This is a genomic window from Streptomyces candidus (genome assembly GCF_014207445.1).
GTDB classification, from domain to species: Bacteria; Actinomycetota; Actinomycetes; order Streptomycetales; family Streptomycetaceae; genus Streptomyces; species Streptomyces candidus.
Genome location: NZ_JACHEM010000007.1, coordinates 1 through 112,868, shown reverse-complemented (window position 1 = coordinate 112,868; position 112,868 = coordinate 1). Strand labels below are relative to the sequence as shown.

Genomic DNA, 112,868 nt, shown 5'->3' with positions numbered 1-112,868 from the left:
TCACGTGGATGCCGCGCAGCCTTCCCCGGCCCTCGTCCTGCTCGCCCAGGATGGCGGTGATGAACGATCCCCAGTCGACACCGTGCGCGAAGTAACTGTCGTACCCGAGTCGGCTCATCAGAACGTCCCAGGCCCGTGCGGTGCGCTCCGCCGTCCAGCCCGCGGCGGCCGGCCTGTCGCTGAAGCCGAAGCCGGGCAGCGAGGGGCAGACCACGTGGAAGGCGTCGGCGGGGTCGGCGGGGTCGGTGAGCGGGCGCAGCAGGTCGAGGAACTCCACCACCGACCCGGGCCAGCCGTGCGTGACCAGCAGCGGCACCGCCTGCGGGTGCGGCGAGCGCAGGTGTACGAAGTGGATGCCGAGCCCGTCGATCTCCGTACGGAACTGGGGGACTCCGTTGATCCGGGCCTCGGCGGCCCGCCAGTCGTAGCCCTCCCGCCAGTACGCGCACAGCTCCTTGGCGTATCCCAGCGGCAGCCCCTGCGACCAGTCGTCGACGGTCTCCCGCTCCGGCCAGCGGGTCCGCGCGAGACGCTCGTGGAGGTCGGCGAGATCCGCACCGGGGATCTCCACGCGGAAGGGGGTGATCGCGGGGGGCACGTGCCTCTCCTCGGGGGTGCGCGGGGTCACTTGGTCACCGTCACCCGGTCGGCCGGCCGCTGCTGCTCCGCCGTCGGCTTCGGGGGTACGGACGCGGGCCGGGCCCAGCGGCGCATCGCCGGTTCTTCCACGTACCGGTGCAGCAGCCAGGCCAGGACGAGACTGATCGCCATCGTCAGTCCTATGTCCCGCAGCGCTTCGAGGAAGGTCCAGGTCTGCATTCCGTGGTCGGGGCTGACCGCGCGCACGGGTCCGTAGTACAGGACGAGGTAGTGCACCATGTACAGCGCGAAGGAGATCTCGCCGAGCCACACCATGGTGCGTCCGCCGAAACCGGTGCGGCTGCCCCGTACGTCGGCGGTGGCCGCGGCGGCGATCAGCAGGGCGAGCGGCAGCGCGGTCAGCGACATCCAGGCGAATACGTCCGGCAGTTGGGTCGTCACGGCGTAACCGGCCACGGCCAGCAGTGCCGCCCAGCCGGTGCGCATGCCGATCCAGCGGCCCTTGAGGACGATCTGCGCGACGAGGATGCCCAGCACGAACTCCAGCATCCGCGACAGCGGGAAGTGGTAGACGAACCAGTACTCCCACCAGGACATCCCGCCGCCCCACCACATGACGGGCTGGTCGGGCAGCACCTGCGCGACGAACGGCAGCGTCAGAACGGCGAGCGTCACGCCACCGGTCCACAGCCACAGCCGGTTGTCGCGGATCCTGCGCACCAGCGGCAGCACGAAGGGGAAGGACAGGTAGAACAGCAGCTCACACGTGAGCGACCAGCTGGGCGAGTTGGTGCCGTGCCCCTGGATGACCTCCTGGGAAGGTATCCAGCTCTGCAGGAGGAACACCGAGGGGAGGGTGTTGGAGACGGTGACTGCGACGCCGCCGGTGATCATCAGGACGACGGTGGCGGCCAGCGTGACGAGGTGGTTGGGGAAGATCTTCACCAGGCGCCTGCGCCAGAACCGGCGGCGGGTGTCGCTGTCCCTGGCGACCCAGGTGAGGATGAACCCGCTGAGGACGAAGAAGAACGTCAGACCCACCGAGCCCGCCACGAACAGGTAGTCCGAGTGGTTGTCCTCGGGCGCGGCGCCCATGTAGAACAGATAGCCGGTGTGCGAGATCAGCACGATGAAGGCGGCGACGAAGCGCAGCCCGGTGAGCGAGGGCAGCGTGGACCGGCGGTCCGTGGGACCGGGCGGGGTCGCTGCGGGTTCGGCGGGCGGCGCGGGGACTGGGGCTCCTGGCACGATGCACTCCTGGTGGGTTCTGTCCAATTGCGGGTGGGGGGGTCAGTTCGCGGTGCGTCGGGGCCCTTCGGCGGGGCCCGCGTCGGCCGGGCCGAGGAGCGCCGCCGCGTAACTGCGGCCCGCCGAGGTCTCGTACCGCAGTGCCGTGTGGCTGGTCGCCGTCACCACGTCCCGCCAGTAGCGCTGGAGGGGGTGGGAGAGGGACAGCCCGCCGGTGCCGGAGAGACGGACCAGCGTCCAGACCGCGTCCGCGGCGAGCTCGGCGGCCGATGCGGAGTTCCGTTCGGAACGGGCGAGGGACGGCGCGGCGAAGTCGCGGGCGTCGACCGCGGCGGCATTCTGTTCCGTCAACTGCCGTGCGGATTCGATGAGTCCGGCGGCGCGGGCGAGGGCGACCTCTTTGCCCGGGGTGCGCCGCTTGCCGGTCAGCAGGGTGCCGGCCGCGCGCAGCGCTCCGAGGGCCGCCCCGACGGCGGGCGTGACGAAGGTGAGTCCGGCGACGGCCGGGAAGGGCACGTTGTGCGCGTCGGCCGAGGAGGCGGCGTTGCGTCCGGTCAGCACCTCCGCCCGGTCGAAACTCAGATGCCCGGGTACGAATGAGTCCTCGACGACCACCGTGTGACTGCCGGTCGCGGCCATGCCCACGGCGTCCCAGGTGGGCAGCGTCCGGCAGGATGCGCGGGGCAGCGCGAAGAAGCGCAGGTGCGGCGGCCGGTCGGGATCCGGCACCGCCGCGCACAGCAGGACCCAGTCGGCGAAGTCCACTCCGCTCACGTAGTCCCAGCGCCCGGCGAGCTGCCAGCCGCCGTCGGCGGGCGTGGCCCGGCCGGACGGGATCAGCCCGGCGGAGACCATCGTGTCCGGGCCGTCCGCCCACACCGTCCGCTGCCCCTCCCGGGGCAGGTGGGCGGCCAGCCGGGCCGAGTTGGCGGTGAGCGAAGCGCACCAGGCGGTGGATCCGCACTCCTCCCCCACGGCGACGACGGCGCGGCCCAGATCGGTGAACGAACCCTGTGCTCCGCCGAGTTCGGCTGCCACGAAGTGACGTGCGAAGCCCGCCTCACGCAGTGCGTCGACGACTTCGGGATGCGGTGCGCGGTCGCGGTCCGCGTCCTGCGCGTGCCGGGCGGCGAGCATGCGCACCTTCTCCACGCACTGGGCCAGACCGGTTTCCTGCGGTGTGCCGACAGGCATCCTCGTATCTCCTCTTCCGAAGTGGCGGCCGTCCGCCCGGTGGGCGGCGAGCCTGGGGGTGCGGCCTCGATCCCCGCTACAGCACCGATCGGACCGCACGCCGACCGGACCACTGCGCGCCGGACTGCTGCGTCGCCGGACTACTGCGCCGATCGGACGGCGCGCTCGAAGAGTTCGAGCGTCTCGCCCGGCGACGGCCCGTCGAGCGCCCGGAAGATGCGGTCGGCGCCCTCGCCGTGCCGGTGCAGCTGTACGTGTGCGAGCGTGACCCTCGTACCGCCGTCACCGTCCGGCTCGAAGTCGACCTCGATCAGGCTCGCACCGTCGTCGGTCGGGATGGACTGCCAACTGGCGTTGATGCGCCAGGTCATGACGATGCGACGGCCCGGCAGCCAGTCGAGGATCCGGCCCCAGTCGATCTGCCTGCCGTCCGCGTCCCACTCGTAGTAGCGTCCGCCCACGCCCGGTTCGAAGGCCAGCCCCACCCGCTCCTTGTCCAGCAGGACGTGACTGGCCGGCCACCACTGCTCGGGCTGCTCGGTGAAGACCGCGAACGCCTGCTGCGGTGTGGCGGGGACGGTCACCCACTTCCGTACGTCCGGAATCGTCTGCGTCATCTGCTCGGACACGGGCCCTCCTCGGTTCGCCGTTCGCCGCGCACCAGGGGCGGCGCGCTTCGGCCGTGACGGCCACGACGTTCGGCCGCCCCGCTGGACCGCGCGTCGCGGGGGGCTGGAGCACGGGCTCCTCCCGCGGTCCAGCGGCCCGCTAGGGGACGCCGCCACGGTCCTGGCTACTCGCCACGTCGTCATGCAGAGGAGAGCACCATGACCGATACGGGAACGGCGGCCCGGCAGGCCCGCCGGGTCGCCTTCGTCACCGGCGCGACCAGCGGAATAGGCCTTGCCGTCACCGAACTCCTCGCCCGGAGCGGCGTCGCGGTGTTCGGGGTGGCGCGCAGCGCGGAATGCGTGCGGACCGAGGTGAAACGGCTGCGCGAGGAGGGTCTCGAAGTCGACGGCGCGGTCTGCGACGTGACCTCGCCCGAGCAGATCCGGACGGCGGTGGCGGCGGCGGTCGCCGCGTACGGCCGTATCGACATCCTCGTGAACAACGCGGGCCGCGGCGGCGGCGGGGTGACCGCCGAGATTGAGGACGCGCTGTGGGACGACGTGATCGAGACCAATCTGAACGGTACGTTCCGCGTGACCCGCGAGGTCCTCACCACCGGCCTGATGCGGGACGGCGACTGGGGCCGGATCGTCAACATCGCCTCCACCGGCGGCAAGCAGGGCGTGGAACTCGCCGCCCCGTACTCGGCGTCCAAGCACGGTGTCATCGGCTTCACCAAGGCTGTCGGCAAGGAGCTCGCGCAGAGCGGCATCACGGTCAACGCGGTGTGCCCCGGCTACGTGGAGACCCCGATGGCTCAGCGGGTGCGCCAGGGGTACGCCGCCCACTACGGGGTGAGCGAGCAGGACATCCAGCAGAAGTTCAACTCCAAGATCCCGCTGGGCCGGTACTCGACGCCGGAGGAGGTCGCCGGCCTGGTCGGCTACCTCGTCTCCGACCCGGCCTCGTCCATCACCGCCCAGGCGCTCAACGTCTGTGGCGGGCTCGGCAACTACTGATGCGGCCGCAACAGGTAGCGGCCGCGGCACGGCCCGCAGCGGCGGGCGGAGACGGAGCCCGGCACATGGTCCGACAGACGACGACCCCCACGATGTCCGCGGCGGCCTGTGACGCGCACGCCTTCCGCAGCGCGATGGGCCGTTTCCCCACGGGCGTCTCCCTGCTCACCCAGGGCAGCGGCGAAACAACTGTGGTGATCACCCTCAACAGCCTGATCTCGGTCTCGCTGGACCCGCTGCTGCTCCTGGTGTCGGTGAAGGCCGCGGGCCGGATCCGTCCCCGGGTCGCCGCGGCCGGCAGCTTCGCGGTCAACGTACTGGGCAGTCAGCACCGGCCCCTGGCGGTGGAGTTCAGCCGCGCCGACCGCTGCCACGGGCACGAGGCGATGCTGCGCATGGGCGCGGTCGAGGGAGTCACCGGCAACGCGGTGATCCCCTCGTCCGAGATGTACGTCGAATGCGAGCTGGCCGACCTCCACGAGGCGGGCGACCACACCCTGCTCGTGGGACGCGCGGTCGCGGTCTGCACCGGTGACATCGAACCCGATCCTCTTGTCTTCCACCAGGGCCGGTTCGCCACGTTTCCCGCTGCCGCGCGACGGAGGGCCGCCGCATGACCACCACCGCGCTCGCCGCCGCCCCCGCCCTGGAGCAAGTCGCTGACGACGTCTACGCGTTCGTCCAGCCGGACGGGGGCTGGTGCCTCAACAATGCCGGGCTGGTCGTCGGCACCGGCCGCACCGTCCTTGTCGACACCGCCGCCACCGAGGCCCGCGCCCGGCATCTGCGCGCGGAGGTGGAACGGGTCGCCCCGGCCGGGCCCGACTACGTGGTCAACACCCACTTTCACGGCGATCACACCTTCGGCAACGGACAGTTCACCCCCCGCGCCGCGATCGTCGCTCATCGGGGCACCCGTGCGGAGTCGGCCGAAGCAGGCCTGGGACTGCGGCAGTTGTGGCCGGATGTGCAGTGGGGCGAGACGCCACTGGTGCTGCCCGACGTGGCCTTCGGCGACTCGCTGACTCTCCACACGGGCTCCGCGGGCGACCCGGGAGGTCTGCGGGTCGAGCTGATGGACGTCGGTCCCGCGCACACTGCACACGACGTGGTGGCCTGGGTCCCCGAGCGGTCCGTGCTCTTCACCGGCGACGTGGTGTGGTCCCGGGTCACACCCTTCGTACTGTTCGGCTCGATCAGCGGTTCGCTGCTCGCCCTCGACCGGATGCGTGCGCTGGGAGCACGGACAATCGTGCCCGGTCACGGGCCGGTCGGCGGGCCGGAGCTGTTCGACTTCACCGAGTCCTACCTCCGCTTCGTGCAGCGGCTGGCCGAGGACGCAGTACGCGACGGTCTGAGCCCGCTGGAGGCCGCCCACCGAGCCGAGCTCGGCGAATTCGCCCCGCTGGTGGACGCGGAACGGCTGGTGGGCAATCTGCACCGGGCGTACGCGGAGGCGGCGGGTCTGCCCCCGGCGGCCCGGATCGACGTAGCGACGGCGTTCGGGGAACTGGTCGCCTTCCACGGCGGACCGCCCCCGTGCCACGCCTGACCGTTCACCGAACCGCTGGGAAGGGAAACCGCCATGGCAGCGATCCTGGAATGCGAGCCGTCCGAGCCCGGCTGGCGCGAGATCGGCGCACTCGTACCACTGCCACCGCTCCTGCTGCTCGCCGGAGATCCGGACGACGACAACGAACCGCACATCTGCCGGGGCATCGACTGACGCAACAGACGCACGGGAAGGGGGCCCTCCGTCCGGAGGGCCCCCTTCCCGTGCGTCTCGCGCCCCGCGTCAGCCGGCGAACGCCACCGGCGAGTCCCGGTGGATGACCCGCGACGCGGTGAGCAGCCGCCCATCCCGGCGCACCAGCACGTCCTCGACCGTGAAGGTCGGCTGGAAGTCGACCTTGCCCTCCCTGTCGGTCTGGGTGACGAGCGTGTAGTAGGAGACCCGCAGCGTGTCCGGGTCCGCCGGATCGGCGTCGATCAGCAGGTGCCCGAACCAGTGCCGTACCGCGATGTCCCGGTAGCGCGGCAGGTTCGCCCGCATCCCTGCGATCATCTCCGCCCGGCCGCACTGCCGCTGCCCGCCCGCGTGCACGACCTCGCCGTCCTCGGTGAAGGTGTCGGCGAACCCTTCGATGTCCAGCGCGTCCACCCGTCGCATCTGCCACGCGTAGAACGTCTGGACCTCCGCGAACAGGTCCCCGCCGACCTGCGGGCACGCCGACCGGTCCACCGCCGACCCGGCCTCGTCCACCCGCCCGGCCTCGACTGCCTGGGACATGGGGAGCCTCCCTCCGTGAAGCTGCCGTCCCGGCGACGGCAGAACCCGGCCCCACGCTGCCGCCGCCCGCTCCAGCCTCACTGGAGAGCGGGTGCAACCTCCGCGCCGCGCAGCCCGCCCGGCTCCGCGGCCGGCCGCCACGGCACCGCGATCGGCCTCGACACACTCCGCCACCACGGAATGTCCGGAAGGGCGGCGGTCGGCTCGAAGGGCTCCCCCGGGCACGGGAACGCCGCGTCCTGCCCCGCCTGCCCCGCCACGTCCCGCGTCCACTCGGCCGGTTCCGCCCACGCGTGCGGGGCCAGATTGAAGGTGCCCCAGTGGATCGGCAGCAGCACGCCGTGCGGGCTGCCGCCCTGCAGGTCGAGGTGGGCGCGCATGCCCTCCTCGGGGGTCATGTGGATGTCCGGCCAGTGCGGGCTGTACGCGCCGATCTGGATCATCGTCGCGTCGAACGGGCCGTGTACGGCGCCGATGTCGCGGAAGCCTTCGAAGTAGCCGGTGTCCCCGCTGTGGAAGATCCGGTGCTCGGGTCCCGCGACCGCCCAGGACGCCCAGAGGGTGTGCTGCTGGTTGCGCAGTCCCCGGCCGCAGAAGTGGCGCGCGGGGGTGGCGGTGAGGGTGAGCCCGGCGACCTCGGTGGACTCGTTCCAGTCGAGTTCGCGGATGCGGTCCTGCGGCACGCCCCAGTGCTCCAGGTGCGCGCCGACGCCCAGCGGGACCGCGAAGAGCGCACGGGTGGCGGCCAGCGCGCGGACGGTCGGCATGTCGAGGTGGTCGTAGTGGTCGTGCGAGATGACGACGACGTCGACGTCACCGAGGGAGGCGAGCGGGACGGGCACGGGGTGCAGCCGTTTGGGTCCCGCGAAGCCGAACGGGGAGCAGCGCTCGCCCCAGACCGGGTCGAAGAGCACCCGGCTGCCGTCGATCTCGGCGAGGACGGTGGAATGGCCCATCCAGGTGAGGCGCAGACCGGACGCGGGCGGCTCCGCGGTGTCGGCGAGGGTGGTCGGGTACACGGGAACGGTCCCCGCCGGGGCGCGCAGCACGCGCTCCTCCTTGCGGAAGTACGTCTTCATGAGGCCGGCCATCGAGCCGGACGAGGGCCGGGCCGAGCGGGTGCCCTCGGGGTTCTGGAAAACGCCGTCGGCGAAGTTCGGGGAACGGCGGATGCGTTCCATGCGCTCCCCTGCGGGGTCGGCTCCGAACGCCGCCGTCCGCAGCCCGCGCAGCTTGTCGCGCAACGGCCTCTGCGGGGAATCCGCACCGGTCACGGCACCTCCAAGGGTCGACTTCACTCCATTATGTGCACCCTCGCGCGACGGCCGGGGAACGGGTCCGTGACGGACAGCCGCACAGCAGGGGGCATTCTCCGGGGGAGAACGGTCACGGGGGCCGTCGTATGCCCGGACCGCCCTCCCGCCGAGGCGCGTCGACGCGGGAGGGATCAGTCGAGTTCGTACACCGCGGTCACGCTGACCTCGTCCTTGACCTGGCCGGGGGCGACGGACGCGGGCGGCGGCGCGCAGCGGGGCGGCGTCGGCGACGTCGAAGCTCACGCCGCCGAAGCGGCCCGCGTCGCCCGCCGCGTCCGAGGCGGCCTGGATGACGGCGCCGGTGTGCGGGAGGTCGCGGACCCGGACGGAGAGGTTCTGTCCGGCCTGCCCCGGCGCACGCCCGGTGCGCGCCACTCCGGCGAGGGGTCGGAATTCACCTGTCGGGCCCCCTTGCGACGGGGCTGCGGGTCCGGGCACGGCGCCGTCGCCGACCCGCCATACTGGGGCGTCGGTCGGTTCCGTTTGGCACGGGAAGGGGAGCGCGGTGTCGCAGCAGGGGCAGCAGAACGGTCCGGGCGGGGACAGCGGGTACGACGTCCTGGTGATCGGCGGGAGCGGAGTCGACACGGTCGTACGCGTGGACGCGTTGCCGGTCCCGCTCGCCGACTCCGTGGGGGTCTCCCCCATCAGTGAATGGCCGGGGCACACGGGCGGCAACGTGGCGCTCGGCTGTCAGGCGCTGGGGCTGGACGTGAAGTTCCTCGACGTGATCGGCGACGACTGGATCGGCGGCCAGGTCCGGGAGCGGATGGCCAAGGGCGGTGTCGATTTCGAGCCGATGATCTCGCCCGCGGGCACCCGCCGGGCCGTGAACCTGGTGGATCCGGCGGGCCGCCGGATGTCGTTCTACGACGCCAGGGACCCCGAAGGGCTGCGGATGCCGCGCGACTTCTACGCACCGCACGTGCTCCGGGCCCGGCACGTCCACGTGACGATCATGGGTTTCGCCCGTCATCTGCTGGAGGACCTGGTCGGGTCCGGCGTGCCGCTCTCCACCGACCTGCACGACTGGGACGGGATCGCGGATCACCACCGCGCCTTCGCGCTCAGCGCGGACCTGGTCTTTCTGAGCGCCGCGGGCGCGGGTGAGCGGATCGGTGCGGTGATGCGGGAGATCCTGCGTGAGGGCAGGGCCCGGGCGGTGGTCGCGACGGCGGGCGCGGGGGGTTCGTACCTGCTGACCCGTGACGGCGGCAGCACTCCGCGGCACGTCCCGGCCACGCTCCCGCCCGCCCCGGTCGTGGACTCCAACGGTGCGGGCGACGCGTACGTCTCCGGGTTCCTGTACGGACGTCTCGCCGGCCGGGACCTGGAGGCGTGTGCCGGAATGGGCGCGCTGGCCGGGGCGTACGCCTGCACCGTCGCGGGCAATTCGTCCCTCATCGGCCCGGATGCCCTGACGGCCGAACCTTCCGGTGCCGCCTGAGCCTCCGCAGGCCCGGTCCGCGGGGCGCCGCTCCCCTTGAGGCTGCTTCTGCGGCGGCCGGACCTCAGAGCGGCAGCAGGTCCGGTCGCTTGGCCTCCACGTGGTCGCCGGAGCTCTCGCCGCGCAGTCGCCGACCGATCCACGGCACGAGGTGCTCGCGCGCCCACTGGATGTTGTCGCGGCGCGCTTCGAGCGTGCCGCGAAGGGGCTGCGGCGGCCACGGCTGGTCGGGGTCCGCGGGGATCTCCAGGCCGAGGACCTGGCCGGCCCGCAGGGCGACCCGGGTGTGTCCCTCGGGCGAGAGGTGCAGCCGGTCGGGGTCCCAGGCACGCCGGTCCTGCACGGACTTCAGCGACCACAGGTCCAGGACCGGACAGCCGTAGCGGTCCGCGATGGCCCGTACGTGTGCCGAGTAGGTGGCGACCTTGCCGCGCATGTGGCGCAGTACGGGTACACCGCGGGTGTCGAAGCCGGTGGTCACCAGCACGGTGCCGACCGCCGACGTCAGCTCGGCGACGGCCTTCTCGAACCGCTCGGCCACGTCGTCGGGGTCGCTGCCCGGGCGGATGATGTCGTTGCCGCCCGCACAGAAGCTGACCAGGTCGGGCGCGAGCTCCTTGGCCCGTGGGACCTGGTCCGCGACGATCTGGTCGAGGAGCTTGCCTCTGACCGCCAGATTCGCGTAGCGGAAGGTGTGTTCGGGTACCCGGTCGTCCAGGAGGACGGCGAGCCGGTCGGCCCAGCCGATGAACGCGCCGCCGGGGCCGGGATCACCCACGCCTTCGGTGAAGCTGTCCCCGATCGCCGCGTACGACCCGATGGTGCCTGCTTTGAATGATCTCGAATCGTCTGCCACGTTGACACATCCTTCACCGTCGCAAGTGACCTACGCCACCGTAGGGAAGGGTGACGGTGGGTGAGATATGCCATCGGTCAAGTTTCGTTCAACCCGGAATACAGGGGGCGGCGGCGGACGTGCCTCGCCCCCGTACCGGGGGCGGTACGGGGGCGGGGCCGAGCGGGGACGGGGCCGTCCGGGTGGTACTAGATGGAGACGCCGTTGCTGCGCAGGTAGGCCAGGGGATCGATGTCGGAGCCGTAACCCGGGCCGGTGCGGATCTCGAAGTGCAGGTGCGGGCCGGTGGAGTTGCCGGTGGAGCCGGAGTAGCCGATCTGCTGGCCGCCGGAGACGCTCTGGCCCGAGCGGACGTTCAGCGCGGAGAGGTGCGCGTACTGCGAGAAGCGGCCGTCGTTGTGCCGGATGACGACCTCGTTGCCGTACGAGCCGCCCCAGCCGGCGGAGACGACGGTGCCCGCGCTGACGGCCTTGACCGAGGTGCCGGAGGACGCCCGGAAGTCGACGCCGGTGTGGTAACCGCTGGACCAGCTGCCGCCGGAGGCGCGGTACGGGGTGGAGACGCCGGAGGGGACCGGCGCGCTGAAGCCGGAGCGGGAGCCGGTGTTCTGCGACTGGCGCTCGGTGCGCCGCTCGCTCTTCGCCGCACGCTGCTCGGTGCGCTCACGGCTCTGCTCGGTGCGCTTCTCGGCCTTCGCGGCCTTGCGCTCAGCGGAGCGCTCGGCCTTGCGCTCCGTGGTGCGCTCGGCCTTGCGCTCGGTGGGCGCGGCCTTCTTCTCGGCCGGGGCCGCGGCGGGTGCGGGCGAGCCGCCCGGCGCCTTCGCGCCGATCGACAGCTTCATGCCCGGGAGGATCAGCGAGGGGTCCTCGCCGACGACCGACCGGTTGTCGGAGTAGAGCTTCTGCCAGCCACCGCGCACCTTCTTCTCGGCGGCGATCTTCGACAGGTGGTCGCCCTGCACGACGGAGTACGTGCGGACGGTGTCGGTCTTCGGGGTCGCCGCCTGCTCCGCCGTCCGCTGCTGCGGCACTATCGCCGCCGGAGCCTTCGACGACTTGAGCACGGGGGCCTCGGCCACCGGCGCCGCGGCCTTGTCGGCGGCGTGCGCGCCCGTGGCGCCGATCAGCGGGAGTGCCAGTGCCGCACCACCCGTGCCGGCGGCGACGAAGCCGCGGGTGAGGGACGAACTGGACTTCGGGCGGCGGTGCTTACCCTTTGCAGGCATGACGATTTTCCTCTCCGGCGCCTACGGGGTGAGCTGTCGGGTTCGGGCTGGAGATGCCCGGCCGCGCTCTTGTCGAGCGCGGCTTAACCCCTAGCCGGTCCGGCGGACTCTCGTCCTCCGGCGCCGGCGTACTACCTGGGTCCCCCGCTCCTGCCACACGAAGAAAGATGGGTGCGGTTACCCGGGTGGTGGCAGGACTCGGCGGTCCACCCGGATTGACGGTGACCGTAGGCGAGTGAAGACCGCCGGAACAAGCCGTCCCCGTCTTCTCCCCGCCGTCAGCACCCCTTCTTCATGATTTTCACGCTGCTCCCGCTCCGCCCCGTCGGCCACTTCCCTTCTCTGGCCTGCCTTTTGACGCCCCGCCACCTCCCGGCACAGCGCTTCTATGATCCTGCTCACTCGACTCCTGCACAGAATCACCCATAAACGTCAAACACCCCCATATTCCCCAATAGGCTGCAGATCGGTTGCCTGAGGCATCGGTGCCGTACGCATGTCGTATCTTCGGAACGCGCCCCTCGTCGGCCACGTCGCGCCGGCGAACGACCTTTGAGGAGTCGCTCGTGACGCAGCAAGTGCCACAGGTCCCGTCGTCGGCCGAGCCCGACCTGACCGGTGTACGGAACTTCCGCGACGTGGGCGGGCTGCCGACCGCCGACGGACGCACGGTGCGGTACGGACGGCTCTTCCGTAGCGGGCACCTCGCGCACGCCACCGCGGCGGACACGGCCTTCCTCAATTCCCTCGGCCTGCACACCGTCTTCGACTTCCGCAACAAGGCGGACCAGAAGATGGAGGGGCCGGACGTCGAGCTCACGGGCGTGCGCAACATCAACATCCCGCTGAGCGACCCGGCGGACGGGGCGGAGTTCTGGCGGATGGTGCGCGACGGGGGCATGGAGCAGCTGCGGGAGATCCTCGACGACGGCAAGGCCGCCGCCCGCATGACGGAGGCGTACCGCCGCATCATCAAGGACCGCACGGCAGAGCACAGCCGGGTGCTGCACGCACTGGCCGAGGACAGCGTGCCCGCACTGATGCACTGCGCGGCGGGCAAGGACCGGGCGGGGCTGTCGGTCGCGGTGACGCTGCTCGCGGTGGGCGTCGAGCGCGAGGCCGTCGAGGCGGACTACGTCAAGTCGAACGACCCGCACCGCCGGTACCGGGTGCAGCGCAGCAGCGACTCCCCCGACGCGATGAACGCCGAGGTGCTGAGCCTGCTCGCGCCGCTCTTCGACGCCCGCGTGGAGTACCTCGGCGCGGCGTTCTCCACGATCGAGGAGACCTGGGGCGACACGGAGACGTACCTGACGCAGGGCCTGAAGCTCTCCCCCCGGACGCGTGAGGCGCTGCGCGAGCGCCTCACCGTCTAGGACCGCGCCGTACGGGAGCGGTGGGGCGCGCCGACGCCCGCACGGTGGTCAGCCCTCGCCGCCGAGGGTGAACAGCAGGTAGATGAAGGCCGCGAAGACGTGCCCCACGGCGACGTACAGGAAGACCCGGAGGACGAGGCCGCGCGGAGCCTTGTCCTCCACAAAACCGAGCACGCCGGAGGAGCTGCCCGCACCGTCGTTCCAGTCCGCCTTCCGGCTGTCCGGCCCGCCCTCCCGGGCCATCTCGTCGGCGGCCCTGGCGATCGCGGCCATCGCGGCGTTCTGGGATTCGGTGAGTTCCGCCATCTCATGACTCCTGGGGCAGGCAGAGACCGGCGACGGTGCTCTGCATCAGCGTGTGGACGAAAAGCAGCTCCGCCCCGCCGGGTGTCACGGACGTGATCCGGTGCGGGGTGAGCGAGTCGAAGTGGGCGCTGTCGCCCGCGTCCAGCAGGTGCACGGTGTCGCCGAGCGCCAGCCGCAGGCGCCCCTCCAGTACGTACAGCCACTCCTCGCCGGGGTGCACCCGGACGAGATCCCGCTGCGCCGCGTGGGGGACGTGCACACGGAGTGCCTGCATGGCGCGTCCGGAACCGCCCGCCTGCCGGTACGTCCAGCCGTCGGCCTCGCGGGCGGCCATGTCACCGGCGCGCAGTACGGCGTCCCGGCCGCCGGTGGTCTCGCCCAGAAGTTCGGAGACGGTCGTACCGTAGATGCGTGCCAGCGCGAGCAGCATCGGCAGCGAGGGCTGGCGCAGTCCCGTCTCCAGGCGGGACAGGTGCGCGGGCGAGAGCCCGGCGCGGCGGGCCGCGGCCTCCAGGGTCAGTCCGCTGCGGCGTCGGAGTTCGCGCAGATGGGGGGCGACTGCGGGCAACTCGGCGGAGTCCCCGGTGCTCTCCTCGGGCCGTGGCGTCATGCTCCCAGTGAGCCAGACCGATTGCCTCCGTGGCAAATAGTTTGCCCTAGAGGCAAACCCGCGCCCGCGTGGTCCGGTCCGGTCAGCGGTTGGCGACGGCCTGTTTCACCAGTGTCCTGCCGAAGTCCCACATCAGCCCGCCGCCGCTGTGCGCCTCGTCCATCACGGCGGTGAACGCCGCGACGAACCGGTCGACCTCCTTCTCCCCCACGGTCAGCGGCGGGATCAGCTTGATCACTTCGAGGTGGTCGCCGGACACCTGGGTGAGGATCCGGTGCTTCTGGAGCAGCGGTACGACGACCATCTGCGCGAAGAGCCCCTTGCGGGCGGCCTGGAGCACGGTCCACCGGCTGCGCAGCTTCAACGACTGCGGGCGGCCGAACTCGATGCCGATCATCAGCCCGCGCCCGCGCACGTCGTGCAGCAGCTCGTACCGGCCGATGAGCTCCGTCAGCCGCGCCTTGAGCAGGTCCCCGACGCGGCGGGCGCGAGCGACGATCTCCTCGTCCTCCATCACCGACAGCACCGCGAGTCCCGCCGCCATGGCCTGGGCGTTGGAGCCGAAGCTGGCCGAGTGGACGAGCACCCGGTCCATCGACGAGTACACCTTCTTGAAGATCCAGTCCTTGCCCAGCGTCGCCCCGACCGGCACGTACCCGCCGGAGAGCGCCTTCGCGACGCACACCAGGTCCGGCTCCACGCCGTCCTCGTGCTGGTACGCGTAGAAGTCGCCGGTGCGCCCGAGGCCGGTCTGCACCTCGTCGGCGATCAGGAGCGCCTTGTGCCGGTGCAGCAGTTCCTGGGCGGCTCGCAGGAAGCCGGGCGGCGACTCGTGCACACCCTTGCCCTGGATCGGCTCGACGACGAAGCCGGCGACGTCGCCGCGTTTCAGCTCCCGTTCCAGTGCGGCGAGGTCGCCCATCGGGATCGCGGTGTCCGGCAGCAGCGGTGCGAAGCCGTCCCGGAAACCGCTTTCGCCGTTGACCGAGAGGGAGCCGGTGGTCAGGCCGTGAAAGGCGTGCGTGCAGTAGAGGATCCGGGGCCTGCCGGTCGCGTACCGGGCGAACTTGAGCGCGGTCTCCACCGCTTCCGTACCGCTGTTGCCGAAGAACACCCGGTCCAGGTGCGGACTGTGGGCGAGCAGCTTCTCGGCGAGGAGGCCGGGCAACGGCTGGCAGTCGAAGCGGGTCAGGTCGGCGAGCGACGCGTCGAGCACGTCGTGCAGGGCCTTGCGGACGACGGGGTGGTGGCGTCCGATGCCCATGACCCCGAAGCCGGCGAGCATGTCGAGGTAGTCGTTGCCGTCGGCGTCCCAGAAGTACGCGCCCTCGGCCCGCTCGTAGACCCGGTCGAAGCCGATGGTGTGCAGCATGCGCGGCAGCTGGTGGTTGAGATGCCGCGCATGCAGCTCGTAGCGCTCTCCGCCCCGGGCGGCGAGCAGTCCCGCCAGGTCGAAGCCCTTCGCTGCCTCCCGGGCCTCTTCCCCGTTCTCGGGCGCGTCTTCGGTCATTCCTCAACTCTCCTCTTCGACTGGCTCACTTCGGTCCGGCCTGCGTGAGCGCCGCACTGATCCGTCCGGCGATCTCGACGGGGGTGAGACCGATGTCGGCCAGCGCCTCGCTCCGCCTGGCGTGCGCGAGGAACCGGGCGGGGATCCCGAACGTCCGCAGGGGTACGTCGCAGGAAGCGTCCCGCAGTGCCCGGCCCACCGCCGAACCGACGCCGCCCGCCCGCGAGTTGTCCTCGACGACCGCGACCAGCGAGTGCAGGGCGGCGAGCGGCGGCAGGGCCGGGTCCACGGGCTTCACCCAGCGCGGGTCGACGACCGTGCACCGCACGCCCCGCTCCCGGAGCAGCTCCACGGTCGCCAGGCACACTCCGGCGAGCGCCCCCACGGACACGATCAGCACCTCGGAGCCGTCGTCCCGGTGCAGCACGTCCAGGCCGCCCACGCGCTCCAGCGCCGGGTACTCGGGGCCCACCGATTCCTTCGGGAACCGCACCACGGTCGGCGCGTCGTCCACCGCGACGGCCTCCCGCAGCTGCGCCCGCAGTTGTACGGCGTCGCGCGGTGCGGCGATCCGCAGCCCCGGCACGACCTGAAGGATCGACATGTCCCACATGCCGTTGTGCGAAGGTCCGTCGGAGCCGGTCACGCCAGCCCTGTCCAGTACGAAGGTCACGCCGCACCGGTGCAGGGCGACATCCATCAGCACCTGGTCGAAGGCACGGTTGAGGAACGTCGCGTACACGGCGAACACCGGGTGCAGTCCGCCGGTCGCCAGCCCCGCCGCCGACACCGCACCGTGCTGCTCGGCGATCCCGACGTCCCACACCCGGTCGGGGTACGCCTCGGCGAACGCGGTCAGTCCCACCGGGTGCAGCATCGCCGCGGTCAGTGCCACCACGTCCGGCCGGTCCGCCCCGATCCTCACCATCTCGTCCCCGAACACCGACGTCCACGACGGACGGCCGGCCGCGGCAAGGGGCTTGCAGGTCAGCGGGTCCATCGCCGCCACCGCGTGGAACCGGTCCGCCTCGTCCTGCTCGGCGAACGGGTACCCGCGCCCCTTCTCGGTGAGGCAGTGCACCAGTACGGGGCCGTGGAAGCGTTTGGCCCGGCGCAGGGCCGACTCCACTGCCGCCACGTCGTGTCCGTCGATCGGACCGACGTACTTCAGCCCCAGGTCCTCGAACATGCCCTGCGGCGCGACGGCGTCCTTGAGCCCCTTCTTGGCCCCGTGCAGCGACTCGTACAGCGGCTGTCCGACGACCGGGGTGCGCTGCAGCACCTCCTTGCCCCAGGCGAGGAAGCGCTCGTAGCCGTCCGTGGTGCGCAGCGTCGCGAGGTGGTCGGCGAGTCCGCCGATGGTGGGGGCGTACGAGCGTTCGTTGTCGTTGACGACAATGATCAGGGGCCGGTCCTCGGCCGCGATGTTGTTAAGCGCCTCCCACGCCATGCCGCCGGTCAGCGCCCCGTCCCCGATGACCGCCACCACGTGGTCGGGCCGCCCGAGCACCTGGTTGGCCTTGGCCAGCCCGTCGGCCCAGCCCAGGACGGTCGAGGCGTGGCTGTTCTCGATGACGTCGTGCACGGACTCCTCGCGCGAGGGGTAGCCGGACAGTCCGCCCTTGCTCCGCAGCTTGGAGAAGTCCTGTCGCCCCGTCAGGAGCTTGTGCACGTACGCCTGATGGCCGGTGTCCCACAGGATCCGGTCGGCCGGTGACTCGAAGACGCGGTGCAGTGCCACGGTCAGCTCCACCACGCCCAGGTTGGGGCCGAGGTGGCCCCCGGTCCTGGCCACCGCGTGAATCAGGAACTGCCGGATCTCCTCCGCGAGTTCGACGAGCTGTGCTTCGTTGAGCGCCTTCAGGTCCCGCGGACCCCGTATGCCTTCCAAGATCGTCACGTTCGGCCCCTCTCGGACTGCTGTTCAGGTCGGCGTGACGCCGGATCGGCCCGGGGGCGCACCGGCGTCCTCCCTGCGCGCGCTGCCGGCCCTGCCCGCCCCTCGCCGCGAGTGCGGATCGGGCGGTCGGGCCGGCAGCGCGGGGGCCCGGCCGGGCCCCCGCGGTCCTCACCTCATTCGCGGTTGCCGGAGACGGTCTCGCGCGCGGCCCGGATGGACTCCTTGAGCGAGCCCATCGTGGCGAGGACGGCCGTCGGCTCGTACCCGCAGTGCGCCATGCAGTTCGCGCACCTGGGGTCCTTGCCGCGCCCGTACTTGTCCCAGTCGGTCTCCTCGATGAGTTCGCGGTACGTCGGCACGTACCCGTCGCTCATCAGGTAGCAGGGCCGCTGCCACCCGAAGAGGGAGTAGTTCGGGATCGCCCAGGCGGTGCACGCGAAGTCGGCCTTGCCCTCCAGGAAGTCCAGGAAGAGCGGTGAGTGGTTCAGGCGCCACTTTTTCCGGTTGCCTCCGGCGAACGCCTTCCTGAACAGCTCCCGGGTCTGCTCGACGCCCAGGAAGTGCTCCTGGTCGGGGGCCTTCTCGTAGGCGTAGGCGGGCGAGATCATCATCTCGTCCACCTTCAGGTCGTCGTTGAGGAAGTCGAGCACCTCGATGATCGTCTGCGGGGTGTCGGTATTGAAGAAGGTCGAGTTGGTGGTGACCCGGAAGCCGCGCTTCTTGGCCTCCTTGATCGCGGCCACCGCCTCGTCGAAGACCCCCTCCTTCGCGACCGACTCGTCGTGCCGCTCGCGCAGTCCGTCGATGTGCACGGCGAAGGCGAAGTAGGGCGACGGCGTGAACTTCTCGATCTTCTTGCGCAGCAGCATGGCGTTCGTGCAGAGGAAGACGTACTTCCTCCTCGCCACCAACTGACGCACGATCTCGTCGATATGGGGGTGCATCAGCGGTTCGCCGCCGGCGATGGAGACCATGGGGGCGCCCGATTCGAGCACCGCCCCCACGGCCTGCGCCACCGGCATGCGCTGCTTGAGCACGCCCGCCGGGTGCTGGATCTTCCCGCAGCCCTCGCACTTGAGGTTGCACGCGAAGAGCGGTTCCAGCTCGACGATCAGCGGGAACTTCTCGCGCTTGCGGATCTTCTGTTCGAAGAGATACGTCCCGACCCTGATGGACTGACGGAGCGGCATGGCCATCTGGCTCACCTCCTGGGGAGCAGCGAAGAACGGTGCCATTCATGGAACGCGGGCAGAATGCGGCGCAGCACGCGGAAGGCCGATATTCCTCCGCCGAGCGTGCCCAGACGGAGGAGTTCGTGCTCGGGTGTGTCCACGACCACTCGAACAGCGGCAACGGGCCTTGGTCCGGCACGCAGGGCTCCGGCGAGGGTGGCGGCCGACTCCATGTCGACGCCGATCGCCCCGGAGGCCCGCAGCGCGGCCCGCTCGGCAGTGCCGCGGACGACGTGGTCGCTGCCGGCCAGCGGTCCGGTGTGGACCACCCGTTCCGGCAGGGCTCTGGCCACCGCTTCGGCCAACAGCTGCGCGTCCGTGCAGGGCGTGCTGCCGCGCCGGTCGCGGGTCTCGGTGGCGACGACGACGTCACCGGGGTGCATGCCGGTCGCGAGCCCGGCGCAGAACCCGGACGCGATGACCGCCGCCTCCTTGGCCGGGCCTTCGGCGAGCGTGCGGGCGATGGCGTAGTCGGCGGCCTCCGGGCCGATGCCGGTACGGAGCACGAGGACGGGTCCCGCCGCGCCCCTGCGGTCGCCGCCGCGCAGGGCCAGGCGTTCGACGCCGAGTGCGCAGGCGATCAGCAGCGGCGTGGTGGTACTGCCGGGTCCAGCCGAACCCGGGGATCGGGTCAATTCAGCCCCCTTGGACGGGCGTTGCGGGCGGTCCCTGGGTGTCAGGGCCTGGCGGCGGGGAACACCGGTTCCCCGTTGATGTACCGGCCGAGTGCGGTGAGTGGGAACACCTGCCGGTACAGGTGGTAGTTGATGGAGAAGTCCCAGGGGAACCCGGTGCCGGTGAAGTACGGCTCGTCCCAGGATCCGTCCGGCAGCTGGGTCTCGACGAGCCAGGCGACACCGCGTTCGGTGGCCTTGCTGTCGCACTCCCCCGCCGCGATCAGCGCGAGGAGGGCCCAGGCCGTCTGCGAGGGGGTGGACGCCCCGCGCCCGGCCCAGCTCTTGTCCTTGTACGAGCGCAGGTCCTCGCCCCATCCGCCGTCGTCGTTCTGGACGGATTCGAGCCAGGCCACCGCGCGACGGATCGCGGGGTGGGAGCCGGGCAGCCCGGCAGCGGTGAGGGCGGGCACCGCGGACCCGGTGCCGTAGACGTAGTTGACGCCCCAGCGGCCGAACCAGGCCCCGCACTCCTCCTGTTCGGCGAGCAGCCAGGTGATGCCGCGCCGGGTGCGCGGGTGGTGCGCCTTGCCCTCGACGGCCAGCATCTCCACCACGTGGGCGGTGACGTCGGCGGACGGCGGGTCGATGACCTCGCCGAAGTCGCAGAACGGCAGCCGGTTGGGGAAGGGACTGGTGTTGTCGGCGTCGAAGGCACCCCAGGCGCCGTTCTTGGACTGCATCCCGAGGTTCCAGCGCACTCCGCGGGCGATGGCCCCCTCGGTCCGCTCCCGGTCGGGGTGCGCGACGCGGCGCAGCGCGAGGATGACCTCGGCGGTGTCGTCGATGTCGGGGTAGTTGTCGTTGTGGAACTCGAACGCCCAGCCGCCCGGCGGGAGATCGGGTCTGCGGACCGCCCAGTCGCCCGGCCGCACGACCTCCTCCGCGAGCATCCAGTCGGCGGCCTTCACGAGAGCGGGGTGGTCTGCGGGCAGGCCCGCGTCGGCGAGCGCGATGGTGGCGAGGCAGGTGTCCCAGACCGGTGACTGGCAGGCCTCGATCATCCGGGCCCCGTCCTCGCGCCAGACCGCGAACCGGTCCAGGGACTCCAGCCCGGCCCGCATCACCGGGTGCTGAAGGTCGTAACCGAGGAGGTGGAGGGCGATCAGCGAGTACACGGCGGGCGGCTGGATGCCGCCCCAGCAGCCGTCGTTCTCCTGCCGCTCGACGATCCAGCGGGCGGCGGACCTCATGGCGGCGCGGCGCAGGGCGGGCGGCGCGAAACGGCGGTAGACGTGCAGCGCTTTGTCGAGCCGCTGGAAGATGCCGTCCCAGCCGGTGGGCGGGGCCAGGCGCGTGGGCGGGCTGGGGCGACGGGGGTCGATGTGCAGTTCGTCGAGGGCGAAGGGCGCGGGCCGTACGGGCCGCTTCGCGGAGACCACCGTCAACGGCACGATGGTCTGGCGCGCCCAGCATCCGAAGTCGTAGATGTTGAGGGGCACCCAGGTGGGGAGGAAGAGCAACTCCGGTGGCAGTTCCGGCAGGTCGTCCCACTTCCACCATCCGAAGAGGGCCAGCCAGATGCGGGTGAAGACCCGGGTGGCGGCGATCCCGCCACGGGCCCGCACCCAGGTCGCGGCCCGCCTCATGTGCGGGTCCTCGGGGAGGTCTCCGGCCAGCCGCAGGGCGACGTACGCCTCGACGGTGGCGGAGAGGTCGCCGGGCCCGCCGTGGAAGGTGGCCCAGGTGCCGTCCGCTCGCTGCTCGCCGCGGACGAAGAGCGCGGCCGCCCGGACCGTCTTCTCGTCCTGGACGCCGAGGAACTGACGGAGCAGCAGGTCTTCGGCGTCCATGGTGACGTTGGTTTCCAGGTCACCCTTCCACCAGCCCTGGACGTCCTGCAGGGCCAGGAGGTGTTCCACCGCGCGCCCCATGGCGCCGCGCGCCGCTTCGCGCGCGTCGGGCACGGGGTCGGTGACCGCCGTGATGGTCATGCTGGCCGCAGCAGCCCCGGGGTCCACGGCCCCGGTGCTTCCGTCGGTCGTCGCTGTCATGGTTTCCCCTTCGTGCAGTCGGTCTGCTGCTGTGCTGGGGTTTCCGTCGTCCGGGCGGCCTTGGGGGCCGCCCGGACGGCGACTGCCTGAGAGCCGGGGGCTATCCCCCGGCGAGGCGCTGTGCCTGCCGGGTGGCCGTCACCTCTTGCGTACGACCACGAAGTCGGCGAGCGCGGTCAACTCTGCCCGCACCTTCTCCGGCATGTCGACACCGTGCAGCGCCTCGATGGCGACCGCGTGCTGACGCCGGGCCTCCTGGCTGGTCCATTCGCGTCCGCCCGCTTCCTCGATGAGGGCTGCCCGGGTGGCGAACTCCTCCTCGGAGAAGGTGTCGACGTCGTTGCTTCCGGCGTCCGCGGCCAGGAGTTCGCCGAGCTTCTCGGAGGCCGGTCCGCCCGCGGCGAGCGCCGCGACGACGGGCAGCGACTTCTTCCGCTGGCGCAGGTCGCTCCACGTCTGCTTGCCGGTGGCGTCCGGGTCGCCCCAGATGCCGAGCAGGTCGTCGACGGCCTGGAAGGCGAGGCCGAGGTGGTAGCCGTACGCCTCCAGGGTGTCGGCGGTCCTCTCGTCGGCGCCGCCGAGTACGGCGCCGATGGAGACGGCGCAGGCGAGGAGGGCACCCGTCTTGTTGCCCTCCATCTCCAGGCACTCCTCGACGGTGACGCGGTCGCGGTGCTCGAAGGAGATGTCCTGTGCCTGGCCGTCGATCAGCTTCCGGGTGGCGGTGGTCAGCCGGCGCGTCGCCCGGCCCGCCTCCACGGTCCCGATCTCCAGGAGCAGCTCGTTGGCGAGCGCGAAGAGCGCGTCGCCGACGAGGATCGCCTGCGCCGGGCCGTGCACCTTCCATACGGTGTCGCGGTGGCGGCGCTGCTCGTCGCCGTCCATCAGGTCGTCGTGCAGCAGCGAGAAGTTGTGCACGAGTTCGACGGCCACGGCGCCGGGGATGCCGACCTCCGGGGCGGCTCCGGCCGCCTCCGCGGACAGCAGAGCCAGCGCCGGCCGTACGGCCTTGCCGCCGTCGCCGTCGGCGGGCCGGCCCTGGGCGTCGATCCAGCCGAAGTGATAGGCCGCGACCGTGTCCATGGGCGGCGCGAGCCGGTCCACGGCGGCACGCAGCACCGGGGCGGACATGTCCCTGCCGCGCTCCAACAGCGCAGCGATGTCCACGGTGTCGACAGCCGGGTTCGCCGGGGTCACAGGCTCTCCTCTAGTTCCAGTTCTGGTGCTCATGCCGCCTCCAGTGGCGGAAGTTCATAAGGGCGGCCGAGTACGGAGAGTGCCGCGGCCGCGGCACCGAGGCCACTGCGCACGGCGCTCTCCATGGTCGCGGGCCAACCGGTGTCGGTCCACGCCCCGGCCAGGTACAGCCCCGGCGCACGGGTGCGCGGCCCGGGGCGCAGGCGCCCGGTCCCGGGGGTGGGGGCGAACGTCGCGGTCCGCTCCCGGGTGACGAAGAAGTCCCGCACCGCGGCTCCCCGTGCGGCGGGCAGCAGCCGTTCGAGCTCCGGGAGGTACCGTCGGCGCAGCGTGGCGACGGGCTCGTCGATCTCGCCCCACGCGTCGGACTGCGACAGGGCGAGGTACTGTCCGCCACCCGTCAGCCCGGACGCCTCGGTCCGGTCGAAGACCCACTGCACGGGCGTGCCGAGGGCGGCGAAGAACGGCTGCCGCAGCACCTTGCGGTCGTAGACGACGTGCACGTTGAGGATCGGCGCGTACCCGATCTCCAGGAGCAGGTCGGGTTCGTCGAGCGCCTTGTCCGGCAGCAGTCCGTGCGTCTCCTTCTGCGGTACGGCGAGGACCACGGCGTCGGCGGTGATCGTCTCTCCCCCGGTCCCCACCGTCCACGTCCCGTCGTCCGCCCGGGAGAGGGAGTCGGCCTTGGACCGCAGCTCGGTCCGGACGCCCGCCGAGTCGAGTGCCTTGCGGGCGAGGGTGTCGTGCAGTTCGCCGAGCGGCACGTGCGCCCAGCCGATGTCGGCCGCGCCGGGCTCGGAGAGCAGCCCGGTCTTGAAGACCTTGGCTGCCAGAGCCAGCGAGGCGTGCGGCGCGGTCGCGTTGAGCGTGGCGACGCCGACGAGGTCCCAGAGCGCCTGGATCGTACGCTCCGACTGCCCGTGCCGTGCCAGCCAGCTCGCGAAGTCGATGTCGTCCAGTGCGGAATCGCCGAGGTCGAGGCCCCGCAGCGCGAGTGCGGCCCGCCCCACGCCCGCCCGTTCGGCGAGGGAGAGGTGGGGGTAGGCGGCGAGTCCGGCGGCCAGGTGCAGCGGTACGGGCAGGGCGTTGCGCCGCAGCCTGCCGAGCCGGGGGCCGCGCGGGTTGCCGACGTCGAGGACGGGCACGTCCAACCGGCGTTGCAGCGGGGCGAGTTCCGCGCCCTGGACCCGGTCGAGGAACCACCGGTAGGCGGTGCAGCAGCGCAGGTACACGTGCTGCCCGTTGTCGACGGTCAGTTCCCCGCGCGGAAAGGAGAAGGCAAGGCCGCCGAGCCGGGGGCGTCCTTCCAGCAGGGTCACGCGGACGCCCGCGTCCGCGAGTTCCAGGGCGGCGGTCGTGCCCGCCAGGCCACCGCCGATCACGACGGCGGTCTGGGCGGCACCGCTTCGGGTGTGGGCGGGCGGCACGGTGTCGTAGCTCATGCAGTTTCCCCCGAACCGGCCGAGCAGCGGCCACTGCGGCCTGCTGCGGCCCGAGCCGTGGCAGGCCGGGCCGTTGCAGTCAGGGACGCGTCACGTCGGCGGAGGGTTGCGCGCCGGTTCTGCGGGTTCCACGGTTTCACGTGAAACGCTCTTCCTGCCCCTTTCAAGGACGCCTCCTGGCGGTTTGCCGGGAAATATGCCGCGCGTCGAGCCCGGAGAGGCCACGCACGGCGACGTATGCCTTCTCGTGCCCCGGCAGCGAGACCCGCCCGCGCAGCACCGCGCAGGGATCGCGCTCGATGCGGTCCAGGAGCCGCCGGTAGATGCCGGCCATGGCGGCGACGCAGGCACCACTGCGCCGGTCGAGGTGCGGCAGCAGCCGGTAGCCCTCGGCGAACAGGGCGCGGGCACGCCGCACTTCGAAGTGGACGAGACCGGAGAAGTCGGATCCCGGCGGCGGGGCGGCGCTGTGGAAGCCGTCCCCACAGCCGAACTTGGCGAGGTCCTCGGCGGGCAGGTAGGTGCGCCCGTTGCCGGCGTCCTCGCGCACGTCCCGGAGAATGTTGGTGAGCTGAAGGGCCAGCCCGAGGGTATCGGCGTACTCAGGGGCGCGGGCCGCGTCGTGCGCGCCCGACGGAGTGCCGAACACGCCGAGCGAGAGCCGCCCGATGGCCCCCGCGACGCAGCGGCAGTACACCTTCAGGTCGTCCCAGGTCTCGTACGTCGCCTCGTGCACGTCCATCAGGACGCCGTCGATCAGCTCGTCGAGCCCGCCGAGCGGAATAGGGAAACGGCGGGCGGCGTCGGTGAGCGCGACGGCCACCGGGTCGGTGTCGTCCTCGTCGATGTCGCCCGCACTGATCCGGGCCAGCAGCGCGCGGGTCTCGCCCAGCCGCTTCTCCTTCACCTCGGGCGGCAGGGAGCCGTCGCCGATGTCGTCCACGCGCCGGGAGAAGGCGTAGAGCGCGGACATCGCGTTGCGCTTGTCGGTCGGCAGCAGCCGGATGCCGTAGGCGAAGTTGCGCGCCTGCTGTCCGGTCACCGCCTCGCAGTAGCTGTACGCGGCGAGTACCGGTGCGGACACCTGGTCGAGTTCTTCCACGGTCCGGCTCACCCCTCTCTTCGCAGAGTCGCTCCCACTTCGCGCAGCAGACTGAGCTTGGTGGGCTTGGGCGGTCCAGGGAGTACGTCGAATCCGGCGGTGTGTACCGCCTTGAGGGCGGCGCGGCCACCGGCGACGAAACCGGCCAGCAGAAGCTTCAGTCTGCCGTGCACGCTGCCCACCAGCGGGGGTCCTTCATTCAGGAGGCGGGAGGCCCTTTCTGCTTCGAATGCGATCAGTGAGCGCACTGAGGAGTTCGCACTCGGCGCCGCCAGGTCCTTCTCGCTCACCCGGAAGCGGGCCATGTCCTCGGCGGGGAGGTAGATCCGGTCCCGGGCCAGGTCCTCGGCCACGTCCTGGAGGTGCTCGACGATCTGGAGCGCCGTGCAGACCGCGTCCGACCTGCGCACCCGCTCGGGACTGGTGGTGCCGGTGAGGGCGAGGACGAGGCGGCCGACGGGGTTGGCCGACTTCTCGCAGTACGCGAGGAGGTCCTCGTACGTCGCGTAGCGGCTGACGCTCTGGTCCTGCCGGTTGGCCTCGATCAGCCCGAGGAACGGCTCGGGGGTGAGGGCGCGCCGGCGGACGACCGGCTGGAGCGCGGCGAGCAGCGGGTGGCGGGGCGTGCCGTCGAAGACCCGGTGCAGGTCGGCCTCGAAGGCGTCCAGCATGGCGAGCCGGTCGTCGGACCGTTCCGCGCCGAGGCCGAGCAGTACGGCGTCCCGGCCGCCGGGGGCGAGGTCGCCGTCGCCGATGTCGTCGACCAGCCGGGCGTATCCGTACACCGCCATGAGGTCGTCGCGCCAGGCGCGCGGAAGGAAGAAGGGGGCCACGGGGAAGTTCTCGTCCGCGGCCTTGTCCAGGGTGGTGCGCGCGGGGGCGCCGGGGTGCGCGTCCCGGACTCCGGTCATCGCCGACTGCCCTCCGCGGGGACGGCGAGAGCATTTCGGAGCGGGAGAGGTTCCCCAGTCATTGCCGTCACACCTCCCGTTCTACACTGCCGACTCAAAACATCCCATTTCGGACACGCCGTCCGTGGTCCCGGACGGGAGCTTCTCTGAGGCACGACCCGAGGACGTATCGCCCGACTTGCCGCGAATCAGCACCGGTACAGCTTACGTTGTACAACGCGAAGCAACGCCGCAGGGTGCTGCGCGCAGAGGAACAACACTTCCATCCCGCTCAACCTTCCCCCAGTCCGCGCGAGTTGACGGTGCGTCCGGCCCCGGCGGCCGCGGCCGTTGCGTCCGGACTCCGCTGACACGCGAGAGGGTCCCCGCCGGTTCCTGGCACCGGCGGGGACCCTGTCGTCGCGATTGCCGGCTACTTGCCGGTTTCCTTCTCGTACGCCTTGACGACTTCCTCGGTGGGGCCGTCCATCAGGAGTTCGCCCTTCTCCAGCCACAGGACGCGGTCGCAGGTGTCCCGGATCGACTTGTTGCTGTGGCTCACCAGGAAGACCGTGCCGGCCTCCTTGCGGAGTTCGCGGATCCGCTCCTCGGAGCGGATCTGGAACTTCCGGTCACCGGTGGCGAGGGCCTCGTCGATCATCAGGACGTCGTGGTCCTTGGCGGCCGCGATGGAGAAGCGCAGACGGGCCGCCATGCCGGAGGAGTAGGTCCGCATCGGCAGGGTGATGAAGTCGCCCTTCTCATTGATCCCGGAGAAGTCGACGATGCCCTGGTAGCGCTCGCGGATCTGCTCCCGCGACATGCCCATGGCCAGGCCGCCGAGGATGACGTTGCGCTCGCCTGTCAGGTCGTTCATCAGCGCCGCGTTGACGCCGAGGAGGGAGGGCTGGCCGTCGGTGTAGACCTTGCCGCTCTCGGCGGGCAGCAGGCCCGCGATGGCGCGCAGCAGGGTCGACTTGCCGGAGCCGTTGGAGCCGATGAGACCGATGGCCTCGCCGCGGTACGCCGTGAAGGACACTCCGCGCACGGCGTGCACCTTGCGTACGCCGCGGCCCTCCTCGGCCTTCTTGCCCCGCAGGATGCGGTTGAGTGCGGCGGTCGCGCCGCCCTTGCCGCCGCCGCCGGTGTGCACCCGGTAGACGATGTGCACGTCGTCGGCGATGACCGTGGGGACGCGCCCCTGGTTCTTGTCCTCAGCCACGGCCGTAACGCTCCTCAGCCTTCCAGAAGTACACGAAGCCGAGCACCCCGACGACGACCGCCCAGAGCAGCGCGGCCAGCCAGACGTGTGGCGGAAGCTTGTCCGCGCCGTAGCCGTCGATCAGCGCGAAGCGGATCAGGTCCATGTAGACGGCCGCCGGGTTCCACTGGAGGATGTCCGCGACCAGCGGCGAGTGCTTGTCGAGCATCTCCGGGATGCTGAACATGACGCCCGAGGCGTACATCCAGGTCCGCATGACGAACGGCATCAGCTGCGCCAGGTCCGGGGTCTTGGCGCCCATCCGGGCCATGATCATCGCCAGGCCGGTGTTGAACATGAACTGCAGCACCAGCGCGGGGAGCACCAGCAGCCACGACCAGGTCGGGAAGTTGCCGAAGGCCATGATGATCACCAGCAGCACGATCATCGAGTACAGCAGCTGCTGGAGCTGCTGCAGCGAGAAGGAGATCGGCAGCGAGGCGCGCGGGAAGTGCAGCGCCCGCACCAGGCCGAGGTTTCCGGAGATCGCCCGTACGCCCGCCATCACCGAGCTCTGGGTGAAGGTGAACACGAAGATGCCCGTGACCAGGAAGGGAATGTAGACGTCCGTGGACATCCCCCGGCCGGCCTTCAGGATGAGCCCGAAGATCAGGAAGTAGACCAGCGCGTTGAGCAGCGGGGTCGCCACCTGCCACAGCTGGCCCAGCTTGGCCTGGCTGTACTGGGCCGCCAGCTTCGCCGAGGAGAACGCCATGATGAAGTGGCGCCGCCCCCACAACTGCCGTACGTACTCGCCGAAACCGGGCCGGGCGCCGCTCACCGAGAGGTTGTACTTGGCGGCGAGCTGCGCCGGGGTCAGTCCCTCGTCTGGAGAGGGAGGGACGCTCATAGCGACCGCTCCGTCTTGGGAAGTGTCACTCACAAGTGGAAACTTTCGTCTTCAAAGATGCGCGAACCGGTCGGGCGCTGGCGCGCGGGTGTCCGGGTCCCGGGAGACAAAACCCGATGCCTGTCGGCCCGAGGTCTGTTCCGAGCCTGTCAGATGACGGGTGGTCGGCCCAGTCGGGTCAGCCGCCATACCGTACGCCACTTCATCGGGCGGCGCGGACCCGCGGGGGTGCTCCAGCCTTCCCGGAAGCCGCCGAACCACGCCTTCAGCGAGTCCTTGGACGGGCGCCGGGCGAGCGTGAGCAGCAGCCACACTCCCAGATAGAGGGGCACGAGGGGGGCGGGGAGGTTGCGGCGGGCGAGCCAGACCCGGTTGCGGGCCACCATGCGGTGGTAGACCGCGTGCCGGGAGGGGGTGGTGGTGGGGTGGTTGAGGACCATGTCCGCGCGGTACTCGATGCCCCAGCCCGCGTCGAGGGCCCGCCAGGCCAGATCGGTCTCCTCGTGGGCGTAGAAGAACTCGTCCGGAAGTCCGCCGACCTCCGCGAAGACCGTCGTACGGACGGCGTTGGCTCCGCCGAGGAAGGTCGTCACGCGGGAGGAGCGCAGGGGGTCCGAGGCGCGCAGGCGGGGTACGTGCCTGCGCTGGGTGACTCCGGTGTCCGGGTCGGCGATGCGGAAGCTGACGATGCCGAGCCTGCGGTCCGCCTCGAAGGCCTGCCGGCACAGCTGCGCGGTGTCGGTGTGCGGCAGCAGGCCGTCGTCGTCCAGGAAGAGCAGGACGTCGACGTCCGCGCCGGACGGGCCGAAGGCCTCGATGCCGGCGTTGCGGCCGCCGGGAATGCCGAGGTTCTCCGGCAGGTCGACGGTGCGCACGCCGTCCGGGACGCCGGTGACGGGGGCGCCGTTGCCGACGACCACGATGTCGACGGGGTCGCCCTCCTGCTTGTGCACGGAGTCGATGAGGGCACGCAGGTCGTCGGGGCGGTTGCCCATGGTGATGATGACGGCGCCGAGCTTCAGGGGCCCGGTCCCCCGGCCGCCGCTCACTTGAGCCTGCTGGAGGCGAGGATGGACACCAGGTGCAGGAGCGTCTGCAGGAGTGCGATGCCCGCGAAGACGGCCACGCCGAGCCGGGTGAAGAACAGGTCGTCCCGTACCGCGTCGAACACGGCCAGGACCAGGATCAGCAGCGACGCCTCGATGCCGAGGATCAGCCGGTGGAACTGGAGCATGGACGCGAGCTTGCGGGCGAGCGCCATCCTGGCCGAGCGCGGCACACTCGCCGACTCCTGCACCGGGGGCTTGCCGCCCTGGTGGCGGGCGACGGCGACGAGGTCGGTCTCCGCCTTGATCAGGATGGCGCCGAGCGCGGCGAGCGTGCCGAGGAAGGCCCACAGCCAGTCGATGCGGCCGGTGCCCCACAGGTCGGCGGCGCGCAGGCCCACGCCGACGAGCACCGCGGCGTCCGTCAGATAGGCGCCGACGCGGTCCAGGTAGACGCCGTTCAGAGAGAACTGCTTCTTCCAGCGGGCGACCTCGCCGTCGACGCAGTCGAGCAGGAGGTAGAGCTGTACCGCGACGACGCCGAGGACCGCGCCCCAGATGCCCGGCACCAGCAGGGCCGGTGCGGCGAGGACACCGCACACGGTCATGACGTACGTGAGCTGGTTGGGCGTGATGCGGGTGTTGACCAGGTACCGGTCGACCCGCAGGGAGACCTCGCGCATGTACAGGCGGCCGCCCCAGTGCTCGCCGCTGCGCCGGTCCTTGACGCCCGCGGGGTGAACGACGGGACGGAGTTCAGCTACTGATGGTCGTCTTGACATAGTCGGCGTAAGCGTCCCTGATCTGGTCTGCGGACAGGTCGAGGTGTTCCAGGATCGTGAAGCGTCCCGGGCGGGTCTGGGGGGCGTACTCGACGGCCTGGACGAACTCGTCGACGGTGAAGCCGATGTCGCCGGGCAGTACGGGCAGGTAGTGCCTGCGCAGTACGTCGGCGAAGAGCGCGGCCTCCTCGCGGGCGCCGCGCAGGTGCATCGCGAAGGCGGCGCCCACGGCGACCTGTTCGCCGTGCAGCGCGGCGCGCCGCGGGAAGAGCAGGTCGAAGGCGTGGCTGATCTCGTGGCAGGCCCCGGACGCGGGCCGGCTGTCGCCTGCCACGGTCATCGAGATGCCGGTGAGGACCAGGCCCTCGGCGAGCACCTTGAGGAAGGCGTCGTCAGCGATGGTGCCGGGGTGGCGCAGCACCGCTTCGCCGGCCTGGCGGGCCATGGCGGCGGCGAGTCCGTCGATGGAGTCGCCGTGCACCTCGTGGGCGAGTTCCCAGTCGGCGACGCAGGAGATGTTCGAGATGGCGTCGCCGATGCCGGACCGTACGAAACGGTCGGGGGCCTGGCGGATCACGTCGAGGTCGATGACGACGGCGATGGGGGTGGGGACGCCGTAGGAGCCCCGCCCGTTGTCGTTGTCGAGCGTGGCCACCGGGGAGCAGAGGCCGTCGTGGGCGAGGTTGGTCGCGACGGCGACCATCGGCAGGCCGACGCGGGCGGCGGCGTATTTGGCGACGTCGATGATCTTGCCGCCGCCGAGGCCGACCACGGCGTCGTAACGCTGCTTGCCCTTGATGTCGTCGGCGAGCTTGACCGCGGAGTCGATGGTTCCGTCGGCGACGGGGTACCAGTCGGCGTCCGGCAGGACCGGGGCGAGGCGCTCGCGCAGGGCCTGTCCTGAGCCGCCGCTGATGGCGATGGCGAGGCAGCCGGAACCGGAGATCCGCTGGTCGGCGAGGAGGCCCGCGAGGTCGTCGAGGGCACCGCGCGAGATGTCGACGGTGAGCGGGGAGGGGATCAGGCGGGTCAGTACTGGCACGCGATCTCCCGGCCCTTGGTGAGGTCGTCGTGGTTGTCGATCTCGACCCACTTGACGTCGCCGATAGGGGCCACGTCGATCGTGAAGCCCCGGTGGACGAGCTCCTGGTAGCCGTCCTCGTAGTAGAGGTCGGGGTCGCGCTCGAAGGTGGCCTTCAGGGCGTCGGCGAGTGCGTCGGCGGCTTCGCCCTCGATGAGGGTGACGCCGATGTACTCACCGGTGGCGGTCGCCGGATCCATCAGTTTGGTGATGCGCCGGACACCCTGGGCGGGGTCCGCGATCACCTTCATCTCCTCGTCGGCCAGGTGCTTGACCGTGTCGAGCGCGAGGATGATCTTCTTGCCGTCGCCGCGGGCGGCGAGCAGGGTCTTCTCGACGGAGACCGGGTGCACGGTGTCCCCGTTGGCGAGGATCACCGTGTGCCGGATCGCGTCGCGGGCGCACCACAGGGAGTAGGCGTTGTTCCACTCCTCGGCCTTGTCGTTGTCGATCAGCGTGAGCGTCAGACCGTACTTCGCCTCCAGCGCGGCCTTGCGCGCGTAGACGGCCTCCTTGCGGTAGCCGACGACGATCGCGACCTCGGTGAGCCCGATCTCGGCGAAGTTGCCGAGGGTGAGGTCGAGGATGGTGGTGTCGCCGTCCACGGGCACGAGGGCCTTGGGAAGCGTGTCGGTGTAGGGGCGAAGACGCCGTCCGGCGCCCGCCGCCAGTACCAGGCCGATCATGCGGGTTCTCCTTCGTCGTGTACGGCGGGTGCTCCCGAGGAGACCCAGAAACGAATGCTTTCGACGCCTGCCACCAGGGCGATGGCCACGGCAACGGCCGTGAGCGCGAGGGGGAAGCCGTCGGCGGGAACCAGCACGGCGAGCACCGCCACCAGCAGCGTGCGGCCCTCGTGCCCGCCGATCACCCGCACCAGCCAGTTCGGCGGGGCCCCGGAGCCGCCCTTGATGCGGTAAACCGTGTCGTAGTGGTGGTAGGCGACCGCGGCGACCAGCGCGAACGCGGCGGGCAGTGCTCCTGCGACGTCCGCCTCGACCGCGAGGATCAGGATCGCGCAGTACTCGGCGATCCTGAACAGCGGCGGAACCAGCCAGTCGAGCGCGCCCTTGAGGGACGCCCGCACGGCGAGGCCGCCGAAGAAGGCGTACAGCACGGCGGCGCCCACGAAGGTCCAGGTGCCGCCGTTGAGCAGCGCGCACACGACCAGGATCGCGGCGCCCGCGAGGGCGAGGACGGGAGCGAGGAAGCCTCCGCCGGGCCTGCCGTTGCGCGCGGTGGCCGCGACCGATTCGGCGAGCGCTCCCGAGTCCGCCAGGTCCGCCAGGGCCTGCGCGGCCCGGTCGGTGCGGGTCGCGCGCCTGGTCAGGGAGCGGAGCACCCGCCCCGCCGTCGTGTAGCAGGCCGCGAAGGCACAGCCGATGAGCAGGGCGTAGAAGACGGTGCGGGGGGTGGTGACGGCCGTGAGGACGGCGATCATGGCCCAGCGTTCGCCGATCGGCAGGACGATCATGCGCCGGACCCAGACCGTCCAGCCGACGCTGTCGAGCTTTCCGGAGAGGGCGGCGGTGGGGCTCGTGTTGCCCGTGGCGTCGTGGTTGGCCTCGTTGAAGGAGAAGTCCACGACGTGCCGGCAGGTCTGGAGGACCATCGCGCCCAGTGCCAGCGCCCACACGTCGTCGCCGCCGCGGATCGCGCCGAGGGCGAGGCCCGCGTAGTAGGCGTACTCCTTGGCGCGGTCGAAGGTGGCGTCCAGCCAGGCGCCCATCGTCGAGTACTGGAGCGAGTAGCGGGCGAGCTGCCCGTCGGTGCAGTCCAGGACGAAGGAGACGAGCAGCAGGAGTCCGGCCGCGACGTAGCCGCCGCGGGTACCGGTGGCCGCGCAGCCCGCCGCTACGAGCGCGGTGAGCAGCGACGCCGTGGTGACCTGGTTCGGGGTGAGGCCGCGGCGCGCGCACCAGCGGGCGAGATAGCGGGAGTACGGGCTGATGCAGTACGTCGTGAAGAAGCCGTCGCGGGACTTCACGGCGGTACGCAGGCGGACCGCCTCGTCGTCGACGGCGGCCACGGCCGCTTCGGTCTCCGTACGGGCGGCCTGGTCGTGCGGCACGGCGGCGACGAGCGAGCCGAGTTCCGGGCGCTGTACGGCGGTGCCCCCGGCATCGAGGGCGGCGGCCACCTCGTCGGGTGCGGTCAGCGGTGCGGTGCGCAGGGCCCGGCCGAGGGCGGCGCGCGCCTGGGGCTGGGCGGTGAGCGCACCGGGGACGGCCGCGGCGGGGAAGCGGGGGTCCGTCAGCCCCAGTCGCAGCGCGTGCACGTGGCCGACGAAGCGGGGGTCGACGAGGGCGACGCGCTCACCGGGTGGGACCGCGTCCAGGAGCTGCACGGTCGCGGCGGCGTCGGCGGCGGACCGCACGTCGAAGCCCAGCGACCGCAGATCGCCTTCGAGCGACGATCCGGGTACCGGCGGGCCGGTGAGGATGGCGGTCGACAGACGAACTCACTCCTTGAGCAGGGCTTCGTGAAGCCGCACGGTGCGCCCGCTCGGGGGTGGGCGGGGCGGCATCGGCAGAGGCTATCGGATGAACGGAAGGCGGATTTCACTGCCTGTTCATACGACGACAGGGTCGGCCGGACGTGGGACGACCGCCGCGATCATCATCGTTGATCACGTGCCCGCGCCACAAACCGCGGGTCCGGGAGCGGGCGGCAGTGTCGTCGCCCCCGTCACTCCGGGCTCCGCCGTTACGCCCCCCGGCCTTCTGACCTGCGTTCATTTCCGCAGGTCAGAGCACATGACAACGGTGTTCAGCTCCGGCTTGCCCATACCCCCTGCCCGTAGTTCACTGGGGTCGCGGGCCGATCGAGCCGGGCCCTCGTACACGAGTCTCAGGAGGGGTCTCTTCATGGGGGCTGGGCACAATCACGGGCATGCGCACGGTGGGCCGGCGCCCACCGGAACGGCTGCCGCCGCCTACAAGGGGCGCCTGCGGACAGCCCTCGGCATCACCCTCGGCGTGATGGTCGTGGAGATCGTCGGCGGTCTGCTCTCCGATTCCCTGGCCCTCATCGCGGACGCCGCGCACATGGCGACGGACGCCCTCGGGCTCGCGATGGCACTGCTCGCCATCCACTTCGCGAACCGCCCGCCCACCCGGAACGCCACCTTCGGGTATGCCAGGGCGGAGATCCTGGCCGCGCTCGCGAACTGTCTGCTCCTGCTCGGTGTCGGCGGTTATGTCCTCATCGAGGCGGTGCAGCGGTTCATCACACCGGCCGAAACCAAGGGCGGCCTGGCGATGGTCTTCGCCCTGGTCGGTCTGGTGGCCAACATGATTTCGCTGTCGCTGCTGGTCAAGGGGCAGAAGGACAGTCTCAACGTGCGCGGCGCCTACCTGGAGGTGCTCGCGGACGCACTGGGCTCGGTGACGGTGCTGGTCGCGGCGGGCATCATCGTGTTCACCGGGTGGAGCTACGCCGACCCGGTCGCCTCCCTGGTCATCGGACTCATGATCGTGCCGCGCACCTGGAAGTTGCTGCGCGAGACGCTCTCCGTACTGCTGGAGGCGGCCCCCAAGGGCGTGGACATGGCGGAGGTGCGCGAGCACATCCTGCGGACGCCCGGCGTGGAGGACGTGCACGATCTGCACGCGTGGACGATCACGTCGGGGATGCCGGTGCTGTCGGCGCACGTGGTGGTCAGCCAGGAACTCCTGGACTCCGTCGGGCACGAGAAGGTGCTGCACGAGCTGCAGGACTGCCTGGGGGACCACTTCGATGTGGAGCACTGCACTTTCCAGCTGGAGCCGAGCGGGCACGCGGTGCACGAGATGAAGGTCTGCCACTGAAGCGGCCTGCCCCGGACGGCACCGCCTGTCCCGTCGTGCGCGGATCGCCCGGTGCCGTGCCGGCGGCTCGTGTGCCGCCCTGCGCGTGACGGAAGTACGGACAAGCGGCTTTTGTACGGCAGACTTGGCAGCCGGGCACCGAAGCGAAGGATGGTTATGCCGACCACACCAGCCACTGCGGCGAACAGCGCACCGAACGGATCGGCGGACGCACCCCCCGAGATCCTCCTCGAACTGGTCGACGAGAGCGGCAACACCATCGGCACCGCGGAGAAGCTGTCCGCCCACCAGCCCCCCGGGCAGTTGCACAGGGCGTTCTCCGTCTTCCTCTTCGACGAGAAGGGGCGGCTGCTGCTCCAGCAGCGCGCGCTCGGCAAGTACCACTCCCCCGGTGTCTGGTCCAACACCTGCTGCGGTCACCCGTACCCGGCCGAGGGACCCTTCGCGGCGGCCGCCCGGCGTACGCACGAGGAGCTGGGTGTCTCCCCCACACTGCTCGCCGAGGCGGGCACGGTGCGCTACAACCACCCGGACCCCGCGTCGGGTCTGGTGGAGCAGGAGTTCAACCATCTCTTCGTGGGCCTGGTGCAGTCGCCGCTGCGGCCGGACCCGGAAGAGGTCGCGGACACGCAGTTCGTCACGCCGCAGGAGCTGGCCGAGCAGCACGCGAAGGACCCGTTCTCCGCGTGGTTCATGACGGTGCTGGACGCGGCACGCCCGGCGATCCGCGAGCTGACGGGCGACACCGTGGGCTGGTAGGGGCCGCCGGCTCCGTCGGTTCTCAGCCCGCGTGCAGCGGCAGTGCGGCCCAGATGACCTTGCCGCCGCTCGCGGTGTGCTCCACGTCGCAGGAGCCCCCGGCTTCGGCGGTGATCTCCCGTACCAGCAGCAGACCGCGGCCTCCGGTCTGTGCGTAGTCCGTCTCCAGCGGTCTGGGCCGGTACGGGTGGCTGTCCTCGACCGACACCCGGATCCAGTCCGCGCCGATGGCCACTTCGACGGCCAGCTCCGGGGAGAGCAGCGCCGCGTGTTTGACGGCGTTGGTGACCAGCTCGGAGACGATCAGCAGCAGGCTCTGCAGGACGTCGTCGTCGGCGGGCGCCCCCTGTCGGCGGATCAGGTCGCGTACGGCATGGCGGGCCTGCGGTACGGAGACGTCGACCGCCGGGGCGGTGAACCGCCAGACGCCCTCGTACGTGCGTGGACCCCCCGCGAACTCCGCCGCGCCACCGTCCGGAGGGGGATCGACAGCCCCGTCCGGGGGTGGGGCGCTCCCACGGCTCTCCTTCATCGGGCACCCGCCCTCACGCTCGGTCGTGACCACGTTCCGAGTGTTCGGGGCGGGGAGGTCCGGGCCGTCCCGCTGAACAGAAGTCAGCCCCAAGAGACACTTTGCGACCGATTCTGCGCAATGCGATGCCCGAAAAAGAACGAATGGCGATCAGTTCGGTGACCGGTCCTGACCTTCCGGCTTGCCGACGTCGGGCCGGCCCGAGGGACGCGGCGGTGTGGCCTCGTGCTCCGGCGCCCTGGGCGTTCCGGTGTGGGGCGCGGGCTCCGCGGCGTCGGGCCGCATCGCCTCCGAGACCATGGTGACGACCCTGCGTCCGCCGAATCCGATCGCCAGCAGGCCCAGTCCGTCGAACAGCAGGGCCAGCGAGAAGAAGGTGCCGAGGACGTACAGGCTGGACTGGGGCCAGTCGAAGAGCACCAGAATGCCGAGCAGCAGACCGAAGGCGCCTTGGACGAGGGTCCAGCCGAACTGCGGGCCGCGCACCACCACACTGCCGACGACGCGGAAGAGACCGCCGGTCAGGAAGAGCAGCGCGGCGAACATGGTCAGCGCTTCGGCGCTCCCGACCGGGTTCCGGATGACGACGACGCCCGCAGCGATGTTGAGCGCGGCGACGACGACGCCCAGCCAGAAGAAGTTGGTGCCGCGCGACTGGACCGACTGGAGCAGCCCGATGAGGCCGCCTGCCAGCAGCAGCCAACCGAAGAGCACCATCGAGGTGAGGGTGGCGAAGCCGGTGTACACCAGGCCGACCACGCCCCCGATGACCAGCAGGATGCCGAGGAATGCCAGCCGGCCGAAATCCCGGCTCAGTTTCTTGCTCTCGCGGGTCTGTTCCACCATGTGAGCGCTCCTCGGTCGGTGCCCGTGCTGCGTCGGTCCCCCGCCCCGATCTCCCGATCATAGTTTCGGTGCGGCCGGATAGCATCCGGCGGATGGAGACGAAATCCTGCGTGGAGTACGGCGTCGACGCTGCGGTGGCCACTGTCGTCATCAACAACCCCGCCAAGCGCAACGCGATGACGGCCGGGATGTGGCAGGCACTGCCCGCACTGCTGGCCGCGCTCGCGAGCGACCCCGGGGTGCGCGCGCTGGTGCTCACGGGCGAGGGGAACACCTTCTGCGCCGGGGCGGACATCTCCACGCTGCGTGAGCCGGGGGCGGCCGGTGGTACGCCGCAGGAGCTGGCGGTACGTGCCGAGGAGGCGCTCGCGGCGTTCCCCAAGCCGACGCTGGCCGCCGTGCGCGGGTACTGCGTGGGCGGCGGGAGCCAGCTCGCGGCGGCGTGCGATCTGCGCTTCGCGGAGGAAGGGGCGCGCTTCGGGGTGACGCCGGCCAAACTCGGCATCGTCTACCCGTCGTCCTCCACGCGTCGGCTGACCGCACTGGTGGGCCCTTCGGCCGCCAAGTACCTCCTCTTCTCGGGCCAGTTGATCGACGCGGAGCGGGCGCTGCGCACCGGGTTGGTCGACGAGGTCCTTCCGGCCGGTCAACTCGACAAGCGGGTGGCAGAGTTCACCGGCGTCCTGGTGTCGCGCTCGCAGCTCACCCAGGCGGCGGCGAAGGAGTTCACGGACGGACGCACCGGCCGGGACGCGTACTGGGCGGAGCAGGCGCAGGGCAGCGGCGACACCGCGGAGGGTGTCGCCGCCTTCCTGGAACGGCGCGCACCGCGCTTCGCATGGCACCCGGGCGGATGACCCCACCGAACGGCGCCCTGCCGCCTGCCTGTCGTCAACTGTCCACGTTTTCCTGCTCCTTGGCGTTGGCGCGCCAGTAGGCGACGAGGTCCGCAGGGGCCTTCGCCGGGGAGCCCGCGTCGAACGGCGGCTGCGGGTCGTACTCGACCATCAGCTGGATACTCTGGGCGGCGAACTCGCCCGCGATCCGTTCCGCCAGGGTGAGGCCCATGTCGATGCCGGAGGAGACTCCGGCGGCGGTGACGTACTTGCCGTCGAGGACGACCCGCTCCCCCGTCGCCTCCACGCCGAGTCCGGCCAGGGTCTCCAGGGCGAGCCAGTGGGAGGTGGCACGTCGGCCGGCCAGCAGACCCGCGGCGGCGAGTGCGAGGGAACCGGTGCAGACGGAGGTCGTCCAGGTGGTGGTGGGGTCGACGGCGCGGAGCCAGTCGTGGAGGGCCTCGTTCTCCAGCTGACTCGACCGGACGGGGCCGCCCGGGACGACCACGACGTCCGGGCGGGTCACCTCGTCGAAGGACTTGGTGGCGAGGAGGGAGAGCTCCCGCCGGTCGTTGAGGACCGGTCCGGGCTGTGCGGCGACGAAGACGGTCTCCGCACCGGGCAGGTGGCCGAGGGTGTCGTACGGGCCGATGGCGTCGAGGGCGGTGAAGTTCTCGTACAGGGCGATGGCGATCTGCATGGTGCGCTCCCCACGTCTTGCTGGAAAGTCGGTAGCTGTGCCGGGTCGGCGGTGCGCGGTGGCCCGAGTCAGCCCGCGGGCACGGATCTGAAGCGGCGGCGGTACTCGGCGGGGCCCGTGCCGAGGGTCCTGACGAAGGCGCGGCGCATGGCCTCGGGGGTGCCGTAGCCGCAGGCGCGTGAGACGGCCTCCACGCCGTCGGAACCGTCCTCCAGCAGGCGGCGGGCGTGCTCGATGCGCACCCGTTCCACGTAGCGGCCGGGGGTGGTTCCGGTTTCGGCCCGGAACGCGCGGGCGAAGTGCCGTGGGGAGAGGCGGGCGCGGGCGGCCAGGGACTCGACGGACAGGTCGGCGTCCGGATGCTCCGAGATGTGCCGCTGCACCTCGCGCAATGGGTCGCGCACGGCGGTCTGGGCAGCCAGCTGGGCGCTGAACTGGGCCTGGTTTCCGGGCCTGCGCAGAAAGACGACCAGGTGCCGGGCGACGGTCAGGGCGGCCTCCCGGCCGTGGTCCTCCTCGACGAGCGCGAGCGCGAGGTCGATGCCGGAGGTGACCCCGGCGGAGGTGGACAGGTGCCCGTCGCGTACGTAGATGGCGTCGGGATCCACGTCCACGCGGGGGTGCTGCCGGGCCAGGCGCTCGCTGTAGAACCAGTGCGTGGCGGCCCGGCGCCCGTCCAGCAGCCCGGCCTCGGCCAGCGGGAAGGCGCCCGTGCAGACGGAGACGAGGCGTCCGGCGTGCGGGGCGTGGGTGCGCAGCCAGGCGATCAGTTCCGGGTCGGTGTCCCGGGTCCCTTCGCCCCCGGGAACCAGGAGCGTGACAGCGGGTCCCCGGCCGTCGGCGAGGAGGTCCGCGGCCTCCGCCAGAGCGAGGTCCGGAGTGACGTGCAGGCCGCTGCTGGTACGGACCGCTGCGCCGTGCCGGGAGGCGGTGCGGATGTCGTACGGGATGCCGGTGACCTGGCCGGCGCCCGCGAAGACCTCGATCGGACCGGTCACGTCGAGGCTCTGCACGCCGTCGAAGAGCACGGCCAGGACGAGTGGAGGGCGCTGCTGCGTCATGGCTCCATGCTGGTGGCCCCGGCGGATGGCTGCAATGACGAGTCCCCCTCCTTTCCTGCCATCCCTCTCAGATCTGTACCTCCGTACCAACCAGTCGGTAACGTGCGGGTATGACTGAGACCTCCTCGCTCCCCCCGCGCGCCGGACGGCGCTGCCACAACCCCCTCAACGCACTCCACTCCACGGTCTACTTCTCCCCCGAGTACGCCGCCGAGCTGGCTTCGATCGGAATCGACGACCCGGAGGCCCCGTTCTTCGTGGGCCGGGTCGCCGCCCTGGGCCAGGTCGGCCCCGGCGTGGTCGCCGCCGCGTTCTACAACTACAACCACGACCTGATCGCCAAGGTCCTGCCGGCGCTCTGGGAGACCGTGTCCCCCGAGGCCGTGCTCGGGGCGCGGATGCGTGCCGCGGACGTCGCGCTGCGCCGGCTGCTCGGCGCGGAGATCATCGCGTCCGACGAGATGGCGGAGGCCGCGGAGCTGGCGGTGCGTGCCACCGAGGCATGCACCCGCCAGGCCAGGCCGCTCTACGCGGCCCACGCCGACCTGCCGATGCCCGAGGTTCCGCACCTCGCGCTCTGGCACGCGGCGACGCTGCTGCGCGAGCACCGCGGTGACGGCCATCTCGCCGCCCTGCTCACCGCCGGGCTCGACCCCGTCGAAGCGCTGGTCAGCCACACCGCCACCGGAAAGGGCATGAACCCGCGCTGGGTCATGCGCACCCGGGGCTGGTCGCAGGCCGACTGGGACGCGGCCGGTGAGCGGCTGCGCAAGCGCGGACTCCTGGACGCCGAGGGCGAGTTGACGGAAGCCGGTGTCGCGCTGCGTGCGGACGTCGAGGACACCACGGACCGGCTCGACCTGGCGCCGTACGAGCACCTGGGTGCGGCCGGGGTCGAGCGGCTGACAGAGCTGGGCCGGGGCTTCCTGATGACGGCGGCGACGGCGGGGGCGTTCCCGGAGACGCTGGTCGGGAAGGGCTGACGGCGGGCCGGTACCTCGCGTGAGGCGGGCACGGGGACGGCGTCCGGTGGGGGGCCGCCCCCGTGCCCACCTCACCCGAGTACTCGGTCCGCTCGCACCGGGGGAACCCCCGGTGCCCCTCCCCGGGCGGCGGTCCCGCTGTCCAAGAGGGCTACGGGGGGAGGCGGCCTCGCCATCCCAGGGGGTGGCGGGGGTGGCGCCAAGCGCCCGGGAGGGCTCGCGTGAGGGTGGGCGGATGCGGGCCCGGGGGTGCGGGCACGGCAGAATGCAGGGGCATCCCTGTTGAGGTGCGCCATGCACTGCCCGTAGGAGAAGGCGAGTCGGTTACACCGTGACGACGTCCATCGAAAGCATCGAAACAAGGATCGCCGGGGAACTCGGCGTCAAGGACCGTCAGGTCAGGGCCGCCGTTGAGTTGCTCGACGGCGGCTCGACCGTTCCGTTCATCGCTCGCTACCGCAAGGAAGCGACCGAAATGCTCGACGACGCGCAGCTGCGCACGCTGGAGGAGCGGCTGCGGTACCTGCGGGAGCTGGAGGACCGCCGGGCGGCGATTCTGGATTCCGTACGGGAGCAGGGCAAGCTGGACGCGGGGCTGGAGGCGCAGATCCGCAGCGCCGAGACGAAGGCGCGGCTGGAGGACATCTACCTCCCCTTCAAGCCGAAGCGGCGGACCAAGGCGCAGATCGCTCGCGAGGCGGGCCTGGCACCGCTGGCGGACGGGCTGCTGGCGGACCCGTCCGTGGATCCGCTCGCCGCTGCCGCGGCCTTCGTCGACGCCGACAAGGGCGTCGCGGACGCGGCGGCAGCGCTGGACGGTGCACGGTCGATCCTCACCGAGCGTTTCTCGGAGGACGCCGACCTGATCGGCGAGGTGCGCGAACGGATGTGGACACGCGGCCGGCTGGTGGCGAAGGTCCGGGAGGGCAAGGAGGAGGCGGGCGCGAAGTTCGCGGACTACTTCGACTTCGCGGAGCCGTTCACGGCGTTGCCCTCGCACCGGGTGCTGGCGATGCTGCGCGGCGAGAAGGAGGACGTGCTCGATCTCGTCCTGGAGCCCGAGGAGCCGTCGGACGAGCCCGGTCCGAGTACGTACGAACGCATGGTCGCGCGCCGGTTCGGGATCGCGGACCGGGGCCGCCCCGGCGACAAGTGGCTCGCGGACACGGTGCGGTGGGCGTGGCGGACGCGGATCCTGGTGCACCTGGGGATCGACCTGCGGCTGAGGTTGCGTACCGGGGCGGAGGACGAGGCGGTACGGGTCTTCGCGGCGAACCTGCGTGACCTGCTGCTCGCCGCGCCCGCCGGGACGCGGGCGACGCTGGGCCTGGACCCCGGTTTCCGTACCGGTGTGAAGGTCGCGGTCGTGGACTCCACCGGCAAGGTGGTGGCCACCGACGTCATCCATCCGCACGTGCCCGCGAACCGCTGGGACGAAGCGCTGGCCAAGCTGGCCCGGATGGCGGCGGAGCACTCCGTCGAGCTGATCGCCATCGGGAACGGGACCGCGTCCCGTGAGACCGACAAGCTCGCGGGCGAACTGATCGCGAAGCACCCGGAGTTGCAGCTGACGAAGGTCATGGTGTCGGAGGCGGGGGCCTCCGTCTACTCGGCGTCGGCCTTCGCCTCACAGGAACTGCCGGACATGGACGTGTCGTTGCGGGGTGCCGTTTCCATCGCGCGCAGGCTTCAGGATCCGCTGGCCGAACTGGTGAAGATCGACCCCAAGTCGATCGGTGTCGGCCAGTACCAGCACGACCTCTCGGAGGTGAAGCTCTCACGGTCGCTGGACGCGGTGGTCGAGGACTGTGTGAACGGGGTGGGGGTGGACGTCAACACGGCGTCCGCGCCGCTGCTTTCGCGGGTTTCGGGCATCGGGTCGGGTCTGGCGGAGAACATCGTCGCGCACCGGGACGCGAACGGGCCCTTCAGGTCGCGCAAGGCGCTGAAGGACGTGGCCCGTCTCGGCCCGAAGGCGTACGAGCAGTGCGCGGGCTTCCTGCGCATCCGGGACGGCGAGGACCCGCTGGACGCGTCGAGCGTGCACCCGGAGGCGTATCCGGTCGTACGGGCGATGGTGAAGTCGGCGGGGGCGGAGGTCGGTTCGCTCGTCGGGAACGTGGGAGTTCTGCGGTCGCTGCGCGCCGAGGAGTTCGTCAACGAGAAGTTCGGGCTGCCGACCGTCTCCGACATTCTCCGGGAACTGGAGAAGCCGGGGCGGGACCCGCGTCCGGCCTTCAGGACGGCTACGTTCAAGGAGGGCGTGGAGAAGCTCGGGGACCTGGCGCCCGGCATGATCCTGGAGGGTGTCGTCACGAATGTGGCCGCGTTCGGGGCGTTCGTCGACATCGGGGTGCACCAGGACGGACTGGTGCACGTCTCGGCTCTGTCGAAGACGTTCGTGAAGGACCCGCGGGACGTGGTGAAGCCGGGGGACGTGGTGCGGGTGAAGGTGCGGGACGTCGATGTTCCGCGGAAGCGCATTTCGCTGACGCTGCGGTTGGAGGACGAGGCGGGGGGTTCGCCGGGCGGGCCCGGGGAGCGGTCCGGGACCGGGGCCGATTCGGGTTCCGCTTCCGGTTCCGCGCGTGCGCCGCAGCAGCGGCGGGGTGGCGGCGGCGGTCAGGACAAGGGTGGCCGGGGACGGGGCTCGGGTTCGGGGCGTCAGCAGCAGGGCGGGAGTGGGGGCGCCGGGCGCTCGGGGGCGGGGTCCGGGTCGGGATCCGGGTCGAGGTCAGCGGCGGCTCCGGCCAACAGCGCGATGGCGGATGCGTTGCGCAAGGCGGGGTTGGTGGATCGGGGGAAGCGGGGCTGAGGTGCGCGGGGGCTGAGAGGGACCGGGCGGTCCCGGGGCCGGCGCGCAGGGGCAAGGGGAGGCGTTGCCGGGGGCGGCCCCCTTGCCCGCCCTCCCCCGAGCACTCGGCTTCGCTCGCGCAGCGGGGCCCCCACGCACCCGGGGGCGGCCCCGCTGCCCAAGGCGGCCGGCGGGGGGTGACGAGGCTAACGGGGGGCGGGGGTGTCCTTGAGGAAGACGAGTGCGTTGATGCGGGGCAGATGGGTCGGGTCGAGCGGGGCGTAGCCGAACCAGGGGGACTCGCGGGGCCGGAGTGGTAGGTCGCCGAGGAAGGTGGACAGGCGCCCGGCGTCGAGGAGGAAGCGGCCCTCGGAAAGTGCGTGGAGGAGGCCTTCGAGGGTGTCCTGCGGCGGCGTGTCCACTCCTTGGTGCCGGATGGTGCCGAGTGCCGTGGCGACGAAGGCGTACTGCTCCCCCAGGTGGGTGCTCACCAGCGCACCGGCGCTCCACCATTCCAGCAGCGGGTGGTCCCACATCCGTATCGTGCTCTTCTCCCGCTGGAGGTGGCTGTTGTGGGCGTGGGCCAGGAGGGGGCTCCGCTCGGCGAGGGCGAGGAGGTTGTCGGCCATCATCTGGTCCCGCACGCCCAGCAGCCGGGTCATGCGGCTCGGTGACGTATCGGCCATCCAGTAGTGGTAGCGCAGCAGGCCGACGGCGGTCCGTCCGTACAGGCGGGCCCTTTCCCAGACGTCCCGAGAGGTCGCGGCGACCAGGTGGGGTGCCTGTGCGTCCAGCAGCGCCACCAGGTCGTCGGCGAGCACCCGTAGCCGGTCCGCCTCGGTCGACCGGCCGACGGAACGAGCCGGGTCCCTCATCGCGGCGGGATCGGTCCACCGGTCGTCGTCGCCCAGCAGCCGGTCGAGCGTCTCCGGGGTGCAGGGGAACAGGCCGGCGTCCACCGCGGCCGACGTGAGACAGGCGTGGAGTGCGGTGAGGGCCTTCCGGGGGCTCTCGGCGTGGGAGATCTCCAGCGGACCGTCGAAGCCCGCGAGGCGAACCTGGTCGTCTGCGGGTCGTTCCTCGTTGAACTCGCGGGCCCAGCGCACGAGTTCGCGGTTGGCGGTGGAGGCGCCGAGCCCGTGGCTGAACCCTCGCCGCATGACGTCGTCGAGGGTGCCGGTGCCGGAGGTGACGTAGTCGTCCACCCGCAGGCCCCTCAGGCAGTCGCTCTCGATCGCAACGGTTCGGTAGCCCTCCTGCTCGACGAGCTGCCGGAACAGCTCGTTGCGCACGTCGAGCAGGACGTCCTCCCCATGGGTGGGCTCCCCAAGGGCGAGCACTCGGGGACGGCCGGGCAGCAGTTCCATGACTGAGGCGGCGGTGACGGAACGGGTCATGCTCTTGAGGTCCGTGGTCATGCCTTCAACGGTATCTTTGAACCTTCGGTGGAAGCTTTTCGGCGCTCAGGGCCGCGAAGCGAGGTGAAGCGAGGTAAAAGTCTCAAGGGGCAGAAACATGCGGCCGATCGATTTGGCGCGCGGGCACGGGCTGTCCACGCAGGCCGTACGGAATTACGAGGACGCCGGCATCCTTCCGCCCGCCGACCGCACCCGCTACGGGTACCGCGTGTACACCGCGCTGCACGCGGGGGCCCTGCGCGCCTTCCTCGCCCTGCTTCCCGGCCACGGGCACCCGACGGCCACGGCGGTCATGCGGGCGGTGAACCGGGCGGCGGCCGACGAGGCGTTCCGGCTCATCGACGAGAGCCACGCGCAACTCCTGGAGGACCGGCGAACGCTGCAGGCCGTGGAGAGCGCCCTGCACGACCTGGACCCCGAACAGACGCCGCAGCCCGGGGACATGTTCATCGGACCGCTGGCAGGACACCTCGGCATCCGGCCCGCGACGCTGCGCAAGTGGGAGCGCGCGGGGCTGGTGTGCCCGCGCCGCGACCCGCGGACCGGCTACCGCGTCTACAGCGGGGCGGATGTGCGGGACGCCCGGCTGGCCCGTCAACTCCGCAGGGGCGGACACCCGTTGGAGCGGATCGCCCCACTGATCGCCCAGGTGCGCACGGCCGGCGGTCTGGAGCCGCTGGAGGCGGCGCTGGGCGACTGGCGCGGTCGGCTGTCCGCCCGGGGGCGGGCGATGCTGGCCGGGGCCGCCGAACTGGACGCCTATCTCCGCGAGCGCGAGCGCGAGTGAGGCGCGGGCCTCCGACCGGGGCGGGCCGGGGCCGTGTCGGGCGAACCGGGGCCCCGGGGCAGCGGCTCGCGTGAACAGAGCCGCATCACCCCGGAGCCCGCGACCGCGGGATCAGAGTTCGGTGACCCTGCCCTCCGCGACTTCCACGCGCCGTGTGGTGCGTACCGCGTCCAGCATGCGGCGGTCGTGCGTGACCAGGAGAAGTGTTCCCTCGTACGAGTCGAGGGCCGACTCCAGTTGCTCGATGGCCGGCAGGTCGAGGTGATTGGTCGGCTCGTCCAGGACGAGGAGGTTGACGCCCCTGCCCTGGAGGAGGGCGAGCGCCGCGCGGGTGCGTTCGCCCGGGGAGAGGGTGGTGGCCGGGCGCACTACGTGCTCGGCGCGCAGCCCGAACTTGGCGAGCAGCGTGCGCACTTCGGCCGGTTCCGTGTCGGGGACGGCGGCCGAGAAGGCGTCCAGCAGGGTTTCCGCACCGTGGAAGAGGCCGCGCGCCTGGTCGACCTCGCCGACGACCACGCCGGGCCCCAGGGCCGAGTCCCCCTCGTCGAGCGGGAGCCGGCCCAGCATCGCGGCCAACAGGGTCGACTTGCCCGACCCGTTGGCGCCGGTGATGGCCACCCGGTCGGCCCAGTCGATCTGGAGGGAGACCGGCCCGAAGGTGAAGTCGCCGCGGCGCACCAGAGCCTGACGCATCGTCGACACCACGGCGCCGGAGCGCGGGGCGGCCGCGATCTCCATCCGGAGTTCCCATTCCTTGCGGGGTTCCTCCACCACGTCGAGTCGTTCGATCATGCGCTGGGTCTGGCGGGCCTTGGCGGCCTGCTTCTCGCTCGCTTCGCTGCGCATGTTGCGGCCGAGCTTGTCGCCGTCGGTGGACTTGCGGCGGGCGTTGCGCACGCCCTTGTCCATCCAGCCGCGCTGCATCTGCGCCCGCCCCTCCAGGGAGGCCTTCTTGTCCGCGAACTCCTCGAACTCCTCGCGCGCGTGCCTGCGTGCCGTCTCGCGCTCCTCCAGGTAGGCCGCGTATCCGCCGCCGAACAGCTTGATCTGCTGCTGGGCGAGATCGAGTTCGAGGACCTTGGTGACGGTGCGGGTGAGAAACTCCCGGTCGTGACTGATGACGACCGTGCCCGCGCGCAGGCCCTTGACGAAGTTCTCCAGACGGTCGAGGCCGTCCAGGTCGAGGTCGTTGGTGGGCTCGTCGAGCAGGAAGACGTCGTACCGGGACAGCAGCAGCGAGGCGAGCCCCGCGCGGGCGGCCTGGCCGCCGGACAGGCCCGTCATCGGCTGGTCGAGGCCGACGGTCAGGCCGAGGGACGCGGCGACCTCCTCGGCCCGCTCGTCGAGGTCCGCGCCGCCGAGGTCCAGCCAGCGGTCGAGGCCCGCGGAGTACGCGTCGTCGGCGCCCGGCGCTCCGTCGACGAGGGCCTGGGTGGCTGTGTCCAGGGCGAGCTGGGCGTCGGCCACCCCGGTGCGGCGGGCCAGGAAGTCCCGTACCGTCTCGCCCTCGCGGCGCTCCGGTTCCTGCGGGAGGTGGCCGACGGTGGCGGCGGGCGGGGAGAGCCGCAGCTCGCCGCCCTCGGGGGTGTCCAGGCCCGCGAGGAGGCGCAGCAGGGTGGATTTGCCCGCCCCGTTGACGCCCACGAGGCCGATCACGTCGCCGGGTGCGACGACGAGGTCGAGCCCCGAGAAGAGGGTGCGGTCGCCGTGGCCGGCGGCGAGGTCTTTGGCGACGAGGGTTGCAGTCATGAGGGGTCGATCCTAATCGAGGCGTCGCGGGTCCCGCCCGGCCAGGCCGGACCGGCGATCCCGCGGCTCACCTCAGCATCGGGGCCGCCAGTACGCCGCCCATGGTGCGGGCCACCACGTAGCAGCGGCCGCGGGCCGCCTCGCCTTCGACGGGGATGCGGTGCCTGCCCGGTTCGAGCAGGCCGTCGAAGACTTCGTGGCTGTGGGTGCGGTGCAGCCGGTCCTGGCGGTGGGCCACCAGTTGGACCCGGCACGTGGAGGTGACCTCGACGCCCGCCTCGCCGTCCGCCGCGACGAGCATGGTCAGCCGTCGCTGGTGCGGCGGGGTGCTGTCGAGCGCGTGTTCTATCTGCGCGACGAGTACGGGGATGATCGGGGCGAGCCCCTCCACGTACGCGGGTTCGACGCCCGCGCGGGCGAAGGCGGCCCGGACCGCCGCCTTCTCGTGTGCGGCGACCCGGCTGCCGAAGGCCACCGCCCCGTACGTCCTGATCTCGTCCGGCGGGACCCGGTCGGCGTTCTCGGTGATCTCGGCGCCGATGTTGGTCGTACGCAGGGCCGCCGCGAGTCGGGCGAGGACGGCGACGCGGCTGCCGATGAGCAGGACGCGGCGGCGCAGCGTCGAGGCGGCCGTGCTGCCGTCGTCCTGGTCGTCGTCCGGGAGGAGGCGGGCCAGTTCGGTGCGGTACTGGACGGAGTCGAAGCGGAACGGGCCGATCCCGTGGTAGCCGTCGCGTTCCAGGTTGGTGGTGGCCGTGGTCTGCCAGGCGAAGTCGCGCCAGACGACGTCCGGTCCCTCCCTCTCGATGACGGCGGTGACCGCACCGCATTCGAGGCTTTCGCACTCGGGGCAGCCGTAGAGGACGTACCGTCCGCCGGGAAGCGGGGGCGCGGCTTCCAGGAGGAGCCTGCGGACCTGGGTGGTGAAGATGGCGGGCGGGATGTCGGAGGCCAGCGGGGACACGGCGTCGAGGTCGCAGAGCTGGTGCAGGAGGGGGCGGCCGTCGACGGTGAAGTCCATGAAGTCGCGGTGCAGTTGGTGGGCGCCGTTGGGCAGTACTCCCCCGGTCCGTATCGCCGGGGCCAGTCCGAAAGTCGCGTGCGCGGCAGACATGGGGTGAGTATTCCCGGTGAAGTCCCGTTGTGCGCACGACCTCGTGATTTCGGCCGGGCACGCCGGCGGACGTCGTGGTGGGGTCGCTGAGGACGGCGTCCGGGCCGTCGTCGGGGTGCCGTACAAACGGCGGCGGGAGCGGGCCGGGGACATGCCCCGGCCGCCCCCGCCGCCGTTTGTGTCAGAGCACCTTGGTCGTTCCGCCGCCGCGCGAAGGCGTCGTGCCGGCGCCGGTGTCGTCCGTGTCGGCACTGCCGTTGCCCGGGCCGATGCGGATCTCGAAGTCCCCCTCGTACTTCTTGTGGCCCTCGATGACCGCGGCCTCGACCGCTTCGACACCCATCTCGCCGCGCACGATCAGCGGATCGCGGCGCAGGTCGCGCATCAGGGCCCAGCACATGCCGACCATGACCACGGCGAAGGGCGCCGCGACGAGGATCGTCAGGTTCTGCAGGCCCTTGAGCGCGTCGCCCTGCCCGTCGCCGATCAGGAGCATGATCGCGGCGACGGCACCGGTGACGCAGCCCCAGAAGATGACGACCGTCCTGGTGGGTTCGAAGGAGCCCTTCTGGGAGAGTGTGCCCATCACGATGGATGCGGCGTCCGCGCCCGAGACGAAGAAGATGCCCACCAGCACCATCACGAGGATGCACGTGACGGTCGCGATGGGGAACTCCTGGAGGAGTCCGAAGAGCTGCCCCTCCGGGGTCGACTCCTCCGCGAGGCGGCCGGTGGCCTTCAGCTTCATCGCCGAGCCGCCGAAGATCGCGAACCAGATCAGGCTGACCGTGCTCGGGACCAGGATGACCCCGCCGACGAACTGACGGATGGTGCGGCCCCGGCTGATCCGGGCGATGAACATGCCCACGAAGGGTGTCCAGGAGATCCACCAGGCCCAGTAGAAGACCGTCCAGCCGCTCAGCCAGGCCGCGACGTCCTCGCCGCCGGTGGCCTCGGTGCGGCCGATGAGCTGCGGGAGTTCACCCAGGTACGCGCCGAGCGAGGTGGGCACGAGGTCCAGGACGAAGATGGTCGGGCCCGCGACGAAGACGAACAGCACCAGGAGCAGTGCCAGCACCATGTTGATGTTGGACAGCCACTGGATGCCCTTCTCGACGCCGGAGACCGCGGAGGCGATGAAGGCGACGGTGAGGACGGCGATGATGGAGATGAGCAGGCCGGTGCCCGCCTTCTCCATCCAGCCGAGCTCGGTCATGCCGCTGCCGATCTGGAGCGCGCCGAGTCCGAGGGAGGCCGCCGATCCGAAGAGGGTGGCGAAGATGGCGAGGATGTCGATGACCCGGCCGACCCCGCCGTTGGCGTGCTTCTCACCGATGAGCGGCGTGAAGACGGCGCTGATGGTCTGCCTGCGGCGGCGCCGGAACGTGCTGTACGCGATGGCCAGGCCGACCACCGCGTATATCGCCCACGGGTGCAGGGTCCAGTGGAAGAGAGTGGTGGCCATGGCGGTCTGCATGGCGTCCGCCGGGGCGGTCGGGTGGGTGCCGGGCGGCGGCGACGAGAAGTGGCCCAGCGGCTCGCTGACGCCGTAGAACATCAGGCCGATGCCCATGCCCGCGCTGAACATCATCGCGACCCAGGAAACGGTGCGGAACTCGGGCTTCTCCCCCTCGTCGCCGAGTGTGATCTTCCCGTACCGGCTCATCGCGAGCCAGAGGGCGAAGACGACGAACCCGGAGGCGGCCAGCATGAACGCCCAGCCGCCGTTGTGCATGAGGGCGTCCAGGAGCGAACTGGACACGTCCTCCAGGGACTGGGTGGCGAGGGCACCCCAGAGCACGAATGCCAAGGTGAGGACGGCGGTGACACCGAACACGACGCGGTCGGTCCGGGGCCGTGGGGTGAGGTGCGGGCTGCCGGGCAGGTCCGCCATGACTGGCGAAGCTGCCCGGTCGTCCGTCGGCTGATCGTCTTGCGGCACGGTGTGGTCACCTTTCGGGGCGGGAGGATTCCCTGCCGCTACCCCGATCCACACATGTCGCACGTCACGATCTGCTAACAGAGCGTGGTCCGTTGGCCAATCGTCAGGCGGTAGGAGGCCCTTTCGTCGAGGAGGAGCGGGACGAGGTCCCGCTGGGGCTGCCGCAGAGTGACGAGCGCACCGCCGCGCACCTTCTTGAACCCGACTCCGTGCAGGGTGAGTTCGTCGCCCACGGCGGCCAGTTGCGCGTCCGTCAGCCGGTAGCCGCACGGTGGGTCGGCGAGGATCTCCGAGGGCTCGGCCGGATCGTTGTCGGCGCCGCCCAGATAGACCGGGCCCCGGTCGGCGTACCCGGCCAGCCGGGCCCAGCCCGTGGCCGCTTCGATCCGGCCGCGCCGTTGGTCGACGTAGGCGAGCGCGCCGTCGAGGGAGGCGGCGTGGGAGGCGGCCCGGCGACGCTGGTTGAGCGACCGGTCCCTCTTCTCGGCGTCGCTCAGCGCGTCGACGCGGCTCTCGATGAGCAGGCCGACGGAGTGTTTGATCCCGGAGGCGTTGCGCAGGATGCGCTCCTGGCCGTCGCCGGCGACCTGTTTGACCGGCTCACCGGTGACCGGGTCCGTCCAGATGCCGTACGTGCCGGTGCTGAAGCCGGAGGCGTGGGCGGCGGGCCTTACGTGGTCGGCGGAGAGTTTCTTCGACTCGGCGTGCACGTGCGGGTCGGTGTTGAGGTTGCGCGGCCACAGGTCGAAGAGGTCCTTGTCGTAGTACGGCGGGGTGCCCCCGTACTCGTGCAGGTCGTAGACCAGGTCCGGCTTGTGGTCACGGAGGACGGCGGCCAGGGCACGGCCCTCGGCGGTGGCAAGGGCGATGTGGTCGCGGTTGATGTCGGTGCCGTCGGAGTTGCCGCGGGTGTCGGCCGCGCGGCCGTCCGGGTTGGCGGTGGGGACCACGAGGACCGTGGTCCTGCGCAGGAAGTCCCGGGTTCGGTGGTCGCGGGCGTGGGCGAGGTCGCGGACCTTGCTGAGGCAGGCTTCGCGGCCCGCGGGCTCATTGCCGTGCTGACTGCAGATCAGGAGCACGGTGGAGGCGGTGCGCGGGCGTTCGCCGATGCGGACGAGCTGGAGCGCACGCCCCTGCTTCGTGGTGCCGATCGTGGACACCGACGTGCGGTCGCTCGCGCGGTCGACGGCGGCGAGGAAGTCCTGCTCCTCGGCCTGGCTGGTCCAACGGGCGCCCTGGGACGATTCGAAGCCGGTACGGGGCAGGGGCGTGCGTCCCGTGTCGCCCGCCCGGGCGGGGCCCGCGCCCAGGAGCGGTACCGCGAGGGCCGCGGTGCCCAGGAGCGCCGCGAGGGCGCGGGCCCTCATCGCCCGGCTCCCGGCAGGAGGAACCGGGTCCGGTCGGCGGCGTTGTCGGCCGGTGCCGTCCCCGGCATCCGGGAGAGGTCCTGCGGCACCCGCACCCCGTTACGTGCGCCCGGTGACAGCGGGGCCGCGGCGGCGTGGCCCGAGGTGGCGCGGGCGAAGGTGCGCTCACCGCCGACGACGGGCAGCTTCGCCGAGGTACCGGCGAGGTCGAGACCGAGGGTCGGGCGGGTGTCCGGCGCCTCGACCAGTCCGGCGTCCGTGCCGGCGACGATCAGGGCGAGCCGGTGCCCGGCGGGGACGACGTGGTCGGTGGCCGCGAGGTCGACGGTGATCTCGTACTCCTTTCCTGGCGTGAGCGGGCGGGCCTTTCCGTCGCCCCGGTGGTGGGCGAGGCTCGCCCAGCCGCGGCTGAAGACGGTGAAGTCGACGGCGGTGATGTCGGCCCGGGTCTCCTTGAAGCAGGAGCTGTCACCAGGAGCACCGGGACCCCAGCAGGTGCGCTCGGTGAGGGTCGTGATGCCCTCGCCCCGCGCGCCGTAATTGCGGATGGTGTCCGGTCCGAGGTCGACGAGGACGGCGCTGAGGTGCGCGCTGGTGGTGGAGGGCGTGACGCTGAGGGTGACCTTGGAGGAGCCGGAGAGCCGCAGGTCACGGCTGAGCGGCCGGGTGGCGAAACCGGCCTTCTCCGGGGTGCCGGTGTCGATCTTCGCCGCCCAGGCGGTCTCGTCCAGCCGCGGGTCGTCGGTGAAGGTCTCCGTGCTGCCGGGCCCGGCGCGCCTCAGGCCGAGAACTCCGACACCGGGTGAACTGCCTTTTTGCGGGCGGAGCCTGGTGGTGTCGGTGCCGCGCGGCGGCCAGACCCTGTCGGTGGTCCACTGGTCCGGGGCGCGCTCGATGTCGGCCATCGGTTCGCGGTCGATGCCGTTGGCGTAACCCATGAGTTCGTGGTCGAACCAGCGGTGCAGGGTCTTCACCCACTCGGCGCGCCGGAAGTCGAAGGGGTCGACGTGCCCGGTCTGCGAGAGCCACACCTTGCGGTCCACGCCCTGCTTCGCGAGCGCGTCCCACCACTTGCCGAAGTGGTTCATGCGGACGTTGAGGTCCTGCATGCCGTGCACGGCGAAGACGCTGGCCCGCACCTTGCGCGCGTCGGGGACGAAGTCGCGTTCCTCCCACAGCGCGGTCCGGTTCCCGTTGAGCGGGGCACCGTCGGCGAGTTGCTTCTTCACCGGCTTGCAGCGGGGCGCCGCGTCCTTGGACTCGACGTACCCGGCGAGGTCGTCGGGTCCCCCGTCGTAGAGGTCGGCGCCCTGCTGGAAGTAGTAGTCGTACCAGGAGGAGATGGCACCGATGGGCACGATGGTCTTGAGGCCCTTGACGCCGGTGGCGGCCGTGCCGTTGGCGACGGTGCCGTCCCAGCTCTTGCCGATCATGCCGGTGCTGCCGTTGGACCAGTGGGCGCGGGTGCGGGTATCACCGGTGCGGGTGGTGTAGCCCTGGCCGCGGCCGTTCAGCCAGTCGATGACGGCTTTGGCGGAGGCGATCTCCGAGCGGCCGCCGATGTCGACGCAGCCGTCGGAGCGGTTGGTGCCGGTGAAGTCGACGGCGACGTAGCCGTAGCCGCGCGGCACGAAGTAGTTGTCGTAGAAGAGGGGGAACTGGACGGGGTGCCCCGCGGCGTCGTACGTCTTCTTCTGGCTCTCGTTGCCGCGCCCGCAGCAGGCGTAGTAGGGGCTGGCGTCCATGATCACCGGAATGCGGCGGCCGGTGCCGTCGAGTTCACGGGGGCGGACGATGTCCACGGCGACCCGGTCGGTCCTCCCGTCCTTGTCGCCGTCGATGCGGGTGTCGACCCAGACGGACTCGCGGACGGCCCTGTCGTACGCGTAGACGGGCCTGCTCCCGGTCGGCCGGGCCGCGGGCTGCGCGAGCGCGACGCCCGGCGAAGCGGCCGGGCCGGCCACCTGCGGGGTGCCTTGCGCCGCAGCCACCGGGGCCAGGAGGACGGCCGTCATGGCGGCCACGGTCATGGGTACGAGCGTTCTCCGCTTCGGGCGCGGGGCTCGCGCTGGTATCGACATGGCCGGACGGTAACGCGGTCGACTCCCGCGCAAAAGAGGGCAGTAGCGGGCCTCAAGCGCAGGGCGCCGCCAAATGGGACACCGGGCCTCATGTCGGCCGGATGTCGATCCTGTGACAGGAGCAACCATGGACATGACTGGTGGACGAGGGGCTCAATAGAGTGCCGACAGATGGCATACCCCGACCCCTTGGAGCACTCGTGCACCGCAGAATCTTCGCCCCTGGCGTGCTCGCCGCGGCCACCCTGCTGCTGGCGGTCCCCGCGTCGGCGGCATCTTTCGCCCCCGGGGCTCCGGGCATGGGCGACCCCTACTACCCGGCCGCCGGCAACGGCGGTTACGACGTGTCGCACTACGACCTGCGGCTGAAGTACCAGCCGGCGACGGACCTGTTGGAGGGCACGGCGACGCTCCTCGCCACCACGAAGCAGAACCTGTCCAGCTTCCACCTCGATCTCGGCCTCGACGTCAGCGAGGTACGGGTGAACGGCAGGCTCGCGAGGTTCGCCAAGGAGGGCGAGCAGGAGCTCGTCATCACGCCGGCGGCACCTCTGGAGAAGGGCAAGTCGCTGTCGGTGGTGGTCCGTTACGCGGGCAAGCCGTCCGAGGTGAGGATCGGCGGATTCACCGCCTGGCACCGCACCCCCGACGGCGGGGTCGCCGCCCAGGAACCGGACTCGGCCGCCTGGTGGTTCCCGAGCAACGACCACCCGCTCGACAAGGCCACGTACGACGTGTCGGTTTCGGTGCCGGACGGCAGCCAGGCCATCTCCAACGGCGTTCTGCAGTCCCAGAGTTCGAAGCTGGGCTGGACACGGTTCGCCTGGCGCTCCAACAAGCCGCAGGCCTCCTACCTGGCCACGCTCGCCGTCGGCAGGTTCGACGTCACGACGGACAGGACGGCCTCCGGTCTGCCGGTCCTCAACGCGTACAGCAAGGACCTGGGCGACCACGGCGGGGCGGCCAGGGCGAGCATCGAGCGCACCGCCGAGGTCACCGAGTGGCTGGAGGGCATCTTCGGCCCGTACCCCTTCAACGCGATCGGCGGCTACATCCCGAACGTGACCAGCGGTTACGCGCTGGAGACGCAGACCCGGCCGTTCTACAGCCCGCGCCAGTTCGCCAACGGGGCGAACGTCTCGGTCGTCGTGCACGAGATGGCCCACCAGTGGTACGGGGACAGCGTGTCCGTGCACCACTGGAAGGATATCTGGATCAACGAGGGCTTCGCCCGGTACAGCCAGTGGCTGTGGTCGGAGAAGGAGGGCGAGGGCACGGCGCAGGAGCTGGCCGACCACGCCTACTCCTCCCGCCCGGCCGACGACCCGTTCTGGCAGGTCAAGCCGGGCGATCCGGGCCCGGACAAGCAGTTCGACATCGCCGTGTACGACCGGGGCGCGATGGCGATCCAGGCGCTGCGCAACAAGGTCGGCGACGAGGCGTTCTTCCGGATCCTCAAGGGCTGGCCCCAGCAGTACGCGTACGGCAACGCGAAGGTGTCCGACTTCGTCAGGTACGCGGAGAAGGTCTCGAAGAAGCCGCTCGCGGAGCTCTTCGACACCTGGCTGTTCCAGCCGTCGAAGCCCTCGGCCCCGGCCGCCGCACAGGCGCGGATCGCCCCGAGGTCTGCTGCCAAGCCGGTCGCGCCCAAGTCGTGGAAGAAGATCGCCGAGACGAACACCATCCACGAGCACTGACTCCGACGGCAGGCCGGTTTGCCTGAACGCGCCGTCTCCCAGCGACTGTTGACCGACGCCAGTGGGTGGCGGCGCGCTCTTGTACCCAGGATGCCGGTGAGCCGCGCCTCGGAGGCTCGCGGGCGGGACGGCAGGCGCGGCCGGGCGGCGTCCACGTCTCGCGCCCGCCCGGCGGCCGGACCTCGGCGGTGGCGGTCTGGTGTTCGAGCCCGGCCCGGGTGCACGCTGTGGGTGCCCGGTGCCTGTGCCGGGCGTCAGGCGCCCGCCGGAACCGCTGCCACTGGAGTGATGCGAACATGCCCGCCGTTTCCCCCTCGGACAAGACCTTCGAGTCCCGCTCCCCCGCCGACGGCTCCGTCCTCGGCACATACCCGGTGCACGGCCCCGAGGAGGTGCGGGCTGCGGTCGTACGGTCCAGGGCCGCGGCCCGCCGGTGGGCCGCGGCCGGGTGGGACGGGCGGCGTTCCGCGCTGCTGGCGTGGAAGCGGTCGCTGGCCCGGCGGATGGACGAGGTGGCCGAGACGGTGTCCGCCGAGACCGGCAAGCCGCTGCACGACGCCCGTACCGAAGTGCTGCTCGTCCTCGTCCATCTGGACTGGGCGGCTCGTCACGCGCGCAGGGTACTGGGGCGGCGGCGGGTTCCGTCGGGGGCCACCGCACTCGGGCAGCGGGCGCTGCTGGCGTACAAACCGGTGGGCGTGGTCGGGGTGATCGGCCCGTGGAACTACCCGGCGCACACACCGATGGGCTCGATCGGCTACGCCCTCGCCGCGGGCAACGGCGTGGTCTTCAAGCCGTCCGAACTCACGCCCGGCGTGGGCAAATTGCTTGCTTCGTCGTTCGCGGACGCGGTGCCGCCGGAGTTCGCCGAGCTGTTCACGGTAGTGACCGGCTTCGGGGCGACCGGGGCGGCGCTGGCGGAGGCGGGCGTCGACAAGGTGGCGTTCACCGGTTCGCCCGGCACTGCGCGGAAGGTGGCCGAGGTCTGCGCACGGTCGCTGACGCCGCTGCTCGCCGAGTGCGGCGGCAAGGACGCACTGCTCGTGGGCGCGGACGCCGACCTGGAGGCGGCGGCGGACGCTGCCGTGTGGGGCGCTATGTCGAACGCGGGACAGACCTGCGCGGGCGTGGAACGCGTGTACGCGGTGGAGTCGGTGCACGCGGACCTCGTGCAGCGGATCGTACGCAAGGCCCGGGAGCTGAAGCCCGGCGAGGCGTACGGTCCGCTGACGCTCCCGGCCCAGCTTGCCGTCGTGGAACGGCACATGAAGGATGCCCTCGCGGCGGGAGCGCACGCGCCGCTGGGCGGTCCGGAATCGCTGCGGTCACCCTTCGTGCACCCGGTGGTGCTGGTCGGGGTGCCGGAGGACAGCGCGGCGATGCGTGAGGAGACCTTTGGCCCGGTGGTCGCGGTGAACGCCGTACGCGACCTGGACGAAGCCGTCGAGCGGGCGAACGCGTCGGCGTACTCGCTGGGGGCGACGGTTTTCACCGGCTCGCGGAAGGAGGGCCTCGCGGTGGCCGAACAGCTGGACACCGGCTCGGTGTCGGTGGGATCGGTGCTGGGGTACGCGGCAGTGCCGGGGCTGCCGTTCGGGGGCGCCGGGGAGTCGGGATACGGGCGCATCCACGGCGCGGAGGGGCTGCGGGCCTTCGCGTCGGCGCGCGCGATCACCGTGAAGCGGTTCTCCGGCGGAACGGACCTGACCTCGTTCAGCACCTCGCGCGAGGCAGCGGCGCGGATGGTGGAACTGGGGCGGCGGTTGCACGCGTGGCGCTGAGACGTGTGGCGCCGAGAAGGATCCGAGTGGGGGGAGAGTGGGCGTGATCGGTGGAGTTGGCGCGGTGGTGGCCGCGGCGACAGTTGTGCGATGCGCGGTGTCTACCGGGAAGTAACTGGTGCTGCTTTGATGTGCGGCACCGGCTTGTTTCGCACTGGTCGCTGCGTTCCGGTCGTCTCGTACCGGCCGTTCGTACGGTCGTCACGAGCCGTCGTCCCCGCACTGCTTGTTCCGCACCTCACGCACCTCTCGCATCTCACCACTCACGGGAGAACTCTGTGCCGATTCCCTCGCGTCGACGGGCCCTCGCCGCCGCCGCCGCCACTCTGTCCGCGATCGCGGCGCTCGCCACATCCGCCCCGTCCGCCGTCGCGGCACCGGCGGCCCCGGCGTCCAGCGACGTGCCGAAGCTCCAGGTCCTCGCGTACAACGCCTTCCTCTTCAGCAAGAACCTCTACCCCAACTGGGGTCAGGACTTCCGTGCGAAGGCGATTCCGGCCGCGCCCTTCTTCCAGGGCAACGACGTCGTGGTCCTGCAGGAGCTGTTCGACAACGCTTCGTCGGACGCGCTGGGGCGCAACGCCGCAGCCCAGTACCCGTACCAGACGCCGGTGGTGGGACGCGGCAGGACCGGCTGGGACGCGACCGGCGGCTCGTACGCGGCGACGACGCCGGAGGACGGCGGGGTGACGGTCTACAGCAAGTGGCCGATCGTGCGCAAGGAGCAGTTCGTCTTCAAGGAGGCGTGCGGCAGCGACTGGTACTCCAACAAGGGCTTCGCGTACGTGGTGCTGAACGTGAACGGCGCGAGGGTGCACGTGGTGGGCACCCACCTCCAGTCGACCGACCCGGGCTGCAAGACCGGCGAGGCGGCGGCCAGGCGGAGCGCGCAGTTGCGGCAGATCGATGCGTTCCTCGACGCGAAGAGGATTCCGCAGGGCGAACAGGTGATGGTCGCCGGCGACTTCAACGTGGACTCGCACAGCCCCGAGTACGCGTCGATGCTCCGGGACGGCGGACTCGACGGCACCCAGTCCCGTACGGGCCACCCGTACTCCTTCGACACCGCCGACAACTCGATAGCCGCCGAGCGCTACCCGACCGACCCGCGCGAGGACCTGGACTACGTCCTGCACCGGACCGGTCACGCCCGCCCCGCGTCCGGCTGGACCAACCACGTCGTCAAGGAGCAGAGCGCGCCGTGGACGGTCTCCAGCTGGGGCACCTCGTACACGTACACGAACCTGAGCGACCACTACCCGGTGGTGGCTTCGGCGAAGTGAGCTGACCCGAGCGCGGGGAAGCGCGGGCGGGGACGGATCGGCGGAGGGCCCGTGCGTCCCCGCTGTCGCGTTCGCACGATCCGTCCGCACCGGTACGGGTGCCTTGCCCCGTTCGGCCGGACCGTCCCCGTCCGCGGAGCTGCCCGCCCGGGGCGCAGCATCTGGGAGGTCGCCGGGGCGGCACCCGGACGCGGCAGGCAGACTTTCACAACAGTGGTGAGACAGCAATACTGTTGCGCTGGACCACCGCGCGCAGGAAGAACGGGACACCGCCATGACGACGACCACCGGCACCGACGAGCCGACCCTCACGGTCGACGAACTGGCGGCGCGGGCCGGCGTCACCGTGCGCACGGTCCGTTTCTACAGCACCAAGGGTCTCCTGCCGCCCCCGGTGATCGGCCCCCGTCGGGTCGGTCACTACGGGCCGGAGCACCTGTCCCGTCTCGCCCTCATCGAGGAGTTGCAGCACCACGGGATGACGCTGGCCGCCATCGAGCGCTACCTGAGCCAGCTGCCGCCGGGGCTGAGCGCACACGATCTGGCCATCCACCGTGCGGTGGTGGCGTCCTGGGCGCCGGACTCGGCGGAGGACGCGACCCGTGCGGAGCTGGAGCGCCGGGCCGGCCGGGCGCTCTCGGACGGTGACATCGACCGGCTGGCGGCCATGAACGTACTGGAGCGCGCCGATGCTCCGGACGCCTTCCGGGTGGATCCGGGGCTGCTCGCGCTCGGTGTGCAGTTGCTCGGGGTGCCGATCGCCCACGAGACGATCCTCGCCGCACGCACCATTCTCCTGGAGCACACCCGGTCGGCGGCTCAGGCGCTGACGCGTCTGTTCCGCGACGAGGTGTGGAGTCCCTACCGGGAGCGGGAGTCGGATCCCGAGCACGTGGAGGCGATGAAGTCGCTGTCGGCGCACATGCAGCCGATGGTGCTCCAGGCGCTGGTCACGGCGTTCCAGCGGTCGTTGAAGGAGGAGCTGCGGGCCGCGTTCGTCGACGAGCGGTAACCGTCGCCGCGCCGTCGAACGCGACCCGTGGCCCGAGGACTCAGTCGCTGAACCTCTCGCCCTTCTCCGCCTTCCCGACGAGCAGGGCCGGGGGCTGGAAGCGGTCGCCGTACGTGGCAGCCAGCTCCCGTGCGCGGTCGACGAATCCGGGCAGCCCGCCCTCGTAACCGTTGATGTACTGGATCGCGCCGCCGGTCCAGGCGGGGAAGCCGATGCCCATGATGGAGCCGATGTTGGCATCGGCGACGGAGGTCAGGACGCCCTCCTCGAAGCAGCGGACCGTGTCGAGGGCTTCGGCGAAGAGCATCCGCTCCTGCATGTCGCGGAAGGGGATCTCCCTGTTCGCGCCGAAGTGCTCGCGCAGTCCCGGCCACAGCCTGGTGCGCTTGCCGCTCCGGTCGTACTCGTAGAAGCCGCCGCCAGCGCTGCGCCCCGGGCGGCCGAACTCGTCGACCATGCGGTCGATGACCGCGTCCGAGGGGTGGCCCGGCCAGGTGCCGCCCGCTTCCTCGACGGCCTTCTTCGTCTCGTTGCGGATCTTGCGCGGCAGGGTCAGGGTCAGCTCGTCCATCAGGGAGAGGACCTTCGCCGGGTAGCCGGCCTGGGCGGCGGCCTGCTCGATGGACGCGGGCTCGATGCCCTCGCCGACCATCGCGACGCCCTCGTTGATGAACTGGCCGATCACGCGCGAGGTGAAGAAGCCGCGACTGTCGTTGACGACGATCGGGGTCTTCTTGATCTGGCGGACCAGGTCGAAGGCGCGGGCCAGGGCGTCGTCGCCGGTCCGCTCGCCCTTGATGATCTCGACGAGCGGCATCTTGTCGACGGGCGAGAAGAAGTGCAGGCCGATGAAGTCGACGGGGCGCGAGACACCCTCCGCCAGGCCCGTGATGGGCAGGGTGGAGGTGTTGGAGCACAGGAGCGCGTCCGGCTCGACGATGTCCTGGATCTCCTGGAACACCTTGTGCTTGAGGCCGGTGTCCTCGAAGACCGCCTCGATCACCGCGTCGCAGCCCGCGAGGTCGGCGGGGTCGGCGGTGGGGGTGATGCGGGCGAGGAGTGCGTCGCGCTCGGCCTCGGTGGTGCGGCCCCGGTCCAGCGCCTTCGCGAGGAGCTTCTCGCTGTACGCCCTGCCCTTGGCGGCGGCTTCCGCGGAGACGTCCTTGAGGACGACCTCGATGCCGGCCCGGGCGCAGGAGTAGGCGATTCCGGCGCCCATCATGCCCGCGCCGAGCACGGCGACCCTGCGGACCCTGCGGTGCTCGGTGCCGGCCGGACGGCTCGCACCGGAGTTGACGGCCTGGAGGTCGAAGAAGAACGCCTGGATCATGTTCTTGGCGACCTGGCCCGTCACCAGCTCGGTGAAGTAGCGGGCCTCGATGGTCAGCGCGGTCTCGAAGTCGACCTGCGCCCCCTCGACGGCGGCGGCCAGGATGTTGCGCGGGGCGGGGTAGTGCGCGCCGCCCGTCTGCTTCTTGAGGTTCGCGGGGAAGGCGGGGAGGTTTGCCGCGAAGCGCGGGTTGGACGGCGTACCGCCGGGGATCCTGTAGCCCTTGACGTCCCACGGCTGCTGCGACTCGGGGTGGGCGTCGATGAAGGCGCGGGCCTTGGCGAGCATCTCCCCGGGGGTGGCCGCGACCTCGTGGACGAGGCCGTTCTCCAGCGCCCGCTGCGGGCTGTACTGGGTGCCCTGGAGCAGGACCTTGAGCAGCGCGTCGGCGATGCCCATGAGCCGTACGGTACGGGTGACGCCGCCGCCCGCGGGGAGCAGGCCGAGCGTGACCTCGGGCAGGCCGATCTTGGAGCCCGGCGCGTCGAGGGCGACGCGGTGGTGCGAGGCGAGGGCGATCTCGTAACCGCCGCCCAGGGCAGCGCCGTTGATCGCGGCGACGACGGGCTTGCCGAGGGTCTCGATGCGGCGCAGCGAGTTCTTGATGGCGGTGCCGGTGTCGAAGGCCTGCTGGGCGTTCTCCGGGCCGACCTTGATCATGTCCTTGAGGTCGCCGCCCGCGAAGAAGGTCCTCTTCGCCGAGGTGTAGATGATGCCGCGGATGGAGTCCTTCTCGGCCTCGGCGCGGTCGGCGATCGCCGCGATGGAGGCCCTGAAGGCGGCGTTCATGGTGTTCGCGGACTGGTGGGGGTCGTCGAGTACGAGGGTGACGACGCCGGTCTCGTCCTGTTCCCAGCGGATGGTGGTGGACTCGCTCATGTTCTGGCTTCTCCGTAAATGGGGTGGCGGGACGAGATTCAGACGCGCTCGACGACGGTGGCGACGCCCATGCCGCCGCCGACGCACAGGGTGGCGAGGCCGTAACGCTTGTCCTGGCGCTCCAGTTCGTCGACGAGGGTGCCCAGGATCATCGCGCCGGTGGCGCCGAGCGGGTGGCCCATGGCGATCGCACCGCCGTTGACGTTGATCCTGTCGAGGGAGAGGCCCATGTCCTTGGCGAAGCGCAGGACGACGCCCGCGAACGCCTCGTTGATCTCGACGAGGTCGATGTCGTCGATGGTCAGTCCGGCCTTGGCGAGCGCCTTGCGGGTGGCCGGGGCCGGCCCGGTGAGCATGATGGTGGGCTCGGAGCCGGAGACGGCGGCGGAGACGATACGGGCCCGGGGGGTCAGCCCGTAGCGCTCGCCGACCTCCCTGGTGCCGATGGCGACGAGGGCCGCACCGTCGACGATGCCGGAGGAGTTGCCCGCGTGGTGGACGTGGTCGATCGCCTCGACCCAGTGGTACTTCTGGAGCGCGACCGCGTCGAAGCCGCCCATCTCGCCGATGGCGGCGAAGGAGGGCTTGAGGGCGGCCAGCGAGTCGGCGGTGGTGCCGGGGCGCATGTGCTCGTCGTGGTCGAGGATCAGCAGGCCGTTGCGGTCGCGTACGGGGACGACCGAGCGCGCGAAGCGGTTGTCCTTCCAGGCGGTGGCGGCCCGCTCCTGGGAGAGGGCGGCGTACTCGTCGACGTCGCGGCGGGTGTAGCCCTCGATGGTGGCGATGAGGTCGGCGCCGATGCCCTGGGGGACGAAGCCGTTCTCGTAGTTGGTCATCGGGTCGTTGAACCAGGCGCCGCCGTCGGAACCCATCGGGACCCGGGACATGGACTCCACGCCGCCCGCGAGAACGAGGTCCTCCCAGCCCGAGCGGACCTTCATCGCCGCCAGGTTGACGGCTTCCAGGCCGGAGGCACAGAAGCGGTTCTCCTGGACGCCGGCGACCGTGTCGGGGAGCCCGGCGGAGATCGCGGCGGTGCGGGCGATGTCGGAGCCCTGGTCGCCGACCGGGCCGACGACGCCGAGAACGATGTCGTCGATGGCGGCCGGGTCCAGGTCCGGGAAGCGGGCCGTGATCTCGTGGATGAGACCGACCACCAGGTCGATCGGCTTGGTTCCGTGCAGGGCGCCATTGGCCTTGCCGCGCCCGCGCGGGGTGCGGATCGCGTCGTACACGTACGCTTCGGTGCTCAAGACAACTGCCTTTCGGGGAAGGTGCGGGGTGAGGGGGCTGGTCAGCCGAGCAGGGACCGGCCGATGATCTCCTTCATGATCTCGGTCGTGCCGCCGTAGATGGTCTGGATGCGGCCGTCCGTGAAGGCCTTGGCGACCCGGTACTCGGTCATGTAGCCGTAGCCGCCGTGCAGTTGCAGGCAGCGGTCGGCGACGCGCTTCTGGAGTTCGGTGGCCCACCACTTGGCCATCGAGGCGTGGACGGCGTCGAGCTGTCCGTCCCTGTGATCGACGATGCACCGGTCGAGGAACGTGCGGGTGACGGCGCACTCGGTGGCCATCTCCGCGATCTCGAACCGGATGTGCTGGAGCTTGGCCAGCGGCCGGCCGAACGCCTCGCGCTCCTTCACGTACTGGGTGGTGATCTCCAGGAGGTGTTCGGCGGCGGCGATCCCGGCGACCGCGATGCCCATGCGTTCCTGGGCGAGGTTGGTCATCAGGTGGATGAAGGCGCCGTTCGGCTCGCCGAGGAGGTTCTTCTTGGGGACCTTGACGTCGTGGAAGAAGAGTTCCGCGGTGTCCTGGGCCTTCTGGCCGATCTTGTCGAGGTTGCGGCCGCGTTCGAAGCCCTCCATGCCGCGCTCGACGACCAGCAGGGAGAGGCCCTTCGCACCGCCCTCCGGGGAGGTCTTGGCGACGACGATCACCAGGTCGGCGAGGATGCCGTTGGAGATGAACGTCTTCGAGCCGTTCAGCAGCCAGTGGTCGCCCCTGTCCTCAGCGGCGGTGCGGATGCCCTGGAGGTCGGAGCCGGCACCGGGCTCGGTCATGGCGATGGCGGTGATGGTCTCGCCGGTGCAGAAACCGGGCAGCCAGCGGCGCTTCTGCTCGTCGGTGGCGAGGTCGGTAAGGTACGGCCCGATGATGTCGTTGTGCAGGCCGATCGCGAGGCCGGCGGCTCCGGCCCGGGTGAACTCCTCGGCGAGCACGGCGCTGTAGACGAAGTCCGGATTTCCGCCGCCCCCGTACTCCTCGGGGACGGCGAGCCCGAGAAGGCCCTGTTTCCCGGCCGCGCGCCAGGCCTCGCGGCTGACGATGCCGTCCTTCTCCCACTGCTCGTAGTGCGGCAGGACCTCCTTGGCGAGGAAGGTGCGGACGGTCGCCCGGAAGGCTTCGTGCTCGGCGGCGAAGATCTGACGTTTCATCGATTCCCTCTGTGATGCGACCGGTTGGTGCAGGCGGCGACGTAGCGTCTGGACGGTGCGGGGCGGGGCCCGGTACGGCTCACCTCGCCGGACGCGGCCCGTCGTCCCCCTTCGGACCCGGCGCGTGGGGGTTCTTCGTCAGGCTCGGCACGTCCCAGTCGGCGGCCACCCGGGCGGTGTCCGCCCCCGGCAGGGCGGGGCCGCGTGCGATGCCACCCTGCGTCACGGAGAAGCGCGGCGCGGGTGCGGGCTGGATGATGCCGCCGTGCTCGACGTAGGTGTTGCGGGCGGCCAGATGCGGATGGACGGGAGCCTCGCGCATGGACAGTACGGGGGCCACGCAGGCGTCGGAGGCCTCGAAGACCGCCGTCCACTCCTGGCGGGTCCGCTCCTTGAAGCGGGCGGCGATGGTCTCGCGCAACTCGCCCCAGCGGGACAGGTCACCCCGGCCGGGTGCACGGTCCGCGATGCCGAGCAGTGCGGTGAACTCGGCGTAGAACTGCGGCTCCAGCGCCCCCACCGCCATGTACTGGCCGTCGGAGGTCTCATAGGTGCCGTAGAAGGGGCAGCCGCCGTCGAGAAGGTTCGTTCCGCGCCGGTCCTGCCAGCCGCCGGTCGCGAGCATGGCGTGCAGCATGGTGGCGAGGTGGCTGGCGCCGTCGACGATCGCGGCGTCCACGACCTGGCCGGTGCCGCCGGGCGTGCGGGCGTGGTGGAGCGCGGCGAGGACGCCCATGACCAGGTAGAGGGAGCCTCCCGCGTAGTCGCCGACCAGGTTGGCGGGGACGGTCGGCGGTTCGTCGGGTTTGCCGATCATGCCGAGGGTGCCGGTGAGGGCGAGGTAGGAGACGTCGTGGCCGGCCCGCGGGGCGAGCGGTCCCTCTTGTCCCCAGCCGGTCATCCGCCCGTACACCAGTCCGGGGTTGCGGGCGAAGCAGGCGTCGGGGCCGATGCCGAGCCGTTCGGCGACTCCGGGCCGGAAGCCCTCGATGAGGATGTCCGCGCGTGCGACCAGGTCCAGGACCTGTGCGGGTCCGCTCGGATCCTTGAGGTCGACGAGCACGGAGCGCTTGTTGCGGTTGGTGAGGTCCTTCGCCGGGTCGACCGGAAGCGCCGAACCTCCGGGGCGGTCCACCCGTACGACGTCGGCACCCAGGTCGGCGAGGCACATGGCGGCGAACGGGCCCGGCCCTATTCCCGCCAGTTCCACGACGCGCACCCCGGCGAGAGGGCCTTCGCCGCCTCTGGGCTGCGCACGCTCGTTGTCCGTGCCCGCTGTCCCTGCCATCAAGCCCCCAGCACTGTGACACAACCGATGTAACAGCAGTGATGCTAAGAACGTGTTCCACTCTGCACAAGACCTTTGGCCAAGCAAGCGCTTAGCCTTTGACCGCAGAAGGCTTTCGAGAGTTGCACCCGACCTGGGGAGGAACGGCATGACCCGTCCGTACGACATCGTGCTTTTCGGAGCGAGCGGCTTCGTCGGCGAACTCACGGCCCGCTACCTTGCCGAACACGCCCCCGACGACTGCCGCTGGGCTCTCGCGGGACGCAATGCGGCCAAGCTGGAACGGCTGCGGGAGAGTCTGGCGGCGGTCTACCCCGCCTGTGCGAAGCTGCCGTTGCTGCACGCGGACTCCGACGACCCCGCCTCCCTGCGGGAACTGGCCCGCAGCACACGGGTGCTGGCGTCCACGGTCGGCCCCTACCTCCATTACGGCGAAGGGCTCGTCGCCGCGTGCGCGCAGGCGGGGACGGACTACGCGGACCTGACGGGCGAGCCGGAGTTCGTGGACCGGATGTATCTGGCGTACGACGTGGTGGCCCGCGGGAGCGGGGCACGGCTGGTGCACGCATGCGGTTTTGACTCCGTGCCGCACGACCTGGGGGCGTACTTCACGGTACGGCAGCTGCCGGAGGGCGTGCCGTTGCGGCTGGACGGTTTCGTACGCAGCAACGCCCACTTCTCCGGCGGGACCTTCGCGTCGGCGCTGGAAGCGATGGGGCGGGGGAAGCAGATGCGGGACGCGGCGCGGGAACGGCGGGCGGTGGAACCGGGCCCGGCTGGCGGGCGGAAGGTACGCGCCCCGCTCGGCTCCCCGCACCGCAGCGGTGAACTGGGCGCGTGGGCGGTGCCCCTGCCGACGATCGACGCCCGGGTGGTGGAGCGGTCGGCGGCGGCCCTGGACCGGTACGGCCCCGACTTCCGCTACCGGCACTACGCGGCGGTGAAGTGGCTGCCCGTCGCGGTCGGCGGGGTGCTGGCGGCGGGCTCGGTGGTGGCGCTGGCCCAGTTCCCGGCGGCACGCACGCGGCTGGGGTCGCTGGTCGCACCGGGGTCGGGACCGGACGAGGCGCGCCGGGCGCGGAGCTGGTTCACCGTGCGGTTCGTCGGCGAGGGCGGCGGACGCAGGGTGTACACCGAGGTGTCGGGCGGCGATCCCGGCTACGGCGAGACGGCGAAGATCCTCGCCGAGTCCGTGCTGTGCCTGGCGTTCGACAGTCTGCCCGGGACTGCGGGGCAGGTGACGCCAACGGTGGCGATGGGCGACGCGCTGCTGGAACGGTTGCAGGCGGCGGGGATCAGGTTCCGGGTGGCGGCCACGACTTCCGCGTGAGAGCCCCGAGGCGTGCGGAGGCGCGGGGGACGCGAGGACGCCCTGCGCGGGGCGGGTTCAGGAACCGGATATCCAGCCCGAGATCGTGTAAATCATGCCGCCCGTCCACCCGAACATCGCCAGCACACCGGCCAGGACGGACACGCCCATGCGGCGGCCCGCCCGGTGGACGGTGACGGCCTCGAAGTACTCCGGGACGGCGTGCGTCGTGCGGGCGGGGGGCGCGGTGCGGGTCCTCGCGGTGCCCATCGTGCTTACGGTCATGTCTTCAGCCTGTCCCGATCTGTTCGATTTCCACATCCGTACGCGTACTCAGTTCCGGGGTGCTCCTTCGCTCTCGTTCGCCAGCACCCGACGACAGAGCGAGTCCGCCCGGCGGGTGGTCTCCGGCTGGCGGTGGGCGGACGCCAGCCGGAGCGTGTGCGCGCAGGCGTTGTCGAGCGATACCCGGTGCCCCACGGACACGAAGACGGGTTTCACGCCGTCCTGGGTGCGCAGGGCGCGGCCGACCTCGGTGCGGTCGCCGTTCCCGCTGTCGTCGATGAGCGGTGAGAAGTCCCCGCGCCGGGGGCCGGGCGGGTCGTAGCTGAAGACGAAGGGATTCTTCGCGACGCCGAAGGTGGGCAGGCCGGTCAGCACGCCCAGGTGACTGGCGAGGCCGAAGCGGCGCGGGTGGGCCCGTCCGTAGCCGTCGCAGACGACCAGGCCGGGGTCTGCGGTCAGCCTGTCGAGGGCGTCCAGCACGGTGGGGATCTCACGGAACGCCAGCAGTCCCGGCACGTACGGGAACCGGACGCGGCCGGTGGCCGTGGCCTCCTCCACCACCGCGAGCGTCGCCGCGTCCAGCACGACCGCCGCGGCCACGACGAGATCGCGCGCGTCGTCGTACGCGACATCGACACCGGTGAGGTGACCGGTGCCCGGGGGCGGGCCGGGCTCGTCCAGGACGACTCGGGTGCGGAGTTCGTCCTGGAGCGCACGGGCGTTCTCTGGCGTGATCTTCATCGTGAACGTCACTGTAGGAGGTGGGTCTGACAGTGGGGGGCGCGCGGGTTGGGGCGGTGGGTACGCTGGCGATCATGTTCGTACTCGAGTTGACGTATACGGCGCCCCTCGCAGAGGTGGATGCGCTGATGAGTGAGCACATGGCGTGGGTGGACGCGCAGTACGCGGCGGGGGTGTTCCTGGCCTCCGGGCGGAAGCGGCCGCGGGACGGCGGCGTGATCCTCGCTGTCGCGGACTCGCGGGAGGCGATCGAGGGCGTGGCGGCCTCGGATCCCTTTGCCGTGGGCAGGGTGTGCGAGTACCGGATCACGGAGTTCGCGGCGACGAGGGTGGCCGAGGGGCTGGGGGCTTACCGGGAGACGGTGGGGGCGTAGAGGGCGCTGCGGGTGGCCGGGCGGGGGAGGTCCGGTGCGGGGAACCTCCGGGGCTCCGTGCCGGGTCGCCGGGCCGCCCGGCGGCTGGACGCCGGGTCGCCGGGCCGCCGGTCAGGGACGGAACGCTCCGCGGGGGGCCGCCCCCTTGCCCGCCCGTTCCGCCCCCCGGGGACTGCCCCGCCGCCCAACGGAGCCACGGAGGGCGGTCGGAGGGCGGCGTGGGGTGGGTGCGTGGGGTGGTTGCGTGGGGTGGGTCAGAACTCCAGGCGGGCGACGCGTCCCTTTTCGCCGGAGGCCCAGCAGCCGAAGTCCGTCGTGCACGACACCGTGTCGAAGGACCCTGTGTCGATCCGCTGCCACGACCGCCCCGCGTTCAGGGTCACGTCCGTCCCGGTGGGCCCGACCGCCAGCGCGACGGAGCGGCTGTGCGGCAGCCACGCCACGCCCGACCGGTACTCCGCCGGCGGGGTCGTCGAGCGATGCCAGCTCCGTCCCCCGTCCGAGGTGCGCGCCGCGGCGTCCGGGGACGCCTGTCCCGCGCGGTAGTCGCCGCCGACCGCGATCCCGTGCGTACGGTTGCGGAAGGCCACGCCGAAGACTCCGCGCGCCGGGTCGCCGCCCGGAACGGTCACCTCCGTCGCCTTCCAGGTGCGGCCGCGGTCGGCGGAGTGCAGCACCCGGCCCCGCGCTCCCCCGCCGGTCGCCAGCCACACGTCCCGCGGCCCGTTGCTGACCAGGCACTGCCCGCTCGCCGCGAATCCCGCCTCGCCCGGCAGGGCCTGCGGCATCCCCCTGTCCGGAAGCACTTTCCACGACCTGCCGCCGTCGCCGGTCGACAGAATGCGGAACCTGCCGTCGACCGGGTCGCTCATCGCGAGGCCGTTGCGGCTGTCGAAGAAGGTGAGGCAGTCGTAGAAGGCCTTCGGGTCGGGGTTGCGGAAGGTCTCCGTCCAGGTCTCGCCGCCGTCCTCCGTGCGGTACGTCCGGGACGCCTCGCCCTCGCCGATCGCGAGCACCACCGCCCGCCGCCCGTCGAAGGCCTCGATGTCCCGGAACTCCAGTTCTCCCGCACCGGGTGGCGAAACGTTCAGCCAGTGGCGGCCCCCGTCCGCCGTCCGCAGCACGGTGCCTTTCGAGCCCGCGACCCAGGCGGTATTCCGGTTCACCGCCGCGAGCCCCCGGAACCGTACCGTCGTGCCGGTGTCCTTGAGCCGCCACCCGGACGGAGTGCGCACGCCGTCGGGCGCTCGGCGGTCCGCCGAGGGGGGCCCGGCCGGCGACGGATCGGCCGCCGCCGGCCCCGCGCCGAGTACGGCGGCGATCACCGCCCCGCTCAGTCCCACCGACATCGTTCGCCTCGTGTTCCCCATACCCCTCATGGCGCTGGAAGCTAGCGGACCGGGCTGCCGGCGTCCAGGGTGCCCGCGCCGCGCCCGCCGTGCGCCGGTTCGAGGGGGATTGGAGGTCGACAGTTCACAGGGTCCGCACCATGAGACACCAGTGATGTTGTGTGGCTGCGGTGCCAGCGGGAATCAGCCGTGGTGCGACCACGCAGGAGTCTGCGACGCGACGTGCTCCGCTCCCGGATCCACCCCGGCCCATCCGCCCCCGGATCGTCCACCGGGACCGGGTGATGCAGCTCACGCCGTCTGTGTGGGCACGGATTCACGCGTTCGGTCGTCCTACAGGGCGGCAGGACGCATCCACCGAGCATTGAGAGGTGCTGGCCTTGTCCACCGTCATCGAGCAGGCCGTACAGGCCCGTCTGATCTCCTCCGCACCGCAGCTGGAGAACGTCCCCGCGACGCTCGGCTACGACCGCACGGACCCCTTCGCCGTGCGCATGGTCTTCCCTCCGCCGGCCACCCTGGAGGGCGTCGAGGTGGTGTGGACGTTCTCGCGGGAGCTGCTGGCCCGGGGGCTCGAAGAGCCGTCGGGTGTCGGTGACGTGCAGCTGCGCCCCTACGGGTACGGGCGGACCGTGCTGGAGTTCCACGCCACGGAGGGGGTCGCGATGGTGCACATCCGCACCTCCGAACTGCGTCGCTTCCTGCGGGAGACCCAGGAGCTGGTGCCGCCGGGCGACGAGCACCAGTACCTGGACATGGACCAGGACCTGGCGCAACTGCTGAACAGCTGAGACGAGGACGAATCCGTTCACCGTTAAATCACTTGCACCCGTCGAAACGGCGGGCGTAAATTCACTCCTGCCCTGTTGTCGTCGGACGGAGAAGGACGTTGCTCGTCTGAGGACGGAGACACCGTGCCGCGAGGCGGCCACCTTCGAGTGGCCTGTTCCTTTCCGCGTGCCGCGTCCGACCTCGGCGTTCGAGCCGTCTTCTCCCCCTCGGGGCTTTTCCGCGACCCGTGGTCTGCGCCACGCTCCGTCGCCGTCACCGCCCTGACGCCCCAGGTCCGCACGCTGTCCCGGTGTCTCCCCCAGTTGCCCTGTGTCCAGCCCACCGCAACCGGAGGCCCCTTTGTCATCCCATCCGCACGCACAGCCCCACCACGCGTCGCTGACCTGCACCGCCCTCTCGTTCTCCTGGCCGGACGGCACGCCCGTCCTCGCGGACTTCCAACTGGCCGTGGGCCCCGGCCGCACCGGTCTCATCGGGGTCAACGGGTCGGGCAAGTCGACCCTGCTGAAGCTCCTCGCCGGGGAGCTCGTACCGAACGAAGGCACGGTGAAGGCCGCGGGCAGCGTCGGCCACCTGCCGCAGAACCTCGTCCTCGACACCGGCTTGAGGGTCGACGAGGCGCTGGAGATCGCCGGCACCCGCGCCGCCCTGCAGGCCATCGAAGCGGGCGACCCGAGCGAGGAGAACTTCGCGGCCGTCGGAGACGACGGGGACGTGGAGGAGCGCGCCCGCGCCACCCTCGACGCCCTGGGCCTCGGACACATCGCCCTCGACCGCACCATCGGCGAAGTGTCCGGCGGCGAGGGCGTCCTGCTGCGGCTCGCCGCCCTGCTGCTGCGGCGCCCGGACGTGCTCCTGCTCGACGAGCCGACGAACAACCTCGACCTGTACGCCCGGCAGAGGCTGTACGAGGCGGTGTCGGCCTACTCCGAAGTGCTCGTCGTGGTCAGCCACGACCGGGAACTCCTGGAGCGCGTCGACCGGATCGCCGATCTGCGCGACGGCGAGGTCCGCTGGTACGGCGGGGACGTGCTGAAGACCGGCGACACGGTGTACGTGGGCCGGGGCGGCCGGACCAACGGGGAGGGCGTCCGCCGGCTGCGGGTGGTATTGGAGCCGCTGGGGGCGCGGGTGTCCGCGGTACCGGTGAGCGGGTTGCTGCATCTGAAGTCGGCGGTGACGGCGCTGCCGGACGGGACGGTGGTGGGCTACGAGCCGCTGGTGGACATACCGGCGGCCTTCCGCCGATTTCTTCCCGTACCCGAGGAGGCGGGCGCGCATGTGGTCGTGCTGGACGGGAATGCGGTGTTGAGGGCGGCGAGTGCGCCGAAGTCGGCGGAGCTGTTCGCGGAGCTGGGCCTCACACCCGTTCCGGGGACATCAGCGAGTTCGAAAAGCTGGAGGGCTGCGTGACTTGTCTCTCGGTACGCCTGCGCGACCTGCATACATAACGGCGCGTAGCGGTACGGAACGGACAGGGACTTGGCGAGGTGCTCACGTCGTGCTTAACCTACGGTCTCGTAACCTACGAAGCCGTAGGTAACCACCCTCAGTCCCCCTCCCCCAGGAGTACCCGTGACGATCACCTCTCCCCACATCGGCAGCTCCGAGGCGTGGACCGACGCCAAGCTGCTGTTCGCGCTGGAAGAGGTGGTGGAAAAGGAACTCAACCGCCACCTGAAGGTCACCAAGGACTGGATGCCCCACGAGTACGTGCCGTGGTCGGACGGACGGAACTTCCCCGGTTTCTTCGAGGACGGCCAGGCGTGGGAGCCCGAGCAGTCGAAGGTCACGGAGATCGGCAAGATCGCACTCGTCGTGAACCTGCTCACCGAGGACAACCTTCCCAGCTACCACCACGAGATCGCGTCTCTCTTCGGCCGGGACGGCGCCTGGGGCACCTGGGTGCACCGCTGGACGGCCGAGGAGGGCCGGCACGGCATCGTGATGCGCGACTACCTGCTCGCGTCGCGTGCCGTCGACCCGGACAAGCTGGAGCAGTTCCGGATGGTGCACATGAGTGAGGGCTTCGAGTCCGACAACCGGCACTCGATGCTGCACTCGGTCGCCTACGTCGCCTTCCAGGAGCTGGCCACCCGCATCTCGCACCGCAACACCGGGCACCAGTCCGGGGACCCCGTGTGCGACCGGATGCTGGCACGCATCGCCACCGACGAGAACCTGCACATGGTCTTCTACCGCAACCTGCTGGGCGCCGCGTTCCAGCTCGCGCCGGACCTGACCATGCAGGCCGTGCGCGATGTGGTGGTGAACTTCCGGATGCCGGGACACGGCATGCCCGGTTTCGAGCGGGCCGCCGCCCAGATGGCGATCGGCGGGGTCTACAACATCCGGATCCACCACGACGACGTGATCCAGCCCGTGCTGCGCTTCCTGAAGGTCCTGGACATCGACGGGCTCGGCGCAGAGGGCCTCAAGGCCCAGGAGGAGCTGGGCCTGTACATGGACGGGCTGGACTCGGAGGCGACGAAGTTCGACGAGAAGCTGGCCGCGCGGCTGGCCCGGAAGGCGGCTCGGGCGGCCCAGGTCCAGTAACGCCCCGGCGTACGGGCCCCGGTCTGCCACTGACGGCACATCGGGGCCCGTTCGACGTTCGGAAAGGTTCGACGCCGGAACGGTGCGGGGTTCGAAAAGGGGTGCACTGCTCTGCTCCCCCGGCCGCGCACCGTAACCTGTCCCGGTGAAACCTCTCACTCGCCTCTACCTCATCGGCGCCCCGGTCGCCATCGTCGCCACCGCGCTCTTCGCCGGCACCCCCGGCGGGGACAAGCCGATCTACGACGAAGCCTCCGAGACCGGGCGTGCGCCCCAGGACGACGAGAATCTGAAACCGAAGACGGACCAGGAGCTCATAGCCAAGCTGCCTCCGGGTCTCGCGGATCCCGCCGCCAAGGAGAGGGCCGCGCAGGTCATCTCCACCGCGGAGAACTCCACGCTGAACTGGCGCGGTCAGTACTCCTCGGTCCGCAACACCGGCGACGGCAACGGTTACACGGCCGGCGTCATCGGTTTCACCTCGGCCGCACACAGCATGCTCCAGCTGGTCGAGGACTACACCAAGAGCCACCCGGACAATCCGCTCGCCTCGTTCCTGCCCGCCCTGCGGAAGGTGGACGGCACGGATTCGGTCGAGGGTCTCGACCCGGGCTTCACCCAGGCGTGGAAGCAGGCGGCGAAGGAGCCCGACTTCCTCAAGGCGCAGGACGCGGCCCGCGACAAGTACTACTTCAAGCCCGCGGTGGACCTCGCCAAGATGGATGGGCTCGGCACGCTCGGCCAGTTCATCTACTACGACGCGATGGTGCTGCACGGCCCGGGCATCGACGAGCGCAGCTTCTACGGAATCCGCGACTCCGTTCGCAAGAAGGCGAAGAGCCCGGCCGAGGGCGGCAAGGAGAAGCCGTACCTGAACGCCTTCCTCGACGAGACCCGCGAAGTACTCAGGACGAGGAAGACCCTGAACGACACGTCCCGGATCGACACCGCCCAGCGGGTGTTCCTGCAGAAGAACAACATGCAGTTCAAGCCGCCGCTGGAGTGGAAGATGTACGGCGACGACTTCAGCATCAAGCGCTGACGGCCGGCGGCGGATCAGCGGCTCGCGCGCCTCAGTTCGTACCGTTCCTTCTCCGAGAGGCCGCCCCACACGCCGAAGCGTTCGTCGTGGGTGAGCGCGTACTCCAGGCAGACGCTGCGCATGTCGCACGCGCCGCAGAGCCGCTTGGCCTCGCGGGTGGAGCTGCCGGGCTCGGGGAAGAAGAACTCCGGGCCGGTCTGGGCGCACAGTGCGCTGTCCTGCCAGGACAGTTCGCTGTCGGCGGGGTCGGTCGGAAAAGCGGTCTTGATCGGCATGGCGTAGATGCTGCCCGGAACCGATCAACGTCCGCTGAACGGAAGTTCAACGCCGCCGCACGGGCTGCCATGGGTCGGCCGCGGCGGCCGGATGTCCAGGAGAGCGTCCGGTCGCCACGATCGCCGAAGGGCTGCGGTCAACCGGCGTGTGCCGGGGACCTGTCCCGGCCGCCCGGGTGGCGGTGGCGCCACACCCAGAAGACGGTGCAGGAGAGCAGGGCCCAGGCCGCCAGCACCAGGAACGGCTTCAGGTGCTGATGGCCCTGGAAGTAGACCGCGGTGTGCTGCGCGTTGACGGAGGCACCCGGCGGCAGCCACTGCCCGATGTGGCCCAGCAGGCTGGGCAGGAGCGGCCAGGACACCGCGCCCCCCGACGAGGGGTTGCCGAGCAGCACCATCAGCCCCCAGGTCGGCAGCATCGCCCAGCGGCCCATCATGGTGTTGAACATGGTGAAGACCATGCCCGACGTGAACATGGTGAGCGCGAGGATCAGCCACGACTCCACGAACGGCAGGTCCAGCGCCCCCAGCAGCCAGTCCACCACCGCGGCGATGGCGAAGGCCCCCATGAGCGCGTAGGCGAGGGTGAAGGCGATGCGTTCCGCCGGGTTGAGTCCCCGTGCGTGGACGCTGAGCTGGATGGCTCCGACGAAGCCGATGATGACCGCGGCGAGGGAGATGTAGAACAGGGCGAGACCGCGCGGATCGCCCGCCTGGAGGGGTTTGACGTCCTGCACGGTGACGTCGATCCCGGCCGCCCGCCCCACCTTCACCCCCGCCTCGGAGAGGATCTGGGCGACCGAGGCACCGGACGCCCCGGAGACGTCCAGCTCCACTCCCCGTCCGACCGTCCGCAGCACGGCGAAGGCCTGCTGCTCCTCCATCGCCTCGCGGGCGCGCGCGTCGGTGGCGTATCCGGTGATCTCCAGCGAACCCGGAAGTGCCTTGTCCATTCCGGCGGCGAACGCCGTGAGCTGCGGGCTCCGCGCGTCGCCGACCACGGCCGCGGGAATCCGGTGCGGGGTCGGGTTGGCCATCGTGTACGTGTAGGAGCCGGCGAAGAGGCCCGCCGCGATCGCGAGGATGAAGACCAGTACCGTCGCGGGCAGGAACGGCGACTCCTTGAACGCGTGCCACTTCTCCGCCCCGGTGCGCGGCCGGCCGTGCGCACCGTGCCGAGGCTGCCCGGTGCCGTGGTCGGTCCCGTCGCCCGGGCCGCCTCCCGTGTGGTGGCCGGTCGCGGGTGTCTCGCTGCTCATTGCTGGTCCTTCGGGGAGTCGGTCTTCTTCGCCCGGCTCGGTGCGACCCGTTTCGGCTCGCCCGGCATCTTGGGATAGTCCGGCGGATACGGCAGGTCGCCGAGCCCGCGGTCGCGCTCGTCCCTGTCCGCCAGCTCCAGGAACGCGTCCAGGGCGAAGCCGCGTTCGCCCGCGTACTCCTCCAGATCCGCGTGCACGTCGCCGAGTTCGGCGAACCTGGCGGGCATGGTGGCCAGGTCGAAGTCCTCGGGGCGTACGTCGTCCAGTTCCTCCCAGCGCAGCGGCGCGGAGACCGGGGCGTGCGGTTTCGGACGGATGGAGTAGGCGGAGGCCATGGTGCGGTCGCGGGCCGTCTGGTTGTAGTCGACGAAGATCCGCGCACCGCGTTCCTCCTTCCACCAGGCCGTCGTCACGGCATGCGGCAGCCGTCGTTCCAGTTCCCGCCCGACCGCGATGGCGGCGCGCCGCACGGCGGTGAAGTCTTGGCGGGGCGCGATCGGCACGAAGACGTGCAGGCCGCGCCCGCCGGAGGTCTTGGGCCAGCCGCGCAGGCCGTGTTCGTCGAGCAGTGCGCGCAGTTCGTGTGCGACGTGCACGGCGTCGGCGAAGTCGGTGCCGGGCTGCGGATCGAGGTCGATGCGCAGTTCGTCGGGGTGGTCGGGGCGGGAGCGGCGTACGGGCCACGGGTGGAAGGTCAGGGCGCCCAGGTTGGCTGCCCACAGGACGGCCGCGACCTCGGTGGGGCAGACCTCGTCGGCGGTGCGGCCGCTGGGGAAGGCGATGGTGGCGGTCGGCAGCCAGTCGGGGGCGTTCTTGGGGGCGCGCTTCTGGTAGAAGGACTCGCCGTCGACGCCGTCGGGGAAGCGTTCCAGAGTGGTCGGGCGGTCGTTCAGCGCGCGCAGGATGCCGGGGCCGACGGCGAGGTAGTACCGCGCCACGTCGAGCTTGGTGTAGCCGCGCTCCGGGAAGTAGACCTTGTCCGGGCTCGACAGCCGCACGGCTCGCCCTCCCGCATCCAGCTCGATCGCCTCGCCCGTTTTGCCCATGTGCGCCACGGTAGGCCGAGCCTACATATGCCGCATATCGGAGTTTCGGGCAGGGTCGGACCCATGGCACCGAAAGCCCCGAGCGAACCGCACGTTCCGCACCGCATGAACCTTCCGGTCATGCCGCCGGTGAAACCGATGCTGGCCAAGGCGGTGAAGAAGATCCCGCCGGGCATGAGTTACGAGGCCAAATGGGACGGGTTCCGCGCGATCGTGCACCGGGACGGGCCCGAGCTCGTGATCGGCAGCCGTACCGGCAAGGCGCTGACCCGCTACTTCCCGGAGCTGGTCGCCGGGCTCCTCAGGGAGCTGCCCGCCCGGTGCGTCGTGGACGGCGAGATCATCATCGCCCAGGACGGCCGGCTGGACTTCGAACGGCTCTCCGACCGCATCCACCCGGCCGACTCCCGGATCAGGCTTCTGGCCGAGCGGACCCCGGCGAGCTTCGTCGCCTTCGACCTCCTCGCCCTGGAGGACCTGGCGCTGTTGGACGTGCCTCTGGAACAGCGGCGCAAGGCGCTCGCCGACGTACTGAAGGGGGCCGGGCCGCCCCTGCACCTGGCTCCCGCGACGACGGACCCGCACGTCGCGCAGCGGTGGTTCGAGCAGTTCGAAGGGGCCGGCCTCGACGGGGTGATGGCCAAGCCGCTGTCCTTGCCGTACCGGCCGGACCAGCGGCTGATGTACAAGATCAAGCACGAGCGGACGGCGGACTGCGTCGTCGCGGGCTACCGGCTGCACAAGAGCGGCCCCGTCGTCGGCTCGCTGCTGCTCGGGCTGTACGACGCGGCGGGGCGCCTCCAGCACGTGGGGGCTTCCTCCGCGTTCACCATGCAGCGGCGCAGGGAACTCGTCGACGAGCTGAAGCCGCTGCGACTGGCCCGGGGCGCCGCGCACCCGTGGGCGGACTGGGAGAACCAGGCCGCGCACGAGACGGACCGGCTGCCCGGCAGCCAGAACCGGTGGAACGGCAAGAAGGACCAGTCGTGGGTGGCGCTTGCGCCGGAGCGGGTGTGCGAGGTGGCGTACGACCACATGCAGGGCGCCCGGTTCCGGCACACCACCCGGTTCCGCAGGTGGCGGCCGGACCGGGTGGCGGAGAGCTGCACGTACGACCAGCTGGAGGAGCCGGTGCGGTACGACTTGGCGGCCGTGCTGGGCGCCGGGTGAGGCGGCCGGGGTCCGCTAGCCGCGCGTCGTGACCTTCTCCCACTCCTCGCGGCTCGGCCCGTCCGGTGCCGGCTCCCAGTCCGGGCGGTCCGCCAGCCACTCCGTCAGGTGCCGCTGCACCTCCGGGTCCGCGTACGCGTCCCCGGGGTGCGCCTGCAGGTGCCTGACCTTGGCGCGGGCCCGCCCCACCACGGGGTCGCGCAGGCCGCACTCCATCATCGCGGCGCGCTGCCTGTCGCGGCCGGTCGGCGGCCTGGTGGACCGTTCGGCGTAACGCTGTCCGATCGCGTCGTCCGTCTCCACCTGTACGTCGAACCAGGGGCGCAGGGTGCGCAGTGCCCAGTGGTGGTACGCGGCGGCGAACTCGGAGCCCGCCGGGTCCGGGGACTCGTCGACGTGGCGGGCCAGCCACTGGGCGGCCCACAGGGACAGGGACATGCCCTGGGCCATGGTCGGGTTGGTGTGGGTGAAGCTGTCGCCGACCGCGAGCAGGCCGGTGACGACGGGCCCCTGTGCGTCGGCCAGGGCGCTCCACCGGTTCTCCAGCCCGGCCATCGGCAGGACGCCGGACAGCGGCTCGGCGCCGAGGTCGAGCCAGGCCGCCCCGATGCCGTGGGTCCGGGCGGCCGACTCGAAGACGGCGGGGTCGCGTATCGCGGTGCGGGTCGGGTCGTCCGTGTGCAGGATCAGCCCGAGCGCGAAGGAGCGGTTGTCGGAGGGGAACACCGCGCACGCGCCGAACGGGCTGCCGGAGACAACGAGGGGACCGCGCGGGCCTTCCTGTCCTCCCTCGGGCAGCCGGTACCAGCGGCTGTAGTACGCGAGGCCGGTCGGGTGCCGCTCGACCACGGGCGGCCGGCACCCGGCCTCGGCCAGCCACTGGGCGGTGGCGCCGCGCCGTCCGGCGCAGTCGACGACAAGGTCCGCACGGTGGTCGCCGTTGGCGGTGCGCAGACCGGACACCCGGGGCACCCGGGGGCTGTTCGGGCTTCCCGGCCCGGTGGGGGATGCGGCAGCGGGGTCGGTGATCAGGCCCGTGACGCGTTTGCCGTGGCACACGGTGGCGGTCGGTTCGGCCCGCAGGGCGTCGTACAGGACCGTTTCGACGAGGATGCGGCGGGCCTGGATCAGGACGAGGTCGTCGTCACCGGGGCGGGCGGGACGGGCCTGCGCCCCGTACCAGTCCATCTCGCGGTACTCCTGCGCTCCACGCCGCAGCAACTCCCTGTGTACATCCGGAAGATCGTCCTTGAGTACGGTACGGGCGGCGCCGATGAGGTTGTGCGGCTGCACGGCCTGCGGGACGGTGACGGGGCGCGTCCAGTGGAAGAAGTCCGCGTCCAGGTCGCCCGACGGGGCCCGGGGATCCCGTTCGAAGACGGTGACAGGGTGCCCGCGCCGCGCGAGGAGCAGGGCCGTGGCAAGTCCGGCGACGCCGGCGCCGATCACTGCGAATTCAGTCATGTCCCATACTCCTCAACGGGGTTGCTGCCGGGGCGAAGGCCCCCGGCCCCCTGTCCACTCCCCCGTCGGCACCCTGGCGCAAACTCCGGACGCCTGCGCCGCGCCTCGGGGGGGCCGAGGTCCGTTCAGGTCACGACCACGGTGCAGTGCTTGCGCGCGGTGGAGCTGGTCCCCGCGTACAGCACCAGGTCGCCGGGTTCGACGACGAAGCGGCCGTCGAGCGCGTTCGTCCAGAAGCCGACGTCCTGGGCGGAGAGGGTGAAGCGGACCGTGGTGCGCTCGCCCGCCGGGAGGGTGACCCGGCGGAAGCCGCGCAGCCGGCGGACGGGCTGGACGAGGGTGGCCGCCGGGTCGTGGACGTAGAGCTGGACCACCTCGTCGCCGTCCCTCTCGCCGGTGTTGCGGACTTCGACCTCGACGTCGAAGGTCTCGCCGCGCCGCAGGTCGGCAGCGGAGATGCGGGGGGTGGCGGTCTTCGGGTCGCCGGTCTCGAAGGTGGTGTAGCTCAGGCCGTACCCGAAGGGGAACTGCGGGGTGCGGTCGACGTCCAGGTAGCCGGTGACGTAGGTGTTGCCGGGGTTCTCGGGGTCGTAGGGGCGGCCGGTGTTCTCGTGGTTGTAGTGGACGGGGAGCTGGCCGACGTTCCGGGGGAAGGAGGCGGGGAGCTTGCCGCCCGGGTTGACCTTGCCGTAGAGGACGTCGGCGACGGCGTGGCCGCCCTCGATGCCGGGGTGCCAGGCCTCCAGGACGGCAGGGGCGGCACCCAGCCAGTCGCCGAGGGTGAGCGGGCGGCCGTTGAGGAGGACGACGACGAACGGTGTGCCGGTGGCGGCGACCGCCGCGATCAGCTTCTCCTGGTCGCCGGGAAGGGTCAGGTCGCTGCGGGAGGCCGCCTCGCCGCTGAGCCTCGCGCCCTCTCCCACGACCACGACGATCAGGTCCGCGTTCTTGGTGGCGCCCACGCCGTACGTCACCTTGGCGCCCCGTCCGGCGGCCTCCCGTACCCCTGCCAGCACGCTGACCGGCGGGAACTTGTCGCCGCCCGGACCCGCCCAGGTCCCCTGCAGGTCCCGGGAGTCGGCGAAAGGCCCGACGACGGCCACCGAGATGCCGGGGGCGATCGGCAGCACCCCTCCGTCGTTCTTCAGCAGCACCATCGAGCGGGCGGCGACCGCACGGGCCGCCTCGCGGGCTTCGCGGGTGGGCACCTCGATCACGGCGGACTCGTCTGCGTACGGCCTCTCGAAGAGACCGAGGGCGAACTTGAGGCGCAGGACGCGGGCCACCGCGTCGTCCAGCCGGTCCTCCCTGATGCGGCCCGACGCGAGCAACCGGGCCCCGTGGTCGACGAGATGGGTACTGACCATCTCCATGTCGACACCTGCGGTCAGGGCGATGCGGCCCGCGTCCGCGCCGTCGGCGGCGAAGCCGTGCGGGAGGAGTTCACCGACGCCGTTCCAGTCGCTGACGACCACACCGTCGAACTCCCAGTCCTCCTTGAGGATTTCGGTGAGGGTGTGGGAGTTGGCGTGGGCGGGGATGCCGCTGATGGTGTTGAAGGACGCCATGACGGTGGCGCAGCCGGCGTCGAGCGCGGCCTTGAAAGGCGGCAGGTAGAGGTTGCGCAGCCGGGACTCGGACACGTCGACGGTGTTGTAGTCGCGGCCGCCCTCGGCACCTCCGTAGGCGACGAAGTGCTTGGCACAGGCGGCGACGCGGTCCTGAGCCGTGAGGTCGGTACCTTGGTAGCCGCGGGTCTTGGCCGCCGCGAACGCGGCCGTCAGGTACGGGTCCTCGCCGCTGCTCTCCGCGATACGGCCCCAGCGCGGCTCGTGGGTGACGTCCGTCATCGGGGAGAACGTCCAGTGGACGCCGTTGCTGCGGGCCTCCTTCGCGGAGACCTCGCCGTCGGTGCGCGCGGTCTCCGGGTCGAAGCTGGCGGCCTGGGCGAGCGGGATCGGGAAGGTGGTCCAGAAACCGTGGATGACGTCGAGGCCGAAGACGAGCGGGATGCCGAGGCGGGACTCCTCGACGGCGATCCGCTGGAGAGCGTTGCTGTGCCGGGCGCCGATGATGTTGAGGACAGACCCCAACTCACCCTTCCGGGCCGCTGCTTCGGCGACGGCAGTCTGGTCGCCGCCGGGGCCGGTGGCGCCGGTCCAGGCGAGCTGCTGGAGCTGTCCGAGCTTTTCGGCGACGGTCATCCGGCCGATGAGCGCGCGGATCTCGTCCTCGTGGCCGGTGTGTCCTGAGGCCGACGCCGGTCCTGTGCCGACTGCGGCCGTCGCCGCCGCTCCGCCGGTCATCGCGGCGAGAAAGGTACGCCGTCCCACGTCTCCGTCACCCATGCTGTCTGCACCCTTTTGGATCGGTCGAGCCCGCTGACTGCCTTGGAGGCTCTCATACGCGGGCGAGCAGATCGTCCAACGGGCGCGGCACGCGTTCCAGGGCGAGCGCCTCGACCATCGCCCGCGCATAGTGCTGCTTGCGCCCGCTGGTGGTGCCCATGAAGCGGCGGAGCTGCTGGTGGACCGTCCTGGGCCGCTGGGCGGGCTGGTTGCGGAAGGTGCGCAGCGACCTCAGGTCGCCCTCGGTGCGGGCGACCTGTTCCACTCCTTCGGCGCCCAGGGCGCGGATCAGTTCGTCCTCCAGGTCGGCGTCGCACACGTAGAAGCCGAGCCGTTCCAGTTCCTCGGCGGTGCCCGGGGTGGCGAGCCCCGCGCGTTCCAGGGCGCGCCGGAAGAAGCCCGTCTCGGCCGCGTCGCAGAGTCCGGCGATCCGCAGGCCCAGGCCTTGCGGGCCGAGCAGGGCGAGGAAGCGGCCGATGCTGGTCGCCCCGCCGAGCGGTACGACGCACACGCCCTCCGCCGCCAGGTCCCGTCCCCGCCGCCGGGCCAGCGCTTCGAGTGCGGCCCGGTCGCTGACCCCTTCGACGAGGACGACCGTGCGCAGATGCCCGCTGCCGGCCGTCTCGCGGGCGGTGCCGGCGGCCTGGTGGGCGCCGGGCCCCGCCGCCGCCCAGGCCACGGCCGCGGCACGGAACCGGCCCACCTCGCTCGCTCTGTCCGCCCCACCCGCCCCGCACGCCTCGTGCAACTGCTTCGTCTCGTCCACGGGGCCAGTGTCCCAGCGGCGTCAAAGGGTTCAAGGGGGCGTCGGGTCGGGTCGCGCCCGGATGCGTGGGCCGTCCTTCCACCCCCAGGCCCGAGCCCTCGGTGTTCCACTCGTGGGCCGTGTTCGCATGTTGGCCCGGGGTGGCGGTGGCGGTCGCGCCGGCTCTCGTACGGCGCAGGGATCTGTGAGGGTTTCCGTGCCGTCACCGGGGCGGGCCGCTCCCGGGTGCGCGGACGGGGCGGCGGTGTGAAGGTGCGAGGGTGACCACTGCCAGCGAGAACGCCAGCGAGAACGCGGCCGCCGTGCGGGCCGCCGCCGAGCCCGTGCCGCCCGTCCTCGACGGACGCAGACGCAACATCGTCTTCGGGACGATCATGCTCGGCGTGCTCCTGGCAGCCCTGGACCAGACGATCGTCGGTACGGCACTGCCGACGATCGTCTCGGATCTCGGAGGCGCCGCCCACATGTCGTGGGTGGTCACCGCGTATCTGCTGGCGGAGACCGTCGCGACGGTGCTGGTCGGCAAGTTCGGCGACCTGTTCGGCCGGAAGATCATCTTCCAGGTGTCGGCGATCGTGTTCATCACGGGCTCGTTCCTGTGCGGTCTGGCAACCGACATGACGCTGCTGATCGCCTGGCGAGGAGTGCAGGGCATCGGCGCGGGCGGTCTGATGGTGACCGCGATGGCGCTGATCGCGGACGTCATCCCGCTGCGGGAGCGCGGCAAGTACCAGGGTGCGATCGGCGCCGTTTTCGGTGTCTCCACGGTGGTCGGCCCACTGCTCGGCGGTCTCTTCACGGACCACCTGAGCTGGCGCTGGGCCTTCTACGTGAATGTGCCGATAGCGATCCTGGTGGTCCTCGCGGCGGCCCGGACGATTCCGTCGGTGAAGTCGGCGAGCAAGCCCCGGATCGACTACCTCGGCATCGCGCTGGTCGCGCTCGGCTCCAGCGCCCTCGTCCTGGCGACGAGCTGGGGCGGCAACGAGTACGCCTGGGGTTCGGTCGTCATCATCGGGCTGTTCGTGGCCGGTGTTGTCGCCCTGGCGCTGTTCTGCGTCGTGGAGACGCGGGCCGCCGAACCGATGCTGCCGATGAAGCTGTTCGCCAACCCCGTCTTCACGGTCTGCTCGATCCTCAGTTTCATCGTGGGCTTCGCGATGCTCGGAGCGATGACCTTCCTGCCGACGTACCTCCAGTACGTGGACGGGGACTCCGCCACCTGGTCCGGCGTGCGCACCCTGCCGATGGTCGTCGGACTGCTCATCGCGTCGATCTTCAGCGGCAACGTGGTCAGCAAGACGGGCACCTACCGGATCTTCCCGATCATCGGATCCGCCGTGATGGGGCTCGGGCTGTATCTGCTGTCGCTGATGGGCCCCACCACCGGCACCTGGCTGGAATCGCTGTACATGTTCGTGCTGGGCGTCGGCATCGGCCTGTCCATGCAGGTGCTGACGATCGCCGTGCAGAACACGGTGGACTACGCGGAACTGGGCACCGCGACCTCCGGTGTCACCTTCTTCCGTACGCTCGGCAGTTCCTTCGGCGCGGCCGTCTTCGGCACCATTTACGCCAACTCGCTGGCGCCGAACCTCCAGGACGGGGTGAGCGCGGCCGTTCAGCTGGCTCCCACGGGAACGGACCCGGCGGCCGTCGCACGGGCCGCCCAGAACCCGCAGGCACTGCATGGCCTGCCGGCCGAACAGGTGGCCCCGATCGTGCAGGCGTACGCGGACACGCTCAGCACGGTGTTCCTGTGGACCGTGCCGGTGGCGATGCTGGGCTTCGTGGTGTCCCTGTTCCTCAAGCAGGTGGAGCTGCGGGACTCGGCGCGGGTCGGGTCGGCGGACCTGGGCGAGGGGTTCGCGCATCCGTCGCCGGGCGGACAGGCCGGCTCGTCGCAGGCCCTGGAACTCGCGGTCGCGAAGATCGTCCGGGCGAGGGGCACGCACACCGCCCGCCGGATCGTGGCGGACTCCGACACCCGGCTGGACGTCGCGGGCGCCTGGGCGGTCATGCAGGTGGACCTGTTCACCCGGATGGTCGGGCACGCGTCGCTGGGGCTGATCGCGGCGCGGCGGAACGTACCGCCCGAGGTGCTGCTGCCGGTCTTCGACCGCATGGTCGAGGAGGGGTACCTGACCCGGGACGGGCACTTCCTCTCGCACACCGCGGCGGGTGCGCGGGAGGCGGGCGTCATCACGGGGGCGTGGTCGCAGTGGCTGTGCGCCCAGCTGGAGCAGGACGCGGGACGGCCCAGGAGTGCGGAGCTGAGGGTGGCGGCGGACCGGATCGCGAAGCGGCTCCTGGCGGAGGACCTGGCGCAGAACCTGCCGACGCAGGAGCGGTCGGCGGCAGGGGCCACCCTGGCGCGGTAGTGGGGAGTGGGGGGCTCGCGCGGACCGGGTGCCGGACCGGAGACCTCGTACCGGCAGGTCTCCGGTCCGACAGCTGTGGCGCGGTAGGTGGGGCGGGGTGGACCGGGGGGTGCGCGTGCGCGGCCGGTGCCGTTCCGGATACCCGTACGGGCAGGCCCTTCGGGATGCGCTGGGTGGCGCGCCGCGCCGGTAGGTGCGCGTGCCGCGGCGGCCGTTCTAGAGGCCCCGTACCGGCAGGTTCTCCAGTCGCCACGTCCCCGGGTCCATCGCTCGGGTGGCGCCACCCGCACGCTGCAGGGACGGGAAGCGATCCAGGATGCGGGCGAGGGCGACCTCCGTCTGGAGGCGGGCCACCGCCGCACCGAGGCAGAAGTGCGCTCCGTGGGCGAAGCTCAGATGCGGCGTGGCGCCGGCGGCGCGCCGTACGTCCAGCCGGTCCGGGGCCGGGAACGCGCGGGGGTCACGGTTGGCCGCCGCGACCACGGCCGTGACCGCCTCCCCCTTCGCGACCCGTACCCCGTGCAGGACGACGTCCTCGGTCGCGTACCGGGGGATGGTCAGCAGGGTCGGCCCCGCCCACCGGGTCAGCTCCTCCACCGCTCCGGGCAGCAGGGACCTGTCGGCCCGGAGCGCCGCCAGTTCCTCCGGGTGGTCCAGCAGCGCGTTCACCGCGTTCGCGACCAGGTGCGTGGGCGACTGGCCCGCCATGACGACGTGCCAGACCAGGGTCACCAGTTCGTCGTCGCTCAGCCGGTCGCCGTCCTCGTCCTGAGCCCGGATCAGATCCGTGAGCAGGTCGACGCCAGGTTCGGCACCGCCGGCAAGGTCCCTGCGCCGCCGGGCGACGGCGGCCTTGGCGCCTCGTACGATCCCTGGGATCGCCGCCGCGAACTCCTTGCCCCCGCCGGCCGCGACCGTCCTCCCATGGGCGCGCCACTGGAGCCGGTCCTCCTCGGGGATGCCGACCCACTCGCAGATGACGTCCATGGGCAGGTGCCCGGAGAAGTGCGGCAGGAGGTCCACGGAGCCGTCCGGGGCGGTGTGCGCAGGGAGTTCGTCGAGCAACCGGTCGACCGTCGCCTCGATGCGGGGGCGGAACGCGGCTGCTCGGCGTGCGCCGAACGCCGGGGCGACCAGCCTGCGCAGCCGCAGGTGTTCGGGGCCGTTCATCTCCGCCATTGTCCGCATGTACGGGAGGCAGTCGCCGGGGACCTCGGGGCGCAGGAAGCTGTCGCTGCGGATCTCGAAGCGCGGGTCGCCCAGCAGGGCGCGGGCTTCCGCGTACCGCGTGACCCCCCACATTCCGCCGAAGCCGGGGGCCGTCAGCTTGGCCACCGATGCCTGCTCGCGGGCGCGGCCGTAGACGGCGAAGGGGTCGCGGATCACCTGCGGGTCGGAGAGGAGCACCTCCGGAAGCCCGGCTGCCTCCGCGGCGGTTGCGGTCCGTGGAGTGCTGTCGGCCGTCGCAGCGCTGGGGGTCTCGGGCGGTTCGTTCGCGGGCGTCGCGTTGGACATGGTCGGTCCCTCTCATCCGGATGCCGTCCACACATGATGCCATCATTTGAATGCTCTGAGTATCTTGATTTGCGAATGAGCGGCGGAGACGTACCCACCAAGGAGCGACATGGGCCGGTTGACCAGGGCCGAAGTGCAGGAACTGAATCGCCGGAAAGTCCTCGAAGCGGCGTGCGAAGAGTTCGGCGCGTGCGGTTTCCGCGACGCCAAGATCGACCGGATCGCGGAGCGCGCGGGGCTCACCCGGGGCGCCGTGTACTCCAACTTCCCCGGCAAGCGGGCCCTCTACTTCGCCGTCCTGGCCGACCTCGCCGTCCGCACGCCGACGCCCGCCGCTCCCCCCGAGTACGCCGGCACCGTCCGTGAGGCACTGGGCGCGCTCGCACGAGTCCGGGTCTCCCGGTTCCCGTTGACGGGAGCGCCGGAGCCGGAGGACCGGTTGGCCATGGACCTGCCGTCGGTGGTGCTGGCCGACACACAGACCCGGCAGCCTTACGGTCAGCTGCTGAAGCTGCACGCGACGGTGCTCGGGCTGGCACTGGAGCACCTGGGTGGGAGCACCCGGCGGTTGGTTCCGATGGCGGAGACCGTCCTCACCCTGTTGCACGGGGCCGATCAACTCGCCGCCGCGGCACCGGGTTTCGTGGACCCGTTCCAGGTCGTCGCCGCGTGCGAGCAACTCGCCGAGCTCGCCCCCCAGCACGGCGAGTGGGCTCCGCCGCACCTTCCGTACGTGCCGAAGGCGCGCCCCGTCGACGAGCCGTGGGCCCCGCCGGCGGCCACGGACGCGCTGCGCGGCGAGACGGCGCGCCTCGCCGACGACGGGGTGGTGGCGGTGCTGGGGCTGCACCGGCTGGAGGCCGCCGAGGAGGCGGTACGCGCGGCCGCGCAGCCCAGGCAGACAGCAGTGACGGTGGCCCTGGTGACGGGCGAGCCGGGCGAGCTGGGGCCATTGGCCCGGCTCACCGTGGCGGACCTGGGGGCGGGACTGCGGCAGGCCTTCCCGCGGGGCTCCTGGCCGCCGGTGCGCATCGTGCACGACGAGTCGGGGGCTGTGGCCGCCGCCGTGGGGGTCTCGGCGGTCAGCGACGCGACCGAGACGGCGGTACGGATCGCGGGCGGCCGGATCGTCGCACGCGCGGAGGGCCGCGGAGCGTGCCACGCGGCGGCAGGCGCCTGACACCTGACGCGCGACGGCACGGGGCCGACGGGGACGGACACAGCGGCGGGCGCGGGGGGCGGCCATGCCGGGGGGCGCAGGCACCCGGGGTCGGGGCAGACGCAGGGCGGGCCGGGCCGCGACAGCTGCGGACGCACATCCGGAAGCGCGGCACGGGGGCCTCACAAGGCGTGGAGCCCGCCCCTCCAGTGGCACGCACCCGAGGCGAGGAAGCCGAGGCGGTTCCTCCGCGCCGGGCCGTCGGGCCCCTCCCCCCGGCTACGCCTCGACGCCGGGCTCCACGCCGGCCCGGGGCGCCGGGCCCGCGGCCCCCTCCCCCGGCGCCGCGCGCCACACCCGTACGAACCGGGCAGCCGCGAGCCAGAACGTCGTCGGCAGGAACACCAGGTCCCCCACGACCGTGATCGCGGAGAACAGCGGCAGCGCCATGAGGACTCCGATCCCGACGTGCGTGGCCAGCATCACCACCAGGACCGCGTACTTGAGCCTCCGGTTGAACACCAGCGCGGCGAAGAAGAGCTGGGAGAACACCGTCGCGTACGCCAGGAACGCCGCGAACGTGCCGTGGCTCACGATCCACGCCGACAGCTCCGGGAACGTCGAGAAGTCGTCGCTCAACATCGCGTAGTGGATCGCGGTGCCCTCCCGCCAGGAGACGCCACGGATCTTGTACATGGCGGCCGAGGTGTAGACGACCATCACCTGGAGGGCGATGACGCCAAGGCCCGCGTTGTGCAGGAAGGTCACCGCGCGCCGCCGCAGCTCCTCCGTCTCGTCGCCCCAGGGGGGCCGCCCGCCGCTCCCGGCGCGCCGCGCCCGGCGGCGCGCGTCGAGCGACCAGTGCCGGCCGCTGGCGCAGAAGACCAGGTAGTTCGCGAACAGCAGGCTCAGCAGGGCCCAGCCGCTGTTCGCCATGCAGCCGCGGAAGTAGAAGGCGACCACGACGAACACGAAGAGGACGGCCATCAGCCTCGTGTGCCACCCCAGCGCGTACAGCACGCCGACCGCGAGCGCGATCGTGTACCAGCCGTAGAAGACGGCGACGCTGTCCGTGGCCAGCAGCCCGTACCACCAGCCGAACGCGCCGTCCCAGCCGCGCGTCCGCATGGTTTCCGCGAAGAGAGCGGCGGTGAAGGGCGAATCGGGGCCCCAGAGCCGGCCGGCGTGCGGGAGTTCACGCAGCAGGTGGACGGTGAAGAGTCCGGCGAGCCCGATGCGTAGGGCGGCGGCACTGTAGGGGGCGAGCGGGCGCAGGGTGAGGCCGCGGAGGGTCTCCCCGGCGCCGCGCACGGACAAGTGCACCCTCTCGTTACCCAGTCGCCAGACCTGACGGGTCGTCACGAAGGCAGCTCCCATATCCCGAGCGTGCGGTAGCGGGGCGGGTGGACGGCGCCGGGTTGCTCGGGGGCGGGGATACGGGTGGACCGGGTACGGAGTTCCACGGCGTCGCCGAGGGGTGCCCCCATGTCGTGGAGGCGGATGCGGACGACGTTGAGCAGGTAGCGGGTATGGGTGTCGCGGGTCGCGTCGGCGCCTCCGGAGTCAGGGCGGGCATCGGAGGCCTGGTAGTAAGACACCGCGCGGCGCAGGACGAGTTGCTCCTCGATGCTGGGCAACAGGTCGCCGCGGTAACGGGAGTGGTCGTACGCGCTGAGGTCGCGCCACGGCCCGAACGTGCCGCCGACGCGAGTACGGGCCTCCAGGTGGAGGTTGTAGCGCGAGGGATCGGGGGCGAAGATGCTCCAGTCCTGCGGGAACATCGGCCGCATCCACCAGTCGACCTGTTCCGCGTACCTCTTGGCGAGTGGGAAGTCCGAGGCGACGTGGAGCAGCAGCATCGCCGCGTGCACGGCCGCGAGGAGGGCGACCAGGGACACGGCAGCCCGGGACAGCCGCCGCCGGACACCGGTGAGCGGGATGCCGCGCGGGGCGAGGGGGTCCGCCGGCCCGGTCCGACTCGCCGGTGCGACGCGACCGAAAGGTGGGGGTGAGCCCGGTGGCGCGAGGGGGTCCGGCGGGGATATGGCGGGCTCGGCCACGGTGTGCTCCTCGTGTGCCCGGAGGCACGCATGCGGTACGACGGGCCCAGAGTATCGGTGGCGTACCCCGCGGAGTGAGGGGCCGCAGGGGGCCGACGGCTGCGGGCGCGGGAGGAGACGACGCGCGGGCGGGCGCCGCCCCGCGTCCGGCCGGCCCGGAGCTGCCGCCCGGTCCGCCCCGGTTACCCCACCGGCCGGATCCGGTACGTCTCCCCCGCGCACGTCGGCAGGTTCAGTACGCCTCCCTCGGCGGTGTGCGTCGTCGTCGCCTTCCCTCCCGTACTTACCACCCGTACCCGGCCGTTGAGGGCCGGGTGGCGGACCTTGGCCGTGCCACCGCTGCCCGAGGCGAGGCGGATCTCGGTCGGCCGGCCCTGCTGCCAGTCGACGCCGACCGTGAAGTCGCCCCGCGCGCGCAACCCGTCGTAGGAACCGGCGTCGGACCATGCGGCGGGCAGGGCCGGCAGGACGTGGACCGTGCCGTGCCTGCTCTGGAGCAGCATCTCGGCGATGCCCGCGGTGGCGCCGAAGTTGCCGTCGATCTGGAACGGCGGGTGGGTGTCCCAGAGGTTGGGCAGGGTGGAGTCCTTGAGCTGTTCGCGGAGCGTCTGCGCGGCGTGGTCGCCGTCGCCGAGCAGCGCCCAGAAGTTGATCTTCCATGCCTTGCTCCAGCCGGTACCTCCGTCGCCGCGTGCCCTGAGGGCGACCTCGGCTGCCGCGGCGAACTCCGATCCGGGCTCGATCTGCCGGCCCGGATGGAGGGCGAAGAGGTGCGAGACGTGCCGGTGGGTGTTGCCGGGGTCGTCCAGGTCGGCCTTCCACTCCTGGAGCTGGCCCCAACTGCCTTTCCGGAGCCCGGGGTCGAGACGGGCGAGAACGGCGGTGATCCGTTCCCGCAATTCGGTGTCCACGCGCAGGACCCGGCCGGCCTCCGCGGTGTTGGTGAGCAGGTCGTACACGATCTGCTGGGAGAAGGAGGCCCCGGCCGTGAAGTCTCCCTGCTCGGGCGAGTAGCTGGGTGAGACGACGAGTGCGCCGTCGCGCGGGTCGGTGTGCAGTTGGGTCAGCCAGAACTGGGCGGCCTCCTTCATCGCCGGGTAGGCCTGTTCGCGCAGAAAGGTCTCGTCGAGGCTGAACAGGTAGTGCTCGTAGTGCTGTTGCAGGAGCCAGCCGTTGGCCTCCGGCATCCAGAAGGAGGTGGCCCAGTCGTGTACGCCGGTGAAGCCGAAGGGGTTGGTGTTCTGGTGGACGACCCAGCCCTCGCCGGCTTCGAACATCGTCCGTGCCGTGGTGCGGCCGGGAGCACGCAGGGCGTCGACGAAGGCGTAGTAGGGGTGTGCGGTCTCGGCGAGGTGGGTGGTCTCGGCGGGCCAGTAGTTCATCTGGATGTTGATGTTGGTGTGGTAGTCGGCGTTCCAGGGAGGGGTGGCGGAGTTGTTCCAGACGCCCTGGAGGTTGGCGGGGAGTGCGTCGGGGCCGGGGCGTGAGGAGGCGATGAGCAGGTAGCGGCCGTAGTGGAAGTAGAGGTTCTCCAGGGCGCGGGCGGTGGGCGGTGCGGGGTCGGCACGGTAGGCGGCGAGCAGTTCGTCGGTGGGTACCTCGGCGGGCGTCCGCGGTCCGAGGTCGAGGCGGGCACGGTCGTAGAGCCCGTGGTGGTCGGCGAGGTGTGCGGCCCGCAGCTGCGGGTACGGCAGGCTCGCCGCGCGGGTGACGGCGGCGGTGACCCGGGGGTGTGGGTCGTCGCCCCGGTAGGCGGGGAAGCGGCCGGCGTAGTCGGTCGCGGCGGAGAGAACGAAGGTGGCGCTGTCGGCGCCGGTGACGGTGATCCGGCCGCCGCCCTCGGTACGGGTGCCGCCCTCGTGGACGACCTGGACCTGGGCCTCGTACCGCAGTCCGTTGTCGGCGAGGGCTCCGGCGACGGTGAGGCGGCCGTCCGCGGCGGTGATCGTGGCCCCGCTGTGGGCGATGCCGACGCGCAGGGTGAAGGAAACGGAACCGGGGCGGTCGGCGGTGAGGCGTCCCGCGACGACCCGGGCGGGGTGGGAGACGAAGTACTCGCGCACGTGGGTGGTGCCGGTCGCGTCGCGGTACGTGACGCCTGCGAGGGCGTTGCGGAGGTCGAGGTGGCGGCGGTAGCCGGCGGGGAGGGTGGCGGGGGCGCCGGGGAAGTCGAGGAGGAGGGAGCCGAGGTTCTGATAGTTGCCGAAGCCCGGGACGAGGCCGGCGGGCGTGCGGTAGGCGGGATTGCCGAGCCGCCCGGAGACCTCGTCGGGGTGCATGGACCCCTGTTCGTCGATGATCGTGCGTATCTCGTCGAGCGCTCCGGGCCGGGGAGTGGGCCAGTTTCCGTGGTGGTAGCCCTCCTTGCTGCCGGGTCCGCCGGTCCACAGCGACTTCTCGTTCAGCTGGAGCTGTTCGGTGGCGACTCCGCCGAAGACCATGGCACCCAGGTCTCCGCCGCCGAGGGGAAGGGCCTCGCTCTCCCAGTCGGCGGCGGGTCTGCCGTACCAGAGGGTGTGCCCGTCGGTGAGATCCGGCGGGACGGGTCCAAGCGGCACCGCGTCGGCCGCGCCCGGCGGGTCCGCGGTCGCGGGCGGGGCGGCACTCGTACCGGGCGGGGCGGACCGGGTGAACGCCGGATGCCGAGGCAGCGTCATGAGCTCTCCAGAGATCGGACCAATGAGGCTCGAATCTAGGAGGTGTGTGGGTGCATGCGCCAGAGGACGGGGGTGCGCGCGGAGGGGCGTCGCAAGTGGTCCGATCTCGCGAGTGGTCCCTCATCGGCATACGGTCGCTGAGCGACGAGTGCGGTGCGGTCGGGCGACCGCCCGCCCGCGTTCAGGACCGGGCAGCTTTCGGACCCGTTCCCGCTCCACGTGTGTAGGGGCGTGAACTTCGGATACCCGCCCGCCCGAGCGAAGAGGCCGGCGAAGGCCGAGGGCCTGCCGGCCGCACGACGACGGGAGCCGGACGATGAGCAAGCACGTGGTGGTCACCGGGGCGACGGGGAACGTGGGGACCAGTGTGCTCCGTGCGCTGGGCGCGGACCCGGAGATCGGGTCGGTGCACGGGCTGGCCCGCCGGGTTCCCGAGGTGAGCGAGCCCAAGACGACGTGGCTCCAGTCGGACCTGGGCGCGGCCGGCGACCCGGACAAGCACCCGGGGTCGGTGGACGAGCTGGCGAAGCTGTTCGAGGGCGCCGACGCGGTGATCCACCTGGCGTGGCTGTTCCAGCCCACGCACCGGCCCGAGGTCACCTGGCGCACCAACGTTCTCGGCTCGATCCGGGTCTTCGAGGCGGCCGCCCGCGCCCGGGTGCCCGCCCTGATCCACGCCTCGTCGGTCGGCGCGTACTCGCCGGGGCCCAAGGACGTCGCGGTCGACGAGACCTGGCCGACGCACGGCTGGCCGGACGCCGCGTACTGCCGGGAGAAGGCGTACCTGGAGCGCATCCTGGATCTGCACGAACTCCGGCATCCGGAGCAGCGGGTGGTGCGGATGCGGCCGGCGTTCCTGTTCAAGCAGGAGTCGGCGAGCGAGCAGCGGCGGCTGTTCGCGGGCCCGCTGCTGCCCCACCGTCTCGTGCGTCCCAGGGCGTTGCCCGTCGTGCCGGACATTCCGGGGCTGCGGGTGCAGGCCCTGCACACGGACGACGCGGCGCGTGCGTACCTGCTGGCGGTGCAGCGGGAGGTGCGCGGGGCGTTCAACCTGGCGGCGGGCCCGCCGGTGGACGCGCGGGTGCTGGCGGAGATGTTCGGGGCGAAGGTCGTACGGATGCCGAGCGCAGTGGCGCGCACGGCGCTGATGGCCGGCTGGGGCGCACGGCTGCTGCCCGCGTCGCCGCATCTGTTCGACGCGGTGCTGCGGCTGCCGCTGATGGACTGCACCCGGGCCGGGGAAGAGCTCGGCTGGGCGCCGGAGCGGACGTCGGTGCAGGTGCTTGAGGAGTTCCTGCACGGGTTGCGGCACGGCAGCGGCGGCAGCACTCCCCCGCTGGCCGAAAAGGTGCCGGGCGGCAGGGCCGGGGAGGCGGCGACCGGCATGGGGACCAGGCCCTGAGCGGACTGCCGCGCCGAATCAGCGTACTTACCGTGATATATCACCGCGTGCGGGTACCTAGATGCGGTGACCATGCAGGACGACCACGTACGCAGCACGGAGGGAACCCAGTGGACAAGCCCAACCCCCAGTCCGGCTCCAAGTCCAACCCGGTGAAGGAGGCCGCCGAGAAGGTCACCGGAGCCCTGCGCGGCGACTCGGACGACGCCCGGGGCGCCATTCCCGGCCGCCCCGCCCCCGAGCCGCCGCAGGTCGACGAGCCGACGGAGGTACGTCCGCCGCTGCCCCCCAAGCCGGATCAGCGTGGTCCCGCCACCATGAGCCCGACCGGCGAGGCCACCGGTGTCGACCAGGACGTGGTGGCGCAGCGCGACGCCTACCTGACCACGGCGCAGGGCGCCCGGCTCTACGACACCGACCACTCCCTCAAGGCGGGCGAGCGCGGGCCGACGCTGCTCCAGGACCACCACCTCCGCGAGAAGATCACCCACTTCGACCACGAGCGGATCCCGGAGCGGGTCGTGCACGCGCGCGGGGCCGCCGCACACGGCGTCTTCCAGGGGTACGGGACAGCCGCCTCGATCACGAAGGCGGCGTTCCTGGGGAAGGACGTGGAGACGCAGGTCTTTGTCCGCTTCTCCACGGTCCTCGGTTCCCGCGGCTCCGCGGACACGGTGCGTGACACCCGCGGGTTCGCGACGAAGTTCTACACCCACGAGGGCACCTTCGACCTGGTCGGCAACAACATCCCGGTGTTCTTCATCCAGGACGCGATCAAGTTCCCGGACATCATCCACGCCGGCAAGCCGCACCCGGACCGGGAGATCCCGCAGGCGCAGAGCGCGCACGACACGTTCTGGGACTTCGTCACCCTGCACACCGAGGCCACCCACCACACCCTGTGGAACATGTCCGACCGGGGCATCCCGCGCTCGTACCGGATGATGGAGGGCTTCGGCGTCCATACCTTCCGGCTGGTGAACGCGGAGGGCGGAACCACCCTCGCGAAGTTCCACTGGAAGCCGAAGCTGGGCGTGCACTCCCAGGTGTGGGAGGAGGCGCAGATCACCGGCGGCATGGACCCCGACTTCCACCGCCGTGACCTCGCGGACGCGATCGAGGCGGGCGCGTACCCGCAGTGGGAGCTGGGCGTCCAGGTCTTCCCGGACAACCCGGAGCAGGTCTTCGAGGGCATCGACCTCCTGGACCCGACGAACCTGGTTCCGGAGGAGCTGGCTCCGGTGCAGCCGATCGGCCTGCTCACCCTCAACGCCAACCCCACGAACTACTTCGCGGAGACGGAGCAGGTCGCCTTCCACCCGGGGCATCTGGTTCCGGGTATCGACATCACCGACGACCCGCTGCTCACCGGCCGTCTCTTCTCCTACCTCGACACGCAGATCACCCGTCTCGGCGGGCCCAACTTCGGCCAGCTGCCGATCAACCGTCCGCACGCCCCGGTCAACGACATGCTGCGGGACGGCATGCACCAGACCGCCGTGCACAGCGGTACCGCGCCGTACAAGCCCAACTCGCTGGACGGCGGCTGCCCCTTCATGGCGGGCGAGGACGTCTCCGCGTACGTGGAGGTGCCGCAGGCGGTCGCGGCGGGCCGCAAGGTGCGCCAGGCCCCGGCCTCCTTCTCGGACCACTTCAGCCAGCCGCGGCGGTTCTGGCTGAGCATGACGCCGGTGGAGCGGGAGCACATCATCGCCGCGTACACCTTCGAGCTGAACAAGTGCTACGAACAGGCCATCAAGGAGAGGGCGTTGAAGGTCCTCGCCAACATCGACCCGCAGCTGTGCCAGGAGGTGGCGACGGGGCTGGGCCTGCCCGCGCCGGAGCCGACCGTGCCGCTCGCGTCGGTCGAGCCGAGCCCCGCCCTTTCGCAGATCGGGAAGACCTGGCCGACGGACGGCCGCATCATCGGGATCGTGGCCGGCGCGGACGGCGACCTGGCCGGACTGCGGGCCGTGCGGCAGGCGGTCCTGGACGCGGACATGGTGCCGCTGGTGATCGCTCCGGCGGGTGGCAAGCTGGACGTCGGCCAGGGCGAACCGGTCACCGTGCAGCGGACGTTCGCGACCGCGCGCTCGATCGAGTTCGATGCGATCCTGCTCGCGGGCACACCGCAGGCGGGCGCGGACGCGTTCGGGGCACGTGACGCCAAGGCCGACGAGCTGTCGACGGTGACGACCGACCCGAGGGCGCTGCTGCTGGTCTCGGAGGCGTACCGGCACGGCAAGGCCATCGGCGGCTGGAGCGGTGCTCTGCCGGTGCTCGAAGCGGCGGGCGTGCCGGACCTGGCGCCGGGCGTGGTGCTGGGCGACGACGGCGGCGAGGTGCTGCGGACGATCACCGGGCTGCTGGCGAAGCACCGCGTGTGGGAGAGGTTCCCGGCGGTCGCCTGACGCCGGAAGGCGGTGGGGCCCGGGGTAGTGTCGCTGGTCATGAGTACTGTACGACCCGCCGCCACCCCGGGCCCCGCCGGCGCTTCGCCGGTCGCGGCCTCTCCCGCCCCGGGAGCCGTCCCCGATCTGCCGGCCCGCACCTCCCCCGCCCCGAACTCGCTCGTCGGCGTCGGCGTGATCGTCCTCGACACGGCCGGCCGGGTGCTGCTCGGCCTCGCGCACAACGGGGCCTGGGAACTCCCCGGCGGCAAGGTGGACCCCGGCGAGAGCTTCGAGCAGACGGCGGCGCGTGAACTGGCCGAGGAGACGGGCCTGTCGGTGTCCGCCGACACGGTGCGGATCGCGGCGCTCGTGATGGACGGGGCGTACGGCCTGAACAGGATCTCGGCGGCGGCGGTGACCCGGGTGACGGAGGGGGTCGCCCGGGTCATGGAACCGGACAAGATCGCACGGTGGGAGATGTTCGCACCCGACGAGATTCCGGGCACTTTGTTCACCCCGTCGGCGGCGGTGCTGCGGGCGTGGCGCCCGGAGCTGGCACTGCCGCCGACGGACTCGTACCACTACCGGATGAGCGACGGCTGAGCAACCGCCGACCGTCGCACATCGGCCATGCAACTCGCCCCGCCCGTAAGTGCGTTGACGGGGATGTCCCCCATGACGGGCAGGGCCGTCCTGTGCTCCTGCGACTCACGTTGCGGTTACCACTGGTAAGGGGCTGGGGCAGATGGATCGGGACCGTACGGCCGGGGCTCACCCCGGGTCCGCGCCGTAGACCCGTGACAAGAAGCTCGCGATGTACAGCTCGTCCTGCTCCAAGAGCCTCGACGCCGGGCCGGCCGAGACGTCAACCACCCACTGGTGCACTTCCGCCGCCCTCGTCGCGCTGCGGAACACGTGCAGTGTGCGCACGAGGGCCAGGATGAGCACCGGTACCTCGTTCGCAGGCGTCTGCCGGCCGTCTCCGCCCGCCTCGTCGAGTCTGTTCACCGCGATGCGCGCCATCGTCTCCACGAGTTCGTCCGACGCGACCCCCAGAGCGGCCAGCAGCACCTCGGCGACCACCCCCGTCGGCAGCCGGGACGCGTCCGTACGCAGTTGGGCGAGCACCAGTGCGGCGACGCGGTGTCCGAAAGGCCCGTCGAGGTTCCGGGCGTGGTCCAGGAGACGAGCGCATCGCCGGTAATGCTTGGCCAGGTCGTCCGGCGAGTCCCCCAGACTGCTCAGAAGCCACAGCTCCGTCAGGTCGTGCGCGTACGAGGCGGCCGTGCCGCCCCGGGCTTCGCCGAAGAAGCTCGTGACGGCCGCCCCGAAGTGCCGGAACATCGGGTCCACCGCGTGCCGGACGATCGAATCGTTGGTTCCGCCCGCGACCCCCATCTTGTGCTGGATCTCGTACCAGTAAGCCCGCGACCACGAGCGCTCCCATTCGTGGGTGTCGCTGCCCGGTGCGTGGCGGAACACCCAGTACGGGTCGATGGCGTGCGCGGCGAACCCCTCGCCTGACCGCCGCTCCACCGTCAGCTCCCGGCGCCCGTCCGCCCACCCCCACCGGACCTCCAGCGCGAGCGCGAAGTCCGTCCACTCCTGTTCCGTCAGGGCGGAGCGCCACAGCTGGGTGCGGTGCCACCAGATGCCCGCCGGGTCGGCCGCATCCGGGAAGAGCCGGCTCGTGGTGACGCTTCCGCGCAGCAGCACGGTCATCAGGATGAGGTTCGCCTCGTACTTGCCGTGCCTGGCTGCCGTCGCCCGCCGGATCGGCCGGTAGTCGGCGTACTGGTGCGCCCCGCGCTCGCGCGCGTCCTCCATCACCGTGACGAGCAGGGCGGCGAGGCGCTCGCGGTCGTTGTCCGGCAGTTTCGCCAGCCGGGCTTCGACGAAACGCAGCATCTGCCGTGAGGCCAGCAGGTTGTACGACAGCAGCGCGTACAGCAGGTCGTCGTCGACGCTCACCCGGCCCAGCGCCAGTGCGGGGCGCTGCCCGAGCAGCCCGGACAGGATCTGTACGGCGAGCCGCGCGGCCAGGTACTCGCCGAAGGTGGCGTGCAGGAACTCGTAGGTCACGAGCTGGTGTTCGTCCTGGAGGGCCTGGGCGCGCTGTACGAAGAAGAACCGGCCGAGGGCGATCTCCGCCTGGCCGAGCGGGGCCCTGAAGTCGGCGGACCGGAGGTCGGGGCGGCCCAGCAGCGCGGCGAGGTCCTGGTCGAGTTCGTCGGTGGTGATCCACTGGCGGCGCCGGTTGAGGATACCGAAGGCAATGAGGGAGAGCCGCTGGAGTTCGCGTTCGGTGTGGTCGGCCAGCAGACGTTCGTCCAGGCCTTCGCCGGACTTGCCTATCTCGCGGACCGCGAAGGAGGTCAGCAGTTCCTCGTAGAGGTCGGCCGCGCCCAGCGGTTCTCCGCTGCCGGCGTCCTGCTGGAGTGCGTTGTTGGTCGCGTCGTAGAGGGCGAGCATCAGCAGGAGCAACGGCTGGGAGGCCAGTTCGCTGTGCCGGCCCACCACCTCGGCGGAGAGCGGCCGCAGGCCCCGGGCGGTGAAGTGGGGGGCGTTGAGCTCGTTCCAGACGTCCAGCCAGCGGGCGACGTGCGGCTCGCGGAAGGGCTCCAGCCGCAGGGCGACCGTGCCGTCGGGGCAGCGGGCCCGGTCCGCGACGGCGGTCCTGCTGGTGACCAGCGCGTGGACGGGCCGGCCCTGGTCGGCCTCGCGCTGCTGGAACCTGGCGATCCGCAGCAGGTAGTCGGTCTGGCTGACACCCGTCGCCTGCAACAGTTCGTCGAAGCCGTCGAACAGCAGCACCGGCACCGCGCCCGCCGCCGACCGCACCAGTTCCGGCCACGAGACCCGCTCGCCGGTGGCCAGGCGTACCGCGTGCTCGATCTGGTCCTGTACGTCGTCCTCGGCGCGGATCTCCCGGAGGACGATGCGGACGGGCAGGAACCCGGTACCGGGCAGTCTCGCCGCGAGGATCTTCGTCAGGACCGACTTGCCCGCGCCCGGCTGGCCGAGCACCAGCAGGGGGGTGGTCATGGACCCGAGGGAGGTCAGGGACGCGGCGAGGAACTCGGTGAGGTCCGAGCGTACGGGCACCTCCTCCCACCACTCCTCCCCTGCCGGGCCGCTGCTCTCCCCCGCCACATGGGCGACCCGGAAGTCCGGGTCGACGTAGCCCTCGGTGAGAGTCGGCAGGGCGAGGCCGCTGGGGGCTCTCCCTTCGGAGAGGATCGCCTTGTCCAGTGCCGCCCGGTATCCGGCGGTCAGCTGGGCGCCGGCGTGGCCGAGAGCGGGGACGGCGGCGAGACCGGAAAGGGCGGAGCGGATGCCTGCCAGGGACCGGCGTACCTCGTGCCGGGTCGCCCGGTGCTCCATCTGCCCGGACCAGAAGCCGAATTCGGGCACCTCAAGGGCGAGGCGGGCGAACAGTTCCTCGTAGCGTCCCACCGCCCGCCGGTCGAGGCCGCGGAGGGTGGTTTCCGCACGGGACCGTTCGCTCTCCTCCAGCCGCTCCCACACCGCGAGGCCGCGCAGGAACTCCCAGAGCTTGTGGACGGGCGTCCCGTACCAGCCGTAGAGCCGGGTCAAGGTCTGCTCGAAGGGCTGCGTCGGGTTCGGCTGCGGCACCCCCGCGGACAGCAGGGCGCGCACGAAAGAGCCCGCCGCCCCGTCACCGTCGGCGAGGGCGATCTGTTCGCTCCGGGTCAGCTCCAACTCGGCAAGAGAGAAAGGAAGATCGGCCTCCGCCGCCGCTTCGAAGAACGCCGTGAGCACCAGTACCGCGTGTGCCGCAGCGATCTTCTCCGTGCGCTCGGCCCGCTCGGAGGACCCCAGCCGGTCCCGCAGACCGGCCGTCAGGTCCCGTCCCAGGCGCAGCAGCCGCCCCTGAGCGCCGAACAGTCCGAGGACCGCGTCGCTCGCGCCCCCCGTGGCCACGGACAGCGCTCCGCCCAGCGCCCGGTCCGCGGCCGCCAGTGCCTCGCTGTCGCCGCCCAGGATCGCTACCGCGTCCCGGTAACTCACAAGTCGTCGTCCCCGCATGGTCAAGATGTAGCACGCAGCACTGTCAGAGCCGCCCGGCCTCCACAATTCGGCTGAGGAACTGTTGCGTTCGTTCCTGCTGCGGCGCCCCGAACACCTCCGCCGGCGTCCCCCGCTCCAGCACCACCCCGGCGTCCAGGAAGCACACCTGGTCGGCGACTTCGCGGGCGAACCCCATCTCGTGGGTGGCCAGGACCATCGTCATGCCCTCGTCCTTGAGGTCCCGCACCACGCTCAACACTTCCCCGACCAGCTCGGGGTCCAGCGCGGCGGTGATCTCGTCGAGCAGGAGCAGCCGGGGGCGCACCGCCAATGCCCGCACGATGGCGGCGCGTTGCTGCTGGCCGCCGCTCAGCCGGTCCGGGTACTCGTCGGCCTTCTTGCCCAGTCCGAGCCGTTCCAGCAGTTCGCGGGCCCTCCCCTCCGCCTCGGCACGCCCGACGCCGTGCACCCGCCGGGGAGCGAGCGTGACGTTGTCGAGGACGGACATGTGGGGGAAGAGGTTGTACGCCTGGAAGACGACGCCGATCCGCCGGCGCACCTGGTCGGGGTCGGTGCGCGGGTCGGTGATGTCCACGCCGTCGAGAAGGATCGCGCCGTCGTCGATCTCCTCCAGGAGGTTCACGCAGCGCAGCAGCGTCGACTTGCCGGAGCCGGAAGCTCCGATCAGGGCGGTGACCGTGTGCGGGGCGACGTCGAGGTCCACGTCGCGCAGGACGACCGTGCCGCCGCCCTTGCCGTACGTCTTGCGCACGGACTGGAGCCGCAGTACCGGATCCGCGTCGGACGTCGTCATACCGTTCCTCCTTGGGCCCGCTGCCGGTCCATCCGGGCCGTCACCCAGTCCGTGAACCGGGTCATCGGGATGGTCAGCGCGACGAAGACGAGCCCCGCCACGATGTACGGGGTGTAGTTGAAGTCGCGGCTGGCGATGATCTGCGCCGCGTAGACCGCGTCGACCGCGCCCGCGATGGAGACGAGGCCCGTGTCCTTCTGGAGCGAGACGAGGTCGTTGAGCAGCGGGGGTACGACTCTGCGCACCGCTTGCGGCAGCACCACGTACCGCAGCGTCTTGCGGTGGGACAGGCCGAGCGACCTGGCCGCCGCGCGCTGTGAGGGGTGGACGGACTCGATGCCCGCGCGGAAGACCTCGGCGACGTACGCCGAGTACGTCAGGGTCAGGGCGACTCCGCCCAGGATCACCGGCTCTGTCGTGACGCCCGTCAGGCGCAGGGCGGGGACGCCGAAGACGACGATGAGCAGGTTGATGATCAGGGGCAGCCCGCGGAAGAAGTCCGTGTACGCGGTGGCCAGTGCCCGCAGCGGGAAGAAGGCCGGCCCGCGCAGGGTGCGTGCGACGGCGAGCAGCATGCCGAGGACGAGGACGGACGCCCCGCACACCACCAGCAGGCGGAGGTTGAGCCACAGACCGCGCATGACGTCCGGGAACGCCTTCGCGGCGAAGGCCGGGTCGAAGAAGGTCTCGCGGGTCCGCTGCCAGCCCGGGGAGTTGACGACGACCACGTACAGGACCGCCGCCGTGACGAGGGTGCTGATCGCGGCGACGGCGGTGGCACGGCGGGTACGGGCGCGTTTGAAGCGTTCGCGTTCGAGGCGCCGGGCGGAGGGGACGTAGCCGTCCCGATCCGTCGACTCCGCTCTGTGGAGCGTCACTTGAGCACCGGCGCGTCGACGGCGTCCGCCAGCCACTGCTTCTCCAGCTGGGCGAGCGTGCCGTCCTTGCGCAGGGCGTCGACCGCGCCGCTCACGCAGCCGGTCAGCGCGCTGCCCTTGTCGAGTACGAGGCCGAACTGCTCCGCCCTGCCAGGGGTGTCCTCGAACTGGCCGACGACGGTGGCCTCCGGGACTTCGGCGCCGGTGATGTAGAAGGCGGTGGGCAGGTCGACGACGATGGCGTCCACCTGGCCGTTCTTCAACGCCGCCTTGGCCAGGTCGTTCTTCTGGTAGACCGCGGGCCTCTCGCCGGGCCGGATGACCTCGTTGATGACGTCGAGGCTGGTCGTGCCGACCTGCGCGCCGAGTTTCACGCCCTTGAGGTCGGCGACCGAGGTGGCCTTCGCCGCCTTGGAGTTCTTCAGAGCGACGACGGTCTGCCGTACGTCGTAGTAGCCGGAGGAGAAGTCGACGGCCTTCTTGCGGGACTCGCTGATGGAGATCTGGCTGAGGTCGAAGTCGAACTTCTTCTGGCCGGGCGCGAAGGCGTTGTTGAAGGCGACCGTCCGCCAGACGACGTCCTGCTTCGCGTAACCGAGCTTCTCGGCCACCGCGTACGCGACGGCGGACTCGTAGCCCTGGCCGTTCTCGGGGTTGTCGTCCTTGAACCAGGGTGCGTACGCGGGCTTGTCGGTGCCCACCGTCAGCTTGCCCGCCGTCTCGGTGGCCAGTTCGCCCTTCGGGCACGCGTCGCCCGGAGCCGCCGGGCCCGCCGCGGAGGAAGACGGCTCCGGCTGCGGGGCGCAACCGGCTGCGAAGGCCGCCGAGACGACGACCGCGAGGGCGGTGAGGCCGCGGGCCGCACGGTGCGCGGGGCGGTCGGCACGGCGAAGAACAGCACTGTGGGAAGACATGGCAGGGCGCATGGCGCGAGAGTGGCAGTGAGCAGGCGCTTTGTCCACGTCGAATCGATGTTCGTCCGCATTCTGGAACGTGTGACGAGGCGGTGAATTCTTCGCCGCTTCCGGCCCCCGAGCGCAGCTCTTGCGCAACTGGGGCCTCTTTACGCCCAGTTGGCCGCGGTCGTACGCTCCCGGCCATGCGACCCATGCGATCCTCGCGCACCAAGAAGAGATCCGCACTCCTGGCCACGGCGTCCGCGCTCCTCGCCGGCTGCCTCACGGCGGCCGTCACCCCTCCCCCGGCACTCGCCGCCGGCCGCGCTTCCGCCGCACCGGCGGACGCCGTGGTCGTCCCCGTCCAGACCACCGGGCCCGCCGACAAGCGCTTCAACCTCGTCGTCCTCGGCGACGGATACACCGCCGCCGAACTCCCCGGGTTCCGGGCGGACGTCGAGAAGCACATGAACGTGCTGTGGAGCATCGAGCCGTTCGCCTCCTACCGCTCCTACATCAACGTGTGGGCGGTCCAGACGCCCTCCCCCGAGTCCGGTGTCGACTGCGACCCGGGCCTCACCGACGCCCGCCGTGACACCCCGCTCGACATGGCGTTCTGGGGCGGCTGCAACGCGGGCAGCGTGCAACGGCTGCTGACCGTCGACACGAGGAAGGCGGACGCCGCCGCCGATCTCGTACCGGGCACGAAGGGCGCCAACCGGCAGATCGTTGCCCTCGCCAACAGCGAGACCTACGGAGGCGCGGGCGGTGCCTGGGCCACCGCATCCGGCGGCAACGCCCTCTCCGCCCTCATCACCCCGCACGAGATCGGCCACTCCCTCGGCAAGCTCGACGACGAGTACGACTACTACGGGCGCGGCGTCCCCGGCGGCACCTACCGGGGCGGCGAACCGGCTTCGACCCACCACACCCTCCTCACCGAGCAGGAGATGCGTGCCAAGCAGCAGAAGTGGTGGCGCTGGCTCGGCGAGGAGAGCCTCTCCGGCGGGCGCATCGGCCGTCACGAGGGCGGCCTGTACTCCACCAAGGGCGTCTGGCGGCCGAGCAAGCACTCGATGATGAAAACCCTCGGCTACGACTTCGATCAGGTCGAGCGCGAGGTGATGACCCAGGCCATCTCGAACAAGGTGAACCTGGTGCAGGACCACACCCCGAACACCGCCGCCCTCGGCACCGACCGCACCGTCTGGGTGGACACCCTGCACCCGGTGGGCGGCGCGCTGGACGTGGTCTGGCGACTGGACGGCACGGTGGTGCCGCGTACGTACGGCGCGAGAAGTCTCGACCTGAGGCGGCTGCACGTAGGCAGGGGCCCGCACACCCTGACCGCCACCGTCACCGATCCGACCCCCTTCGTACGGGACCCCGCGGTGCGCGCCTCCACCGCGCTGAGCCGTACCGTGAGCTGGACCGTGGACCGTACGGTACGCACCCGGCACACCGAGGGGCGGGCGCGGTTCACCGGACACACCGCCACCGACAGGCCGGTCGGCGCACGCTCCGTCGTGTACGCCGACACCTCCCACCCGAGCACCCGCCGCTCCCCCGCCGTCCACTGGACGCTCGACGGGCGGCCCGTCGCCACCGGCCGCGGCAACGACCGCGATCTCGACCTGAGCAAGCTCTCCCTGACCGGCGGCCGCACGCACACTCTCCAGGCCCGCACCGGCGGCTCCGTGCTGAGGTGGACCGTCGACGCGACGCGGGCCACCACCTCGTACGTGCTCTCGAAGCCGCTGCGCACGGTGCAACGGCCCGGTGAGCCCGTCGAGTACGTCTACGACGGACCGTTCACCATGAAGCTGAGCGCGACGGACGACCAGCGGGGCGCGACGGTCACACAGTTCCGGGTCAACGGGGACGGCTGGTACACGTACTACGGCTGGCCGACGGATGCCGCGGCCCCGTGGCGCTTCACCCCGTCCGGCACAAACGTCGACGACCTCGTGTACGGCAAGCTCGGCACCCCCCGGCTGGTGCCGTGGGACGACGCGACGCCGGAGTACCGGACGCACACCGTCGAGTACCGCACGATCGACGCGGCGGGGAACGTCGCGCCCGCGAGGAAGTTCCTGGTCACGCTGACACCGCCGCGGCCGTAGTTCCCTCTCCGACGCAGCGGCCGCGTTTTGTGCAGGGCTGACGATCTTTCATAGGATCCGGCGATGATCACAAGGAAACGACTGGCGGCCGGAGCGTGCGGCACACTGCTCGCCGCCCTGGCCGCCGGGCTGCTGCCGGCCGCCGCTGCCGCAGACGACCGGCTGGACACGACGGAGGGGGCGCCCACGGAGGCCCCCAAGGTCGAACTCGTGCTGGACGTCAGCGGTTCGATGCGGGCCAGGGACATCGACGGGCAGTCCCGGATGGCCGCGGCCAAGCAGGCCTTCAACGAGGTGCTGGACGCAACACCCGAGGAAGTCCGTCTGGGCATACGGACGTTGGGCGCCGACTACGCGGGCTCCGACAAACAGCTCGGCTGCAAGGACACCCGGCAGCTCTACCCGGTCGGCAAGCTCGACCGGACCGAGGCCAAGGCCGCCGTCGCCACGCTCGCCCCCACCGGCTTCACCCCGGTGGGGCCGGCGCTGCTCGGCGCGGCGAAGGACCTGGAGGGTGGCGACACCACCCGGCGGATCGTGCTCATCACGGACGGCGAGGACACCTGCGGTCCCCTCGACCCGTGCGTCGTGGCCCGCGAGATCGCCGCGAAGGGCACCAGCCTGGTGATCGACACGCTCGGCCTGGTGCCCAACGCGAAGATCCGCCAGCAGCTCACCTGCATCGCCGAGGCGACCGGCGGCACCTACACCGCCGTGCAGCACAAGGACCAGCTCTCCCAGCGCGTCAAGCAGCTGGTGGAGCGGGCGGCCGACCCGGTGGTGACGCCGGTCGCCACCAAGGGCGGTACCTCGTGCACCGGCGCACCGAAGCTGGGCGCCGGTCTCTACACCGACCGGGAGCAGTTCGGCGAGCACCGCTGGTACCAGGTGTCGGTGAAGCCCGGCCAGGAGTTGCGCGCGTCGGTGAGCGTCGGCGCGGACCGGGCGGTCGACAACGACTACGGGGTGCTGGTGCGCGCCTCCACGCTGAGCGGTCGCGAGATCGTGCGCGGCCAGGAGTCCGGCGACGGGCGCACGGACGTGATCTCGTCCGGGCTGCGTTACCCCAAGGCGGACATAGAGACGGAGAGGGGTCAGGAACCGCCGGCCGAGACGGTGTGCCTGCGGGTGAGCAGCTCGTTCTCCGCCCCGCCGTCGGTGAAGACCGCCCCGGGCCTGCCGGTGGAACTGTCCATCGACCTGGTGGACTCTCCTTCGAACGCCTCCGACGTCGCGTCCTTCGGGCTCGGACACGGCTGGTGGCTGCTGGGCGTGATGGCGCTCGTCGGCCTTCTCGCCGGGCTGATCACCGGCTGGGTGTCACGCTGGCGCGTAGCGGTCTGGAGGACCAACTGATGCGTACGACATGTGTGTTGACGGCAGCCCTGCTCGCGGGAGCGGTTCTCGCGGGCGGCGCTCCGGCGGCGGTCGCGGACGAGACCCCGTCCCCGCCGCCGAGCACGGACGCCACGGCACCCACGGAAGCCGGTACGTCCTTCCGTACGGCCGCCGCGGTCCGGCCCGGTCAGCTCGCCACGGCGGGCGCGTCCACCGGCGACTACCTGTACTGGGTGTTCCCGGCCGACGCGGGCCAGAACGCGACCGTACGGGCGAGGGTGGCGCTGCCCCCGGCCGCTCAGCGCCACGGGGCACAGACCTGGCAACTGGACGTGTACGACGGTCTGAGAAGGCGGCAGGCGTGCACGTTCGGCGCGTCGACGGCGACCGCGCAGAAGGACACGGAGTCGGTGGAGCTGGCGTGTCACCTGCGTACGGTGCGGGCCTGGGCGGAGCAGTCGTCCAACGATCCGTTGCCCGGCTCGTACTACGTACGGCTGACGGTGACCGGGTTGGCCGATGACGACCTCGGGCTCCCGGCGCGTACCGAGGTGCGGGCGGATGTGGCGGACGCGGGCGGGTCACGGGCGGTCGACGGGTCGCTGACCGCGCCGCTGGTGCCGGGGGCGAGCACCGCGGAGGACGTGAAGCAGCCGAAGCAGGCGGTGGCCGCCGCGGCGCCGGAGGACGGCTGGACGTCCGGCACCTGGTCGTCCCGGTGGATCTGGACGGCGGCGGGCGCGGCGCTGGCCGCGCTGGCGGGCCTGGCGGGGTATGCGCTGACGCGGGGCGCGGGCCGCCCCTCACGGATGTCGCCATCGGCCTGACGTCGACGCAATACCGTGTGGCGCGGGTCGGTTCGCGCTCGCGCCACACTCTTTCTCGGCGTCGGGGGACCGTTCGCGCCGCCCCGTCAACCGATCAGGCCTTGCGGGCCACGCCCACCCAGCCCGGGATCGGGTCGTCGCCCGTGACCGGGACGGGCTCGCCCAGTTCAGGTCGCCACTCGGCGGACAGGGACACTCCGGGCTCGACCAGTTCGTAGCCGTCGAAGAAGCGGGCGACCTGTTCGCGCGTGCGCGGCTGGAGGGTCAGGCCGCGCGCCTTGTACATCGCGGCGGCCTTGTCCGCGCCCTCCGGGTCGAAGTCGCGGGCGACGTGCGTCAGGACGAGGTAACTGCCGCTTGCCAGGCGGTCCATGAGACTGCGCACGATGTCGTACGCACCCTCCTCGTCACCGATGAAGTGCAGCAGCGCGACCAGCGAGAGTGCGAGGGGGCGCTCGAAGTCGAGAGTCTTTCCCGCGTGTTCGAGGATCGCCGCGGGTTCGCGGGCGTCGGCCTGGATGTACTCCGTGGCGCCCTGCGGGGTGCTGCGCAGCAGGGCTTCCGCGTGCGCGAGCACGATGGGGTCGTTGTCGCAGTAGACGATGCGGGCGTCGGGGGCGATGCCCTGGGCGACCTGGTGGAGGTTGGGTTCGGTGGGTATCCCGGTTCCGATGTCGAGGAACTGGCGCACGCCGTTCTCGGCGAGCCAGCGGGTGGCCCGGTGCATCACCGCACGGTTGACGCGGGCCATGTCCCGTCCGCGTGGGTCGAGTTGCAGGAGCTGCTGGGCCATCTCCTCGTCGACCGGATAGTTGTCCTTCCCGCCGAGGAACCAGTCGTACATCCGGGCCGGGTGCGGCTTGCTGGTGTCGATCACGACGGGTGCGGAGCTGCCGGTGGTGCGGTCCTGCCCGGTCATGGGGCTCTCCTCGGGGTCACGTGGCACAGGTCGAAGCGGATGTGCGGGGCATCGGGCGGTGACTCATCAGGTGAGGAGGAAGTCCGCCTTGCCGGACTTCGCCCCCTGGATGAAGGCGGCGATCTCCCCGGGGGTGTAGATGAGCGCGGGCCCTTCGGGGTCGGCCGACTGGCGTATGGCGACCCGGCCGTCGGCGAGCTTCATGGTCTCGACGCAGTTGCCGCCGTTGCCGCCGCTCCAGGGCTTGGACCAGCCCTCGGCGGGCAGGTCGCCCGCGGGCATGCCGTTGTAGATGCGGTGGCCCGGCCGGTGGTCCGCGCGCCGATCGGAGCGGCGGTCGGCGGAGCGGTCGGCCGGACGGTCGACGCCGCGGCCGGCACGGGGGGTGCGGGACATTGTGGGGTTCAGAGCTCCTTGCGGAAATCCGCGAGGATCTCCTTGGTGCGTGGTGCGGTGGCGGCCTGCGCCGCCATGCGGTCCATGACTTCGAGGTGGGTCGCCACTTCGAGGCGCGCGTCGAGGTACACGGCGCCCGTCAGGTACTCGCTGTAGACCATGTCGGGCAGTTCCGGCACGGCGAACCGGAACAGGACGAAGGGCCCGTACGTACCCGGGTGCGGCCCCGCGGCGAACTCCGCGAGCTGGAGGGTGACGTGGGGCAGGTCGGCCACCTCCAGGAGCCGGTCCAGCTGGGCGCGCATCACGTCCGGGCCGCCCGCCGGGCGGCGCAGCGCCGTCTCGTCCATGATCGCCCAGAGGGTCGGGGCGTTCGGCCCGGTGAGCAGCGCCTGGCGTTCCATACGCAGGGCGACGTGCCGTTCCACGTCCTTGGGACGGGTCTGGCCGATGGCGCCGGTGCGCATGACCGCGCGGGCGTAGTCCTCGGTCTGGAGCAGTCCCGGCACGAAGTGCGGGTCGTACGACCTGACGAGGGAGGCGGCGCCCTCCAGGCTCACGTACATGCTGAACCAGTCGGGCAGGATCGAGTGGAAGCGCTGCCACCAGCCGGGCCGGTTGGCCTCCTGGGTCAGCTCGACGAAGGCGTCGCAGTCCTCGTCGCTGCTTCCGTACGCCTTGAGCAGCAGCTGTACGTAGGGAATCTTGAGGGTGACCTCGGCGGTCTCCATCCGGCGGACGGTCGCAGGTGCGACGTGCAGCACCTTGGCCGCCTGGTCGCGCGTCATGCCCGCGCGCTCGCGCAGGTCCTGGAGCCGCTTGCCGAGCACGACCTGTCCGACGGTCGGGGCCGACCGCGGTTCACTCATCGAAAGCCTCCCCGTAACTGACCGTGACTGATTCGGCGTTGTGCTCTACGTGCTGTTGCGATGCAGTGTGCCACGCGTTCTCGATCTCCGAAATGGCACTCTGAAATTTTCAGAGTGCCTCTTGCCAAGTGACGAGGACAGAGGGAGAGTTGCAGCGTGAACTGGTTCATGCGGCTGCCGCGCACCGCACCGGGGGAGGCGGGGTGCGGCGGTCGCCCCCCATGGTGAGGATGCGGTCGTGGTACCTGGCTCCACGCTCTTTCCCCAGGTCATGGGCCCGCATCACGGGGCTCGTGTCCGACGGTACGGTTTCGCCCTGCCCGCATGTCCGGAGTCCGTCGTACGCGCACGGCATCTCACGACCGACCGGCTGGCCTACTGGGGCCTGTTCGGACAGCTGGGCGACACGGCGGCCCTGATCGTCTCGGAACTGGTCACCAATGCGGTGATCCACACGGCCAGCGAGCGGTTCCGCTGTGAACTCACCGACAGCGACGGTCGGCTGCGGATCTCCGTCCAGGACGAGGGTGCGTGCCCGGACGGCCCGCACTTGGACCGTTCGGCGCGGGCCGCGAGCGAGTCGACCGCGAGCGAGCACGGGCGCGGGCTGCTGCTCGTCGACGCGGTGTGCGACACGTGGGGCTCGCAGGAGCACGAGGGTCCCGGACCGGACGGCGGCCGTACCGTGTGGGCGGAACTCACCCACGGCTGCTCCCCCCGGGGCGAAGCCGACATGTCCGGCAGCGGGCTGCGATGAGCCATCGTCTCGCCGACCGGCTGACCCGGATGCGCCGCACGGGTGCCGGTACCGGTGCGGGCGGCCCGTCCCGGCTGCTGCTGCCGCCCGCCCTCGACCACACCCCCCTCGGCTGCGACGCCGTGGGTCTGCCCGCCCACTACGGGCAGCGGCTGCTGGACCAACTGTCCCGTCCCGGCTGTGTGTTCGCCGACGGGGACCTCTGGTGGTGGATCGTTCCCTCCGGTTCCGACCTCGGGCTGCCCTGGCCGGAACCCGCGCAGTACGCGGCGGAGGCGCGCGTCCCCGCCACCCGGCCCCGCCTCGTCCACACGCCGCAGGGCCCGGCCCCGTACACCCCGCCGATCCCCCTCTACCTGATGGTCTGCCGCCTGGCGGGAACGGCGCCCGTCTGGTCGGACGGCCTTACGGCACCTGCCTGACCTGCGCGTTCCCTCTGTTACGGTTTTCGCGGGTCACGAGTTCCAGCGTCAAGCCCCGGCTCGCTGGACGGCATCCCGCCCGCTGCGGGTGCCCCGGGTGACGACCCGCCCCGTCGCGCTGTGCACGGGGAACGGCGGATCACCGGGGCTGCGGCGCCGGGGTCCATGACAGGCGGAGGCATCACCGCGCCATGGAATCCACCCCCCTTCCCGGCCCCGCGCCCGTTCCGCAGGGCCCGTGCCGCAGGTACTCGCCCGGCCACCACGTGCACTGGATCCAGGCCCGCAAGTGCTGCGAGGAGCCCGGCGAACTGCACGAGCTGCTGCTGTCGGCGGCCGATGTGCGGGACGACGGCTGGATCACCCTGTACGAGGTCGACGGCCGGCTCGGGCACCGCTTCCGCGCCTGGTACCACCGCCCGGACCAGTTGCGCACGAAACTCCGCGCACATCAGGGCCTCGTACGCTGGCAGCCGCGCTGGAAGCTGCTCTGGCTGTCGGTTCCCGGCAGCGCGGCGAACACCCTCATGTACCTGGCGCCGGACGGGCCCAGCCGCTGCTGATCAGGGCGGCCCGCGCGGTGGCGCTCAAGCGCGCGGGTCCGCGACCGCGGCGATGGAGCGGCCCGCCCAGCACGGGGCGTCCTCGGTGAGGGATTCCAGCCGCTGCCTGACGGCCTCGGGGAACGGGGTGGCGCTTCCCGCCTGCCGGTCGACGTGGACGGCGAGTACCTCGGTGGTGGCCGCCGGCTCGGCCTCGGTCGGCAGGGTCGCGGGGGATGCCTCCACCGCGCCCTCGACGCCGTGAAGCCCGGCCACCGCCTCCACGTTCCTGACCCCGTCGAGGACGAACAGCTCGTGCGCGTAGCGGACCTTCTCCGCGGCGGCGCCCAGGATCCGGGTGCGGATGGCGAGCCGGGCACCCTCGGGGACGTCGCTCAGGTACCGGAGGTGCGTCTCGACCGTGCGGAGGGTGCAGCCGGTGGACTCGCGGTAGCCCCCGTGCAGACCCGTCTCGATCATCATGGCGTCGGTGGCGTATCCGAAGACGAGGACGGCGAAGGCCTCGCTCATATGGCCGTGGTGGTCGATCCACTCGGGCCGGACGGTGTGGTGGACCAGCGGCAGGCAGTCGACCACCGGTACCTCGGCGGTATCGGTGACGTCAGCGGTGTCGGCCGGGCCGACGTCCTGGTTCACGGACATGCGTATCTCCTCGGTGGGGGGGCGGCGGGTTACGGAGCGTCAGGAGGCGGGCCGGGCCAGGGTCGCCGCCACGTACCTGCGCAGGGCCGCGTGCATGTCCTCGGCGGTGGTGGAGCCCGGCGCGGGCGCGTCCGGCGCGGCGGCCAGCACCTGGGCGGCGAGCCCGTCGACGAGCGCGGTCAGGCCGAGGGCGGTGGCGCGCGGATCGGCGTCGGGCCGGAAGACGCCCTGCGCGACTCCGCGTCGTACGACGTCGGCGACGGTGTCCCGCCACTGCCGGTAGTACTCGCCGTGCAGGCGTCCCACGGCGGTGGACCGTGCCGCCTCGGCCCACAGGTCGAGCCAGACGCGCCACCTGCGGCGCTGCTGCTCGCCGTAGGGGGTCTGGAGCTCGATGAGCCGGCGCAGTTCGTCGGCCGCGTCCCGTGCCCCGGACAGGCGGGCGGCCCGGCGGGCGGTGTCCTCGTCGATGCACCGGCGCACGGCTGCTTCGAGCAGGTCGTCGCGGCCGGGGAAGTGATAGTGGATGGTGGCGGTGCTGGTGGCACACGCCGCGGCGATGTCGGCGACGCGGACGGCGTGGTAGCCGTGCTCGGCGATCAGCCGGACGGTCTCGCGCACGATCTGAAGGGGCCGTCCGCCGTCGGGGACGGCGTCCGCGGATACGACGCGCACGCGCCGTCCCCGACCCGCTCCCCCGGGGGTACGGGTCGACCCCAGCAGCCAGGCGGCGTCGGCCCCCGCGGTGTCGGCGATGCGGGCCAGTTCCGCGGCGGTGAAGCGGCGGGTGCCGCCCAGCGAGCGGGACAGCTTGGAGGGGTCCATGACGATCCGCCGGGCGAACTCCCGCTGGCTGACCCCGGCGGCCGCGATGACCTGCCGCACCCGGTCGGCCACGGCGGACGCGCTGCCGGACCGTGGCTCGGCCGCTTCGTGATCCATGGCCAGTCACCGTACTCACGCGTTGAGCGGATCTCAACACCGGTCCGCTTCCACGTGCGCTCGGTTGTCCTGACTCAACCGTCAGCCAGGTGCGCGGCGCGGGGGCTCCCGCAGAGTTTGACGCAGCCTTCACCTGCGGCTCTTGTGCCCGGCCCGCAACTCGGCAATCGTCCCGATCATGACAGAGACGCCCGCACCCGCCACCGACTCCGCCACCGACTCCCCGTCCGCCCGCCGCCCGGCCCGCCAGTTGCTCGCGGCCTCCGTGGGCAATGCCGTGGAGTGGTACGACTGGTACTGTCCGACGGGTTCGGACTGAGCTGCGGAGAGATCGCTGCGGCGTGCGAATCGGCCGCCCAACAGCCTCTTTTAACTTCCCGCCACTTCACTGAACTTCACGGGACTTTAGGTTCTGGCCCTCCCCGCAGACTCCCCACGTCGCACTTCCTCCCCAGATTCTCCCCGGCTGGACCGGCCAGTGCGGAACCCCCGCCGGGTACAGGGCGCACTCCCGTCACCGCATCCCCCACTGCGATCCGTGTCGCCAGGCCGAGGCGGCGG

At 71.4% G+C, this 112,868-nt stretch carries 96 protein-coding genes, 1 pseudogene and 2 riboswitches (1 of these 99 running past the window's edge); of the genes and pseudogenes, 35 read left to right on the top strand and 62 right to left on the bottom strand.

Annotated elements, in window-relative coordinates; translation table 11 throughout:
* The 4 genes from HNQ79_RS15540 to HNQ79_RS15525 all read right to left on the bottom strand — a co-directional run.
* Window positions 1-598 carry the 5' portion of an epoxide hydrolase family protein gene (locus HNQ79_RS15540; RefSeq protein WP_185031333.1) on the bottom strand. The gene continues 530 nt to the left of window position 1, outside the view, so only the first 598 of its 1,128 coding nucleotides appear in the window; its start codon is at window positions 596-598; its stop codon lies beyond the left edge, outside the window.
* Between the two features lie 26 nt (window positions 599-624).
* Window positions 625-1,848 carry an acyltransferase family protein gene (locus HNQ79_RS15535; protein WP_185031331.1) on the bottom strand — a complete coding sequence of 408 codons (1,224 nt, stop codon included), beginning with the start codon at window positions 1,846-1,848 and terminating at the stop codon, window positions 625-627.
* A gap of 42 nt (window positions 1,849-1,890) precedes the next feature.
* Window positions 1,891-3,042, bottom strand: a complete 1,152-nt coding sequence (locus tag HNQ79_RS15530; RefSeq protein ID WP_229923626.1) for an acyl-CoA dehydrogenase family protein — start codon at window positions 3,040-3,042, stop codon at window positions 1,891-1,893.
* A 140-nt stretch (window positions 3,043-3,182) separates the two neighbouring features.
* Window positions 3,183-3,671, bottom strand: a complete 489-nt coding sequence (locus tag HNQ79_RS15525) for an SRPBCC family protein (protein WP_185031329.1) — start codon at window positions 3,669-3,671, stop codon at window positions 3,183-3,185.
* A 198-nt stretch (window positions 3,672-3,869) separates the two neighbouring features.
* Here HNQ79_RS15525 and HNQ79_RS15520 point away from each other — a divergent pair, with 198 nt between their 5' ends.
* From HNQ79_RS15520 to HNQ79_RS15505, 4 genes are all read left to right on the top strand, one after another.
* Complete coding sequence (locus tag HNQ79_RS15520) at window positions 3,870-4,673, top strand: SDR family NAD(P)-dependent oxidoreductase (protein ID WP_185031327.1); 804 nt, start codon at window positions 3,870-3,872, stop codon at window positions 4,671-4,673.
* Window positions 4,674-4,738: 65 nt separating this feature from the next.
* On the top strand, window positions 4,739-5,290 hold the full coding sequence (locus HNQ79_RS15515; protein WP_185031325.1) for a flavin reductase family protein: 552 nt from the start codon (window positions 4,739-4,741) through the stop codon (window positions 5,288-5,290).
* A complete protein-coding gene (locus HNQ79_RS15510; protein ID WP_185031324.1) occupies window positions 5,287-6,225 on the top strand; it encodes an MBL fold metallo-hydrolase in 939 nt (312 codons plus the stop codon). The genes HNQ79_RS15515 and HNQ79_RS15510 overlap by 4 nt, the downstream gene beginning before the upstream one ends.
* A 33-nt stretch (window positions 6,226-6,258) precedes the next feature.
* On the top strand, window positions 6,259-6,399 hold the full coding sequence (locus tag HNQ79_RS15505) for a surface protein (protein ID WP_229923625.1): 141 nt from the start codon (window positions 6,259-6,261) through the stop codon (window positions 6,397-6,399).
* Between the two features lie 69 nt (window positions 6,400-6,468).
* Here the strand turns inward: HNQ79_RS15505 and HNQ79_RS15500 are convergent, their stop codons facing one another.
* Window positions 6,469-6,963, bottom strand: coding sequence for a nuclear transport factor 2 family protein (locus HNQ79_RS15500; protein ID WP_185031322.1), 495 nt, complete (start codon window positions 6,961-6,963; stop codon window positions 6,469-6,471).
* 77 nt (window positions 6,964-7,040) lie between these two features.
* Window positions 7,041-8,237 carry an MBL fold metallo-hydrolase gene (locus HNQ79_RS15495; protein ID WP_185031320.1) on the bottom strand — a complete coding sequence of 399 codons (1,197 nt, stop codon included), beginning with the start codon at window positions 8,235-8,237 and terminating at the stop codon, window positions 7,041-7,043.
* Window positions 8,238-8,784: 547 nt separating this feature from the next.
* Between HNQ79_RS15495 and HNQ79_RS15490 the strand changes: the two genes are divergently transcribed.
* On the top strand, window positions 8,785-9,726 hold the full coding sequence (locus HNQ79_RS15490; RefSeq protein WP_229923624.1) for a carbohydrate kinase family protein: 942 nt from the start codon (window positions 8,785-8,787) through the stop codon (window positions 9,724-9,726).
* Between the two features lie 64 nt (window positions 9,727-9,790).
* Here HNQ79_RS15490 and HNQ79_RS15485 read toward each other — a convergent pair whose 3' ends face one another.
* Both HNQ79_RS15485 and HNQ79_RS15480 read right to left on the bottom strand, forming a co-directional pair.
* Complete coding sequence (locus HNQ79_RS15485) at window positions 9,791-10,582, bottom strand: SGNH/GDSL hydrolase family protein (RefSeq protein ID WP_185031316.1); 792 nt, start codon at window positions 10,580-10,582, stop codon at window positions 9,791-9,793.
* A gap of 188 nt (window positions 10,583-10,770) precedes the next feature.
* Window positions 10,771-11,808, bottom strand: a complete 1,038-nt coding sequence (locus tag HNQ79_RS15480; protein WP_185031314.1) for a M23 family metallopeptidase — start codon at window positions 11,806-11,808, stop codon at window positions 10,771-10,773.
* A gap of 3 nt (window positions 11,809-11,811) precedes the next feature.
* A riboswitch (cyclic di-AMP (ydaO/yuaA leader) is annotated at window positions 11,812-11,992 on the bottom strand.
* Between the two features lie 382 nt (window positions 11,993-12,374).
* Here HNQ79_RS15480 and HNQ79_RS15475 point away from each other — a divergent pair.
* Entirely contained in the window at window positions 12,375-13,184 is an 810-nt protein-coding gene (locus tag HNQ79_RS15475; RefSeq protein WP_185031312.1) for a tyrosine-protein phosphatase, read from the top strand.
* 48 nt (window positions 13,185-13,232) lie between these two features.
* On the opposite strand, the gene HNQ79_RS33235 is transcribed toward HNQ79_RS15475, so the two are convergent.
* From HNQ79_RS33235 to HNQ79_RS15385, 18 genes are all read right to left on the bottom strand, one after another.
* Window positions 13,233-13,490: a DUF6126 family protein gene (locus HNQ79_RS33235; protein WP_260421653.1), complete on the bottom strand. Its 258-nt coding sequence runs from the start codon at window positions 13,488-13,490 to the stop codon at window positions 13,233-13,235.
* Between the two features lies 1 nt (window position 13,491).
* On the bottom strand, window positions 13,492-14,100 hold the full coding sequence (locus HNQ79_RS15465) for a helix-turn-helix domain-containing protein (RefSeq protein WP_185031310.1): 609 nt from the start codon (window positions 14,098-14,100) through the stop codon (window positions 13,492-13,494).
* 82 nt (window positions 14,101-14,182) lie between these two features.
* On the bottom strand, window positions 14,183-15,610 hold the full coding sequence (locus tag HNQ79_RS15460) for an aspartate aminotransferase family protein (protein ID WP_185031308.1): 1,428 nt from the start codon (window positions 15,608-15,610) through the stop codon (window positions 14,183-14,185).
* Between the two features lie 25 nt (window positions 15,611-15,635).
* Window positions 15,636-17,510 carry a 1-deoxy-D-xylulose-5-phosphate synthase gene (dxs, locus tag HNQ79_RS15455; protein WP_185031306.1) on the bottom strand — a complete coding sequence of 625 codons (1,875 nt, stop codon included), beginning with the start codon at window positions 17,508-17,510 and terminating at the stop codon, window positions 15,636-15,638.
* Between the two features lie 173 nt (window positions 17,511-17,683).
* Entirely contained in the window at window positions 17,684-18,706 is a 1,023-nt protein-coding gene (gene hpnH / locus HNQ79_RS15450; protein ID WP_185031303.1) for an adenosyl-hopene transferase HpnH, read from the bottom strand.
* Window positions 18,707-18,711: 5 nt separating this feature from the next.
* A complete protein-coding gene (locus tag HNQ79_RS15445; RefSeq protein ID WP_185031301.1) occupies window positions 18,712-19,377 on the bottom strand; it encodes a 5'-methylthioadenosine/S-adenosylhomocysteine nucleosidase family protein in 666 nt (221 codons plus the stop codon).
* Window positions 19,378-19,418: 41 nt separating this feature from the next.
* Window positions 19,419-21,410: a squalene--hopene cyclase gene (gene shc / locus HNQ79_RS15440; RefSeq protein ID WP_185031299.1), complete on the bottom strand. Its 1,992-nt coding sequence runs from the start codon at window positions 21,408-21,410 to the stop codon at window positions 19,419-19,421.
* Window positions 21,411-21,548: 138 nt separating this feature from the next.
* Window positions 21,549-22,640, bottom strand: coding sequence for a polyprenyl synthetase family protein (locus tag HNQ79_RS15435; protein ID WP_185031296.1), 1,092 nt, complete (start codon window positions 22,638-22,640; stop codon window positions 21,549-21,551).
* On the bottom strand, window positions 22,637-24,049 hold the full coding sequence (gene hpnE, locus HNQ79_RS15430) for a hydroxysqualene dehydroxylase HpnE (protein WP_185031294.1): 1,413 nt from the start codon (window positions 24,047-24,049) through the stop codon (window positions 22,637-22,639). The genes HNQ79_RS15435 and hpnE overlap by 4 nt, the downstream gene beginning before the upstream one ends.
* Before the next feature lie 163 nt (window positions 24,050-24,212).
* The gene (gene hpnD / locus HNQ79_RS15425; protein WP_185031292.1) at window positions 24,213-25,163 is read right to left on the bottom strand and encodes a presqualene diphosphate synthase HpnD; all 951 of its coding nucleotides are present in this window, start codon (window positions 25,161-25,163) and stop codon (window positions 24,213-24,215) included.
* Window positions 25,160-26,062: a squalene synthase HpnC gene (gene hpnC, locus HNQ79_RS15420; protein ID WP_185031289.1), complete on the bottom strand. Its 903-nt coding sequence runs from the start codon at window positions 26,060-26,062 to the stop codon at window positions 25,160-25,162. Before hpnC ends, hpnD begins: the two co-directional genes overlap by 4 nt.
* Before the next feature lie 412 nt (window positions 26,063-26,474).
* The gene (locus tag HNQ79_RS15415) at window positions 26,475-27,263 is read right to left on the bottom strand and encodes an ABC transporter ATP-binding protein (RefSeq protein WP_185031287.1); all 789 of its coding nucleotides are present in this window, start codon (window positions 27,261-27,263) and stop codon (window positions 26,475-26,477) included.
* Window positions 27,256-28,185, bottom strand: a complete 930-nt coding sequence (locus HNQ79_RS15410; protein WP_185031285.1) for an ABC transporter permease — start codon at window positions 28,183-28,185, stop codon at window positions 27,256-27,258. Before HNQ79_RS15410 ends, HNQ79_RS15415 begins: the two co-directional genes overlap by 8 nt.
* Before the next feature lie 116 nt (window positions 28,186-28,301).
* On the bottom strand, window positions 28,302-29,147 hold the full coding sequence (locus tag HNQ79_RS15405; protein WP_185031607.1) for a glycosyltransferase family 2 protein: 846 nt from the start codon (window positions 29,145-29,147) through the stop codon (window positions 28,302-28,304).
* Window positions 29,148-29,197: 50 nt separating this feature from the next.
* Entirely contained in the window at window positions 29,198-29,980 is a 783-nt protein-coding gene (locus tag HNQ79_RS15400) for a CDP-alcohol phosphatidyltransferase family protein (RefSeq protein ID WP_185031283.1), read from the bottom strand.
* Window positions 29,955-31,022 (bottom strand): iron-containing alcohol dehydrogenase family protein, encoded by a 1,068-nt coding sequence (locus HNQ79_RS15395; RefSeq protein WP_185031281.1) that lies wholly within the window; start codon window positions 31,020-31,022, stop codon window positions 29,955-29,957. Before HNQ79_RS15395 ends, HNQ79_RS15400 begins: the two co-directional genes overlap by 26 nt.
* A complete protein-coding gene (locus HNQ79_RS15390; RefSeq protein ID WP_185031278.1) occupies window positions 31,010-31,747 on the bottom strand; it encodes a phosphocholine cytidylyltransferase family protein in 738 nt (245 codons plus the stop codon). Before HNQ79_RS15390 ends, HNQ79_RS15395 begins: the two co-directional genes overlap by 13 nt.
* Window positions 31,744-33,516 (bottom strand): DUF5941 domain-containing protein, encoded by a 1,773-nt coding sequence (locus HNQ79_RS15385; protein WP_185031605.1) that lies wholly within the window; start codon window positions 33,514-33,516, stop codon window positions 31,744-31,746. Before HNQ79_RS15385 ends, HNQ79_RS15390 begins: the two co-directional genes overlap by 4 nt.
* A gap of 412 nt (window positions 33,517-33,928) precedes the next feature.
* Here HNQ79_RS15385 and HNQ79_RS15380 point away from each other — a divergent pair, with 412 nt between their 5' ends.
* Entirely contained in the window at window positions 33,929-34,870 is a 942-nt protein-coding gene (locus HNQ79_RS15380; protein WP_185031276.1) for a cation diffusion facilitator family transporter, read from the top strand.
* A gap of 156 nt (window positions 34,871-35,026) precedes the next feature.
* Window positions 35,027-35,629 (top strand): isopentenyl-diphosphate Delta-isomerase, encoded by a 603-nt coding sequence (gene idi / locus HNQ79_RS15375; protein ID WP_185031273.1) that lies wholly within the window; start codon window positions 35,027-35,029, stop codon window positions 35,627-35,629.
* Between the two features lie 22 nt (window positions 35,630-35,651).
* On the opposite strand, the gene HNQ79_RS15370 is transcribed toward idi, so the two are convergent.
* Window positions 35,652-36,161: an ATP-binding protein gene (locus HNQ79_RS15370; RefSeq protein WP_221507793.1), complete on the bottom strand. Its 510-nt coding sequence runs from the start codon at window positions 36,159-36,161 to the stop codon at window positions 35,652-35,654.
* Window positions 36,162-36,311: 150 nt separating this feature from the next.
* Window positions 36,312-37,007, bottom strand: a complete 696-nt coding sequence (locus tag HNQ79_RS15365) for an HdeD family acid-resistance protein (protein WP_185031269.1) — start codon at window positions 37,005-37,007, stop codon at window positions 36,312-36,314.
* Between the two features lie 92 nt (window positions 37,008-37,099).
* Between HNQ79_RS15365 and HNQ79_RS15360 the strand changes: the two genes are divergently transcribed.
* Window positions 37,100-37,864 carry an enoyl-CoA hydratase/isomerase family protein gene (locus HNQ79_RS15360; RefSeq protein ID WP_185031267.1) on the top strand — a complete coding sequence of 255 codons (765 nt, stop codon included), beginning with the start codon at window positions 37,100-37,102 and terminating at the stop codon, window positions 37,862-37,864.
* Between the two features lie 34 nt (window positions 37,865-37,898).
* Here the strand turns inward: HNQ79_RS15360 and HNQ79_RS15355 are convergent, their stop codons facing one another.
* Together HNQ79_RS15355 and HNQ79_RS15350 are read right to left on the bottom strand one after the other, a co-directional pair.
* Window positions 37,899-38,543, bottom strand: coding sequence for a DJ-1/PfpI family protein (locus HNQ79_RS15355; RefSeq protein WP_185031265.1), 645 nt, complete (start codon window positions 38,541-38,543; stop codon window positions 37,899-37,901).
* Window positions 38,544-38,611: 68 nt separating this feature from the next.
* On the bottom strand, window positions 38,612-39,604 hold the full coding sequence (locus tag HNQ79_RS15350; RefSeq protein ID WP_185031263.1) for a GlxA family transcriptional regulator: 993 nt from the start codon (window positions 39,602-39,604) through the stop codon (window positions 38,612-38,614).
* Between the two features lie 110 nt (window positions 39,605-39,714).
* On the opposite strand from HNQ79_RS15350, the gene HNQ79_RS15345 reads away from it, so the two are divergent.
* Together HNQ79_RS15345 and HNQ79_RS15340 are read left to right on the top strand one after the other, a co-directional pair.
* The gene (locus HNQ79_RS15345; protein WP_185031261.1) at window positions 39,715-40,587 is read left to right on the top strand and encodes an SCO6745 family protein; all 873 of its coding nucleotides are present in this window, start codon (window positions 39,715-39,717) and stop codon (window positions 40,585-40,587) included.
* Window positions 40,588-40,918: 331 nt separating this feature from the next.
* Complete coding sequence (locus HNQ79_RS15340; RefSeq protein WP_185031259.1) at window positions 40,919-43,402, top strand: Tex family protein; 2,484 nt, start codon at window positions 40,919-40,921, stop codon at window positions 43,400-43,402.
* Window positions 43,403-43,587: 185 nt separating this feature from the next.
* Here the strand turns inward: HNQ79_RS15340 and HNQ79_RS15335 are convergent, their stop codons facing one another.
* Window positions 43,588-44,799 carry an erythromycin esterase family protein gene (locus HNQ79_RS15335; RefSeq protein ID WP_185031257.1) on the bottom strand — a complete coding sequence of 404 codons (1,212 nt, stop codon included), beginning with the start codon at window positions 44,797-44,799 and terminating at the stop codon, window positions 43,588-43,590.
* Window positions 44,800-44,896: 97 nt separating this feature from the next.
* Between HNQ79_RS15335 and HNQ79_RS15330 the strand changes: the two genes are divergently transcribed.
* Window positions 44,897-45,586, top strand: coding sequence for a TioE family transcriptional regulator (locus tag HNQ79_RS15330; protein ID WP_185031255.1), 690 nt, complete (start codon window positions 44,897-44,899; stop codon window positions 45,584-45,586).
* A gap of 111 nt (window positions 45,587-45,697) precedes the next feature.
* Here HNQ79_RS15330 and HNQ79_RS15325 read toward each other — a convergent pair whose 3' ends face one another.
* The 5 genes from HNQ79_RS15325 to HNQ79_RS15305 form a co-directional block, all read right to left on the bottom strand.
* Complete coding sequence (locus tag HNQ79_RS15325; protein WP_185031253.1) at window positions 45,698-47,335, bottom strand: ABC-F family ATP-binding cassette domain-containing protein; 1,638 nt, start codon at window positions 47,333-47,335, stop codon at window positions 45,698-45,700.
* Window positions 47,336-47,402: 67 nt separating this feature from the next.
* Entirely contained in the window at window positions 47,403-48,449 is a 1,047-nt protein-coding gene (locus tag HNQ79_RS15320; protein ID WP_185031250.1) for an oxidoreductase, read from the bottom strand.
* 181 nt (window positions 48,450-48,630) lie between these two features.
* Entirely contained in the window at window positions 48,631-50,391 is a 1,761-nt protein-coding gene (locus HNQ79_RS15315; protein WP_185031248.1) for a BCCT family transporter, read from the bottom strand.
* 74 nt (window positions 50,392-50,465) lie between these two features.
* A complete protein-coding gene (locus HNQ79_RS15310) occupies window positions 50,466-51,758 on the bottom strand; it encodes a M14 family metallopeptidase (RefSeq protein ID WP_185031246.1) in 1,293 nt (430 codons plus the stop codon).
* Complete coding sequence (locus tag HNQ79_RS15305; protein WP_185031244.1) at window positions 51,755-53,788, bottom strand: Xaa-Pro dipeptidyl-peptidase; 2,034 nt, start codon at window positions 53,786-53,788, stop codon at window positions 51,755-51,757. The genes HNQ79_RS15310 and HNQ79_RS15305 overlap by 4 nt, the downstream gene beginning before the upstream one ends.
* Window positions 53,789-54,039: 251 nt before the next feature.
* Here HNQ79_RS15305 and HNQ79_RS15300 point away from each other — a divergent pair, with 251 nt between their 5' ends.
* From HNQ79_RS15300 to HNQ79_RS15285, 4 genes are all read left to right on the top strand, one after another.
* Complete coding sequence (locus HNQ79_RS15300) at window positions 54,040-55,536, top strand: M1 family metallopeptidase (protein ID WP_185031242.1); 1,497 nt, start codon at window positions 54,040-54,042, stop codon at window positions 55,534-55,536.
* 296 nt (window positions 55,537-55,832) lie between these two features.
* Window positions 55,833-57,317, top strand: a complete 1,485-nt coding sequence (locus HNQ79_RS15295; RefSeq protein WP_185031240.1) for an aldehyde dehydrogenase family protein — start codon at window positions 55,833-55,835, stop codon at window positions 57,315-57,317.
* A 278-nt stretch (window positions 57,318-57,595) separates the two neighbouring features.
* A complete protein-coding gene (sph, locus tag HNQ79_RS15290) occupies window positions 57,596-58,600 on the top strand; it encodes a sphingomyelin phosphodiesterase (protein WP_185031238.1) in 1,005 nt (334 codons plus the stop codon).
* A gap of 274 nt (window positions 58,601-58,874) precedes the next feature.
* Window positions 58,875-59,612, top strand: a complete 738-nt coding sequence (locus HNQ79_RS15285; protein ID WP_185031236.1) for a MerR family transcriptional regulator — start codon at window positions 58,875-58,877, stop codon at window positions 59,610-59,612.
* A gap of 40 nt (window positions 59,613-59,652) precedes the next feature.
* On the opposite strand, the gene HNQ79_RS15280 is transcribed toward HNQ79_RS15285, so the two are convergent.
* The 4 genes from HNQ79_RS15280 to HNQ79_RS15265 all read right to left on the bottom strand — a co-directional run bounded on the left by HNQ79_RS15280 (window position 59,653) and on the right by HNQ79_RS15265 (window position 65,546).
* Entirely contained in the window at window positions 59,653-61,821 is a 2,169-nt protein-coding gene (locus tag HNQ79_RS15280) for a 3-hydroxyacyl-CoA dehydrogenase NAD-binding domain-containing protein (protein ID WP_185031234.1), read from the bottom strand.
* A 38-nt stretch (window positions 61,822-61,859) separates the two neighbouring features.
* Window positions 61,860-63,074 (bottom strand): acetyl-CoA C-acetyltransferase, encoded by a 1,215-nt coding sequence (locus HNQ79_RS15275; protein ID WP_185031232.1) that lies wholly within the window; start codon window positions 63,072-63,074, stop codon window positions 61,860-61,862.
* Window positions 63,075-63,115: 41 nt separating this feature from the next.
* Complete coding sequence (locus HNQ79_RS15270) at window positions 63,116-64,258, bottom strand: acyl-CoA dehydrogenase family protein (protein ID WP_185031230.1); 1,143 nt, start codon at window positions 64,256-64,258, stop codon at window positions 63,116-63,118.
* 79 nt (window positions 64,259-64,337) lie between these two features.
* Window positions 64,338-65,546 (bottom strand): CaiB/BaiF CoA transferase family protein, encoded by a 1,209-nt coding sequence (locus tag HNQ79_RS15265; protein ID WP_185031229.1) that lies wholly within the window; start codon window positions 65,544-65,546, stop codon window positions 64,338-64,340.
* Between the two features lie 148 nt (window positions 65,547-65,694).
* On the opposite strand from HNQ79_RS15265, the gene HNQ79_RS15260 reads away from it, so the two are divergent.
* On the top strand, window positions 65,695-66,876 hold the full coding sequence (locus HNQ79_RS15260; protein WP_185031227.1) for a saccharopine dehydrogenase family protein: 1,182 nt from the start codon (window positions 65,695-65,697) through the stop codon (window positions 66,874-66,876).
* 57 nt (window positions 66,877-66,933) lie between these two features.
* Here HNQ79_RS15260 and mmpA read toward each other — a convergent pair whose 3' ends face one another.
* Entirely contained in the window at window positions 66,934-67,140 is a 207-nt protein-coding gene (gene mmpA, locus HNQ79_RS15255) for a morphogenic membrane protein MmpA (RefSeq protein ID WP_185031641.1), read from the bottom strand.
* Window positions 67,141-67,188: 48 nt separating this feature from the next.
* Entirely contained in the window at window positions 67,189-67,881 is a 693-nt protein-coding gene (locus HNQ79_RS15250) for an endonuclease V (RefSeq protein ID WP_185031225.1), read from the bottom strand.
* 74 nt (window positions 67,882-67,955) lie between these two features.
* Between HNQ79_RS15250 and HNQ79_RS15245 the strand changes: the two genes are divergently transcribed.
* Window positions 67,956-68,255, top strand: coding sequence for a YciI family protein (locus HNQ79_RS15245; protein WP_185031223.1), 300 nt, complete (start codon window positions 67,956-67,958; stop codon window positions 68,253-68,255).
* 254 nt (window positions 68,256-68,509) lie between these two features.
* Here HNQ79_RS15245 and HNQ79_RS15240 read toward each other — a convergent pair whose 3' ends face one another.
* The gene (locus tag HNQ79_RS15240; RefSeq protein ID WP_185031221.1) at window positions 68,510-69,604 is read right to left on the bottom strand and encodes a WD40/YVTN/BNR-like repeat-containing protein; all 1,095 of its coding nucleotides are present in this window, start codon (window positions 69,602-69,604) and stop codon (window positions 68,510-68,512) included.
* A 380-nt stretch (window positions 69,605-69,984) separates the two neighbouring features.
* Here HNQ79_RS15240 and ssgD point away from each other — a divergent pair, with 380 nt between their 5' ends.
* The 4 genes and pseudogenes from ssgD to HNQ79_RS15210 all read left to right on the top strand — a co-directional run bounded on the left by ssgD (window position 69,985) and on the right by HNQ79_RS15210 (window position 73,994).
* Window positions 69,985-70,395, top strand: coding sequence for a spore wall synthesis regulator SsgD (ssgD, locus tag HNQ79_RS15230; RefSeq protein ID WP_185031603.1), 411 nt, complete (start codon window positions 69,985-69,987; stop codon window positions 70,393-70,395).
* Between the two features lie 379 nt (window positions 70,396-70,774).
* Window positions 70,775-71,425, top strand: a pseudogene (locus HNQ79_RS15225) (ATP-binding cassette domain-containing protein); the annotation flags it as partial.
* Between the two features lie 546 nt (window positions 71,426-71,971).
* Entirely contained in the window at window positions 71,972-72,952 is a 981-nt protein-coding gene (locus tag HNQ79_RS15215; protein WP_185031219.1) for an acyl-ACP desaturase, read from the top strand.
* 145 nt (window positions 72,953-73,097) lie between these two features.
* Window positions 73,098-73,994 carry a chitosanase gene (locus HNQ79_RS15210; protein WP_185031216.1) on the top strand — a complete coding sequence of 299 codons (897 nt, stop codon included), beginning with the start codon at window positions 73,098-73,100 and terminating at the stop codon, window positions 73,992-73,994.
* A gap of 14 nt (window positions 73,995-74,008) precedes the next feature.
* Here HNQ79_RS15210 and HNQ79_RS15205 read toward each other — a convergent pair whose 3' ends face one another.
* The 3 genes from HNQ79_RS15205 to ligD form a co-directional block, all read right to left on the bottom strand.
* Entirely contained in the window at window positions 74,009-74,269 is a 261-nt protein-coding gene (locus HNQ79_RS15205) for a WhiB family transcriptional regulator (RefSeq protein ID WP_185031214.1), read from the bottom strand.
* A 137-nt stretch (window positions 74,270-74,406) separates the two neighbouring features.
* On the bottom strand, window positions 74,407-75,528 hold the full coding sequence (locus tag HNQ79_RS15200; RefSeq protein ID WP_229923623.1) for an ABC-2 transporter permease: 1,122 nt from the start codon (window positions 75,526-75,528) through the stop codon (window positions 74,407-74,409).
* Window positions 75,525-76,574 (bottom strand): non-homologous end-joining DNA ligase, encoded by a 1,050-nt coding sequence (gene ligD / locus HNQ79_RS15195; protein WP_185031212.1) that lies wholly within the window; start codon window positions 76,572-76,574, stop codon window positions 75,525-75,527. The genes HNQ79_RS15200 and ligD overlap by 4 nt, the downstream gene beginning before the upstream one ends.
* 105 nt (window positions 76,575-76,679) lie before the next feature.
* Here ligD and HNQ79_RS15190 point away from each other — a divergent pair, with 105 nt between their 5' ends.
* Complete coding sequence (locus HNQ79_RS15190; RefSeq protein ID WP_185031601.1) at window positions 76,680-77,744, top strand: ATP-dependent DNA ligase; 1,065 nt, start codon at window positions 76,680-76,682, stop codon at window positions 77,742-77,744.
* Between the two features lie 15 nt (window positions 77,745-77,759).
* Here HNQ79_RS15190 and HNQ79_RS15185 read toward each other — a convergent pair whose 3' ends face one another.
* The 3 genes from HNQ79_RS15185 to HNQ79_RS15175 all read right to left on the bottom strand — a co-directional run bounded on the left by HNQ79_RS15185 (window position 77,760) and on the right by HNQ79_RS15175 (window position 82,259).
* Entirely contained in the window at window positions 77,760-79,208 is a 1,449-nt protein-coding gene (locus HNQ79_RS15185) for an FAD-dependent oxidoreductase (protein ID WP_185031210.1), read from the bottom strand.
* Between the two features lie 125 nt (window positions 79,209-79,333).
* Complete coding sequence (locus HNQ79_RS15180; RefSeq protein WP_229923635.1) at window positions 79,334-81,412, bottom strand: glycoside hydrolase family 3 N-terminal domain-containing protein; 2,079 nt, start codon at window positions 81,410-81,412, stop codon at window positions 79,334-79,336.
* Between the two features lie 196 nt (window positions 81,413-81,608).
* Window positions 81,609-82,259: a TOPRIM nucleotidyl transferase/hydrolase domain-containing protein gene (locus HNQ79_RS15175; RefSeq protein WP_373312601.1), complete on the bottom strand. Its 651-nt coding sequence runs from the start codon at window positions 82,257-82,259 to the stop codon at window positions 81,609-81,611.
* 323 nt (window positions 82,260-82,582) lie between these two features.
* Between HNQ79_RS15175 and HNQ79_RS15170 the strand changes: the two genes are divergently transcribed.
* Window positions 82,583-84,703: an MDR family MFS transporter gene (locus tag HNQ79_RS15170; protein ID WP_194698733.1), complete on the top strand. Its 2,121-nt coding sequence runs from the start codon at window positions 82,583-82,585 to the stop codon at window positions 84,701-84,703.
* Window positions 84,704-84,919: 216 nt separating this feature from the next.
* Here HNQ79_RS15170 and HNQ79_RS15165 read toward each other — a convergent pair whose 3' ends face one another.
* Complete coding sequence (locus HNQ79_RS15165; RefSeq protein ID WP_185031206.1) at window positions 84,920-86,218, bottom strand: cytochrome P450; 1,299 nt, start codon at window positions 86,216-86,218, stop codon at window positions 84,920-84,922.
* 109 nt (window positions 86,219-86,327) lie between these two features.
* On the opposite strand from HNQ79_RS15165, the gene HNQ79_RS15160 reads away from it, so the two are divergent.
* The gene (locus tag HNQ79_RS15160; RefSeq protein WP_185031204.1) at window positions 86,328-87,398 is read left to right on the top strand and encodes a TetR/AcrR family transcriptional regulator; all 1,071 of its coding nucleotides are present in this window, start codon (window positions 86,328-86,330) and stop codon (window positions 87,396-87,398) included.
* A 258-nt stretch (window positions 87,399-87,656) separates the two neighbouring features.
* On the opposite strand, the gene HNQ79_RS15155 is transcribed toward HNQ79_RS15160, so the two are convergent.
* From HNQ79_RS15155 to HNQ79_RS15145, 3 genes are all read right to left on the bottom strand, one after another.
* Window positions 87,657-88,739, bottom strand: a complete 1,083-nt coding sequence (locus tag HNQ79_RS15155) for an HTTM domain-containing protein (protein WP_185031202.1) — start codon at window positions 88,737-88,739, stop codon at window positions 87,657-87,659.
* Window positions 88,736-89,437 carry a DUF5819 family protein gene (locus HNQ79_RS15150; RefSeq protein ID WP_185031200.1) on the bottom strand — a complete coding sequence of 234 codons (702 nt, stop codon included), beginning with the start codon at window positions 89,435-89,437 and terminating at the stop codon, window positions 88,736-88,738. The genes HNQ79_RS15155 and HNQ79_RS15150 overlap by 4 nt, the downstream gene beginning before the upstream one ends.
* A 182-nt stretch (window positions 89,438-89,619) precedes the next feature.
* Window positions 89,620-92,094, bottom strand: coding sequence for a glycoside hydrolase family 95 protein (locus tag HNQ79_RS15145; protein ID WP_185031198.1), 2,475 nt, complete (start codon window positions 92,092-92,094; stop codon window positions 89,620-89,622).
* A gap of 316 nt (window positions 92,095-92,410) precedes the next feature.
* On the opposite strand from HNQ79_RS15145, the gene HNQ79_RS15140 reads away from it, so the two are divergent.
* The 3 genes from HNQ79_RS15140 to HNQ79_RS15130 all read left to right on the top strand — a co-directional run bounded on the left by HNQ79_RS15140 (window position 92,411) and on the right by HNQ79_RS15130 (window position 96,492).
* A complete protein-coding gene (locus HNQ79_RS15140) occupies window positions 92,411-93,496 on the top strand; it encodes an NAD-dependent epimerase/dehydratase family protein (RefSeq protein WP_185031196.1) in 1,086 nt (361 codons plus the stop codon).
* A gap of 110 nt (window positions 93,497-93,606) precedes the next feature.
* Window positions 93,607-95,907 carry a catalase gene (locus tag HNQ79_RS15135; RefSeq protein WP_185031194.1) on the top strand — a complete coding sequence of 767 codons (2,301 nt, stop codon included), beginning with the start codon at window positions 93,607-93,609 and terminating at the stop codon, window positions 95,905-95,907.
* Between the two features lie 39 nt (window positions 95,908-95,946).
* Complete coding sequence (locus HNQ79_RS15130; protein WP_185031192.1) at window positions 95,947-96,492, top strand: nucleotide triphosphate diphosphatase NUDT15; 546 nt, start codon at window positions 95,947-95,949, stop codon at window positions 96,490-96,492.
* A gap of 168 nt (window positions 96,493-96,660) precedes the next feature.
* Here the strand turns inward: HNQ79_RS15130 and HNQ79_RS15125 are convergent, their stop codons facing one another.
* The 4 genes from HNQ79_RS15125 to HNQ79_RS15110 are packed head-to-tail and all read right to left on the bottom strand — an operon-like array spanning window position 96,661 to window position 102,527.
* On the bottom strand, window positions 96,661-99,939 hold the full coding sequence (locus HNQ79_RS15125) for an NACHT domain-containing protein (protein WP_185031190.1): 3,279 nt from the start codon (window positions 99,937-99,939) through the stop codon (window positions 96,661-96,663).
* 25 nt (window positions 99,940-99,964) lie between these two features.
* Window positions 99,965-100,735 carry an amino acid ABC transporter ATP-binding protein gene (locus HNQ79_RS15120; RefSeq protein ID WP_185031188.1) on the bottom strand — a complete coding sequence of 257 codons (771 nt, stop codon included), beginning with the start codon at window positions 100,733-100,735 and terminating at the stop codon, window positions 99,965-99,967.
* Window positions 100,732-101,613 (bottom strand): amino acid ABC transporter permease, encoded by an 882-nt coding sequence (locus HNQ79_RS15115; protein WP_185031186.1) that lies wholly within the window; start codon window positions 101,611-101,613, stop codon window positions 100,732-100,734. Before HNQ79_RS15115 ends, HNQ79_RS15120 begins: the two co-directional genes overlap by 4 nt.
* Window positions 101,610-102,527 carry an ABC transporter substrate-binding protein gene (locus HNQ79_RS15110; protein WP_185031184.1) on the bottom strand — a complete coding sequence of 306 codons (918 nt, stop codon included), beginning with the start codon at window positions 102,525-102,527 and terminating at the stop codon, window positions 101,610-101,612. Before HNQ79_RS15110 ends, HNQ79_RS15115 begins: the two co-directional genes overlap by 4 nt.
* Before the next feature lie 185 nt (window positions 102,528-102,712).
* Here HNQ79_RS15110 and HNQ79_RS15105 point away from each other — a divergent pair, with 185 nt between their 5' ends.
* From HNQ79_RS15105 to HNQ79_RS15095, 3 genes are all read left to right on the top strand, one after another.
* Entirely contained in the window at window positions 102,713-104,632 is a 1,920-nt protein-coding gene (locus tag HNQ79_RS15105; RefSeq protein WP_229923621.1) for a M64 family metallopeptidase, read from the top strand.
* Window positions 104,633-104,695: 63 nt separating this feature from the next.
* Window positions 104,696-105,988, top strand: a complete 1,293-nt coding sequence (locus tag HNQ79_RS15100; protein ID WP_185031183.1) for a VWA domain-containing protein — start codon at window positions 104,696-104,698, stop codon at window positions 105,986-105,988.
* Complete coding sequence (locus HNQ79_RS15095) at window positions 105,988-106,797, top strand: hypothetical protein (protein ID WP_185031182.1); 810 nt, start codon at window positions 105,988-105,990, stop codon at window positions 106,795-106,797. The genes HNQ79_RS15100 and HNQ79_RS15095 overlap by 1 nt, the downstream gene beginning before the upstream one ends.
* 94 nt (window positions 106,798-106,891) lie before the next feature.
* Here the strand turns inward: HNQ79_RS15095 and HNQ79_RS15090 are convergent, their stop codons facing one another.
* From HNQ79_RS15090 to HNQ79_RS15080, 3 genes are all read right to left on the bottom strand, one after another.
* Entirely contained in the window at window positions 106,892-107,716 is an 825-nt protein-coding gene (locus tag HNQ79_RS15090) for an SAM-dependent methyltransferase (RefSeq protein ID WP_185031181.1), read from the bottom strand.
* Between the two features lie 66 nt (window positions 107,717-107,782).
* Window positions 107,783-107,998, bottom strand: coding sequence for a DUF397 domain-containing protein (locus HNQ79_RS15085; RefSeq protein WP_185031593.1), 216 nt, complete (start codon window positions 107,996-107,998; stop codon window positions 107,783-107,785).
* Between the two features lie 122 nt (window positions 107,999-108,120).
* Window positions 108,121-108,981: a Sco1979 family transcriptional regulator gene (locus HNQ79_RS15080; protein ID WP_185031180.1), complete on the bottom strand. Its 861-nt coding sequence runs from the start codon at window positions 108,979-108,981 to the stop codon at window positions 108,121-108,123.
* Between the two features lie 238 nt (window positions 108,982-109,219).
* Here HNQ79_RS15080 and HNQ79_RS15075 point away from each other — a divergent pair, with 238 nt between their 5' ends.
* From HNQ79_RS15075 to HNQ79_RS15065, 3 genes are all read left to right on the top strand, one after another.
* Window positions 109,220-109,738, top strand: coding sequence for an ATP-binding protein (locus tag HNQ79_RS15075; RefSeq protein WP_373312595.1), 519 nt, complete (start codon window positions 109,220-109,222; stop codon window positions 109,736-109,738).
* Window positions 109,735-110,160: a hypothetical protein gene (locus HNQ79_RS15070; RefSeq protein ID WP_185031179.1), complete on the top strand. Its 426-nt coding sequence runs from the start codon at window positions 109,735-109,737 to the stop codon at window positions 110,158-110,160. Before HNQ79_RS15075 ends, HNQ79_RS15070 begins: the two co-directional genes overlap by 4 nt.
* Window positions 110,161-110,191: 31 nt before the next feature.
* Window positions 110,192-110,301, top strand: a riboswitch (SAM riboswitch).
* Between the two features lie 50 nt (window positions 110,302-110,351).
* Complete coding sequence (locus HNQ79_RS15065; protein ID WP_185031178.1) at window positions 110,352-110,723, top strand: hypothetical protein; 372 nt, start codon at window positions 110,352-110,354, stop codon at window positions 110,721-110,723.
* Between the two features lie 24 nt (window positions 110,724-110,747).
* Here HNQ79_RS15065 and HNQ79_RS15060 read toward each other — a convergent pair whose 3' ends face one another.
* Together HNQ79_RS15060 and HNQ79_RS15055 are read right to left on the bottom strand one after the other, a co-directional pair.
* The gene (locus HNQ79_RS15060) at window positions 110,748-111,359 is read right to left on the bottom strand and encodes a thioesterase family protein (protein WP_373312600.1); all 612 of its coding nucleotides are present in this window, start codon (window positions 111,357-111,359) and stop codon (window positions 110,748-110,750) included.
* Window positions 111,360-111,404: 45 nt separating this feature from the next.
* Window positions 111,405-112,307 carry a TetR/AcrR family transcriptional regulator gene (locus HNQ79_RS15055; RefSeq protein WP_185031173.1) on the bottom strand — a complete coding sequence of 301 codons (903 nt, stop codon included), beginning with the start codon at window positions 112,305-112,307 and terminating at the stop codon, window positions 111,405-111,407.
* A gap of 178 nt (window positions 112,308-112,485) precedes the next feature.
* On the opposite strand from HNQ79_RS15055, the gene HNQ79_RS15050 reads away from it, so the two are divergent.
* On the top strand, window positions 112,486-112,626 hold the full coding sequence (locus tag HNQ79_RS15050; RefSeq protein ID WP_185031639.1) for a hypothetical protein: 141 nt from the start codon (window positions 112,486-112,488) through the stop codon (window positions 112,624-112,626).
* Window positions 112,627-112,868: the final 242 nt, after the last annotated feature.

What these genes read in the sequence shown, in the direction of transcription:
- hpnE (WP_185031294.1), bottom strand. Translation starts at nt 24,049, where the DNA reads ATGAGCTACGACACCGTGCCGCCCGCCCACACCCGAAGCGGTGCCGCC.
- HNQ79_RS15185 (WP_185031210.1), bottom strand. Translation starts at nt 79,208, where the DNA reads ATGACTGAATTCGCAGTGATCGGCGCCGGCGTCGCCGGACTTGCCACG.
- HNQ79_RS15145 (WP_185031198.1), bottom strand. Translation starts at nt 92,094, where the DNA reads ATGACGCTGCCTCGGCATCCGGCGTTCACCCGGTCCGCCCCGCCCGGT.
- HNQ79_RS15305 (WP_185031244.1), bottom strand. Translation starts at nt 53,788, where the DNA reads ATGACCGTGGCCGCCATGACGGCCGTCCTCCTGGCCCCGGTGGCTGCG.
- HNQ79_RS15405 (WP_185031607.1), bottom strand. Translation starts at nt 29,147, where the DNA reads ATGGGCAACCGCCCCGACGACCTGCGTGCCCTCATCGACTCCGTGCAC.
- HNQ79_RS15065 (WP_185031178.1), top strand. Translation starts at nt 110,352, where the DNA reads ATGGAATCCACCCCCCTTCCCGGCCCCGCGCCCGTTCCGCAGGGCCCG.
- HNQ79_RS15500 (WP_185031322.1), bottom strand. Translation starts at nt 6,963, where the DNA reads ATGTCCCAGGCAGTCGAGGCCGGGCGGGTGGACGAGGCCGGGTCGGCG.
- HNQ79_RS15180 (WP_229923635.1), bottom strand. Translation starts at nt 81,412, where the DNA reads ATGACCGTCGCCGAAAAGCTCGGACAGCTCCAGCAGCTCGCCTGGACC.
- HNQ79_RS33235 (WP_260421653.1), bottom strand. Translation starts at nt 13,490, where the DNA reads ATGGCGGAACTCACCGAATCCCAGAACGCCGCGATGGCCGCGATCGCC.
- HNQ79_RS15125 (WP_185031190.1), bottom strand. Translation starts at nt 99,939, where the DNA reads ATGCGGGGACGACGACTTGTGAGTTACCGGGACGCGGTAGCGATCCTG.
- HNQ79_RS15080 (WP_185031180.1), bottom strand. Translation starts at nt 108,981, where the DNA reads ATGAGTGAACCGCGGTCGGCCCCGACCGTCGGACAGGTCGTGCTCGGC.
- HNQ79_RS15280 (WP_185031234.1), bottom strand. Translation starts at nt 61,821, where the DNA reads ATGAGCGAGTCCACCACCATCCGCTGGGAACAGGACGAGACCGGCGTC.
- HNQ79_RS15110 (WP_185031184.1), bottom strand. Translation starts at nt 102,527, where the DNA reads ATGTCTTCCCACAGTGCTGTTCTTCGCCGTGCCGACCGCCCCGCGCAC.
- HNQ79_RS15515 (WP_185031325.1), top strand. Translation starts at nt 4,739, where the DNA reads ATGGTCCGACAGACGACGACCCCCACGATGTCCGCGGCGGCCTGTGAC.
- HNQ79_RS15160 (WP_185031204.1), top strand. Translation starts at nt 86,328, where the DNA reads ATGGGCCGGTTGACCAGGGCCGAAGTGCAGGAACTGAATCGCCGGAAA.
- HNQ79_RS15090 (WP_185031181.1), bottom strand. Translation starts at nt 107,716, where the DNA reads ATGACCGGGCAGGACCGCACCACCGGCAGCTCCGCACCCGTCGTGATC.
- hpnH (WP_185031303.1), bottom strand. Translation starts at nt 18,706, where the DNA reads ATGGCCATGCCGCTCCGTCAGTCCATCAGGGTCGGGACGTATCTCTTC.
- HNQ79_RS15070 (WP_185031179.1), top strand. Translation starts at nt 109,735, where the DNA reads ATGAGCCATCGTCTCGCCGACCGGCTGACCCGGATGCGCCGCACGGGT.
- HNQ79_RS15085 (WP_185031593.1), bottom strand. Translation starts at nt 107,998, where the DNA reads ATGCCCGCGGGCGACCTGCCCGCCGAGGGCTGGTCCAAGCCCTGGAGC.
- HNQ79_RS15310 (WP_185031246.1), bottom strand. Translation starts at nt 51,758, where the DNA reads ATGAGGGCCCGCGCCCTCGCGGCGCTCCTGGGCACCGCGGCCCTCGCG.
- HNQ79_RS15050 (WP_185031639.1), top strand. Translation starts at nt 112,486, where the DNA reads ATGACAGAGACGCCCGCACCCGCCACCGACTCCGCCACCGACTCCCCG.
- HNQ79_RS15165 (WP_185031206.1), bottom strand. Translation starts at nt 86,218, where the DNA reads ATGTCCAACGCGACGCCCGCGAACGAACCGCCCGAGACCCCCAGCGCT.
- ligD (WP_185031212.1), bottom strand. Translation starts at nt 76,574, where the DNA reads ATGGGCAAAACGGGCGAGGCGATCGAGCTGGATGCGGGAGGGCGAGCC.
- HNQ79_RS15250 (WP_185031225.1), bottom strand. Translation starts at nt 67,881, where the DNA reads ATGAAGATCACGCCAGAGAACGCCCGTGCGCTCCAGGACGAACTCCGC.
- HNQ79_RS15095 (WP_185031182.1), top strand. Translation starts at nt 105,988, where the DNA reads ATGCGTACGACATGTGTGTTGACGGCAGCCCTGCTCGCGGGAGCGGTT.
- HNQ79_RS15335 (WP_185031257.1), bottom strand. Translation starts at nt 44,799, where the DNA reads ATGACCACGGACCTCAAGAGCATGACCCGTTCCGTCACCGCCGCCTCA.
- HNQ79_RS15360 (WP_185031267.1), top strand. Translation starts at nt 37,100, where the DNA reads ATGGAGACGAAATCCTGCGTGGAGTACGGCGTCGACGCTGCGGTGGCC.
- HNQ79_RS15270 (WP_185031230.1), bottom strand. Translation starts at nt 64,258, where the DNA reads ATGAAACGTCAGATCTTCGCCGCCGAGCACGAAGCCTTCCGGGCGACC.
- HNQ79_RS15105 (WP_229923621.1), top strand. Translation starts at nt 102,713, where the DNA reads ATGCGACCCATGCGATCCTCGCGCACCAAGAAGAGATCCGCACTCCTG.
- shc (WP_185031299.1), bottom strand. Translation starts at nt 21,410, where the DNA reads ATGACAGCGACGACCGACGGAAGCACCGGGGCCGTGGACCCCGGGGCT.
- HNQ79_RS15245 (WP_185031223.1), top strand. Translation starts at nt 67,956, where the DNA reads ATGTTCGTACTCGAGTTGACGTATACGGCGCCCCTCGCAGAGGTGGAT.
- HNQ79_RS15325 (WP_185031253.1), bottom strand. Translation starts at nt 47,335, where the DNA reads ATGACTGCAACCCTCGTCGCCAAAGACCTCGCCGCCGGCCACGGCGAC.
- idi (WP_185031273.1), top strand. Translation starts at nt 35,027, where the DNA reads ATGCCGACCACACCAGCCACTGCGGCGAACAGCGCACCGAACGGATCG.
- HNQ79_RS15350 (WP_185031263.1), bottom strand. Translation starts at nt 39,604, where the DNA reads ATGACGCAGCAGCGCCCTCCACTCGTCCTGGCCGTGCTCTTCGACGGC.
- HNQ79_RS15530 (WP_229923626.1), bottom strand. Translation starts at nt 3,042, where the DNA reads ATGCCTGTCGGCACACCGCAGGAAACCGGTCTGGCCCAGTGCGTGGAG.
- HNQ79_RS15260 (WP_185031227.1), top strand. Translation starts at nt 65,695, where the DNA reads ATGACCCGTCCGTACGACATCGTGCTTTTCGGAGCGAGCGGCTTCGTC.
- HNQ79_RS15355 (WP_185031265.1), bottom strand. Translation starts at nt 38,543, where the DNA reads ATGCAGATCGCCATCGCCCTGTACGAGAACTTCACCGCCCTCGACGCC.
- HNQ79_RS15205 (WP_185031214.1), bottom strand. Translation starts at nt 74,269, where the DNA reads ATGCCGATCAAGACCGCTTTTCCGACCGACCCCGCCGACAGCGAACTG.
- HNQ79_RS15435 (WP_185031296.1), bottom strand. Translation starts at nt 22,640, where the DNA reads ATGAGCACCAGAACTGGAACTAGAGGAGAGCCTGTGACCCCGGCGAAC.
- HNQ79_RS15465 (WP_185031310.1), bottom strand. Translation starts at nt 14,100, where the DNA reads ATGACGCCACGGCCCGAGGAGAGCACCGGGGACTCCGCCGAGTTGCCC.
- HNQ79_RS15130 (WP_185031192.1), top strand. Translation starts at nt 95,947, where the DNA reads ATGAGTACTGTACGACCCGCCGCCACCCCGGGCCCCGCCGGCGCTTCG.
- HNQ79_RS15320 (WP_185031250.1), bottom strand. Translation starts at nt 48,449, where the DNA reads ATGTCTGCCGCGCACGCGACTTTCGGACTGGCCCCGGCGATACGGACC.
- HNQ79_RS15330 (WP_185031255.1), top strand. Translation starts at nt 44,897, where the DNA reads ATGCGGCCGATCGATTTGGCGCGCGGGCACGGGCTGTCCACGCAGGCC.
- HNQ79_RS15200 (WP_229923623.1), bottom strand. Translation starts at nt 75,528, where the DNA reads ATGAGCAGCGAGACACCCGCGACCGGCCACCACACGGGAGGCGGCCCG.
- HNQ79_RS15285 (WP_185031236.1), top strand. Translation starts at nt 58,875, where the DNA reads ATGACGACGACCACCGGCACCGACGAGCCGACCCTCACGGTCGACGAA.
- hpnC (WP_185031289.1), bottom strand. Translation starts at nt 26,062, where the DNA reads ATGACCGGAGTCCGGGACGCGCACCCCGGCGCCCCCGCGCGCACCACC.
- HNQ79_RS15390 (WP_185031278.1), bottom strand. Translation starts at nt 31,747, where the DNA reads ATGATCGGCCTGGTACTGGCGGCGGGCGCCGGACGGCGTCTTCGCCCC.
- HNQ79_RS15520 (WP_185031327.1), top strand. Translation starts at nt 3,870, where the DNA reads ATGACCGATACGGGAACGGCGGCCCGGCAGGCCCGCCGGGTCGCCTTC.
- HNQ79_RS15380 (WP_185031276.1), top strand. Translation starts at nt 33,929, where the DNA reads ATGGGGGCTGGGCACAATCACGGGCATGCGCACGGTGGGCCGGCGCCC.
- HNQ79_RS15345 (WP_185031261.1), top strand. Translation starts at nt 39,715, where the DNA reads ATGACTGAGACCTCCTCGCTCCCCCCGCGCGCCGGACGGCGCTGCCAC.
- HNQ79_RS15510 (WP_185031324.1), top strand. Translation starts at nt 5,287, where the DNA reads ATGACCACCACCGCGCTCGCCGCCGCCCCCGCCCTGGAGCAAGTCGCT.
- HNQ79_RS15460 (WP_185031308.1), bottom strand. Translation starts at nt 15,610, where the DNA reads ATGACCGAAGACGCGCCCGAGAACGGGGAAGAGGCCCGGGAGGCAGCG.
- HNQ79_RS15100 (WP_185031183.1), top strand. Translation starts at nt 104,696, where the DNA reads ATGATCACAAGGAAACGACTGGCGGCCGGAGCGTGCGGCACACTGCTC.
- HNQ79_RS15265 (WP_185031229.1), bottom strand. Translation starts at nt 65,546, where the DNA reads ATGGCAGGGACAGCGGGCACGGACAACGAGCGTGCGCAGCCCAGAGGC.
- HNQ79_RS15120 (WP_185031188.1), bottom strand. Translation starts at nt 100,735, where the DNA reads ATGACGACGTCCGACGCGGATCCGGTACTGCGGCTCCAGTCCGTGCGC.
- HNQ79_RS15400 (WP_185031283.1), bottom strand. Translation starts at nt 29,980, where the DNA reads ATGTCAAGACGACCATCAGTAGCTGAACTCCGTCCCGTCGTTCACCCC.
- HNQ79_RS15295 (WP_185031240.1), top strand. Translation starts at nt 55,833, where the DNA reads ATGCCCGCCGTTTCCCCCTCGGACAAGACCTTCGAGTCCCGCTCCCCC.
- HNQ79_RS15240 (WP_185031221.1), bottom strand. Translation starts at nt 69,604, where the DNA reads ATGTCGGTGGGACTGAGCGGGGCGGTGATCGCCGCCGTACTCGGCGCG.
- HNQ79_RS15505 (WP_229923625.1), top strand. Translation starts at nt 6,259, where the DNA reads ATGGCAGCGATCCTGGAATGCGAGCCGTCCGAGCCCGGCTGGCGCGAG.
- HNQ79_RS15140 (WP_185031196.1), top strand. Translation starts at nt 92,411, where the DNA reads ATGAGCAAGCACGTGGTGGTCACCGGGGCGACGGGGAACGTGGGGACC.
- HNQ79_RS15365 (WP_185031269.1), bottom strand. Translation starts at nt 37,007, where the DNA reads ATGGTGGAACAGACCCGCGAGAGCAAGAAACTGAGCCGGGATTTCGGC.
- HNQ79_RS15055 (WP_185031173.1), bottom strand. Translation starts at nt 112,307, where the DNA reads ATGGATCACGAAGCGGCCGAGCCACGGTCCGGCAGCGCGTCCGCCGTG.
- HNQ79_RS15370 (WP_221507793.1), bottom strand. Translation starts at nt 36,161, where the DNA reads ATGAAGGAGAGCCGTGGGAGCGCCCCACCCCCGGACGGGGCTGTCGAT.
- HNQ79_RS15480 (WP_185031314.1), bottom strand. Translation starts at nt 11,808, where the DNA reads ATGCCTGCAAAGGGTAAGCACCGCCGCCCGAAGTCCAGTTCGTCCCTC.
- mmpA (WP_185031641.1), bottom strand. Translation starts at nt 67,140, where the DNA reads ATGACCGTAAGCACGATGGGCACCGCGAGGACCCGCACCGCGCCCCCC.
- HNQ79_RS15190 (WP_185031601.1), top strand. Translation starts at nt 76,680, where the DNA reads ATGAACCTTCCGGTCATGCCGCCGGTGAAACCGATGCTGGCCAAGGCG.